This window comes from Streptomyces sp. NPDC043870, from assembly GCF_056435785.1.
The window spans coordinates 230,687-328,693 of sequence record NZ_JBWKDT010000006.1 but is presented as its reverse complement, the minus strand read 5'-3'; the positions used below and the strand labels follow the sequence as shown (position 1 = coordinate 328,693).

Annotated in this window: 83 protein-coding genes, 1 tRNA gene and 4 pseudogenes (1 of these 88 running past the window's edge); 49 read left to right on the top strand and 39 right to left on the bottom strand. The window is 70.5% G+C overall.

Annotated elements, in window-relative coordinates; translation table 11 throughout:
• Positions 1 to 113 precede the first annotated feature (113 nt).
• From AC0699_RS11445 to AC0699_RS11425, 5 genes are all read left to right on the top strand, one after another.
• Positions 114 to 917, top strand: a complete 804-nt coding sequence (locus tag AC0699_RS11445) for a HEAT repeat domain-containing protein (RefSeq protein WP_478658534.1) — start codon at positions 114 to 116, stop codon at positions 915 to 917.
• A gap of 73 nt (positions 918 to 990) precedes the next feature.
• Complete coding sequence (locus AC0699_RS11440; RefSeq protein ID WP_478658532.1) at positions 991 to 1,869, top strand: oxygenase MpaB family protein; 879 nt, start codon at positions 991 to 993, stop codon at positions 1,867 to 1,869.
• A 26-nt stretch (positions 1,870 to 1,895) separates the two neighbouring features.
• Entirely contained in the window at positions 1,896 to 4,127 is a 2,232-nt protein-coding gene (locus AC0699_RS11435) for a serine/threonine-protein kinase (RefSeq protein WP_478658530.1), read from the top strand.
• An 82-nt stretch (positions 4,128 to 4,209) separates the two neighbouring features.
• A complete protein-coding gene (locus AC0699_RS11430; protein ID WP_478658527.1) occupies positions 4,210 to 5,547 on the top strand; it encodes a DUF2252 domain-containing protein in 1,338 nt (445 codons plus the stop codon).
• Between the two features lie 103 nt (positions 5,548 to 5,650).
• Complete coding sequence (locus AC0699_RS11425; RefSeq protein WP_478658524.1) at positions 5,651 to 7,216, top strand: phytoene desaturase family protein; 1,566 nt, start codon at positions 5,651 to 5,653, stop codon at positions 7,214 to 7,216.
• Between the two features lie 141 nt (positions 7,217 to 7,357).
• Here the strand turns inward: AC0699_RS11425 and AC0699_RS11420 are convergent, their stop codons facing one another.
• Positions 7,358 to 9,175, bottom strand: coding sequence for a serine hydrolase domain-containing protein (locus AC0699_RS11420; protein WP_478658522.1), 1,818 nt, complete (start codon positions 9,173 to 9,175; stop codon positions 7,358 to 7,360).
• Positions 9,176 to 9,337: 162 nt separating this feature from the next.
• Between AC0699_RS11420 and AC0699_RS11415 the strand changes: the two genes are divergently transcribed.
• Complete coding sequence (locus AC0699_RS11415) at positions 9,338 to 10,447, top strand: NAD(P)H-dependent flavin oxidoreductase (RefSeq protein WP_478658520.1); 1,110 nt, start codon at positions 9,338 to 9,340, stop codon at positions 10,445 to 10,447.
• Positions 10,444 to 11,997, top strand: coding sequence for an acyl-CoA synthetase (locus AC0699_RS11410; RefSeq protein ID WP_478658517.1), 1,554 nt, complete (start codon positions 10,444 to 10,446; stop codon positions 11,995 to 11,997). Before AC0699_RS11415 ends, AC0699_RS11410 begins: the two co-directional genes overlap by 4 nt.
• Positions 11,998 to 12,264: 267 nt before the next feature.
• On the opposite strand, the gene AC0699_RS11405 is transcribed toward AC0699_RS11410, so the two are convergent.
• The gene (locus AC0699_RS11405) at positions 12,265 to 14,625 is read right to left on the bottom strand and encodes a penicillin acylase family protein (protein ID WP_478658515.1); all 2,361 of its coding nucleotides are present in this window, start codon (positions 14,623 to 14,625) and stop codon (positions 12,265 to 12,267) included.
• Between the two features lie 145 nt (positions 14,626 to 14,770).
• On the opposite strand from AC0699_RS11405, the gene AC0699_RS11400 reads away from it, so the two are divergent.
• The 4 genes from AC0699_RS11400 (at position 14,771) to AC0699_RS11385 (ending at position 18,894) form a co-directional block, all read left to right on the top strand.
• On the top strand, positions 14,771 to 16,270 hold the full coding sequence (locus tag AC0699_RS11400) for an acyl-CoA synthetase (protein ID WP_478658512.1): 1,500 nt from the start codon (positions 14,771 to 14,773) through the stop codon (positions 16,268 to 16,270).
• 164 nt (positions 16,271 to 16,434) lie between these two features.
• Entirely contained in the window at positions 16,435 to 16,902 is a 468-nt protein-coding gene (locus AC0699_RS11395; protein ID WP_478658509.1) for a MarR family winged helix-turn-helix transcriptional regulator, read from the top strand.
• A gap of 2 nt (positions 16,903 to 16,904) precedes the next feature.
• The gene (locus tag AC0699_RS11390) at positions 16,905 to 17,393 is read left to right on the top strand and encodes a hypothetical protein (protein ID WP_478658506.1); all 489 of its coding nucleotides are present in this window, start codon (positions 16,905 to 16,907) and stop codon (positions 17,391 to 17,393) included.
• A 397-nt stretch (positions 17,394 to 17,790) separates the two neighbouring features.
• Positions 17,791 to 18,894 carry an abortive infection protein gene (locus AC0699_RS11385; RefSeq protein WP_478658504.1) on the top strand — a complete coding sequence of 368 codons (1,104 nt, stop codon included), beginning with the start codon at positions 17,791 to 17,793 and terminating at the stop codon, positions 18,892 to 18,894.
• A gap of 134 nt (positions 18,895 to 19,028) precedes the next feature.
• Here AC0699_RS11385 and paaK read toward each other — a convergent pair whose 3' ends face one another.
• Entirely contained in the window at positions 19,029 to 20,390 is a 1,362-nt protein-coding gene (paaK, locus tag AC0699_RS11380; protein ID WP_478658502.1) for a phenylacetate--CoA ligase PaaK, read from the bottom strand.
• A gap of 169 nt (positions 20,391 to 20,559) precedes the next feature.
• Between paaK and AC0699_RS11375 the strand changes: the two genes are divergently transcribed.
• From AC0699_RS11375 to AC0699_RS11350, 6 genes are all read left to right on the top strand, one after another.
• Positions 20,560 to 20,772 (top strand): hypothetical protein, encoded by a 213-nt coding sequence (locus AC0699_RS11375; RefSeq protein WP_478658500.1) that lies wholly within the window; start codon positions 20,560 to 20,562, stop codon positions 20,770 to 20,772.
• A gap of 183 nt (positions 20,773 to 20,955) precedes the next feature.
• Entirely contained in the window at positions 20,956 to 22,479 is a 1,524-nt protein-coding gene (locus AC0699_RS11370; RefSeq protein ID WP_478658498.1) for an alpha/beta fold hydrolase, read from the top strand.
• A gap of 268 nt (positions 22,480 to 22,747) precedes the next feature.
• The gene (tdh, locus tag AC0699_RS11365) at positions 22,748 to 23,776 is read left to right on the top strand and encodes an L-threonine 3-dehydrogenase (RefSeq protein WP_478658496.1); all 1,029 of its coding nucleotides are present in this window, start codon (positions 22,748 to 22,750) and stop codon (positions 23,774 to 23,776) included.
• Positions 23,777 to 23,841: 65 nt separating this feature from the next.
• Complete coding sequence (locus AC0699_RS11360) at positions 23,842 to 25,035, top strand: glycine C-acetyltransferase (RefSeq protein WP_478658494.1); 1,194 nt, start codon at positions 23,842 to 23,844, stop codon at positions 25,033 to 25,035.
• Entirely contained in the window at positions 25,032 to 25,946 is a 915-nt protein-coding gene (locus AC0699_RS11355) for a LysR family transcriptional regulator (protein ID WP_478658491.1), read from the top strand. The genes AC0699_RS11360 and AC0699_RS11355 overlap by 4 nt, the downstream gene beginning before the upstream one ends.
• Before the next feature lie 170 nt (positions 25,947 to 26,116).
• A complete protein-coding gene (locus AC0699_RS11350) occupies positions 26,117 to 26,953 on the top strand; it encodes a hypothetical protein (protein WP_478658488.1) in 837 nt (278 codons plus the stop codon).
• A 20-nt stretch (positions 26,954 to 26,973) separates the two neighbouring features.
• Here the strand turns inward: AC0699_RS11350 and AC0699_RS11345 are convergent, their stop codons facing one another.
• The 3 genes and pseudogenes from AC0699_RS11345 to AC0699_RS11335 form a co-directional block, all read right to left on the bottom strand.
• Positions 26,974 to 27,762 carry a GNAT family N-acetyltransferase gene (locus tag AC0699_RS11345; RefSeq protein ID WP_478658485.1) on the bottom strand — a complete coding sequence of 263 codons (789 nt, stop codon included), beginning with the start codon at positions 27,760 to 27,762 and terminating at the stop codon, positions 26,974 to 26,976.
• Between the two features lie 104 nt (positions 27,763 to 27,866).
• A pseudogene (locus AC0699_RS11340) lies at positions 27,867 to 29,111 on the bottom strand (pyridoxal phosphate-dependent aminotransferase); the annotation flags it as partial.
• A gap of 636 nt (positions 29,112 to 29,747) precedes the next feature.
• Positions 29,748 to 31,394 (bottom strand): acyl-CoA synthetase, encoded by a 1,647-nt coding sequence (locus tag AC0699_RS11335; protein WP_478658582.1) that lies wholly within the window; start codon positions 31,392 to 31,394, stop codon positions 29,748 to 29,750.
• A 181-nt stretch (positions 31,395 to 31,575) separates the two neighbouring features.
• Here AC0699_RS11335 and AC0699_RS11330 point away from each other — a divergent pair, with 181 nt between their 5' ends.
• From AC0699_RS11330 to AC0699_RS11300, 7 genes are all read left to right on the top strand, one after another.
• A complete protein-coding gene (locus AC0699_RS11330) occupies positions 31,576 to 32,376 on the top strand; it encodes a crotonase/enoyl-CoA hydratase family protein (RefSeq protein WP_478658483.1) in 801 nt (266 codons plus the stop codon).
• 46 nt (positions 32,377 to 32,422) lie between these two features.
• Positions 32,423 to 33,394: a Zn-ribbon domain-containing OB-fold protein gene (locus AC0699_RS11325; RefSeq protein WP_478658480.1), complete on the top strand. Its 972-nt coding sequence runs from the start codon at positions 32,423 to 32,425 to the stop codon at positions 33,392 to 33,394.
• Between the two features lie 2 nt (positions 33,395 to 33,396).
• Complete coding sequence (locus tag AC0699_RS11320) at positions 33,397 to 34,449, top strand: thiolase domain-containing protein (protein WP_478658477.1); 1,053 nt, start codon at positions 33,397 to 33,399, stop codon at positions 34,447 to 34,449.
• Complete coding sequence (locus tag AC0699_RS11315) at positions 34,439 to 35,608, top strand: thiolase domain-containing protein (RefSeq protein WP_478658475.1); 1,170 nt, start codon at positions 34,439 to 34,441, stop codon at positions 35,606 to 35,608. Before AC0699_RS11320 ends, AC0699_RS11315 begins: the two co-directional genes overlap by 11 nt.
• A gap of 107 nt (positions 35,609 to 35,715) precedes the next feature.
• A complete protein-coding gene (locus AC0699_RS11310; protein ID WP_478658473.1) occupies positions 35,716 to 35,958 on the top strand; it encodes a DUF397 domain-containing protein in 243 nt (80 codons plus the stop codon).
• Positions 35,959 to 36,116: 158 nt separating this feature from the next.
• Entirely contained in the window at positions 36,117 to 36,515 is a 399-nt protein-coding gene (locus AC0699_RS11305; protein ID WP_478658471.1) for an ACT domain-containing protein, read from the top strand.
• A 91-nt stretch (positions 36,516 to 36,606) separates the two neighbouring features.
• A complete protein-coding gene (locus tag AC0699_RS11300; RefSeq protein WP_478658469.1) occupies positions 36,607 to 37,107 on the top strand; it encodes a hypothetical protein in 501 nt (166 codons plus the stop codon).
• 552 nt (positions 37,108 to 37,659) lie between these two features.
• Here the strand turns inward: AC0699_RS11300 and AC0699_RS11295 are convergent.
• From AC0699_RS11295 to AC0699_RS11285, 3 genes are all read right to left on the bottom strand, one after another.
• Complete coding sequence (locus AC0699_RS11295; RefSeq protein ID WP_478658467.1) at positions 37,660 to 39,882, bottom strand: terpene synthase family protein; 2,223 nt, start codon at positions 39,880 to 39,882, stop codon at positions 37,660 to 37,662.
• 134 nt (positions 39,883 to 40,016) lie between these two features.
• On the bottom strand, positions 40,017 to 41,966 hold the full coding sequence (locus AC0699_RS11290; RefSeq protein ID WP_478658579.1) for an N-acetylmuramoyl-L-alanine amidase: 1,950 nt from the start codon (positions 41,964 to 41,966) through the stop codon (positions 40,017 to 40,019).
• A 444-nt stretch (positions 41,967 to 42,410) separates the two neighbouring features.
• A complete protein-coding gene (locus AC0699_RS11285; RefSeq protein WP_478658464.1) occupies positions 42,411 to 43,529 on the bottom strand; it encodes an aminoglycoside phosphotransferase family protein in 1,119 nt (372 codons plus the stop codon).
• A gap of 233 nt (positions 43,530 to 43,762) precedes the next feature.
• On the opposite strand from AC0699_RS11285, the gene AC0699_RS11280 reads away from it, so the two are divergent.
• Complete coding sequence (locus AC0699_RS11280; RefSeq protein ID WP_478658461.1) at positions 43,763 to 45,271, top strand: DNA-binding protein NsdB; 1,509 nt, start codon at positions 43,763 to 43,765, stop codon at positions 45,269 to 45,271.
• A 230-nt stretch (positions 45,272 to 45,501) separates the two neighbouring features.
• Here the strand turns inward: AC0699_RS11280 and AC0699_RS11275 are convergent, their stop codons facing one another.
• From AC0699_RS11275 to AC0699_RS11215, 13 genes are all read right to left on the bottom strand, one after another.
• Complete coding sequence (locus AC0699_RS11275) at positions 45,502 to 46,950, bottom strand: PP2C family protein-serine/threonine phosphatase (RefSeq protein ID WP_478658459.1); 1,449 nt, start codon at positions 46,948 to 46,950, stop codon at positions 45,502 to 45,504.
• A 157-nt stretch (positions 46,951 to 47,107) separates the two neighbouring features.
• The gene (locus AC0699_RS11270; protein ID WP_478658456.1) at positions 47,108 to 47,584 is read right to left on the bottom strand and encodes a nitroreductase family deazaflavin-dependent oxidoreductase; all 477 of its coding nucleotides are present in this window, start codon (positions 47,582 to 47,584) and stop codon (positions 47,108 to 47,110) included.
• Positions 47,581 to 48,960, bottom strand: a complete 1,380-nt coding sequence (locus tag AC0699_RS11265) for a cytochrome P450 (protein ID WP_478658454.1) — start codon at positions 48,958 to 48,960, stop codon at positions 47,581 to 47,583. The genes AC0699_RS11270 and AC0699_RS11265 overlap by 4 nt, the downstream gene beginning before the upstream one ends.
• Positions 48,961 to 49,275: 315 nt before the next feature.
• Complete coding sequence (locus tag AC0699_RS11260) at positions 49,276 to 50,238, bottom strand: PfkB family carbohydrate kinase (RefSeq protein WP_478658451.1); 963 nt, start codon at positions 50,236 to 50,238, stop codon at positions 49,276 to 49,278.
• Positions 50,235 to 51,227, bottom strand: coding sequence for a zinc-dependent alcohol dehydrogenase family protein (locus tag AC0699_RS11255; protein ID WP_478658449.1), 993 nt, complete (start codon positions 51,225 to 51,227; stop codon positions 50,235 to 50,237). The genes AC0699_RS11260 and AC0699_RS11255 overlap by 4 nt, the downstream gene beginning before the upstream one ends.
• Entirely contained in the window at positions 51,224 to 52,075 is an 852-nt protein-coding gene (locus AC0699_RS11250) for a carbohydrate ABC transporter permease (protein ID WP_478658447.1), read from the bottom strand. Before AC0699_RS11250 ends, AC0699_RS11255 begins: the two co-directional genes overlap by 4 nt.
• Positions 52,072 to 53,010 carry a carbohydrate ABC transporter permease gene (locus AC0699_RS11245; RefSeq protein ID WP_478658576.1) on the bottom strand — a complete coding sequence of 313 codons (939 nt, stop codon included), beginning with the start codon at positions 53,008 to 53,010 and terminating at the stop codon, positions 52,072 to 52,074. Before AC0699_RS11245 ends, AC0699_RS11250 begins: the two co-directional genes overlap by 4 nt.
• A 23-nt stretch (positions 53,011 to 53,033) precedes the next feature.
• On the bottom strand, positions 53,034 to 54,395 hold the full coding sequence (locus tag AC0699_RS11240; protein ID WP_478658445.1) for an ABC transporter substrate-binding protein: 1,362 nt from the start codon (positions 54,393 to 54,395) through the stop codon (positions 53,034 to 53,036).
• 78 nt (positions 54,396 to 54,473) lie between these two features.
• Positions 54,474 to 55,235, bottom strand: a complete 762-nt coding sequence (locus tag AC0699_RS11235) for a DeoR/GlpR family DNA-binding transcription regulator (protein ID WP_478658443.1) — start codon at positions 55,233 to 55,235, stop codon at positions 54,474 to 54,476.
• Between the two features lie 432 nt (positions 55,236 to 55,667).
• Positions 55,668 to 56,183, bottom strand: a complete 516-nt coding sequence (locus AC0699_RS11230) for an AMIN-like domain-containing (lipo)protein (RefSeq protein ID WP_478658440.1) — start codon at positions 56,181 to 56,183, stop codon at positions 55,668 to 55,670.
• A 107-nt stretch (positions 56,184 to 56,290) separates the two neighbouring features.
• A complete protein-coding gene (locus AC0699_RS11225; RefSeq protein ID WP_478658438.1) occupies positions 56,291 to 57,112 on the bottom strand; it encodes an amino acid ABC transporter ATP-binding protein in 822 nt (273 codons plus the stop codon).
• Between the two features lie 6 nt (positions 57,113 to 57,118).
• Positions 57,119 to 57,949, bottom strand: a complete 831-nt coding sequence (locus AC0699_RS11220) for an amino acid ABC transporter permease (protein WP_478658435.1) — start codon at positions 57,947 to 57,949, stop codon at positions 57,119 to 57,121.
• On the bottom strand, positions 57,916 to 58,758 hold the full coding sequence (locus tag AC0699_RS11215; RefSeq protein WP_478658433.1) for an ABC transporter substrate-binding protein: 843 nt from the start codon (positions 58,756 to 58,758) through the stop codon (positions 57,916 to 57,918). Before AC0699_RS11215 ends, AC0699_RS11220 begins: the two co-directional genes overlap by 34 nt.
• A gap of 135 nt (positions 58,759 to 58,893) precedes the next feature.
• Between AC0699_RS11215 and AC0699_RS11210 the strand changes: the two genes are divergently transcribed.
• From AC0699_RS11210 to AC0699_RS11190, 5 genes and pseudogenes are all read left to right on the top strand, one after another.
• Entirely contained in the window at positions 58,894 to 59,667 is a 774-nt protein-coding gene (locus AC0699_RS11210; RefSeq protein ID WP_478658430.1) for a nucleoside/nucleotide kinase family protein, read from the top strand.
• Between the two features lie 41 nt (positions 59,668 to 59,708).
• A complete protein-coding gene (locus AC0699_RS11205) occupies positions 59,709 to 60,689 on the top strand; it encodes a phosphotransferase family protein (protein WP_478658428.1) in 981 nt (326 codons plus the stop codon).
• A gap of 321 nt (positions 60,690 to 61,010) precedes the next feature.
• On the top strand, positions 61,011 to 61,850 hold the full coding sequence (locus AC0699_RS11200; RefSeq protein WP_478658573.1) for a class I SAM-dependent methyltransferase: 840 nt from the start codon (positions 61,011 to 61,013) through the stop codon (positions 61,848 to 61,850).
• Positions 61,834 to 62,373: a nuclear transport factor 2 family protein gene (locus AC0699_RS11195; RefSeq protein WP_478658425.1), complete on the top strand. Its 540-nt coding sequence runs from the start codon at positions 61,834 to 61,836 to the stop codon at positions 62,371 to 62,373. Before AC0699_RS11200 ends, AC0699_RS11195 begins: the two co-directional genes overlap by 17 nt.
• A 446-nt stretch (positions 62,374 to 62,819) precedes the next feature.
• A pseudogene (locus tag AC0699_RS11190) lies at positions 62,820 to 64,034 on the top strand (MFS transporter); the annotation flags it as partial.
• A 295-nt stretch (positions 64,035 to 64,329) separates the two neighbouring features.
• Here the strand turns inward: AC0699_RS11190 and AC0699_RS11185 are convergent.
• Positions 64,330 to 65,013, bottom strand: coding sequence for a trimeric intracellular cation channel family protein (locus AC0699_RS11185; protein ID WP_478658423.1), 684 nt, complete (start codon positions 65,011 to 65,013; stop codon positions 64,330 to 64,332).
• A 265-nt stretch (positions 65,014 to 65,278) separates the two neighbouring features.
• Here AC0699_RS11185 and AC0699_RS11180 point away from each other — a divergent pair, with 265 nt between their 5' ends.
• The 5 genes from AC0699_RS11180 (at position 65,279) to AC0699_RS11160 (ending at position 70,377) form a co-directional block, all read left to right on the top strand.
• A complete protein-coding gene (locus tag AC0699_RS11180; RefSeq protein ID WP_478658420.1) occupies positions 65,279 to 65,623 on the top strand; it encodes a hypothetical protein in 345 nt (114 codons plus the stop codon).
• Positions 65,624 to 65,805: 182 nt separating this feature from the next.
• Positions 65,806 to 66,075, top strand: coding sequence for a hypothetical protein (locus AC0699_RS11175; protein WP_478658417.1), 270 nt, complete (start codon positions 65,806 to 65,808; stop codon positions 66,073 to 66,075).
• A gap of 8 nt (positions 66,076 to 66,083) precedes the next feature.
• Positions 66,084 to 67,307, top strand: a complete 1,224-nt coding sequence (locus AC0699_RS11170) for a 4-hydroxybenzoate 3-monooxygenase (protein ID WP_478658415.1) — start codon at positions 66,084 to 66,086, stop codon at positions 67,305 to 67,307.
• Positions 67,308 to 67,585: 278 nt separating this feature from the next.
• Positions 67,586 to 69,619 carry a transglycosylase domain-containing protein gene (locus AC0699_RS11165; RefSeq protein WP_478658413.1) on the top strand — a complete coding sequence of 678 codons (2,034 nt, stop codon included), beginning with the start codon at positions 67,586 to 67,588 and terminating at the stop codon, positions 69,617 to 69,619.
• A 140-nt stretch (positions 69,620 to 69,759) separates the two neighbouring features.
• Positions 69,760 to 70,377, top strand: a complete 618-nt coding sequence (locus AC0699_RS11160) for an LAETG motif-containing sortase-dependent surface protein (protein ID WP_478658411.1) — start codon at positions 69,760 to 69,762, stop codon at positions 70,375 to 70,377.
• 249 nt (positions 70,378 to 70,626) lie between these two features.
• Here the strand turns inward: AC0699_RS11160 and AC0699_RS11155 are convergent, their stop codons facing one another.
• Positions 70,627 to 71,511: an aminoglycoside phosphotransferase family protein gene (locus tag AC0699_RS11155; protein WP_478658408.1), complete on the bottom strand. Its 885-nt coding sequence runs from the start codon at positions 71,509 to 71,511 to the stop codon at positions 70,627 to 70,629.
• 669 nt (positions 71,512 to 72,180) lie between these two features.
• On the opposite strand from AC0699_RS11155, the gene AC0699_RS11150 reads away from it, so the two are divergent.
• Entirely contained in the window at positions 72,181 to 73,407 is a 1,227-nt protein-coding gene (locus AC0699_RS11150) for an MFS transporter (RefSeq protein ID WP_478658405.1), read from the top strand.
• A gap of 811 nt (positions 73,408 to 74,218) precedes the next feature.
• On the top strand, positions 74,219 to 74,950 hold the full coding sequence (locus AC0699_RS11145) for a DUF1775 domain-containing protein (protein WP_478658403.1): 732 nt from the start codon (positions 74,219 to 74,221) through the stop codon (positions 74,948 to 74,950).
• Positions 74,951 to 75,030: 80 nt separating this feature from the next.
• Here AC0699_RS11145 and AC0699_RS11140 read toward each other — a convergent pair whose 3' ends face one another.
• The 3 genes from AC0699_RS11140 to AC0699_RS11130 form a co-directional block, all read right to left on the bottom strand.
• Complete coding sequence (locus AC0699_RS11140; protein ID WP_478658401.1) at positions 75,031 to 75,630, bottom strand: SMI1/KNR4 family protein; 600 nt, start codon at positions 75,628 to 75,630, stop codon at positions 75,031 to 75,033.
• A complete protein-coding gene (locus AC0699_RS11135; RefSeq protein ID WP_478658398.1) occupies positions 75,627 to 75,773 on the bottom strand; it encodes a hypothetical protein in 147 nt (48 codons plus the stop codon). Before AC0699_RS11135 ends, AC0699_RS11140 begins: the two co-directional genes overlap by 4 nt.
• Positions 75,774 to 75,855: 82 nt before the next feature.
• A complete protein-coding gene (locus tag AC0699_RS11130) occupies positions 75,856 to 76,440 on the bottom strand; it encodes a histidine phosphatase family protein (protein WP_478658395.1) in 585 nt (194 codons plus the stop codon).
• Between the two features lie 295 nt (positions 76,441 to 76,735).
• Here AC0699_RS11130 and AC0699_RS11125 point away from each other — a divergent pair, with 295 nt between their 5' ends.
• The 3 genes from AC0699_RS11125 to AC0699_RS11115 all read left to right on the top strand — a co-directional run bounded on the left by AC0699_RS11125 (position 76,736) and on the right by AC0699_RS11115 (position 78,880).
• Positions 76,736 to 76,963, top strand: a complete 228-nt coding sequence (locus AC0699_RS11125; protein WP_478658394.1) for a CbtB domain-containing protein — start codon at positions 76,736 to 76,738, stop codon at positions 76,961 to 76,963.
• 12 nt (positions 76,964 to 76,975) lie between these two features.
• Positions 76,976 to 77,788, top strand: coding sequence for a CbtA family protein (locus AC0699_RS11120; protein WP_478658392.1), 813 nt, complete (start codon positions 76,976 to 76,978; stop codon positions 77,786 to 77,788).
• A 135-nt stretch (positions 77,789 to 77,923) separates the two neighbouring features.
• The gene (locus AC0699_RS11115; protein WP_478658390.1) at positions 77,924 to 78,880 is read left to right on the top strand and encodes an aldo/keto reductase; all 957 of its coding nucleotides are present in this window, start codon (positions 77,924 to 77,926) and stop codon (positions 78,878 to 78,880) included.
• 312 nt (positions 78,881 to 79,192) lie between these two features.
• Here the strand turns inward: AC0699_RS11115 and AC0699_RS11110 are convergent.
• A pseudogene (locus AC0699_RS11110) lies at positions 79,193 to 79,304 on the bottom strand (hypothetical protein); the annotation flags it as partial.
• A gap of 449 nt (positions 79,305 to 79,753) precedes the next feature.
• Between AC0699_RS11110 and AC0699_RS11105 the strand changes: the two are divergent.
• Together AC0699_RS11105 and AC0699_RS11100 are read left to right on the top strand one after the other, a co-directional pair.
• On the top strand, positions 79,754 to 80,305 hold the full coding sequence (locus AC0699_RS11105; RefSeq protein ID WP_478658388.1) for a DinB family protein: 552 nt from the start codon (positions 79,754 to 79,756) through the stop codon (positions 80,303 to 80,305).
• A 78-nt stretch (positions 80,306 to 80,383) separates the two neighbouring features.
• Entirely contained in the window at positions 80,384 to 81,124 is a 741-nt protein-coding gene (locus AC0699_RS11100; RefSeq protein ID WP_478658386.1) for a class I SAM-dependent DNA methyltransferase, read from the top strand.
• Positions 81,125 to 81,201: 77 nt separating this feature from the next.
• Here the strand turns inward: AC0699_RS11100 and AC0699_RS11095 are convergent, their stop codons facing one another.
• On the bottom strand, positions 81,202 to 81,894 hold the full coding sequence (locus AC0699_RS11095; RefSeq protein ID WP_478658384.1) for a TIGR04222 domain-containing membrane protein: 693 nt from the start codon (positions 81,892 to 81,894) through the stop codon (positions 81,202 to 81,204).
• Positions 81,895 to 82,172: 278 nt separating this feature from the next.
• On the opposite strand from AC0699_RS11095, the gene AC0699_RS11090 reads away from it, so the two are divergent.
• Positions 82,173 to 82,246: transfer RNA gene (locus AC0699_RS11090), tRNA-Met, on the top strand.
• 124 nt (positions 82,247 to 82,370) lie between these two features.
• On the opposite strand, the gene AC0699_RS11085 is transcribed toward AC0699_RS11090, so the two are convergent.
• The gene (locus AC0699_RS11085; protein WP_478658585.1) at positions 82,371 to 82,553 is read right to left on the bottom strand and encodes a hypothetical protein; all 183 of its coding nucleotides are present in this window, start codon (positions 82,551 to 82,553) and stop codon (positions 82,371 to 82,373) included.
• A gap of 281 nt (positions 82,554 to 82,834) precedes the next feature.
• Between AC0699_RS11085 and AC0699_RS11080 the strand changes: the two genes are divergently transcribed.
• A complete protein-coding gene (locus AC0699_RS11080) occupies positions 82,835 to 83,332 on the top strand; it encodes a levansucrase (protein ID WP_478658382.1) in 498 nt (165 codons plus the stop codon).
• 56 nt (positions 83,333 to 83,388) lie between these two features.
• Here the strand turns inward: AC0699_RS11080 and AC0699_RS11075 are convergent, their stop codons facing one another.
• Complete coding sequence (locus AC0699_RS11075) at positions 83,389 to 84,087, bottom strand: DUF429 domain-containing protein (RefSeq protein WP_478658379.1); 699 nt, start codon at positions 84,085 to 84,087, stop codon at positions 83,389 to 83,391.
• Positions 84,080 to 84,763, bottom strand: a complete 684-nt coding sequence (locus AC0699_RS11070; protein WP_478658376.1) for a protein-L-isoaspartate(D-aspartate) O-methyltransferase — start codon at positions 84,761 to 84,763, stop codon at positions 84,080 to 84,082. The genes AC0699_RS11075 and AC0699_RS11070 overlap by 8 nt, the downstream gene beginning before the upstream one ends.
• 510 nt (positions 84,764 to 85,273) lie before the next feature.
• On the opposite strand from AC0699_RS11070, the gene fusA reads away from it, so the two are divergent.
• Entirely contained in the window at positions 85,274 to 87,388 is a 2,115-nt protein-coding gene (gene fusA, locus AC0699_RS11065) for an elongation factor G (RefSeq protein WP_478658373.1), read from the top strand.
• A gap of 108 nt (positions 87,389 to 87,496) precedes the next feature.
• Here fusA and AC0699_RS11060 read toward each other — a convergent pair whose 3' ends face one another.
• From AC0699_RS11060 to AC0699_RS11045, 4 genes are all read right to left on the bottom strand, one after another.
• Positions 87,497 to 88,336 (bottom strand): alpha/beta fold hydrolase, encoded by an 840-nt coding sequence (locus AC0699_RS11060; protein WP_478658370.1) that lies wholly within the window; start codon positions 88,334 to 88,336, stop codon positions 87,497 to 87,499.
• A 126-nt stretch (positions 88,337 to 88,462) separates the two neighbouring features.
• Complete coding sequence (locus tag AC0699_RS11055) at positions 88,463 to 88,954, bottom strand: YncE family protein (RefSeq protein ID WP_478658368.1); 492 nt, start codon at positions 88,952 to 88,954, stop codon at positions 88,463 to 88,465.
• 348 nt (positions 88,955 to 89,302) lie between these two features.
• The gene (locus AC0699_RS11050) at positions 89,303 to 90,034 is read right to left on the bottom strand and encodes a hypothetical protein (protein WP_478658366.1); all 732 of its coding nucleotides are present in this window, start codon (positions 90,032 to 90,034) and stop codon (positions 89,303 to 89,305) included.
• A 428-nt stretch (positions 90,035 to 90,462) separates the two neighbouring features.
• Positions 90,463 to 91,071, bottom strand: a complete 609-nt coding sequence (locus tag AC0699_RS11045) for a TetR/AcrR family transcriptional regulator (RefSeq protein WP_478658363.1) — start codon at positions 91,069 to 91,071, stop codon at positions 90,463 to 90,465.
• Between the two features lie 89 nt (positions 91,072 to 91,160).
• On the opposite strand from AC0699_RS11045, the gene AC0699_RS11040 reads away from it, so the two are divergent.
• The gene (locus AC0699_RS11040) at positions 91,161 to 91,589 is read left to right on the top strand and encodes a nuclear transport factor 2 family protein (protein WP_478658361.1); all 429 of its coding nucleotides are present in this window, start codon (positions 91,161 to 91,163) and stop codon (positions 91,587 to 91,589) included.
• Positions 91,586 to 92,434: an NmrA family NAD(P)-binding protein gene (locus AC0699_RS11035; RefSeq protein WP_478658358.1), complete on the top strand. Its 849-nt coding sequence runs from the start codon at positions 91,586 to 91,588 to the stop codon at positions 92,432 to 92,434. The genes AC0699_RS11040 and AC0699_RS11035 overlap by 4 nt, the downstream gene beginning before the upstream one ends.
• A 131-nt stretch (positions 92,435 to 92,565) precedes the next feature.
• Here the strand turns inward: AC0699_RS11035 and AC0699_RS11030 are convergent.
• Positions 92,566 to 93,452, bottom strand: a pseudogene (locus tag AC0699_RS11030) (helix-turn-helix transcriptional regulator).
• Positions 93,453 to 93,650: 198 nt separating this feature from the next.
• Here AC0699_RS11030 and AC0699_RS11025 point away from each other — a divergent pair.
• Positions 93,651 to 94,427, top strand: coding sequence for an SDR family oxidoreductase (locus tag AC0699_RS11025; RefSeq protein WP_478658356.1), 777 nt, complete (start codon positions 93,651 to 93,653; stop codon positions 94,425 to 94,427).
• Positions 94,428 to 94,475: 48 nt separating this feature from the next.
• On the opposite strand, the gene AC0699_RS11020 is transcribed toward AC0699_RS11025, so the two are convergent.
• A complete protein-coding gene (locus AC0699_RS11020) occupies positions 94,476 to 95,000 on the bottom strand; it encodes a hypothetical protein (RefSeq protein WP_478658354.1) in 525 nt (174 codons plus the stop codon).
• A 217-nt stretch (positions 95,001 to 95,217) separates the two neighbouring features.
• Here AC0699_RS11020 and AC0699_RS11015 point away from each other — a divergent pair, with 217 nt between their 5' ends.
• Positions 95,218 to 96,273, top strand: coding sequence for an NAD(P)-dependent oxidoreductase (locus AC0699_RS11015; protein ID WP_478658352.1), 1,056 nt, complete (start codon positions 95,218 to 95,220; stop codon positions 96,271 to 96,273).
• A gap of 87 nt (positions 96,274 to 96,360) precedes the next feature.
• Here AC0699_RS11015 and AC0699_RS11010 read toward each other — a convergent pair whose 3' ends face one another.
• Positions 96,361 to 98,007: the 3' portion of a Pls/PosA family non-ribosomal peptide synthetase gene (locus tag AC0699_RS11010; protein ID WP_478658350.1), read on the bottom strand. 909 nt of this gene lie beyond the right edge of the window; only the last 1,647 of its 2,556 coding nucleotides appear in the window; the start codon falls outside the window, past its right edge — the gene reads right to left on this strand; the stop codon is at positions 96,361 to 96,363.

Genomic DNA, 98,007 nt, shown 5'->3' with positions numbered 1-98,007 from the left:
CAAGCCATCCCCACCACCCACTGCGGTAGTCACACTCGTTCCACCCACCAAACCAACCAGCAAACGCCAGAAAAGCACCTAAATCACCGGTATTGGGCCTAGCATGCCAAGCCATGGCGATGTTCGTGCACTTGACGTCAGCGGCCAACGCGCCGCGCATCCGGCGGTCCGGGATCCGCGCGGCCGGCCACGGACAGGGTGGTGCGCGCGGGGTGTACTGCTTCCCGGTGCTGCCGTCGTACACCCTCACCCACCAATGGCTGCGCGAGCTGGCCCGTTCCGGCAGCCGGGGAGGGCTCGTGGCCGTCCACGTGCGGCTGGACGACGCTCAGCACGTGCTGGTCGGACGCTATACGGACCGCGCGCGGGAGGCCCAGGCCACTGTCACCGCTGCCGAGGCGGTGCGACGGATCGCGGCCCTGGAAGACCCGCGAGGCTGGGAGGTGTTCGTACCCCGGGCGATCCGGCCGCGCGAAGTGCACCGTATCCGCACCGCGCCGCAGGTGGCGGGCTGGCGGTACCTGCCGGACGCGCACGGGACCCGCCCCTGCACCTGCTTCGGGTGCCGGGTGCGCGGCGGGTACGGGGCGCGGCGCCTGCTCGAGCGGTTGCCGCATCCACTGGACGGTCCGCCGCCGCCGGCCAGGGTGCTGCTCGCCAGGGTCGCGGCGACCGGTGACCCGGGAGACCCGGCCGTGCTGCGGGAGGTGCTGCACTGGTTCGGGATGCGCCGGCGGGGCCCGCTCGACCGGCTGACCCACCTCCGCGCCCACCCCGACCCCAAGGTGCGGGAGGAGCTGGTGTGGGCGGTTGCCCACTGGTCCACCCCTGGGGTCCCCGAGCTGCTGGACAGCCTCGCCGACGACCCGGACCCGGACGTCCGCGAGGCGGTGGAAGCGGTCCGGGAACCGCCGTGACCGGGCAAGGCCGACGCGAAATCCTGGGCACAACGGGTACGGCGTCGACCGGGTAGGGCGTTAACGTCGGAGCATGAGCGTGGACCCCTCGGACCGCGACCCCGGCCTCTTCGGCCCCGAATCGGTCACCTGGCAGATGCACGGCGACCCGATGATGTGGGTCGCCGGAGTGCGGGCGCTCTACCTCCAGGCCCTGCATCCCCGGGCGGTCCGCGGCGTCATGATCAACAGTACTGCGTTCGACAGGGAGAGGGGCCGGCGTGACGCCTGGGGCCGCCTCATGCGCACGGCGAACTTCGTCGGCACCGTCACCTACGGCACCGCCGGAGCCGCCGAGGAGGCCGGCGCCCGGGTCCGCAGGATCCACCGGCTGCTGGGCGTGGACGAGCCGGATCTGCTGCTGTGGGTGCACTGCGCCGAGGTGGACTCGTACCTGAGCGTCCTGCGCCGCTCCGGCTTCCCGCTCAGTGACGTCCAAGCCGACCGGTACATCGACGAGCACCGGGTCAGCGCCCGGCTCGTCGGTCTCGACCCCGCCCAAGTGCCCGCCACCACAAGGGAGCTCGCCGCCTACTTCACGGCCGTACGACCCGGGCTCGAAGCCGGCGCGGACGCCCGGACCGTCGACGACTTTCTGCGCCGCCCGCCCATCCACACCCTTCTCGTCCCGGCGCGCGAACTGCTCTGGCGGCGCGTGGCGGCGCTCGCCTACAACGCCCTGCCCCCTTACGCCCACGGGCTGTACGGCAGACCGGCACCGCCGCCCGACCGGGTCACCCACCAGCTCACCGCCACCGGCAACGCCCTGCGCTGCATTCCCGCGCGGGTCCGATGGCAGCTGCCGCCAGGTCACATCTTGAAGGCAATGGCGCGACTCGGCCCCGGCAGCAGGCCCGCCCCGTACAAACTCCGCAGACAGGCGGCCATACTGGACGGGCCGGGGAGGGCGTAGCGAAGCGACGGGGGCGACAGCACGCGATGGCGGACACCAGGCTGATCCAGGGCCGGTACCGGCTGCTGGATCTGATCGGTCGCGGCGGCATGGGCGAGGTGTGGCAGGCCCGCGACGAGTCACTGGGCCGGCGTGTCGCGGTCAAGTGCCTCAAACCTCTGGGGCCGCAGCACGACCAGTCCTTCACCGGTGTGCTGCGTGAACGCTTCCGCCGAGAGGCCCGGGTCGCCGCCGCGCTGCAGCACCGCGGAGTCACCGTCGTCCATGACTTCGGCGAGTACGAGGGCGTGCTCTATCTGGTGATGGAGCTGCTGGACGGCCGCAACCTCAGCCAGCTGCTGGAGGACAACAAGCAGCACCCGCTGTCCGTGCCCGACATCGTCGACATCGCGGAGCAGGTCGCCGACGCACTCGCCTACACCCATGAACAGGGCATCGTCCACCGCGACCTCAAGCCCGCCAACATCATGCGGCTCACGGACGGCACGGTGAAGATCTGCGACTTCGGCATCGCCCGTCTCGCCCACGACATCGGCTTCACCTCGCGGCTCACCGGCACCGGCATCGCCATGGGCACCCCGCACTACATGTCGCCCGAGCAGATCAGCGGCGGCGATGTCGACCACCGCAGCGACCTCTACTCGCTGGGCTGTGTGCTGTACGAGATCGCCACCGGCGTTCCGCCGTTCGACCTCGACGACGCCTGGGCCATCCTCGTCGGACACCGCGACACGCCGCCCGAGCCGCCCCGTACCCACCGCGTGGAACTGCCCGGTTTCATCGACCGGATCGTCCTCGACCTGCTCGCCAAGACCCCCGACGGCAGGCCCGCCGACGCCAAGGACCTGCGCCGCCGGATCACCGCCGCACGCGCCATGTCCACCCCCGTGATCCCGGCACCGGCCGAGCCGCAGACGCGGTCCTCCCGCGGCCGGCGGCTGCCTTCCTGGACCCGTGGCATGACCACCGGACACAAGGCCGTGGGCACCGCCACGCTCCGCCCCACCCCGCCCGACTACACCGCGGGCCTCACCGGCGAGTGGACCAGCGGAGTGGCGCTCCGGGGACCCGTACCGGTGCAGCTGCCCCGCCCCGAGCGCCCCACTCCGCCGCCCGAGCTGCTCGCCGTCCTCACCAGCCGGCACAACGCGGGTCTCAGCCTCGGCCGCCTCGGCCGCTGGGAGGAGGCCGGCGAGGTGCACCGCGCGGTCGCCACCGAGCGTGAGCACGCACTCGGACCCGACCATCCCGACACCCTCGCCAGCCGCTACGAGGTCGGCTTCACCCTCAGCAGGACCGGGCGCACGGCGGACGCGCTGCGGGAGTTCGGCCGCGTCGCCGAGGGCCGCGAGCGCACGATGGGCCCCGATCACCCGGAGACCCTGGCCGCCCGCCAGGAGACGGCGTACGTGCTCGGTCAGCTCGGCCGTCACTTCGAAGCGCACCAGGTCTACTCGGCGGTGCTCGACTCCCGGATGCGGACCGTGGGCGCCGACCATCCCGACACCCTGCGCTGTCGTCACAATCTCGCGTTCAACCTGAGCCGGCTCGGACGACTGGAGGACTCGTACCGGATGGCGTACGACGTCGCCGCGGCGCGCGCCCGCGTGCTCGGCGCGAGTCACCCGGACACGCTCGTCACCCGCTACGAAGTCGCCTACGCGCTCGGCCAGCTGGGCCGTTGGGCGGATGCCCTGCAGACGTACCGGGAGGTCGCGGCGGCCCGCTCCCAGGCGCTCGGTGCCGACCATCCCGACACGCTCTCGGCCCGCTACGAGGTGGGCATCAGCCTGGGCAGGCTCGGCCGCAGCGCCGAAGCCCTGGAGCTGTACCGGTCCCTCGTCGACGACCGCACCCGGGTGCACGGCCCCGCCGACCCGGAGACCCTCCGCGCGCGCCACGGTCTCGGCGTCAACCTGGGGCGGCTCGCCCGCTGGGAGGAGGCCCTGGCCGAGGCCCGCGACGTCTGCGCGATGCGTGAGCGGGTGCTGGGCCCCGACCACCCCGACACCCTCGTCAGCCGCCGGGAGGTCGCCGTCGGCCTCGGCTGGCTCGGCCGCTGGGCCGACGCCCTGGCCGTCTACCGCCAGGTCGCCGAGGCCCGCGAGCAGGTCCTGGGTGCCGACCATCCCGACGCCCTGGCCAGCCGCAACGACGAGGCGCACTGCCTGGAGCAGCTCGGCCGGGGCGGCGAGGCGGTCGAGCTGTACCGCCGGGTGGCGGCCCTGCGCCAGCAGCGCGGCACCCGCGGCCGCTGAGCCGGGCGGCACCGGCCCCGCCCTCACCCGAACGGTTCCACTGCGCCGACCGTGGCCCCGGGTCCGCGCGCACACTGGCACCATGACGGACCTCGCCGAACAGGTGCGGCGTGGCCGCACCGCACGCAAGCAGGTGCCCCGCTCATCGCACGGCCGCTGGATCCCCGCCGCGGACCGGCCGGAGCCCCTCGCCATCCTCGAGGAACAGGCCAGGACCCGGGAGCCGGACCTGGTACCGATCCGCTACGGCCGGATGCTCGCGTCCCCCTTCACCTATCTGCGCGGCGCGCCCGCCGTCATGGCCGCCGACCTCGCCCCGCACCCGCACACCGGACTCCTCGTCCAGCTCTGCGGCGACGCCCATCTGCTGAACTTCGGGGTCTTCGCCTCCCCGGAGCGCACGCTCCTCTTCGACGTCAACGACTTCGACGAGACGCTGCCCGGTCCCTTCGAATGGGACGTGAAGCGGCTCGTCGCCAGTGTCGCCGTGGCCGCGCGCGACAACGGACAGCCGGACGCGCAGGCCCGGCCGGCCGCGCAGGCGGCGGCCGAGTCGTACCGGCTGTCCATGCGCCGGCTCGCGGGCCTCGGAGAGCTCGACGTCTGGTACGAGCGGATCGCAGCCGAGGACCTCCGCCCCCTCGTGGCGAAGATCCGCCGCGCGCACTTCGAGGCCCAGCTGGCCAAGGCCCGCCGCCACACCAGCCTGCAGGCCATGGAGAAGCTGACCGCGAGCGTCGAGGGGCACCGGCGCATCGTCCAGGACCCGCCGCTGCTCGAAGCGGTCGACGTGATCGACGCGGCGGCCGTGCGGAAGATCCTCAGCGACTACCGCAGCACCCTGCCCGAGGACCGGCGGGCTCTGCTGGACCGGTTCCGGTTCGTCGAGGCGGCCCGCAAGGTCGTCGGAGTCGGCAGTGTGGGCACCCGCTGCTTCGTGGCGCTGTTGGTCGGCCGGGACCAGGACGACCCGCTCTTCCTGCAGATCAAGGAGGCCCAGCGGTCCGTCCTCGAACCCCATCTGCCGGCGTCGGCGTACCGCCACCAGGGCCAGCGCGTCGTCGCGGGCCAGCGGCTGCTCCAGGCGGCGAGCGACATCTTCCTCGGCTGGGTCACCGGCCCTCAGGGCCGCTACTTCTACTGGCGGCAGCTGCGCGACATGAAAGGCTCGGCGGACATCGCCGACATGACGCCGACGGTGTTGCGGGACTACGCCGCACTGTGCGGCAGGGCGCTCGCCCGCGCCCATGCCCGGTCCGGGGAGCGGATCGCCATCGCCGCGTATCTCGGCACGTCGGACAGGTTCGACCGGGCCATGGCCGACTTCGCCATGGCGTACGCCGACCGTACGGTCGCGGACCACGCGGCGCTCGAGGCGGCGGTCGCGTCCGGTGCGATCGACGCCACGACCGGGGTGTGACAAGCGATCTCGGCCGGGGTGTGCCAAGCGTTCCTGGCCGGGGTGTGCCGAGCGTTCCCGGCCGCCCTCTGGTCCGCGCGATCATCGCGTGTTACGAAGAGGCATGCCAGCAGCCTCTGCCGAAACGTTTACCCGGACCGTGTACGACGCCGTCATCGTGGGCGGCGGCCACAACGGACTGGTCGCCGCCGCCTACCTCGCCCGGGCCGGCCGCTCCGTCCTCGTTCTCGAGCGCCTCGGGAACACCGGGGGAGCGGCCATTTCCACCCGCCCCTTCGCCGGGGTCGACGCCCGGCTCTCGCGCTACTCGTACCTGGTGTCCTTGCTGCCCGACAAGATCGTCCGCGACCTGGGGCTGCGTTTCACCGTACGGAAGCGGACCGTCTCCTCCTACACGCCCACCGTGCGGGGCGGCCGTCCCACCGGCTTGCTCGTCGGCGGGGACCGCACGCGCGAGTCCTTCGCCGCACTCACCGGCTCCGGCCGCGAGTACGAGACCTGGGAGGCCTTCTACGGTACGACCCGGCGCGCGGCGGAACGGATCTTCCCGACGCTCACCGAGCCGCTGCCGACCCGTGCCGAGCTGCGGGACCGGGTCGCGGACGACGAGACGTGGCGGATGCTGTTCGAGGAACCGATCGGGGTCGCGATCGAGGAGCGGTTCTCCGACGATCTGGTCCGGGGCGTTGTGCTGACCGACGCGCTGATCGGCACCTTCGCCGACGCCCACGATCCATTGCTGCGTCAGAACCGCTGCTTCCTCTACCACGTCGTCGGCGGCGGCACCGGCGACTGGGACGTCCCGGTCGGAGGCATGGGAGCCCTCACCGACGCGCTCGCCGACGCGGCCCGCACGGCCGGCGCGGAGATCGTCACCGGCCATGAGGCGATCCGGATCGACACCGACGGCGGGACCGCCGAGGTCGTCTTCCGCACCGGCGACGGCGAAGGCGCCGTCGCCGCCCGAAAGGTCCTGGTGAACGCCTCGCCGCAGGCCCTGGCTGCCCTCCTCGGAGAGGAGCCCCCCGCCCCCGCGGAGGGCGCCCAGCTCAAGGTCAACATGCTGCTGCGCCGGCTGCCCCGCCTGCGCGACCACAGTGTCGACCCACGGCAGGCGTTCTCCGGCACCTTCCATATCGCCGAGGGATACGGACAGTTGGCGACCGCGTACGCCGAGGCCGCGGCCGGCCGGCTGCCGCAGGCCCCGCCGTCCGAGATCTACTGCCATTCCCTCACGGACCCGTCGATCCTCGGCCCCGAACTGGCCGCCCAGGGCTACCAGACCCTGACCCTCTTCGGCCTGCACACCCCCGCCCGCCTCTTCGCCGACAACCCCGACGCGGCCCGCGACGCCCTGCTGAAGGCCACCCTCGCCGAACTCGACGCCCATCTGGAAGAACCGATCACGGACTGCCTGGCCCTCGACGAGGCGGGGCAGCCCTGCATCGAGGCGAAGACCCCGCTCGATCTGGAACGCGATCTCCGGCTGCCCGGCGGACACATCTTCCACCGGGATCTGGCCTTCCCGTACGCGGACGAGTCGACCGGGCGCTGGGGTGTGGAGACCACCCACGCGAACGTCCTCCTCTGCGGCGCGGGCGCGGTGCGCGGCGGCGGTGTGAGCGGCATCCCCGGTCACAATGCGGCGATGGCGGTGCTGGGCCACTGAGTCGTGGGCCCGGGACTCCTGCCGGCCGTTCCGGGCGTGACGCGTGGAGCGGCCGGGCCGGAGTTTCAGGCATGATCATCGCGCTGCCTGGGCACGCCCGATACGTGCGAGGCGGTTCCCGGGCCGGGAACGGGGGCGCGTTCAGTCCGCGGACGCCGTCCAGCCCACCGCCTCGATGCGGTCCGCATCGCCGGGACGCCGCTCGTCGAAGAGCACGCGGCCGCCGTCCTCGACCCGGAGGCCGTCCACGTACACACCGCGGCCCACATAGAGCTTGTCCGTCGTGTACCGCCAGCGCAGCCGGACCGGCCGGGCCGCCCACGGGGCCAGTGGGGCCTCCAGGCGGTGCCAGGTGCGGCCGGACCAGCCGGTCGCGGAGCCCGAGGGGTGCGTTTCGGGCTGCCGCCCCTCGCGTACCGTCGTGAAGGGCACCGGTTCCCACGTGGCGCCGCCGTCCGCCGAGGCCTCCAGGAACACCTTGTCGGCGCCGGGCTCGGTGTCCCACCACAGGGAGCAGCGCAGCCGGGCGCGGTCGGAGGACGGGCCGAGCGCGGGCAGGGCGAGGGTCGCGGTCGTGGCGCCGGCCATGCCGGAGAACCAGGCGGTGCGGCCACGGTCGGGACGTACGGCGACGGCGCGGGCCATGTTGTTGGCGGCGGCGACCCGCGGGGCGCTGCCGGAACGCCAACTGCGCACCGGATGCACAGAGTTGCCGAGTACCACGAGGAACGAGTCGGTCGACGGGTCGAGGACCAGGCTCGTGCCGGTGAATCCGGTGTGTCCAGCCGTGCGCGGAGTGGCCATCGCGCCCATGTACCAGTGCTGGTTGAGCTCGAATCCGAGCCCGTGCTCGTCACCGGGGAACGTCGTGTTGAAGTCGGTGAACATCAGCTCCACGGACTCGTCGGAGAGGATCCGGGCCCGTCCGTAGGCTCCGCCGTTGAGCAGTGTCCGGGCGAGCACGGCCAGGTCCCAGGCGCAGGAGAACACACCCGCGTGTCCCGCGACCCCGCCGAACCCGTACGCGTTCTCGTCGTGCACCTCGCCCCACACCAGGCCCCGGTTCAGCCCCGACCACGGCAGCCGGGCGTCCTCGGTCGCGGCGGTCTTCGGCCGCCAGGAGGGCGGTGGGTTGAAACGTGTGCGGTGCATCCCGAGCGGAGCGGTGATCTCGTCGTGGAGCAGTGCATCCAGCCCGTGACCGGTGATCTCCTCCAGGATCAGCTGAAGCGAGATCAGATTGAGGTCGGAGTACAGGTACTTGCTGCCGGGCGGATTCGCCGGAGCCTCGTTCCACAGCAGCCGCAGCTGCCCCTCCCGCGTCGGTTCCTTGTACAGCGGGATCCACGCCCGGAATCCCGACGTGTGCGTGAGCAACTGCCGTACGGTGATGTCCTGTTTGCCCGCGGCCCCGAACTCCGGGAGATACGCCGCGACCCTCTCCTCCAGCTCCAGCGCGCCGCGCTCGATCTGCTGCACGGCGAGGATCGACGTGAACAGCTTGGAGACGGAGGCGAGGTCGAAGACGGTGTCCCCGGCCATCGGGATCTGCCGCTCGGCGGGGAACTCCACCCCCGTGTCGGTCTTCTCGTCGTACGCCGCGTACCGCACCGCCTTGCCGATCGGACGGTGCAGGGCGACCGTCCCGCCCCGGCCCGCGAGCAGCACCGCTCCCGCGTACCAGGGGTGCTTGGGGGAGGGGGAGAGATACTTCTCGGCGTCCGTGACCAGCTGGTCGAGGTGCGCGGCGATGAGCCCGGCCCGCTCGGGGGAGCCGCGCCGCAGGGTCGTGCGCCCGTGACGGGGTCCTGGTTCCGCCGCGGCCGCGCCGCCCGGAAGCGGTCCGATCACCTGGGGGTACCTCCCATGCGCAGCTATGGGGGAGCCCATCCCCAGTGCCAGCACCCCGCCGCCCAGCCTGCGGCGGCTTATCCCTCTGCTCGCCGAGTCCTCTGCCATGTCCCAGCCTCCCTGAAAGAATCCTTCGGGCTTGCGTGCAACACGTGAAACTTTCTTACAGGGGTGAGGGGGCGTCATGACAACCCCCGACCCACCCAAGAATCTGACACTGCATCAGAAAATCTCTTCCCTCGGCCGTTCCGCTGCGGCATCCTGCCGCCCATGGAGACGGAGCTGAGCAAGAAACTGGGAGTCGAGCACGCCATCTTCGGCTTCACGCCGTTCCCCGCTGTCGCCGCCGCCATCACCCGGGCGGGCGGGCTCGGGGTGCTCGGCGCGGTCCGCTACACCGCCCCCGACGACCTCAAACGCGATCTCGACTGGATGCAGGACCACACCGGCGGAAAGCCGTACGGCCTCGATGTCGTCATGCCCGCCAAGAAGGTCGAGGGCGTCACCGAGGCCGATGTCGAGGCGATGATCCCGGAAGGCCACCGCCGGTTCGTCGAGGAGACCCTCGCCAAGCACGGCGTCCCCGCTCTCCCCGAGGGCGAGGCGTCGGGCTGGCGCATCACCGGCTGGATGGAACAGGTCGCCCGCAGCCAGCTCGACGTCGCCTTCGACTACCCCATCAAGCTCCTCGCCAACGCCCTCGGCTCCCCGCCCCGCGACGTCGTCCAGCGCGCCCACGACCACGGTGTCCTCGTCGCCGCCCTCGCCGGCAGCGCCAAGCATGCCCGCCGCCACGCCGAGGCGGGCATCGACATCGTCGTCGCCCAGGGCTACGAGGCCGGCGGCCACACCGGCGAGATCGCCTCCATGGTGCTCACACCCGAGGCAGTCGACGCCGTCGCACCTGTGCCCGTACTCGCCGCCGGCGGCATCGGCAGTGGCGAACAGATCGCCGCGGGGCTCGCCCTCGGCGCCCAGGGCGTCTGGCTCGGCTCGATCTGGCTCACCACCACCGAGGCCGAACTCCACTCCCGCGCCCTCACCGAGAAGCTCCTCGCCGCCGGCTCCGGCGACACCGTCCGCTCCCGCGCCCTGACCGGCAAGCCCGCCCGCCAGCTGCGCACCGAATGGACCGACGCCTGGGACGACGCGGCCGGCCCCGGCACCCTGCCCATGCCGCTCCAGGGTCTGCTCGTCGCCGAGGCCGTCTCCCGGATCCAGAAGTACGAGATCGAACCCCTCCTCGGCACCCCCGTCGGCCAGATCGTCGGCCGCATGAACTCCGAACGCAGCGTCCAACAGGTCTTCGACGACCTCACCCGCGGCTTCGAGCGCGCCGTGGACCGCATCAACCGGATCGCCGGAAGGAGCAAGTCGTGAGTGAGCAGCGGCCCAACGGCTTCTGGGCCCAGGCGGCCGCCGACCCCGGCCGTGCGGTCCTGATCGCACCCGACGGCGAGGAATGGACCGCCGGCCGGCTGCACGCCGACGTCAACCGGCTCGTCCACGGGCTGCGCGCGGCAGGGCTGGAACGGGGTGACGCCTTCGCCGTCGTCCTCCCCAACGGCGTCGAGTTCTTCACCGCGTATCTCGCCGCATCCCAGGCCGGGTTCTATCTCGTTCCCGTCAACCATCATCTCGTCGGACCCGAGATCGCCTGGATCGTCGCCGACTCCGGGGCCAAGGTGCTCATCGCGCACGAACGGTTCGCCGCCGCGGCGACCGCCGCCGCCGACGAGGCGGGGCTCCCCGCGAGCCACCGGCATGCGGTCGGGAACATTCCGGGGTTCCGTCCGTACGCCGAACTCCTGGACGGCCGGAGCGGGTCGGCGCCCGACGGCCGGACCCTCGGCTGGGTCATGAACTACACTTCCGGCACCACCGGCCGTCCGCGCGGCATCCGCCGCCCGCTGCCCGGGAAGCTCCCCGAGGAGACCTACCTCGGCGGCTTCCTCGGCATCTTCGGCATCAAGCCCTTCGACGACAACGTGCATCTCGTCTGCTCGCCGCTCTACCACACCGCCGTGCTGCAGTTCGCGGGCGCGTCCCTGCACATCGGCCATCGACTGGTGCTCATGGACAAATGGTCGCCCGAGGAGATGCTGCGGCTGATCGACGCCCACGCCTGCACGCACACGCACATGGTCCCCACCCAGTTCCACCGGCTGCTTTCCCTGCCGCAGGACGTACGGAGCCGGTACGACGTCACCTCCATGCGGCACGCCATCCACGGCGCCGCGCCCTGCCCGGACCACGTCAAACGGGCGATGATCGAGTGGTGGGGGAACTGCGTCGAGGAGTACTACGCGGCCAGCGAGGGCGGCGGTGCCTTCGCCACCGCCGAGGACTGGCTCAAGAAGCCCGGCACGGTCGGCAAGGCATGGCCGATCAGCGAACTCGCGGTATTCGACGACGACGGCAACCGGCTTCCGCCCGGCGAACTCGGCACCGTCTACATGAAGATGTCGACCGGCGGCTTCAGCTATCACAAGGACGAGGCCAAGACGCGCAAGAACCGCATCGGTGACTTCTTCACCGTCGGTGACCTCGGGGTCCTGGACGAGGACGGCTATCTCTTCCTCCGCGACCGCAAGATCGACATGATCATCTCGGGTGGTGTCAACATCTACCCCGCCGAGATCGAGGCCGCGCTACTCACCCACCCCGCGGTCGCCGACGCCGCGGCCTTCGGCATCCCGCACAGTGACTGGGGGGAGGAGGTCAAAGCCGTCGTCGAACCGGCCGAAGGCCAGACCCCGGGCCCGGCGCTGGCGGCGGCGATCCTCGCCCACTGCGAGCGGCAACTGGCGGGCTACAAACGCCCCAAGAGCGTCGACTTCATCGACGCCATGCCCCGCGACCCCAACGGCAAGCTCTACAAGCGCCGCCTGCGGGAGCCGTACTGGGAGGGGCACGAGCGCCCGCTCTGACCGGCGCCCGCTCTGATCGGCGCCCGCACTGACCGGCGTGGGCCGGACCGGCGTCCGCGACCCAGGAGCGAGGGCAGCGGACCGTCGCCGCCCGGAGCCCCCGGCCGGCGGCGCCCTCACACACCGGCAGGTACGCCAGTGGCACCGGCGGGCCGGCCGGTGCCACCCGGCACGCCCTCACGGGCGGTAAGGGGCCCAGGCGGCAAGGCGGCGGGCGACGCCCGCGACCAGGGCGCGATCCCATCGGCGCAGTACCGCCCCGATCCTTCAACCCCTGACGCGTACCACCTTCAGCTGCGGCGAGCGCTGGATGTCCTTCTCGCAGAAGCGCGCCGTCACCCATCGCTCGTCCGCGTACAGCCCGGTCTGATCGCTGTAGTGCACAGACAGCGGGTTCGACGACTGGGAGTACGTGAGCAGCGTCCGGGCCACCGGACAGCGGCCGCCGTCCCAGCCGACCGCCTGGATGTGGCTGGAGCCGTGCGCCACCTCCGCGTACCCGCCGCCGGCCGGGTTCCACACCGCCTCGATCTTGTTCCAGACACCGAGCGACTCCGTGCCGCCGTGCACCGGGATGCGCTTGCCGTTGCGTACCACGAACTGGCTCGCGCCCAGAGGAGCGTCCAGTGCGATCCCGGCCGTACGCAGCTCGGCCACCGCGTCGGTCAGGGCCTTGGCGAAACCGGGCGAGGCCGTGTCGAGGGTGTGGGGCGTACGGACCGGGTCGGCCGCGGAGAAGGGCACCTTCCACAGCTCGGCCGCCGGGACCGTCCCCGTGAACTTCCGCCAGAAACGGTCGAACAGCAGTGCGCCGCGGCTGTCGGAGTTCACCGTACGGTCCCAGCCCGCCAGCGCTGCGCACGCCTCGGTGTCGCCCGGCAGCACCGCGGGGCAGGCCCTCACCACGTCCGCCGCGGCCAGATATCCGGCGGGCGCACGGTTCGCGAACTGCTGACGCTGGAGATCCGCGACCGTCAGCCCGCCCTTCGCCGCCATCGCCGCGACATCCTCGACCGCGCCGCGGGTGCGCAGCGAGCGGGGCGTGGCGATCGTGCCGAAGACCCGCTCGTAGCCGGTCAGCGGCCGGTCGGCGTTGGCGAGCCAGGCGCTGTCGTTCGAGTTCTCGGCGTACGGGGCGTCGCGCAGCACCGGCATCTTCGACGGTCCGAAGATCCCCGGCTGCACCGCGTCCGTGTCGCTGCCCGTCGCGCAGTCCGACCGCGCGCCGTCGAGTACGGCCACGCCCGAAGCCGGATAGGTCACCTTCCCGAGCGGGGTGGAACAGCGCTGCACCAGCTCGTCGGTGAGCCGAGGCAGCACCTGCGACTGCGTGAAGAGGGAGTGCCCGGAGGAGTCCGCCGCGATGGTGTTGATCCACGGAAGGCCCTGCGTGCGGCGCAGGGTCCGCAGGATGTCGTCGGTGGAGCGGGCCTTGCCGAAGCCCAGCGCGGTGTCGGAGCCGCGGAGGTTGGCCGCGTTCGGGTCGTTCAGGGCGTACGCGGTCGTCGCCGACCAGGGCAGTGGCAGCGAGGGGCCGAGAGAGGTGACGACCGGTCCGTACCGGGTCCACCACTGGGTGCGCGTGAGTGACGTACCGTCCTTGACCGGGACGGTGACGGTCCGCCGGGTCATGCGCTCCGGCTTTCCGTCCACGAGATACGCGGTCGGGTCGGCCGGATCCAGCGTCAGCTGATGCAGATTGAGCGTGACACCGGTCGCGACGGTGTGGCTCCAGGCCACCTTGTCGTTGAAGCCGATGTTGACCACGGCCGCGCCGAGCAGCGAGGCGCCCTGGACGTTCAGCTCGCCCGGGATGGTCTGCTGCGACTGCCAGAAGCGGCGGCCGCCCCGCCACGGGTAGTGCGGATTGCCGAGCAGCAGTCCGTGCCCGTTCGCCGTGGTGTCCCCGCTGAACGCGACCGCGTTGGAACCCATGTCGGCGCTCTCCGCGGCGAAGAGCTGGTGCGCCGCACGCGCGGTCGGGGCGGGGTCCGGCGCCGTACGAGAGGCCCCGGCACCGGGCGGCTGAGCGGCCGTGATGCCGTCGATGCCGCGCCCCTGCCCGCCCAGGACCGACACGGCGAAGCCGCGCCTGGCCACGTCGAGGGCGCTCACCGGACCCACCCATGCCGCTTCGGCGCAGGACGGATCGGTGATGTGGTTCTGCTTCAGCCAGGCGTTGTAGCCGGCTGCCCAGCCGCGCATCAGTTCCTTGACCTGCCGGCTCGGACCGGCCGGCGCGGGCGTGGCGAGCAGCTTCTCGACCGTGCCCGCGTCCCGTACACCCCGGAAGTAGAGATCGCTGGAGAGATTCCTCGTCGCGGACGACAGCGAACCGTCCGGCGGCCCGTCCGGGCCGAAGTACCGTGACCGCTCCCCGCGTACGGTCACGAAGCCGTCGGCCAGGGTGCACACCTGGTCGGCCGCCTGCGCCCAGCCGGTCCCGAAGCCCAGGTTCGCGTAGTCCTTCGCAAGGATGTGGGGTATGCCGTACTCGGTGTAGCGGATGACTGCGGACAGCCCGCCGCCCGCGGGGTGGTGCCGGACGGGCGAGTCGGCGACGGCAGCGGGCGGCACCGAAGCGGTGGCGGTGACCAGGGCGAGACCGGCCAGAACAAGGTGTCTCATACGGGTGCGGAAGAGCAACGTGCCTCCCAAAGTGACGGTGATGAACGCCAGTTGGTACATGCACGCAGCACGGCTCGCCCGATGTCAACATCCCGTTCGGTATCCGATGCTTGACCCCTGGCCCGTGGCCGCCCAGGATCCAGCCATGGCAGCCTTGGAGCGTCTCCTCAGCAGCACCGTCGACGGCGTCCTGCGCCGCAGCGCCCAGCGCACCCCCGACCGCATCGCGGTCCGCTACGCCGGCCGGTCCTGGACGTACGCGGAACTCGACGCGGCCGTCACCACCGCGGCCGCCGTACTGAGCGATCACGGTCTGAGCCAGTACGACCGGGTCGCCACCTACGGACACAACTCCGACGCCTATCTGATCGCCTTCCTGGCCTGCTCCCGTGCCGGGTTCGTTCACGTGCCCGTGAACCACAACCTGACCGGTGAGGATCTCGCGTACATCCTTCGCCAGTCCGGCAGTTCACTCGTTCTCGCCGACCCGGACCTCGCGGACCGCATCCCCGAGGGGTTCGCCGTACGGGCCCTGCGCGACACCGGCGACTCGCTCCTCACCGCGCTCGCCGATCCGCAGCCGTACGACACCGACCGCGACGCCCGCGATCTCGTACAGCTGCTGTACACCTCCGGAACCACCGCGCTGCCCAAGGGCGCGATGATGACCCACCGGGCGCTGGTGCACGAGTACGCGAGTGCGATCGAGGCCCTCGACCTCCGGCCGGACGACCGGCCCGTGCATTCGCTGCCGCTCTACCACTCCGCCCAGATGCATGTGTTCCTGTTGCCGTACCTCGCCGTCGGCGCGGAGAACACCATCCTCGACGGGCCGGACGCCGCACAGCTCTTCGACCTGGTGGAGGCGGGCCGCGCCGACAGTCTCTTCGCGCCGCCCACCGTCTGGATCGGACTGTCCAACCACCCCGACTTCGCCACCCGCGATCTGACCGCCCTGCGCAAGGCGTACTACGGGGCATCGATCATGCCGGTGCCGGTACTGGAGCGGCTGCGGGAGCGGCTGCCGGGGCTCGCCTTCTACAACTGCTTCGGTCAGAGCGAGATCGGGCCACTGGCCACCGTGCTCGGGCCCAAGGAGCACGAGGGGCGGATGGAATCGTGCGGGCGGCCCGTCCGCCACGTCGAGGCGAAGGTCGTCGACGAGGACGGAGAGGACGTCCCGGACGGCACCGCGGGGGAGATCGTCTACCGCTCACCGCAGCTGTGCGAGGGGTACTGGGACAAGCCCGAGGAGACCGAGGCGGCCTTCCGGGGCGGCTGGTTCCGCTCCGGTGACCTCGCCGTCCGCGACGGCGAGGGCTACTACACGATCGTCGACCGGGTGAAGGACGTCATCAACTCCGGGGGAGTGCTCGTCGCTTCACGCCAGGTCGAGGACGTCCTCTACGTACATCCGGCGGTCGCCGAGGCCGCCGTCATCGGACTGCCGGACGCCCACTGGATCGAGGCCGTCACCGCCGTCGTCGTACCGCGCGGCGAGGTGACGGAAGAGGAGATCCTGGCCCACGCGCGCGAGAACCTTGTCGGCTTCAAGACCCCGAAGCGGGTGCTGTTCGTGGACGAACTGCCGCGCAACGCCAGCGGGAAGATCCTCAAGCGGGAGCTGCGCGACCGGTTCGCGTGAGCCGGGACTCTCCCGCCGGCTCCCGCCCGCTCTCGTTCGTTCTCGTCGGCCTCGTCGGTTGCGCGGGGCTACGCCGGTTCCGCCGGTTCCGCGAGGCTCCGTGTATCGGAGGAGCAGCCCGCAGAAAGTAGCCATGTACATAGTGTCCATGTACTCTACTTCTCATGAGTGCGGCATCCGAGGGCCCCACGCCCGGTTTCCTGGTCTGGCGCCTGTCCATGAAATGGCGCGTCGCGGTGGACCGCGCGGTCGCACCGCTGGGCCTGACCCACGCTCAGTACTCCCTGCTGGCGTCCCTGTTGGGCATGCAGCGCTCGGGGCAGCGCCCCAGTCAGCGCCGCCTCGCCGACCACACCGGTCTCGAGCCGCTCTACGTCTCGAAACTCGCCCGCGCCCTGGAGTCCAGCGGTCTGATCGAGCGCACCCCGGACCCCGACGACACGCGGGCCGTGCAGCTGTCCCTCACCCCCACGGGGCGGGAGGTCACAGGCCGTGCGATCGACGTCGTACAGCGGCTCCTCGACCAGCTCCTCGAACCGCTCGGCGGCCTCGACGGCCCGCGTACCGAGGCGTTCGCCGCCGAGCTGACCGCCCTTCTCGACGTACCACTCGAAGCCTCTCCCAAGGAGTAGTCATGTCCACCACCCCGACCGTCAACGGACAGGTCATCGGCCAGGCCCACTACGCCACGCGTGCGGTCCTGGAGCGCGTCCTGGCCCGCACCGGTACCTCGTTCGAGCAGTCGGTGGTGCTGAACGCCACCGCCACCGCCACCGCCAGCGCCACCGCCGCCGTCGCGGTCGGCGAGGGCGATGCGGGCGAGGGCATCGAGCGCGCGCGGCTCGTCGACCGGATGACCGGCACCCTCAAGATCGACGAGGCGGCCGCCCTGGCCGTGATCGCCGAACTGACCTCCGCCCAGCTGCTGGAGACTACTCCCGGCGACGGCTCCGCCCTGCGCCTCACGGACGCCGGAGCATCACTGAACCGCACCATCCGCGCCTCCGTCGGTGAGATCACCGCCCGGCTGTACGCCGACATCCCGGCCGACGACCTGGCCGCGGCGGGCCGCGTACTGGCCGTCGTCACGGAGCGGGCGAACGCCGAGCTGACCGTGGGCTAGCGGGTGTCCGGTGGGTCAGGCCGGATCAGCGAGCGCCCGCCGTGAAGCGGCTGCTGAGCTGAAGCTCTGCGCGATGGACGATTTTCGGTCAAGCATCTATCCCGGCGGCCGGATCAGGTGCATCCTGTGCGCACGCCGCCCGCCCCGAGTCGGGCGGGGGCCACCTCCGTCCCTCCCGGCCTCCCCACGGGAGGGCGGACGCCTGCCGACGCGCCGTTCCCCTGTGCGTGGCGCCGGCCGCGCCATGGTCCGCACTTCAGGTGAGGCCACCGCCCGGCCCGCGCATGTTGCCTCCTCCGCGCCCGCGCCGAAGGTCGAGCGCGGCAGCGACTTCGGTCGACGGGTGCGAGTCCTTCGTCCGACGCGCTGCCGCCCGCACTCCGTACAGGCTGACGGCATGACACCAGCACCGATCGCCCGCCGGACCCTGCTCGCTGGCACCGCGGCCCTGGCCACCGCCTGCGCCGCCGACAACGCGCGTGGCCGTAAGACGTCCACCGACGCGGCGGCGTCGCCGCGGACCGCCGGATCGCTCACCTGCAAAGGCGTCAACTTCGATACGGACCGGGAGGTCTGGCGCACGGAGTATGTCCGCCGGGAGATCGCGGCCATCGAGGAGCAGCTGCACTGCAACGCGATCCTGCTGCTCGGCCACGACCTCGACCGGCTGACGGAGGCCGCATCGATCGCGGCCGCGCAGGGCCTGTTCGTCTGGTTCGAGCCGCGGCAGTTCGACAAGGACGCGAAGCAGACCCTGGCCTTCCTCGGCTCGGTGGCGCGCGCCGCCGAGCGGCTGCGCGCCCGACACCCCGGCGTGGGCATCGCGGTCGGCACCGAGCTGACCATCTTCATGTCCGGCCTGGTGCGGGGCAAGGACTACAACGAGCGCGGCCAGGCGCTGCGGCGCCCCGAGTCGGCCGGCTACCAGGAGCGGCTGAACGCCTTTCTGGACCGGGCACTGACGACCGTACGGCCGCTGTTCCAGGGGCGGGTCACGTACAGCTCGGGGGAGTGGGAGGAGGTCGACTGGCGCGGCTTCGACGTCGTGGGGGCCAATCTGTACCGGACCGCGGACAACAAGGCCACTTACATCAAGAAGGTGCGCGCCCTGCACCGGCACGGCAAGCCCGTCGTCATCACCGAGTTCGGCTGCTGCACCTTCACGGGGGCCAAGGAGCAGGGCGGCATGGGCTTCACGGCGGTGGACTGGGAGCGGGAACCGGCGGTGGTCAAGGACGGCTATGTGCGTAACGAGCAGGAACAGGCCGACGAAATAGGCGAGTTGCTGGACCTCTACGCGGCCGAGAAGGTGCACGGCGCGTTCGTCTACAACTTCATCGCCCCCGACTCGCCCTACTCCCCGCAGCGCCGCCACGACCTGGACATCGCCAGCTTCGCGCTGGCCAAGACCTTCCCCACCGGGACGCGGCGGGGCTACGCGGAGACCGGGCAGTGGGATCCCAAGCGGTCCTTCCACACGGTGGCGCGCCGGTTCCGGTGATACGTGCCGCCACCGGCGCCACGGGTGCCACGAGTGCCACGGGTGCTGCCGATGCCCGAGGAGCCGGGCCCAGGACGCGCCGGCACGGGAACCCCGGCTCGCGGCGGGGCTTCACCTGATCCACCGGACAGGTCCTAATCCCCCCGGTCCGCGTCGCGGAGGTCGACGATTCGCTTGATCTTGCCCACCGAGCGTTCCAGGGTCTCCGGGTCGACCACCTCCACCGCCACCGACACCCCGATCCCGTCCTTCACCGCTGCCGCGATTTCCCGCGCGGCGGCGGCCCGCCGCTCGGGCGACGCCGCGCCGCGCGCCTCGGCCCGTACCGTCAGCGCGTCCATCCGGCCCTCGCGGGTCAGCCGCAGCTGGAAGTGCGGGGCGACACCCGGCGTACGCAGCACGATCTCCTCGATCTGGGTGGGGAAGAGATTCACCCCACGCAGGATGATCATGTCGTCGCTGCGGCCGGTGACCTTCTCCATCCGCCGGAACACCCGCGCCGTCCCCGGCAGCAGTCGCGTCAGATCCCGGGTCCGGTACCGGATCACCGGCATCGCTTCCTTGGTGAGCGAGGTGAACACCAGCTCTCCCTCCTCCCCGTCCGGCAGCACCTCGCCCGTGAACGGATCCACGACCTCCGGGTAGAAGTGGTCCTCCCAGATGTGCAGGCCGTCCTTGGTCTCGACGCACTCCTGTGCCACGCCCGGACCGATCACCTCGGACAGCCCGTAGATGTCGACCGCGTCGATCGCGAACCGCTCCTCGATCTCGCGCCGCATCTCCTCGGTCCACGGCTCCGCGCCGAAGATCCCGACCTTGAGCGAGGTCGTCCGTGGATCGATGCCCTGCCGCTCGAACTCGTCCAGCAGCGTCAGCATGTACGAGGGTGTCACCATGATGATCTCGGGCCGGAAGTCCTGGATCAGCTGGACCTGTCGGGACGTCATCCCGCCCGACGCCGGGATGACCGTGCAGCCCAGCCTCTCCGCCCCGTAGTGCGCGCCGAGGCCGCCGGTGAACAGCCCGTATCCATAGGCCACATGAACCTTGTGCCCGGGCCGCCCGCCGGCCGCGCGGATCGAGCGGGCCACGACGTCCGCCCAGGTGTCGAGGTCGCGGTCGGTGTACCCGACGACCGTGGGACGCCCGGTCGTGCCACTGGAGGCGTGGATGCGCCGTACCCGCGACTGCTCCACCGCGAACATCCCGAACGGGTAGTGATCGCGCAGATCGGCCTTCGTGGTGAACGGAAAGCGCGCGAGATCGTCGAGCGAGCGGCAGTCCTCGGGTCGCAGCCCCGCCTTGTCGAACGACTCCCGGTAGAAGCTGACGTTCTCGTACGCATGGCGCAGGGTGGCCCGCAGCCGTTCCAGCTGCAGGGCCCGGAGCTCCTCGGGGCTCAGTCGCTCCCCGGCGTCCAGCAGATCCGCCCGGTCCGTGACATCCGTGACATCTGTGGCATCCGTGAGATGCGTGAGATCCGTCCTGTCCGTCATACGGAAGACTCCCGTGTCACCATCGCAAGTCGGGCGACCGATCATTCGGTCGAGCTGTCCGTGATCAGTAATCCAGCCACCCGCCCGGGCGTCAAGACCGGCGTCCTGACTTCGGTACGGCGCCGGTCCTCCCGGTCACGCCCGGATCCGTGGACGGTACAGTCGCCCCATGCCCAGACGGCTTCCCGATCCGGCGCCCGAGCCGGCGGTCACCGGCACAGAGATCACGCGGACCGACTGCAAACAGTGCGGAACCGAGGTGCACGGCATCGACGGCCGGTACTCGTGTCCCCTGTGCGGCTGGGTCAACCACTGGAGTGAGGGCCACAACCCCCTTCCGGAAGCCCACCAGGACCCGGACCATCCCGGGCCGCGGAAGTGAGCGACTCCCCGGAGTTTCTCCGGGGGTCTGTTCGTGCCCTGCGGGTTCATGCCCTGCGGGTTCTGCCCTGCGGGTTCATGCCCTGCGGGTTCCTGCCCGGGCGCGCGATCGCCTACGGCGAAACGGCCCCGCCGGTCCCGGGAACCGTTGGCAGGATCGCGGACACCCGGAGAAGATCGCGGTATGCCGAGCTTCAGCGCGTACGACGGGACCACACTCGCTTACCACGTCGAGGGGGCGGGGGAGCCGCTCATCTGTCTTCCGGGGGGTCCGATGCGGGCATCCGCCTACTTCGGTGACCTGGGCGGGCTCGGCGCGCACCGCACACTCGTACGGCTCGATCTGCGCGGCACCGGTGACTCCGCGGTGCCGGACGACCCGGCGACGTACCGCTGCGACCGGCTCGTCGACGATGTCGAGGCGCTGCGGGCGCATCTCGGACTCGACTCCGCAGACTTCCTCGGACACTCGGCCTCGGGCAACCTCGCGCTGCTGTACGCCGCCGCGCACCCCGAGCGGGTGCGCTCACTGACCCTCGTCACCCCCGGTACCCGCGCCCTCGGCGTCGAGGCCACCGAACAGGACTGGCGCGATGCCGTCGCGCTGCGCCACAGCGAGTCCTGGTACCCCGAGGGCCGCGCCGCATGGGAGGCGTTCTGGGCGGGCCGGGACGCCGACGACCTCTGGCCGGACATCGTGCCGTTCATGTACGGCCGCTGGGACGCCGCCGCCAGGGCGCACGCGGCGGACGACGCGCACCAGGCCAACCCGCAGGCGCGACGCGCCTACTTCGCGGACGGCGCCTTCGATCCGGTCGCCACGCTGAAAGCCGTCGCGGCCCTGGACGCGCCGGTCCTCGTGCTCGCAGGCGAGTACGACGGGGGGCCCACCCCGGCCCGCGCCGCGGAGATCGCCGCGCTGTTCCCGCACGGGACGACCGCCGTCCAGCGCCGCGCCGGCCACTATCCCTGGCTGGACGACCCCGGCGCCTTCACCCGTACCGTCGCCGCCTTCCTCGACCCCGCCGTACGCAGCGTCGAGGCCCCCGACGGGACGCGTCTCGCCTACCGCACCTGGGGCGACGAGAGCGCCCCGCCCGTCGTCCTCGCCCACGGACGTGGCGGCAGCAGCCGGGACTGGACACAGATCGCGGAGCAGCTCGCCGTCACCCGCCGGGTGTACGCCATCGACTTCCGCGGCCATGGGCTGAGCGACTGGCCCGGCACCTATTCCTTCGAACTCTTCCGCGACGACCTGCGCGCGCTCATCACGTCCCTGGGACTGCGCGGTACGGACCTGATCGGGCACTCGATGGGCGGGGCGGCCGGGTATCTGCTGGCCGAGGACGAGCCGGAGCTGCTGGGCCGCATGGTCGTCGAGGACGCGGCGCCGCTCGTTCCGCTCGACCCGCCGCGCGGCCCGGCCGAACGGCCCGCCGGCGTCCTCGACTTCGACTGGCCGGTGGTCCCGTCTCTCGATGCCCAGCTCAACGATCCCGACCCGGCGTGGCGCGCGCGCCTCGGCGCCATCACCGCTCCGACCCTCGTGATCGGGGGTGGGCCGACGAGCCATGTCGATCAGGAGGAGCTGGCGCGCCTGGCGGCACTGATCCCCGCGGGGCGGCTCGTCACCATCGAGGCCGGGCATCTCGTCCATGAGGTGCGGCCGGAGGAGTTCCTGGCGGCGCTGAGGGAGTTCGGCATCTGATGCCGGCAGATCACTCCAGCAGCTGATTCCCGCACCAGAATCGTGACGGCGCTGATTCCGGACCCGGCGCCGACCCCGAAGGCCGTGTCGGACGCGGTGCCGGGCGTCCGACCGGGTGCCCGGCACCCGGTGCGTGAAGCTTTGCTGTCGGCCCGTTTAAGAAATCCTCGATGGACTGAACGCTCTGTGCTCGGCAGATTGGTGCCCGTCCACCGACCGGCGCTCTCGTGCCTGGTCAGCCCTGCACCGCCACGCCTGGAGCCGCACCATGAAGGCACTCGTCAAGCAGCACGCTGAGCCCGGGCTGTGGCTCATGGACGTCCCCGAGCCCGAGTACGGCCCCGGCGATGTGCTGATCAAGGTGCTCCGTACCGGCATCTGCGGGACCGATCTCCACATCCGCTCCTGGGACGGCTGGGCCCAGCAGACGATCAGCACACCGCTCGTCGCGGGCCATGAGTTCGTCGGCGAGGTCGCCGCCATCGGCACGGACGTCCAGGACATCGCGGTCGGCGACCTGGTCAGCGGCGAGGGGCACCTCGTCTGCGGCAAGTGCCGCAACTGTCTCGCGGGCCGCCGCCACCTGTGCCGCAGCACCGTCGGGCTCGGCGTCGGGCGTGACGGCGCGTTCGCCGAGTACGTCGCCCTGCCCGCGTCCAACGTGTGGGTGCACCGCACCAAGGTCGACCTGGACATCGCCGCGATCTTCGACCCGTTCGGGAACGCCGTGCACACCGCGCTGTCCTTCCCGCTCGTCGGCGAGGACGTCCTGATCACCGGCGCGGGCCCCATCGGCGTCATGGCGGCGGCCGTAGCCCGGCACGCAGGCGCCCGCAACGTCGTGATCACCGACGTGAGCGAGCCGCGCCTCGAACTGGCCCGCAAGGCCGGCGCCACCCTCGCGGTCAATGTCGCCGAGACCGATATCGCGGAGGCCCAGCGCACCCTCGGCCTGAAGGAGGGCTTCGACATCGGCCTGGAGATGTCCGGCCGCCCCGAAGCCGTGCGCGACATGATCGACAACATGACCCACGGCGGCCGGATCGCCATGCTCGGACTGCCCGCGCAGGAGTTCGCCGTCGACTGGTCCAAGATCGTCACTTCGATGATCACCATCAAGGGCATCTACGGCCGCGAGATGTTCGAAACCTGGTACGCGATGACCGTACTGCTGGAGGGCGGGCTCGACCTCAGCCCCGTCATCACCGGCAGCTACGGCTACCAGGACTTCGACGCGGCCTTCGACGAGGCCGCCACCGCCCGCAGCGGCAAGATCATCCTTGACTGGACCTCCTGATTCCGCTGCTCGGTCCGCCTCACCTGCTTGCCCCGCACGCCCAGTGACCCCAGGGAGCACCTTCTATGTACGCGTCCGTACGCGATGACCTCCGCGCCACCCTCGACGAGATCCGTGCCGCCGGACTCCACAAGCCCGAGCGCGTCATCGGCACCCCGCAGTCCGCGTCCGTCGCCGTCACCGCCGGCGGCGCCCCCGGTGACGTGCTGAACTTCTGCGCCAACAACTACCTCGGCCTCGCCGACCACCCCGAGGTCGTCGCCGCCGGCAAGGAAGCCCTGGACCGCTGGGGCTACGGCATGGCCTCGGTCCGCTTCATCTGCGGCACCCAGGAGGTCCACAAGGAGCTGGAGACCCGGCTCTCCGCCTTCCTGGGCCAGGAGGACACGATCCTCTACTCCTCCTGCTTCGACGCGAACGGCGGCGTCTTCGAGACCCTCCTCGGCGCCGAGGACGCCGTCATCTCCGACGCCCTGAACCACGCCTCGATCATCGACGGCATCCGCCTCTCCAAGGCCGCCCGCTTCCGCTACGCCAACCGCGACATGGCCGACCTGGAGGCGAAGCTCAAGGAGGCGTCCGGCGCCCGCCGCCGCCTGATCGTCACCGACGGCGTCTTCTCCATGGACGGCTACGTCGCACCGCTCCAGGAGATCTGCGACCTCGCGGACCGCTATGACGCGATGGTCATGGTCGACGACTCGCACGCCGTCGGCTTCGTCGGCCCCGGCGGCCGGGGCACCCCCGAGCTGCACGGAGTGATGGACCGCGTCGACATCATCACCGGCACCCTCGGCAAGGCCCTCGGCGGCGCGTCCGGCGGCTACGTCGCCGCCCGCGCCGAGATCGTGGAGCTGCTGCGCCAGCGGTCGCGCCCGTACCTGTTCTCGAACTCCCTCGCCCCGGTCATCGCCGCCGCCTCCCTCAAGGTCCTCGACCTGCTGGAGTCCGCCGGTGACCTGCGGGAGAAGCTCGCCGCCAACACCGCGCTCTTCCGTACGAAGATGACCGAGGCGGGCTTCGAGATCCTGCCCGGCGACCACGCGATCGCGCCCGTCATGATCGGCGACGCCGCCGAGGCGGGCCGCATGGCCGAGCTGCTCCTGGAGCGCGGCGTGTACGTGATCGGCTTCTCGTACCCGGTGGTCCCGATGGGCCAGGCCCGGATCCGCGTCCAGCTCTCCGCCGCGCACTCCACCGAGGACGTGGAGCGGGCGGTTGCCGCCTTCGTCGACGCTCGGGCGACAATGGCCGGGTGATCGACCCGCGCAGGCTCCGCATACTGCGTGCCGTGGCGGACCACCGTACGGTGACCGCCGCGGCCGCAGCGCTGTATCTGACCCCCTCGGCCGTCTCCCAGCAGCTCGCCGCGCTGGAGCAGGAGACCGGCCACGCGCTGCTGATCCGCAGCGGCCGCGGCGTACGGCTGACCGCGGCCGGTGAGATCCTGCTCGCCCACGCCCATGCGGTGCTGTCCCAGCTGGAACGGGCCGAGGCCGAGCTCGCCGCGTACGCGGGCGGCGCGGCCGGGGATGTCACGGTCGCGGCGTTCGCCACCGGCATCGCCGAGGTCCTCGCCCCGGCGATCGGACGGCTCGCCGGGGAGCACCCGGGCATCCGCGTACGGGTCAGGGATGCCGAGGGCGACGAGAGCCTGCCCATGGTCCTGGACGGCGAGGCCGATCTGGCCCTCGCGGTCGAGTACCGCGGAGCACCCCGCGAGGACGACCGGCGCCTCGCCCGCGTCCCGCTCTACGCGGAGCCTTTCGACGCGGTCCTCCACTGCACGCATCCCCTGGCGGGAGGCAACCGCGTGGAGCTCGCCCAGCTGGCCGACTCCGACTGGATCGGCCCGTACCCGGGCAACCCGTGCCACGAGGTCATGCTCCTCGCCTGCGAACTCGCCGGCTTCGAGCCACGGCTGACCCACTCGTCCGACGACTTCCGGGCCGTCGTCGCGCTGGCCGGGGCAGGCGCCGGAGTGGCACTCGTCCCGCGCTCGGCGCTGCGCGGCATGGAGCTCAAGGACACCGTCGTCCTGCCCGTCGCGGGCCCGGCCGCCACCCGCCGCGTCTTCGCGGCGGTCCGTCGCGGCGCCGAGAGCCACCCCCTCCTCAGCCCGGTGCTGGAGGCCCTGACGCACTCGGCGGCGGGCCTGTCCACGGACTGACGCGCTTCCGCCCCGCGGACCGGTCCCGAGTCCCGGGGCCACCGAGGATCCCGCCCCGGTCGACGCGGGTGCCTGCGGACAGCGCGGTCCGGCCGTCGCACGAAGCGGCCGCGCAGAACCCGGTCCGGACCAGGCGGGAACCGGGCCGAGCCGCCCTGCGTCGTAGCGGCATGAAGCCGAGAATCGCCGCGATTCCTGCTCTCCTCCTGGTTGCCGCCTGCGGGCAGCAGACGACTCCCGGCCGTGTCGCCCCGTCCTCGGCATCCCCGCAGCAGCACTACAAGGTCCAGGCGACGGTCCTGGAGAACTCTTCGCACGGATCCCAGCTCTGCTGGACGGTCCTGACGTCGCTGCCTCCGCAGTGCAGCGGTCCCGATGTCGTCGGGTGGACCTGGAAGTCGGTGGAGCGGGAGTCCCGACACGGCACGACCTGGGGCTCGTACGACCTCACCGGCACCTGGGACGGCACCCGCTTCACGCTCACCGAACCCGCGCGGTCCCGCGCTTCCGACGCCCGCGAAATCCCCGAAGACGATGCTCGGGACCCCGACTTCTCGGCCCCCTGCCCGGCACCGGCAGGCGGCCGCAGGCCCGTCGACCGCTCGAAGGCCGACGTCGAGGACTACGAGCGTGCCCTCCGGCTCGCGGAGAAGGACCCGGAATTCGCCGGAGGCTGGATCGACAGCCGGACCGGCGGCGACGGCGCCGGCACCGTCCTCGTCATGCGGTTCACCCGGGACCTGACCGGCCACGAACGCGAGATCCGCAAGGTCTGGGGCGGCCCGCTCTGCCTGACCACCGGCGCGCGCTCCCAGGCCGAACTGCGCAAGGTGCGGGAGCAGGCGGTGAAGGAGCTCCCGCACGCCCTGGAAGCGAGCGTCGACGTCGTACGCAATGCCGTGCACATCAGGACTGTCGTGGCGACCGACGACGTGCAGCGGGACATGGACCGGCGGTTCGGTGCGGGTGTGGTCCGCATCCGTGGCTGGCTGCAGCCGGTCGGCTGAACCGGTCCGCAGCGCGGCCGTCAGTCCGGCGTATCCGGCCGGTACACGTACGGCGTCGTCGTGCTCAGCGCGGTGAAGCCGAGGCGCCGAAGAATCGGCCGGCTCGTCGGCATGGCGTCCACCTGCAGGTAGCGGTAGCCGCGGGCGGCCGCGATACCGCTGCGGAAGGCGACCGAGGCCCGGTAGATGCCGCGGCCGCGCCACCCGGGCACGGTGCCGCCGCCCCACAGCCCCGCGAAGTCGCGGCCGGGAGGCAGCTCCAGCCGGGACGAGCTCACCGGTACGTCCCCGGCCATCGCGACGACCGCCACGACAGTGGCCGGTCGGGCGGACAGCTGGGTGAGAAGCTGCGCCCTCAGCCGGGAACTGTTCGTGCCGAACGCCTGCTCGTGGACCCTGGCCACGAGGTCCACACCGGCCGCGTCGGTCACCTGGCGAAGTTCCACGCCCTCCGGCAGTTCCACGGCCATGGGCAGCTCGTCCCCCGCGGCGACCAGCAGCGTCTCCTCGGGCTCCGGTTCGAATCCGGCTGCGAGCAGCCGCTGTGCGAGATCGGCTGGCCCGTCGTGTGCGTACAGCTTCCATTCGAACTCGCGCCCCAGCGAGGTGAAATGCCGTATCTGGTCCGCGATGGCCTCGTCCGCGGTCGCCGCGTCCAGGCCCGACCACACGACCCCGTTCCAGCCGTGGTCCCCGGCGGTCTGCCGCACCACGCCACCCACCCGCTCGACCTGTGCCCCCGGGCCGTCGGCCGGTGCCCCCTGCCGCATCTGCCGGTCGTACAGGGCCCGCACCTCGTCATGATCCATCCGGTCACCTCAGCACCGGCCGCCGCGCCCGGCAACCGGATTCCGGACGGGCGGCGCGGGCTGCGGCTCTGGCCCCGGCCCCGGCCTCAGAGTCAGGCCCCCCGCACGAGACGGTCCACCGCCGCGGTGCCGGACGCGTACGGCAGCGCGAGCGCGGGCATCGGTCCGGGCACCGCTCCCGGCATCGCTGCCGGCACCGGACCCCGGCCCGTCCCCTGCGCGTGGTGTGCCGCGTACAGGGTTTGCTCAAGACCCGCCACCAGCTGCTGCACATCCGTCTGCGGCCGCACCACGAGCCGCAGATAGCGGCTGGAACTGCCGATCTTGTTGCCGCACTCCCGGACCAGCACTCCGTGCTCCTCCAGCAGCCGGTCCCGCAGCGCCGCGCCGTCGACCCCCTCCGGCAGCCGCACGTACACGAAGTTGCCCTGGGACGGGTGGACGGTCAGGCCGGGCAGCCGGCTCAGATGCCAGATCATCTCCTGGCGGTCGCGTTGCACGAGCCGCAGGCTGTGCGCGTACTCCAGCCGGTGCTCCTTGAGCATGAACACCACGGTCTCCGCGAAGGAGTTGAGATTCCACTTCGGCAGCGCCGCCCTGATCCGCCCCGCGAGGCCCGGATTGGCGACGAGGTAGCCGAAGCGCACGCCGTGCAGGCCGAAATTCTTGCCGAGACTGCGCAGCACGATCGTGTTCGGGCGCAGCACCGCGTCGGCGACGACGCTCGTCTCCGTCTCGGCGTCCGCGAACTCCAGGAAGGACTCGTCCACGACGACCAGGTCCAGGTCCTGAAGGGCGTCGAGGAGCGCGAGGACGGCGTGGCGCGGCAGCAGCCCGCCGTCCGGGTTGTTCGGATTGCAGATGACGGCCGTACGGGACCCCCGGTTCCGTACGAACTCCACGAACGAGGCCGGATCGAGGGCGAACCCCGAGGACTCCGGCAGCGGGAACATGTCGACCCGCTTGCCCGTCTCCATCGGCTGGTCGGTCCAGCGGCCGAACGTCGGGACCGGCACGGCGAGCGACTCACGCACCAGCAGATGGTCGATCCAGGTGATCAGCTCGGTCGAGCCGTTGCCCATGGCCACCGTCTGCGGGTTGAGGCCGAGCACCGAGCACAGCTCGGTGGTGATGGTGTCCGCGCCGCTGGGGTAGTACGTGAGGATCTCCCGCAGCCGGTCGCCCAGCTCCTCGAACATCTCGGGCGTCGGAAAGTACGGATTGCAGGGGATGCAGAAGTCGATGATCGCGCGGCTGTCCCCCGCCGCCCTGTTGAGGGACGCGTACGAGGGGCTGTGCGCCGTCGACGCGCGGAAGAGCTCGGTGACGTTGCTGCCGGCTTCGGCCATGGGGAATCCTCCGGGGGGTGGCTGGCTGCTGCCTGCCGGGGTATACGTAAGCCCGCACGACCTTGCTCAATGCTCCGCCCAACGCGGGCCTCTCGCCGGGCATCGTGAAGCAGCGGACACCGTTCTTGCAGACGGCCACCGCCCTGTACGCGGCCCGGCCACCGCCCGTGCAGGCGGCACCGAAGCCCGGATGCTGCCGGACAGCCGCCCGGGCACCGTGCCTGCGTCCGTGCCGCGCGCCCCGTCGTGCCCCGTGGGTCGGTGCGTGTGAGGTGCGCTCTCCAACCGTCGACGGGTGGAACGGCGGGCGCCAGCGGGGTGTACCGGCGGTCCAGGACCCGTCCGTCCGTCAGGCAGAGGTCACGACGGCGTGAACTCCGCCTACTCCGAGTGGGACTGCAAGAAGTCCGCCAGCGGCACGTGGCAGCTCTGGGTGAACGACGAGTCGTAGACGACCGACGGCCGTCCACGGAGCCATCCGGAAGTGTCACCGCGGCCCCGGCAGCAGGTCCGCTGCCGGGGCCGCGGGCATCCGGCACACCGCATGCGCGCCGGTACGCCGGCGCTCCGGGACGTCGGTTCGTCGGCGCGCCCGCACGTCGGCGCGTCGGTACTTCGGTACTTCGGTACGTCAGGTCACCGGCCCGGGACGGCCTGACCCTCGCCCCCCGCCTCCGCCGTCGCCACCGCCCGCGCCCAGCGGTAGTCCGCCTTCCCGCTCGGCGAGCGCTGGATCGCCGGTGTGATCACCAGCTGCCGGGGGATCTTGTACCCGGCCAGCCGCGTACGACAGTGCGCCTGCACGGAGTCCAGATCCAGCGGGCCCGCGCCGGCCCGCAACTGCACGACCGCCGCCACATGGTTGCCCCATGTCGCATCGGGTACCCCCGCGACCAGCGCGTCGTACACGTCCGGATGGGCCTTGAGCGCCTGCTCGACCTCCTCCGGATAGACCTTCTCGCCGCCCGTGTTGATGCACTGCGAGCCGCGGCCGAGGACGGTGACGACGCCCTCCTCGTCGACCGTCGCCATGTCGCCGAGGAGCACCCACCGCTCGTCGCCCTTCTGGAAGAAGGTCTCGGCGGTCTTGTCCGGGTCGTTGTAGTAGCCGAGAGGCACATGGCCGCGCTGAGCGATACGGCCCGGCTCACCGACGGCCACGGGTTCGTACGTGGCCGGGTCGACGACCTGCGTACGGGCGTTGACGCGCAGCCGGAAGCCCTTGTCCTGGCCCGAGTCGTCCGTCGCCGTGCCGTTGAAACCGGACTCCGAGGAGCCGAAGTTGTTCAGCAGCATCACGTTCGGCGCCAGCGCCTTGAATTGCTCGCGCACCGTCTCGGACATGATCGCGCCCGACGAGGACACACTGAACAGCGCGGAGAGGTCCGTGCCCTTCAGCGATCCGTTCAGCGCGTCGATCAGCGGCCTCAGCATCGCGTCGCCGACCAGCGACACGGACGTCACCCGCTCCCGCTCGATCGTGCGGAGTACCTCTTCGGGCACGTACTTGCGGTGGAGCACGACCCGCTGCCCGAAGTTGAAGCCGATGAACGCCGTGAGCGTCGACGTCCCGTGCATCAGCGGGGGAGTGGGGAAGAACGTGATGCCGTCGCCGCCCGCCGCCACCCGCTCGGCGAGCTCCTCCGGCCGTTTCACCGGCTCCCCGGTGGGCGCGCCGCCGCCGAGCCCGGCGAAGAAGAGATCCTCCTGCCGCCACATCACCCCCTTGGGCATACCGGTGGTGCCGCCGGTGTAGATGATGAACTGGTCGTCCGCCGAGCGCGGACCGAAGCCGCGCTCCGGCGAGCCGGCCGCCTCGGCGTCCGTGAAGGCCGTGCAGTCGAGCGCGGGGGCGTCCCTGGGAGGGGTCCCCACCCGTACGAGATGCCGGAGCTTCTCGGTCCGCGGCAGGGCGGCCGCGACCCGTTCCGTGAACTCGGCGTCGAAGACCAGAGCGGCGAGATCCGCGTCGCGGTAGAGGTAGACCAACTCCTCCTCCACGTAACGGTAGTTCACATTGACCGGGACGAGGCGTGCCTTCAGACAGCCGAGGACGGTCTGCAGATACTCGATGCCGTTGTAGAGGTGCAGCCCGAGGTGGTCGCCGGGCTTCAGACCGGCGTCCGCGAGGTGGTGTGCGATGCGGTTCGCGGCGGCGTCGAGCTCCGCGTAGGTGAGCCGGCGCTCCGCGCCCGTACCGGGATGGTCGATGTGGACGAGCGCCTCGCGGTCCGGGACCACGTCCACGACCGACTCGAACAGGTCGGCAAGGTTGTACTCCACCATTCCTCCTGACCCCGGCCGCACTCGGCGCTGACAACTGCCTCGGAGCGGTCATTAGAGCGCCGCCGCAGGCAAGTGGGAAGGGGTCCCGCAGAAGAAATCTGACTGACTGTCAGAAAACTATTGAACTGGACCCCGGCCTCCTGCAACCTGTTCTAGGTCTTGAGACGGGAGGACGGTCATGGCGGGTACGGAACACCTCACCGTGCAGCGCGAGGGCGCCACACTGGTGCTCACCCTGAACAGGCCCGAGGCGAAGAACGCACTGTCGCTGCCGATGCTGGTCGGGCTTCACGACGGCTGGCTGGAGGCCGACGAGGACGACGACATCCGCTCGATCGTCCTCACCGGGGCGGGCGGCTCGTTCTGTGCCGGGATGGACCTCAAGGCCCTGGCGGGCAGGGGGATGGACGGGCAGCAGTACCGGGACCGGCTCAGCGCCGACCCCGATCTGCACTGGAAGGCGATGCTGCGCCACCATCGCCCCCGCAAACCGGTCATCGCCGCCGTCGAGGGCCACTGTGTGGCCGGCGGCACGGAGATCCTCCAGGGCACCGACATCCGTGTCGCGGGCGAGAGCGCCACCTTCGGGCTCTTCGAGGTGAAGCGCGGCCTCTTCCCGATCGGCGGCTCGACCGTACGGCTCCAGCGCCAGATTCCGCGCACCCACGCACTCGAAATGCTCCTCACCGGCCGTCCCTACACCGCCGCCGAAGCAGAACGCATCGGGCTCGTCGGTCACGTCGTCCCCGACGGCACCGCCCTGGACAAGGCTCTCGCCATCGCCGGACAGATCAACGACTGCGGCCCGCTGGCCGTGGAGGCCGTGAAGGCATCGGTGTACGAGACCGCCGAGATGACGGAGACCGAAGGGCTCGCAGCAGAACTGAAACGCGGCTGGCCCGTCTTCGACACCGCCGACGCGAAGGAGGGCTCCCGGGCGTTCGCCGAGAAGCGCCCGCCGGTCTTCCGCCGCGCATGATCCGGCGCCTGACACGCAACCGCCCCCGGCACAGAAACGGAGTCCCATGTCAGCCGCCCCCGCACCGGAGGTGCTGCGCGCACCGCTCGTCGTCGAGTTCCCCTTCACCCGCTCCCTCGGTCCCGTCCAGTCCGCCTTCCTCACCGGCCTGCGCGAACGCACCGTCCTCGGTGTGAGGACCTCCGACGGCCGCGTGCTCGTCCCACCCGTCGAGTACGACCCGGAGACCGCCGAAGAGATACGCGACCTCGTCGAGGTCGCCGCCACCGGCACCGTCACCACCTGGGCCTGGAACCCCGAGCCGCGTCGCGGCCAGCCCCTCGAAACCCCCTTCGCGTGGGTCCTGGTGACACTCGACGGGGCCGACACCGCGCTGCTCCACGCCCTCGAGGCGCCCGGCCCCGACGCCGTACGCACCGGCATGCGCGTCCGTGTCCGCTGGGCCGCCGAGCGCACCGGAGCCATCACCGACATCGCCTGCTTCGAACCGTACGAGGACGGCGAGGAGCCCGCGCCGGCACAGAGCCACAGCGGGGAGTTCGAGAACCCCGTCACCGGCATCGTCGCACCCGCCCGGCTCGACTACATCTACAGCCCCGGCCGCGCCCAGGCCCGCTACATCAACGCCCTCGCCGGGCAGCGCACCACCGGCGAACGGTGCCCGTCCTGCCGCAAGGTGTACGTCCCGCCCCGCGGTGCCTGCCCCACCTGCGGTGTCGCCACCTCCGAGCAGGTCGAGGTCGGCCCGCGCGGCACGGTCACCACGTACTGCATCGTCAACATCAAGTCTCGGCATCCGGCGAACCTCGACATCGACGTTCCCTACGTCTACGCGCACATCGCCCTCGACGGCGCGGACCTCGCCCTGCACGGCCGCATCGGCGGGATCCCGTACGACCAGGTGCGCATGGGGCTGCGGGTCGAACCCGTGTGGACCGAAGGAGGGCGCTACCCCGACCACTACCGGCCGACCGGCGAACCCGACGCGGACTACGACACCTACAAGGAGCTGCTGTAGCCATGCGAGACGTCGCGATCGTCGCCTTCTCCCAGACCGACCACCGGCGCAGCAGCGAAGAGCTCTCCGAGGTCGAGATGCTGATGCCGGTCCTGCACGAGGTCCTCGACCGGACCGGACTGCGCACCGGCGACATCGGCTTCACCTGCTCCGGATCGTCCGACTATCTCGCCGGACGCGCTTTCTCCTTCACGATGGCCCTGGACGGTGTCGGAGCCTGGCCGCCGATCTCCGAGTCCCATGTCGAGATGGACGGCGCCTGGGCGCTCTACGAGGCCTGGGTGAAGCTCCTCACCGGAGAGGCCGACACCGCGCTGGTCTACGCGTACGGGAAGTCCTCACCGGGCTCCGTGCGCGATGTGCTGACCCGTCAGCTCGACCCCTACTACGTCGCCCCGCTCTGGCCCGATTCGGTCGCCCTCGCCGCGCTCCAGGCGCAGGCGCTCATCGACGCGCAGTACACGAGCGAACGGGAACTCGCCGGTATCGCCGCCCGCAGCCGCACCGCGGCCGCCGCCAACCCGCATGCCCAGGTGCGCGGACTGCGGGATCAGGGGGACTACGTCGTACAGCCGCTGCGCACCGGAGACTGCCCGCCCGTCGGCGACGGCGCGGCCGCGGTGATCCTCGCGGCCGGGGACGGGGCCCGCGAACTGTGCGAACGGCCCGCCTGGATCCGCGGCATGGACCATCGCATCGAACCGCACAGCCTCGGCGTACGCGACCTCACCGACTCGCCTTCCACCCGGCTCGCGGCCGAGCGCGCCGGGGCCTTCGACCGACCGGTGGACACCGCCGAACTGCATGCCCCGTTCACCTCCCAGGAGGCCGTGCTCCGCAAGGCCCTCGACCTCGACGACAGGGTGAGGATCAACCCGTCCGGCGGAGCACTCGCCGCCAACCCGGTCATGGCCGCGGGCCTCATCCGCATCGGCGAGGCCGCCGCCGGCATCCACCGCGGCGCGTCCGACCGGGCCCTCGCCCACGCCACCTCAGGACCCTGCCTGCAGCAGAACCTGGTCGCCGTCCTCGAAGGAGAGCCGCATGTCCGGTAAGGAGCCCGTGGCCGTCGTCGGCATCGGCCAGACCAAACACGTCGCGGCCCGCCACGACGTCTCCATCGCCGGCCTCGTCCGCGAGGCGGCCCGGCGCGCCCTGGACGACGCCCGGCTGACCTGGGCGGACATCGACGCCGTCGTCATCGGCAAGGCCCCGGACTTCTTCGAGGGCGTGATGATGCCGGAGCTGTACCTCGCCGACGCGCTCGGCGCCGTCGGCAAACCCATGCTCCGCGTCCACACCGCGGGCTCGGTCGGCGGCTCCACCGCCCTCGTCGCCTCGAACCTGGTCGCGGCCCGCGTCCACCGCACCGTCCTCACTGTCGCCTTCGAAAAACAGTCCGAGTCGAACGCCATGTGGGGCCTGTCGCTGCCCATTCCGTTCCAGCAACCCCTTCTCGCGGGCGCCGGCGGCTTCTTCGCCCCGCACGTACGGGCGTACATGCGCCGCACCGGCGCACCCGACACGGTCGGCTCCCTCGTCGCGTACAAGGACCGGCGCAACGCCCTGAAGAATCCGTACGCCCATCTGCACGAGCACGACATCACCCTGGAGAAGGTGCAGTCCTCGCCGATGCTGTGGGACCCGATCCGCTATTCGGAGACCTGCCCGTCGTCCGACGGCGCCTGCGCGATGATCCTCACCGACCGGGCGGGCGCGGCCCGCTCACCGCACCCCCCGGCCTGGGTGCACGGCGGCGCGATGCGCAGCGAGCCCACCCTCTTCGCCGGGAAGGACTTCGTCTCCCCGCAGGCGGGCAAGGACTGCGCGGCCGACGTCTACCGGCAGGCCGGGATCGCCGATCCGCGCCGGGAGATCGACGCGGTCGAGATGTACGTACCGTTCTCCTGGTACGAGCCGATGTGGCTGGAGAACCTCGGCTTCGCGGCGGAGGGCGAGGGCTGGAAGCTCACCGAGTCCGGCGTCACGGAACTGGACGGCGATCTGCCGGTGAACCCGTCCGGCGGGGTGCTCTCCACCAACCCCATCGGTGCCTCCGGAATGATCCGGTTCGCCGAGGCGGCCCTGCAGGTGCGGGGGCAGGCGGGTGAGCATCAGGTGGACGGCGCCCGCAAGGCGCTCGGCCACGCCTACGGCGGCGGATCCCAGTTCTTCTCCATATGGCTGGTCGGCTCGGAGCCGCCCTCGAACTGACCGCCGGGCGCCGCCCGGGCCGGCCGCGGTCGTCCCGCCGCGGCCTGTCCGCGACCCGCGACGATCGCTAGTCTGAGCCCGGACGACGAACCGGGAGGAGTACGGACGTGGCCGAGACCATCACCACGCAGCAGCCGCTTTCGGGGTGGGACAAGCCGGACCTCGATCTGAGCCAGGCCGACTGGCAGTCGGGCAGTCAAGGAGCGGGCGACGTCCAGATCGCCTTCGTCGAGGGCTTCATCGCGATGCGGAACGGCGCCCGCCCCGAGAGCCCGTCATTGATCTTCACTCCGGCCGAATGGCGTGCCTTCGTGCTCAACGCCCGCGAGGGAGAGTTCGACCTCACCTGACCGACGCGGCGCGCGGGTGGTGCGCCTGGATCTCGGACGCCCAGGCAGGCGATTGGTGGATCATAGATCCAGATCGGCAGTTCGCCTGGGTTCGGAAGGGCCTCTTCTTCATTCTGCGATGGATGCAAGGAAGTGGTGGGTGACCTAGGGTGTTGATCATGAGTGGAGAGCGTGATCTGCGCCGCCTGCTGACCGGAATGCGGCCCCAACTGAACCCGGGCCGCTATGTCTTCGCCACCGTCGGCGGCCCCGTTCCACCGGGCCTCACCCCCGTCGTCACCGTCGCCGAGGACGAGGGCCTCACCCTTGTCGTACGCCAGGAGGAGGCCGACGCCGCCGAGCTGGCCTACGCGTACGTCGCCGGCTGGATCACCCTGCGCGTGCACTCCGCGCTGGAAGCCGTCGGACTGACCGCCGCCGTGGCCTGCGCGCTCGCCGACGCGGGCCTGAGCTGCAACGTTGTCGCGGGCTTCCACCACGACCACCTGTTCGTGCCCTACGACCGCGCCGACGAGGCCGTCACTCTCCTGCGCGATCTGGCCACGCGATCCGCCTGACGGGCGCCCCGGCAGGCGCCGCCGTCGGGCCGTTCCGTGGGACGGGAGCCCGGGTCGGCCGACGGGGCGCCCGGGCACGTACCATGGCGGCATGTCCTTCCTCCGCCGCCGCAGCGCCGCCACTCCCGCGGGCCCGGACTTCGATGTCCTGGCCATGGACCCGGGGGACTGGCCCGGCAATCTGGGCGCGGGCCTGCTGCCCGCGCCGGACGGCAGCTGCCAGGGTGTCTTCCTGCGCTACGACCTGTTCGGCGGCCGCGGACCCGCGATGATCATCGGCAATCTGCCGGAGGGCTCGCCCGCCCGGGAGCTCGCCGAGGGCCAGGTGCCCTTCGAGGTCGCCCAGCTCCTCGCGGCGCTGGAGAACGACGACGAGGTCACGGTCGTCGGTACCGAGGACGTCCCCGTCATGCAGGGCGACAACCTGCTGATCGTCCGCAGGATCAAGCTCTCCGAAAGCCGTATCTCCTGCGTCCAGTTCGACCGCAGCGACAACGTTCTCGTCACCATCGCCAGCTGGGACCGGCCGATCACCGACGATCTGTACGCACTGCTGAAGCCGCTGCCCGCGGAGCTCTTCCAGCAGGGCTGAACCCTCCCTCGGGCGAGAAGTCCAAGCACGGGCGAGCTCCGTCCGAGCGACGGTCTTGTCATGAGCCTTGTCACGGTCACGGCTGACCGGCGCTCGACCAAGCGCGTCGATTCATCCGATGAATGGACACGCATCACCGTACGCGGCGCCCTCGACGACAACGGCCTGCGCTTCGAGGCCCAGATCCGTATCCGCACACAGAGCGGGACGCTCACCGCCGACCGGACGGCCGGCACACTCACCGTCACCGGCGCCGACAGCACCCACTTCGCCCTCGCCGCCGGCACCGACTACGCCGACACCCACCCGCACTACCGCGGCGACGACCCGCACACCACCGTCACCCGCACGGTCGACGACGCCGCGACCCGGCCCAGCCCTACGATGTGCTGCGCGCCCGGCACATTCGCGACCCGCCCGGGTGGGTCGTACACAACGAGACCAACCCGTCCGCACCCTCGGCGACTCGCCCGCGTTCCGCGCACGACTGGAAGCGGCACTCGCGAAACTCGACCCCGGCCTGCGTGTCGGTGGGCCGAGGCCGCGAAGGTCTCACTGACCGCACGGGGCGACGGCGGCACCGGCGGCCGACCGGAACAGATCGACGATCCGTACCGCCGACATCCCCAGTGCCATGGGCCCGTCGGTCCGCAACGGGGAACCCGCCCCGCGGCGCACGTCCTCGGCCCTGTAGCGCCGCACGCCCCGGTGCCAGTTCAGGATGCCCGCGATCCAGTCCTCCAGCTCCCGCACATGGGTGTCGAGGGCGGCTCTGCCCTTGGCGTCCAGGTCGAACTCCTCGTAGAGCACGGGGAGTTCATGCTCCTTCACATACAGGAACTGACGCATTCTCGAACGCATCAGATCATCCGTGATCGCGACCGCGCTCGGATGGTCGCAGCCGAAGAACGACTGCACGACCAGCACGCAGTTGTGCACCTCACCCTCGACCTCGATCTCCTTCTGGTACGAGAAGAGGTCGTTGACCAGCATGGCGTAGTCCGACGCGGAGTTCTTCAGACTCCGCACCGTCCCGCTGCGGTAGATCCCGGGCGGAAGCTCACCTTCGTGCCGTAGCCGGCAGAGCATCATCGTGAGCTCGGAGCCGAAGGTGTGGCGCCGCATCTCGATGTAGTCGACGGGGTCGGGCACCCGGTGCTGCGCCTGGTTCTGGAGCTCCCAAAGCCAGCTGTCGAGCATGGCGTCCAGCGCCCGTCGCAGTGCGGCCCGCGCCTCGGGCCCCATCGGTGCGGCGGTCCTCGTCCACAGATCGGCGAGGGCCCGCTCCATCGGGCTCACCGCGACGGCCGCGGCGGCGGCCGGGTCGTCGACGGGCATGCACTGCTTGAGCCGGTCGGTGCAGGCCTTCGCCTCGAAGAGCTTGCGCGGACGCCCGAACACCAGCGGGTAGTAGTCGTCTGCGTACGTCCCCCACGTCATCCACTCCGCACTCAGCTCCAGCTCCTCCGGCGTGGCGTCCGGATCCAGCCCCGCCGAGCAGAGCGCGAAGTCGAAACCGGCGAGCATCGGCTCGTCCCAGATGTCGTTGAGCAGACCCATCCGGCCCGCCCACGCGATGGACTTCTCCCGTGCGTCGTCCAGATGCGGGCTGAGCGAAAGCGGGAACGGGCAGTCGAACTCGGGCAGCAGCGACGGGCCGACCCGCTGGCGCGGCACATGGGTCAGGTTGCGCAGCCGAGCGCCGGCCGGGCGGCCGAACAGCGTCCCGATGCCGAGGGCCGAGGTACCGAGCACCCCGCTGAACAGCGACGGCCCGGTCACCACGCCCTTGTTCATATAGCGGCTCGAGCGCATGTGCCATTCATGGCCGCCGGACTGCCAGTCCTGGAGGCCCTTCGTGTACGCGGCGATCGCCGCGCACTCCGCCGGATCGAGCCCCTTCTCCACACAGAGCGCAGGCACCTCGGTCAGCGCCGTGTTCTCGAACTGCTGCAGTCGCGACGTCAGCAGATCGTTGACGGATTCGGCCGCCTCCTGCGTCGTGCAGCCCAGGAAGGTCTCCATGACCAGCACACCATTGCTCAGCTCACCCTCGTCCTCGACCTCACGCTGGTACGAGAAGAGGTCGTTGCGCAGATGGACGGCGTCGGCGAACGCCTCGGTGAGCACCCGCAGCGGCCTGGCACCCGCCACCTGCGCGGGCAGCTCCGCGCCCGCCGCGTACTCGATGAGCCCCGCCGACCACGGCGCGCCGCCGACCTTGCGGCGCATCTCGATGTACTCGACGGGATTGGCGATCCGTCCCTCGTTGATGTTGTCGAGCTCCCAGATGGACTCGTTCAGCAGATGCTCGGTCGCCAGCGCGAAACGGGCCCGCCAGGCGGGCGACATGCCCGGCACGGTCCGCGCCCAGAGATCGGCCAGACCCGCCTCGACCTGGTTCGTCGGCTCCGGAGTGCCCTGTGCCGGATCCAGCGGCATGAACGCCGGCAGCCGGCCCAGATACGCCTTGCCGCCCCGCATGTCCCCGCTGCGCTTGAACACCTCGAGGAAGTGGTCGTCGAAGAAGAACACCCACACGTACCAGTCCGTCACCAGTGACAGCGCCTCGGCCGAACAGTCCGGGTGCGTGTACGCGCACAGCAGGGCGTAGTCGTGCGCTTCGAGATCCTCCGACTCCCAGATCCCCGACCCCTCCAGCATGCCCATGCGGCGCGCCCACTCCCTGGTGTGCTGCCGCGCCGCATCGACATGAGGGTTGAGACGTGCCGGATACGGTACGTAGAAATCCGGCAGTTCGAAGGGCTGTGCCATGCATGCCCGGCCTTTCGGTGAGCGTCCGCGCGCGAGCCGCGCGGACCGGTCGCGTACGGGCCAGCCCTACCCGTCGCCCTTCCGGCCCACGCGGCGGCGGTGATCACCCGTCCGGATGAACCGCCAGGGCCCGGCTAGCGAATCATCACGCGCACATCAGCCGCCTTCACGAACGCGACCCGGTGCCCGAACTGGATCTCGTAGTACATCTCCTTGCCCCGCACCACCCTGTGCCCTGTCGTGTCGAACGCCGTCGCGAAGTAGTACTCGCCCGGAGTCAGGTCGCCGACCACGTACTTCTGGCCCGCGAGCAGCTTGTACGGCAGCGGTGTCACGGCTTGCACGGGCACACCCGCCGGGTACGCGGACGCCTCCGGATAGGCCCGTCCGTACACCGGGACCTCCGCCAGATCCTCCCGGGGCGTCAGGATCGCGGCCCGCGCGGCCACCGCGGTCGGCTGCGTACGCGGGTTCAGGAACCAGGCCTTCTGGCCGAGATACCAGATCGCCGTCCAGTCGCCACGCCGCTCCGCGACCGCGTACCGCTGGCCCGTCGAAGCCCTGGCGCCCGTGTCGTTGACGCCGTTCGTGGAGTCCCCGCCGCCCGGGCGTAGACCGATGTCCTTGACCAGCGGGGCGGACTCGTCCGGCGCGGTGTGCAGCCGTACCGCGCCCGAACCGTGCGGGGCACAGGCATCTCCCGGCTTCGAGCAGCTCGTGTAGAACGGCTGGTGCTTCGCATAGTCCGGACGGATCGTCACCGCGGCGGTGTCCGGGCCCCCGGACGGCACGAACGGCCGGCCGAGCAGTGCGAAGTAGTGCGCCCAGTCCCAGTACGGACCCGGGTCGGTGTGCATCCCGGGGATCGTCGAGGGAACCGTGCCCGGCACATTGTCATGGCCGATGATGTGCTGGCGGTCCAGCGGGATGCCGTACCGCTTCGCGAGATACCGCACGAGGCGCGCGGAGGCGCGGTACATCGCCTCGGTGTACCAGGCGTCGGGGCTGACGAGGAAGCCCTCGTGCTCCAGGCCGATCGACTTGGCGTTGATGTACCAGTTCCCGGCCTGCCAGCCGACGTCCTTCAGCCGCAGATGCTGTGCGATGTGGCCGTCGGAGGAGCGCAGCGAGTACTGCCAGGACACATACTCCGGGTCCTGGACGAGCTGGAGGGTGGTGTCCCAGGTGGCCTCGGTGTCATGGATGACGATGTATCTGATCGACTGGGACGTGGGCCGGTCGGCCTTGTCGTGATTGCCGTAGTCGCCTTCGCCGAACTCCTTGTACGGCGCCGGGATCCACTCGCACGCCACCGTCTGCGGGCACTCCGTCTGTTCCGCGTCTACGGTGCGCAGGCCGAGCCGCGCGGTGGTCGCCGTGTCCGGCCGCAGGCCGGCGTCGGCGTGCAGCGCGACCAGCTGGCCGCTGTCGGTGGTGCGCCGCTGACCGGAGCGGATGATGTCGTATACATCATCGGCGTACGTCGTCGCGGTCGCCGTGTCGTCTGCTCCGGAGAACCGTGCCACCGCCCCGTACCAGTCCGCCGGATCGGCACTGAGCTCCTGGCCGAGGTGCTTCTGCGCGGCGGCGAGCAGGGCCGCGCCACCCCGGATGTTCGCGGCGGGGCTGGTGCGCAGCTGCTCGTCCGAGATGCCGGTGAGTTCCGCCGCCCGCTCCAGCGTCCGCAGCCGGTCCGGCAGGACGGACAGGGCGGCCCAGGCCGCGTCCGCCCTGCCACGGCCGCTCATCGGTGCCCGGGAGCCGTCCCCGCGCGCGTCCTCCACGCCGTGCGAATGGTGCGGCGCCTCGGCCAGCGCCGTCCTCGCGTCGGTCAGATGCATCGGGCCGTACCCGCCGGTGACACTCGGCGCGCCGCCGTGCCCGTCCCAGCGGGACTGGAGGTAGGAGACACCGAGCAGAACGCTCTGCGGCACCCGGTACTCGGCGGCTGCGGCGGCGAACTCCCGCTGCAGCGCGTCGGACGCCGGCCGTTCCGCGGTGGCGGACGGAGCGGCCGAGACCAGAGGCAACAGCAGGGCCGCGGACGCCACGGCGCCACCGGCTCTGAGGACGCGTCCGCGGATACTTCTCGGTCGTGGACGAGCGGTTTCCGGCACGGCAGCCTCCAGGGGCGGGTGATGCGCAAGGGGACACGCAGGGCTGAACTCGCCTACAGGGGTAGCGGCTGTCCGATGGTCCCGTCAATGGATCAGCGCTGGTGGCGCGGTGGCCTGCAACGCTTCACCGGAATGGACCAATGTCCGTACGGGCGGCAAGAGTTGAATCCCGCGGTCCCGAGGCGTGTCGGCCCGCCAGGACAGGCCCCCTGAGCCGGCTGCCGGTCGGCCCGAGCGGGGGAGGGGGAACGGGGGAGAGGGCTGCGTCGAGGCCGTACGGGTCACCTGGGGTGAGGCCGGGACGAGCGGAACTCGCGGGTGTCGGTGGGCCCTGACGGCACAACCAACAGAGCGCTGCGCGTCCAGTGTGTCGGCACTGGGCACGCAGCGCTCTTCCCCCGTATCGGACGGTCAGCGAGTGCCGACCGCAGCGCGCACGGCCCGCCGTGCCAGCGCGCAGTCGTCGTGCAGCCGCCGCAACAGCAGCCGCTGCTCCTCCCCGGACGAGATCCCGCCGTGCTGCGGCTGTACGGTCCCGGCCGGAGCCGCCTCCCGCATCGTCCGCTGCACCGCCGTCTCGTACGTCCGGATCTCCCGGGTCAGCACCATCATCAGGTTCACCAGGAACGCGTCCCGCGCCGCGGGACCCGACTGCTGAGCCAGCTGGCTGATCTGCCGCCGCGCCACCGGGGCGTCGCCCAGGACCGTCCAGAGCGTCGCCAGGTCGTACCCCGGCAGGTACCAGCCCGCGTGCTCCCAGTCGACCAGCACCGGACCCGTCGGAGCCAGCAGGATGTTCGAGAGCAGCGCGTCGCCGTGACAGAACTGGCCCACGCCCTGCCGACCGCCGGCATGCGCCAGACCGTGCAGCAGCTTCTGCAGATCGCCCAGGTCACGGTCGGTGAACAGCCCGAGCTCGTGATAGCGGGCGATCCGCGACGCGTAGTCCAGCGGCGCGTCGAACATCCCGGCAGGCGGTCGCCATGTGTTCAGTCGTGTGATCGCTCCGAGCGCCGCCCGGACGTCCGCGCGCGGCGGAGCCTCCGACGGATGCCGGGTGAGGGCGGCCGGACGGCCGGGCATCCGCTCGATCACCAGCGTGCAGTTGTCCGGATCCGCGGCGATGAGCCGCGGCACCCGCACCGGCGGGCGGTGCCGGACGAACGCACGGTATGCCGCTATTTCCTGCCGGAAGTGCTCGGCCCACACCGGCGACTGGTCCAGTAAGCACTTGGCAACCGCGGTCGTGCGCCCTGTGGTGCCGACGAGCAGGACCGACCGGCCGCTTCTGCGCAGCACCTGGACCGGATTGAACTCCGGGCAGATGCGGTGCACCGACGCGATCGCCATGCGCAGCTGCGCGCCCTGAGGGCCGGACAAGTCGATTCTCCCGCTGAGCGGTTGGCTGACCGTCCCCGGCCACCGCCGGGTACGGCCGACGGTGGCGGGATCGAGAAACGGCCCGCTGCCGGCCTGCACGGAACGCTGCGGTCGGGGCGGGGCGGACACGGAGGACGATGCTGTGTACATGGGCGAGACAGATCCCTTCGTGTGCCGACAAGTCGCGTGCGCGCCCCTGCCCCGGAAGCCTTCGGCACCCTGGGGAATGCGGTGGGGCCGCCGGGGCGGGGTGGCGCGTTCCTAACTGACACCCAGTCATGGGTGGCACACCATCTGGCGCACCCTGGCGAACCCTGGCGAATAGTCGCCACGCATCTGACAGGCGGTTACTGTCAACTCAGCCGAGAACCTGGGGGCTTGACGTGACCGGAGAACCCAACACCCGCCTTGCAGACCTGTTCGGCCTCGCCGGCTGGTCCAAAGGCGAGCTCGCGCGGCTCGTGAACCGGCAGGCGGCGGCCATGGGCCACCCCCAGCTGGCGACCGACACCTCGCGCGTGCGGCGTTGGATCGACATGGGGGAGACCCCGCGCGATCCCGTGCCCAGAGTGCTGGCGGCTCTGTTCACCGAGCGACTCGGCCGTGTCGTGACCATCGAGGACCTCGGGTTCGTACGGCACGGGCGCACGGGGAAACGGCGAGACGTCAGCAGCATCAAGAACCCTGACGGCCTGCCATGGGCGCCCGAACGTACGGCGGCGGTCCTCACCGAATTCACGGGAATGGACCTCATGCTCAACCGACGCGGCCTGGTGGGCGCGGGCGCCGCGCTCGCCGCAGGCTCCGCACTCAGCAGCGCCATGCACGACTGGCTGCACACCGACCCCGCACTCGCCGGCACCACCTCACCTTCGTGGGCTTCCCGCATCGACGATCCCCTGCACGCCGACCCCGCTGGGTTCGACCGCTATGAGGCCGCCCCCATCGGGTCGCAGGAGATCGAGGCACTGGAGCGCTCCGTCGAAGTGTTCCGCGCCTGGGACGCGGCCCGCGGCGGCGGGCTCCAGCGCAAGGCTGTCGTGGGCCAGCTCAACGAAGTGGGCGGCATGCTCGCCTACCGCCACCCCGACCATCTCCAGCGGCGCCTGTGGGGCGTCGCTGCCAACCTCGCCGTCCTCGCCGGCTGGATGTCCCACGACGTCGGCCTCGAACCCACGGCACAGAAGTACTTCGTCATCGCCGCCCACGCGGCCCGCGAGGGAGGCGACCGCCCCCGCGCCGGCGAAGCACTGTCCAGGGCGGCCCGCCAGATGGTGCACCTCGGCCGTCCGGACGACGCCCTCGACCTGATGAAGCTCGCCAAGTCCGGCTCCGGCGAGGAGACCCTGCCGCGAACGCACGCGATGCTGCGCACCATCGAAGCCTGGGCACAGGCCTCGATGGGCAAGGGCCAGGCCATGCGCCGCACCCTCGGCGAGGCCGAGGAACTGTTCGTCTCCGACAAGGGAGATGTGCCGCCGCCCAGCTGGATGCAGATGTTCGACGAGGCGGACCTGCACGGAATGCAGGCACTCGCCTACCGCACCCTCGCCGAGCACGAGCCCGCCGCCGCGAGCACCGCGCAGCGCCACGCCAAGCAGGCGCTGGAGCTGCGGGAGGGCGGCCGGCAGCGATCCAAGATCTTCGACTACATCTCCCTGGCCTCGGCCTGCTTCATCGCCGACGACCCGGAACAGGCGGACCGATACGCTCGGTTGGCGCTGGTGTCGATGGGGGAGACCTCGTCACACCGCACCTGGGACCGGCTGCGCGAGATGTACCGGCTCACCGGACAGTACGCGGGATACGCGAGGATCCAGGACCTCCGGGAGGAGATCCAACTCGCTCTGCCGCAAAGCCCGTCGAAGCGCCAGAGAAGCGCGGAGATCTGACCCGCAGACCTGATTCGCACGCCCGACCCGCAGATCTGACCGGGAGAGCCGACCGTAGCCGTGATCCGGAGATCCGACCGCAACTCTGACCCGGATATCCGCATACCCCGGGGGCCGGGGCACCCGACCACGCAGAGAATTCGCGCCCGGGCCTTTGACAACTTCTGTCCGCTTGAGACCGCTTTCGACCCGTCTTCGGTTCGTCGTTTCCGGTCCGCGATCCCTACTCGCTACCCGCTGATGCAGGCGACCATCACGCAGGCGTCGTCCTGACGCTCGCTCTCGCCGAACTCCTCGACGATCAACCGCACGCACTCCTGTGCGCTGTGACAGACGGCGAAGCGGGGGGCGAGAGCGAGCAGACGGTCCACGTCGGACCCGTCGCGGGCGTCGGCGCCCCTCGTCAGCCCGTCCGTGTGCAACACCAGCACATCCCCCGGGTACAACTCCACTTCGGCCTGCTCGTACGCCGCTCCGGTCGTCGCCCCGAGGAGCATCCCGTCCGGCTGGGTCAGCGCACGCCCTGTCCCGCTGCGGAACAGCAGCGGGGCCGGGTGTCCCGCCTGCGCCCAGGACAGCAGCCGGGTCCTCGTGTCGTAGTGGCAGCACACCGCGCTGCCGAGTGCCGGATGCGCCGCGGAGTCCAGCAGCTGATTGAGGTGACCCATCAGCGGGCCGGGGTGGATGCCGGCCACGGCCATGCCACGCAGCGCGCCCAGGAGCATCGTCATCGTCGAAGTGGCGGTCACGCCATGGCCGGTGAGGTCACCGACACTCAACAGTGTTCGGCCGCCGGGCAGTTCGAGCGCGTCGAACCAGTTCCCGCCGATCAGTGCGCTGGTTGCGGACGGCAGATAGTGGCCCGCCAGGTCCAGCGCCTTGGGTCCGTCCTCGGGGAGGGTGAGCGAACCACGCCAGGGCGGCAGGACCGCCTCCTGCATTTCCATCGTGATCCGGCGCTCGGTCCGGTCGACGTGCCGGCGGCGGGCGAGCGTGTCCCGTGACTCACGCACGGCACGCTGTGTCCGGCGCAGCTCGCTGACATCCCGTAAGACCGCCCACATCGATGCGGTGCAGCCGTCGGCGTCGAGCACCGGCTCACCCATCATGTGGAGCGTACGGACGCGGCCGTCGGCCCGGACGATGCGGAACTCGTCGTCGATCGGCTTCCCGTCGATGAGGCAGTCCGTCAACAACGCCGTGAGCAGGCCCTGGTCCTCGGCGAACACCATGGAAGGCAGCTCGTCCAGTGACATGGGGCCGCTCTTGGTGGGCCTCCCGAAGATCTGGTACAGCTCCTCCGACCAACTGACCTCGTCCGTCAGCAGATTCCACTCGGCACTGCCGACCCGGCTGAGCAGCGAACCGGTGCGCGGAGCCACGCCCTCGTACGGTCCGGGCCCCTCCTCCTCGTCCAGAGCGTCGAGCAGCTCCGGCAGAGTGGGCAGGCCTTCCTTGAGCTGCCCCAAGTGCGCGCCGAGGTCGTCGAGATGATGCACCGCCAGATCACACAGCGCGCGCTGCCAGCGGCCCTGCGGATCGTCCTCGTCCACCACCGCGTCGCGCCGGACCGCGTCCACATCGCCGCGCAGGCGGCGGGTCTGTGAAATCAGCTCGTCCACCGTGCCGCGCCGGGGCGGTTGCGGGGCGGGACGGTCCGCGAACAGATGGGACGGCATGTCGTACTCCGATACAGGCGCGGCACGGCCAGGTCTGAGGAAAGGACCGGTTACGACTGTTGCACAGGCGGCGAGCACACGTAAGCCATTTGGCAACACTCGATACGGTGGTGCTTCTGACATATGCCGAAGGCCCTGCTGGTCGACCGGCTCAGCATCATGGACGGTCATCGACCCGCGTCAGCCGTACCACCGGAATGTCGCGCACCGTGCGCTGCTGATACCCGGCGTACGGAGCGAACACGTCAACCAGATGCGGCCAGACCCGGGCCTTCTCGTCCGGTTCCAGGGTCTCGGCACGCGCCGGGAACCGCTGTGTGCCGACGCGGAGCCACACATCCGGCTCGTCCCGCAGATTCAGGTACCACAGCGGGTGCCGGTCCGCGCCCCCGTTGGAGGCCACGATCAGATAGTCGTCGCCGTCGCGGCCGTAGATGAGGACGGTGCGGCGCCAGGCGCCGGAACGCCGCCCGCGGTAGTCGAGCAGGAGGCAGGGAGCGCCCTGTATGGTCGTCCCCTTCGTCCCGCCCGACTCCTCGTACAACGTGGCCTGTTGGGCCACCCAGCCGGTGGGGCTGATGTCCACCGCGTCCGGATCGTGCCCTGCAGCGTGTCCCGCTTCGCGTTCGGTCATGGGGCCACGGTAACTCCAGGCGCGCCGGTGGGCCGCAGCACGGCGCGCACCGGAGCGCCGGGCTGCAGCGTCAGTCCCGTCCTCGGCGGCACCTCGCCCGGGCCCGTGTCGACGTGGAAGCGCTGCGCCAGCGTTGCCAGTACCAGCACTGCCTCGACCATGGCGAACCGCGCCCCCAGACAGGCCCGGGCACCACCGCCGAACGGGAACCAGGCATGGTCGGGGACGCCCGGCTCGGCCCCGGGGTCCCACCGCTCCGGCCGGAACGCCCCGGGCTCGGGGAACCAGCGTGTATCCCGGTGCGCGCTCCACTGGCTCGACCACACCACCGTCCCCTCGGGCACCGGCATCCCGCCCAGCGTCGACCCCTCCTTCGCTATCCCCGTCATCAGCCACACCGGAGGGAACAGCCGCAGGGTCTCCTTCACCACCTGCTCGGTGAACGGGAGCTGCCGCAGATCGTCGAAGTCCGGCGTACGGCCGGCGAGGACGCGGTCCAGCTCCTCGCCGAGCCGTGCCCGGGCCTGGGGATTCCGGGACAGCAGATACCAGGCCCAGGTCAGCGTGGTGCCCGTCGTCTCGTGCCCGCCGATGTACAGCGTGACCGCCTCGTCGCGGACCTCCTTGTCGGACAGCGGCCGTCCCTCCTCGTCCCGCGCCGCCAGCAGCCGGCTCAGCAGATCGTCCCGCTCCGCACCGCTGCGCCGTCGCTCCCCGGTCACCCGGCCCACCTCGGCGTCGATCACCGCGACGGCGCTGCGCAGCCTGCGGCGCCCGGGTGTCGCCACCCACGGGGGCAGAAACAGCGTGATGCCCCGGAACTCGTCGCCGATCGCTCGCTGGGCCACATCCATGGCCGAGCCGATCACGTCCTCCCGTCCGGCCGTGTCGGTGCCGAACAGCGTTCGCACGGCGATCCGCTGAGTGAGCGCCAGCATCTCCCGCCGCACGTCGATGTGCTGCCCGGGCTGCCACGCGTCCAGCAGCTCGGCCGCGCACTCGGCCATCGTCCCTGCGTAGGACCGCACTTGGCGGGGCCGCACCGCCGGCTGGACCAGCGCACGCTTGCGCCGCCAGGCCGGTCCTTCCGACGTCACCACACCGTCCCCGAGCACCAGCTTGAACGCCCAGCCCAGCTCGGGGTGGCGGAAGACGGTCTCGACGCCGGTCAGCAGCTCCCCGATGTGCTCGGGGCGCGACACGAACAGAGCGCGCTGTGGCCCGAGCCGCCACTCCACGAAGTCTCCGCGGTCCCGTAGCCGTTCGAAGAAGCCGAGCGGGTCGCGTGCGAACGCGGGCAGATTGCCGAGCCCCGGTAACCGCCGCGGTCCGGCTACGACGGTGTCCCGCCCGGAAGCAGTCGCATCTGCGGTCATCCCGATGCCTCCCCGAAGAGTGAACCGCCGGGCTGCCCAGCGGCGTCATCGCACACGCACGACATGTGCACGACGCACACGCACGACATGTGCACGACCAGACTCTAAGGCCGCGGCGCGCCCGGGTGCCGTCCCAGGGGTGCCTTCACGATCGCTTTGACGAACGTCTCGCCGAGCGTCTTCGCGAACGTCTTCGCGAACATCTCCAGAAACGCCTTCGCCCGTCGCTGAACGCCACGGTCCGCCGAGCCGTACTGATCCGTGGCGGCCGTGGCGTGATCGCCCGGCCACCCCGCCGCCGGCAGGGCCAGGACCTCAGCCGTTGCCGGCGGGAGCGGGGGCGGAAGAGGGGGCGGCGGGCGCGTGCACGGGGGGCACGCACCCGCCGCTCCGCGCGCACACCACCGCCGCGACCTCGGCGGCATACGCCAGCATGGCCCCGGCCGGTTCCGCGCCGATGCCGGCCGGCGCCCCGCGTCGCAGGAGCCCTGCGGCGGCCAGCCAGGCGAGGACCCCGGCCATGAACGCGTCCCCGGCGCCGATCGTATTGACCACGTCGACCGGCACAGCCGGCACCGACACCGGCGCGGCGGACGGAGTGAAGGCCGTACCGCCCCGGGGACCACGGGTCATGACGACGAGCCGGCCCTCCCCGGCCAGTCTGCTTGCCGACACCTCCGGATCCGTCCCCGGCCAGAGCAACGCCAGGTCCTCGTCGCTCGCCTTCACCACCTGCGCCAGTGTGCACAGCTCCCGCAGCAGCTCCCGGCCGCCGTCCGCTTCTCCGCGCACATTGGGATCCACGACCAGCAGCCCGTGCTCCGCGGCCTCGCGCGCCGCCACCGCGACCGTCCCGGCCGCGGGTTCGACGACGGCGGCCAAGCCGCCCGCGTAGACGGCGCCGAAGCCGGACACCTCCCGCGCTGTCACCTCCGGCAGCCGGAACGTGGCCGTGTCCCGCAGATGGAAGTGGTAGCCGTTCCCTTGCGGCCCCGGATCGGCGACCGCCAGCGCCGTCGGCAAGGACGAGCGGGCGCACAGCTGCGTGCCGACGCCCGCGGAGCGCAGCCATTCCTCGACGGTGCGCCCGAACGCGTCCCCGCCGATACCGCCCGCGAACGCGGCCGGCGTGCCCAGCCGGGCCACACCCACGGCGACGTTCGCCGGCGCGCCGCCCGGCTGCGCGCGCCTCAACCCCGGGTCATGAGCCACCGGTACGAGATCGATCAGGGCCTCGCCCAGCACGAGGACCGCATCGGATCCGGGCCCGCCGCTCACGGCTCCACCACGATCTTGCGGCCCTGCCCCGCCCGGAACTGGTCGATCGCCTGCGGATACTGCTCCAGCGGCAGCCGGTCGCTGATGAACACCCCAGGGTCGAGCGCCCCGGTGGCGAACAGCGCCGCGGCCCGCTCGTAACTGTGCAGCACCGCCATCGAACCGGTGATGGTGATCTCCTGGTTGTAGATGCGGTACGGCTCGATCACCGCCGTCGTCGCGTAGTCGCTGACACCGAACTGGAGGAACGTCCCGCCCTTGGCGACCCGGCCGAGCCCGTCCTGGATGGCCGCGGCGTTGCCCGTCGCGTCGATGACCACATCCCAGCCGCCCGGAGCCCGGTCCAGCTCCTGCGCCGTGGCCGCGGTCGCCGAGCAGCCGAGGAGCTCCGCCGTCGCGAGCCGCTCCGGATTGATGTCCAGAACGTCGACGCCGGCCGCCCCGGTGCGCTTGGCGAGCTCCAGCATCATCAGACCCATCGTCCCGGAGCCGTAGATCAGCACACTCGCGCCGAGCGTGCCGCTGAGCACGTCGTAGCCGCGCACCGCGCAGGACAGCGGTTCGATCAGCGCCGCGTCCCGGACCTCGATGTGGTCCGGCAGCCGTACGCAGTTCGCCACCGGTGCCACCGCGAACTCGGCCGCGCCACCCGGCACCGTGACCCCGATCGCCGCCCAGCGGTCGCACAGGTTGCCACGCCCGGCACGACAGTAGCGGCACTCGTGGCAGTGCAGGGAAGGGTCGACGGCGACCCGGTCGCCCGCCGCGAGCTCGGTGACCTCAGAACCGACGGCGACGACCTCTCCCGCGAACTCGTGGCCCGGCACGATCGGGAGCGTCGGGGCGAACTCGCCCTGCAGAATGTGCAGATCGGTCCCGCACAGCCCGCACGACGCCACCTTGACGACGACGTCGCGAGGGCCGGGCGACGGGTCGGGGATGGTCGTGACGGACACCTTGCCGGGGGCTTCGACGATCGCGGCCCTCATTTGACAGCTCCAAGGGAAAGGCCCTGGACGAGCTTGTCCTGGGCGGCGTAACCGGCGGCCAGCACCGGCAAGGACACGACGACGGACGCGGCGCACAGCTGGGCCAGGAACAGCCCCTGGCTGGTGACGAATCCGGTGAGGAAGACGGGCGCGGTCTGGGCGACGACCCCCGTCAGCACCCGGGCGAACAGCAACTCGTTCCAGCTGAAGATGAAGCAGATCAGGGCCGTTGCGGCGATCCCGGGCCCGGCGACCGGCGCGACCACCCGCGCCAGCACCGTCGGCAGCCGCGCCCCGTCCACCTGCGCCGCCTCGATGATCGACACCGGCACATCGGCGAGGAACGACTGCATCATCCACACCGCGATCGGCAGATTCATCGAGGTGTACAGCAGGATCAGCAGCCAGATGTTGTCCAGCAGCCCCGCGTTCTTCGCGAACAGATAGATCGGCAGCAGCCCGGCGACGACCGGCAGCATCTTCGTGGACAGGAAGAAGAACATCACATCCGTCCACTTGGGCACCCGCCGGATCGACAGTGCGTACGCCGCGGGCAGCGCCAGCACCAGGACCAGAACGGTGGAGAACACCGCCGCCGTCGCGGAGTTGATCAGCGGTGGCCACGGCCCGGCCCCGCCTCCGTCGAAGAAGGCCCGGTAGCCGTCGAGGGTGAGCGGAGCGGCGACGGACGGCGGGTTCGTCGCCGCGTCCTGCTCCGAATGGAAGGAGGTGAGCAGCATCCACGCGGCCGGCAGACAGAATCCGAGGCCGACGACCCAGGCCAGCAGCCCCAGTGCGGCGGACCGCCGCCGCGCACGCCGGACGATCGAAGAAGCAGCGGTCGTCATGCGCGGCTCGCCTCCTCACGGAACAGGGACGAGACCACACGCAGCGCGAACGTCGCGAGCACCATCGTGCCGATCACGACGACCACGCCCGCCGCGGACGCGAGCCCGTACTCATGAGCCTGGTAGAAGGTCTGGTAGATGGTGTACGGGAGGTTGGCGGTGCCGAGCCCCCCGGAGGTGATCGTGAACACCGCGTCGAAGTTCTGCACGATGTAGATCGAGCCGAGCAGCACGCCGAGTTCGAGATAGCGCCGCAGATGGGGCAGCGTCAGATAGCGGAAGATCTGCCAGCTGCTCGCGCCGTCCAGCCGGGCGGCCTCGATCATCTCGCCGGGCCGGCTCTGCAGCCCGGCGAGCAGGATGAGCATCATGAACGGCGTCCACTGCCACACCAGCGCCGCCTCGACCGCGACGAGCGGCATGCCCGAGATCCAGTCCGGCTGCGCGGGGTCCGTCACGCCGAGGAGCCCCGCGATCCAGGTCCAGGCCCCGTTCAGCAGCCCGTACTCCGGGTTGTACAGCACGTGCTTCCACAGGAGGGCGGCGGAGACCGGCACCAGCAGGAACGGCGTGATCAGCAGGGTACGGACGAATCCCCGGCCGGTGAACGTACGGTCCAGCAGCAGCGCCAGGGCCAGACCGAGCAGCACACTCACCAGCGCGACGGTCGCGGTGAGCAGCACCGTCGTCAGTACGGAGTCCCGCAGCGCGGCATCGGTGACGACGGACGCGTAGTTGGACAGTGCGGTGAAGCGCCGGGCATCGGGATCGAGCGAGTTCCAGTCGAACAGCGAGATCACGAGCGTCGCCACGAAGGGCAGCTGCGTCACGGCGATGAGGAAGACGAGCGCGGGCAGCAGCGGCGCGCGGGTGGCCCAGGCGCGCGGGCCACGTCGCGGGCGTACAGGGACCGCCGAGGGGGCGGACGACGACAGGGGAGCCGTCCCGACGGACGTACTCACCGGTACTCCTCGGCTACCTTCTCGGCCAGCTTCTGCGAGGCCGCCAGCGCCTCCGCGACCGACTTGCGGCCCGCGATCGCCGCGCTGATCTCCTGCGACACCTTGGTCCCGAGATCGGTGAACTCCGGAATGCCGACGAACTGGATGCCCGCCGCCGGGCGCGGCTGCACCCCTGGGTTCACGGGATCGGCCGCGCCGATCGCCTCCCGGGTGACCTCGGCGAACGCCTGAGCCTGTTCGCGGTACTCCGGATTCGCGTAGGTCGAGCTGCGCTTCCCGGCCGGCACATCGGCCCACCCCACCTGATCGCCGACCAGCTGCTCGTACTCCTTGCCCGACGCCCAGGAGATGAACTTCCAGGCGCTGTCGGCCTTCTTGGACGCCTTCTGCATGCCCCAGGCCCACGTGTACAGCCAGCCGGAGCTCTCCGTCTTGTCCACCGGCGCCGGTACGTACCCGATCTTCCCCTTGACCGGGGAGTCCTTGGCCTCCAGCGACCCGGCACCGGCCGTGGCGTCGTACCACATCGCCGTCTTGCCCTGCGTCATGTTGTTGAGGCACTCGGCGTAACCGGCCTGTGCGGCACCCGCCTCGCCGTGCTCGCGCACGAGCTTGACGTAGAACTCGGTGGCCTTCGTGAACTCGGGAGAGGTCAGCCGGGCCTTCCAGTCCTTGGTGAACCAGGTGCCGCCCATGGTGTTGACGACCGTCGTCAGCGGCGCCATGACCTCGCCCCAGCCCGGCAGCCCGCGCAGGCAGATGCCCTTCATCCCGCTCTCGGCCCCGTCGGCCTTCGCCGCGAGATCCGCGACCTGCTGCCAGGTCGGCTTCGCGGGCATCTTCAGCCCCTTCGCGGCGAACACGTCCTTGCGGTACATGAGGAACGACGACTCGCCGTAGAACGGCTCCGCGTAGAGCTTGCCGTCCGCGGCCGTGAGCGATTCGGCCAGCGGCTCGAGAATGTCGCCCTGGTCGAAGGCCTTGTCCTTCGCGGCGTACGAGTCCAGGGGATGCAGCCAGCCGTTCTTCGCGTAGAACGGCACTTCGTAGTTGCTTATGGTGGCGATGTCGTACTGCCCGGCCTGGTTGGAGAAGTCCTGGCTGATCTTGTCGCGGACGTCGTTCTCCGGGAGCACCGTGAAGTTCACCTTGATGCCGGTGCTCTTGGTGAAGTGGTCCGCGGTGAGCTTCTGCAGCTGAACCATCGGCGGGTTGTTCACCATCAGGACGTTGAGCGTGTCACCGTCGGCGGCGTCGCTGCTTCCGCCGGCCCCCGCGCACCCCGCGAGGAGCGCGGCGGCGGCCGTCACCGCGCCGAGCCGGATGCGTACGGCAGATGGTCGTTGCCTCAGAGCCATGATTCTCTCCTTGTTCTCGGGCATGCCGGATCTGCTCACGTCGGGCTCTTCCGGCGGGGATTTCCTTGAACGGGCGGGTCAGACGCGGATGACCTGCGGACCGAGGAGCGAGTAGCGCCGCGCCTCAGCCGAGGGCAGCCCGTTGTCGGTGACGATCGCCTCGAAGTCGCCCACATCGGCGAACCTGCTGAAGCTGACCGCTCCGAACTTCGTGTGGACCCCGGCGAACACACGCCGCCGAGCGCTGCGCATCGCCTGCGCCTTCACCTCACCGACGGCCGGGTCCGGCGTCGTCAGCCCGTACTCCCGGGAGATGCCGTTCGCGCCCACGAAGGCCAGATCGATGACGAAGCCCGCGAGCATCCGCGCGGCCCAGTGATCGACGGTCGCCAGCGTGCCGCCGCGTACCCGTCCGCCGAGCAGCAGGACCGACGCATGCTCCGCGCCCGCCAGACCCGACGCCACCGCCAGCGACGCGGTCACCACCGTCAGCGGCCGGTCACGCGGCAGCGCCTCGGCGATCAGCTGCGGTGTGAAGCCCTCGTCGACGAAGACCGTCTCGGCATCGCCCAGCAGCTCGGCAGCAGCCACTGCGATCCGCGACTTCTGCGGCACGTGCCGAGTCGTGCGGAACGCCAGCGTGGTTTCGAACCCGGCGCTCTCCACCGGGTACGCACCGCCGTGCGTACGCCGCACCAGTCCGTGCTCCTCCAGCACGTGCAGATCGCGCCGGATGGTCTCCTTGGCGACCCGGAACCGTCCGGCCAGGCCGTTGACGTCGACCGACCCGTCCTTGCGGGCCGCCTCGAGAATGCCCCGGCGACGCTCCTCGGTGTCCACGGCACACTTCCTTGCTGCTCACTGATGCTGCGGCTCTGCGCCCGTTCGGGCCCATGCGTCGTTTCTACAAGCAGCACACGCATTGGACCAGGCTCTTCGCGGCATCGGCTGCGCCCGTTCGTGCCCGTTTCGCATCGGATGTTCGGCCAGGTCACACTGCCCCTCGTGGGATCCGGGCGGGCAGGCGCTGCCCGATGCCCGCCGCATCATCGCCCGAACGGTGCCCGTTGCCCCACCCATCGCCACTGCGCCCATCGACACCAGGCCCCTCGCACGCGCGCCGATCCACGCGCCGGGCTGCGCCCGCCGGCTGTTCGGACCGGTCGGCAAACCGCTACGCGCGAGCCCGACGCGAACCGGCTCCCGCCCGGACAGGCCCTGGTCGCAACCCTCAGCGTGCGACTGCGACCAGCGCCTTCGCCCCGTACCCGGTCATGCGCCGCAGCCGGGGGACGGGCGGCGGACATCGATCACGAAGCGCTCCGGCGCATGCAGCTTCGCGGTCTTGTACACCGGCTTGGTGTCGAAGGCGGCCCCGAAGGTGACCACCCCCTCGAAGTCGCCCGTCAGAGCGAGCCCCTTGAGCGTGGGCAGCCAGATCCTGGTCAGCCGCGGGCCGTTGTAGACGGACCTGCCCGCGTCGTTGTGGGCGGCGGCCGGAGAGAGCTTGATCTCCAGGAAGTACTTCCCGGCGAGCGGGACCTTCTTCCCCGAACCGTCGTACTGCAGTACCTTCACCGGTTTCACGGTGACCGGCGGCAGTGTGCCGCGTACATCGATGACGATCCGGTCGAAGGACCCATGACCACCCCAGCGGGCGTTCGTGATGAGGGCGGTCTGCGGTGCGGTGGAGTGCGGCGGAGCCGCGGAAGCCGGGAGTGTCGCGGAGACCCCGGCGGTGAGAAGAACACCCGCGGCGAGGGCCGCAAGGCGCGGACGGTCATACATGGCGTCCCCCCATTTCTCCTGATACGGGGACAGTGGTGTCACAAGGGGAGACACTCCCGAAATTCATATGGTTGCACGATAATCGGAAGTTCGCCGGATTCTTCTGCTCAGGGATTCTCCTTGCGTACGTCCCCGTCGGCGGCCGCCGGCGGAACCGGACGCGGGCCCGCCCCCGGCTCCTCCGCGGCCGCCGGATCCAGGATCCGGTTGAGGAAGTTCTTTGTCCGCTCGTGCTGTGGGTCGCCCACCACCTGTTCCGCCGGGCCCTGTTCGACGATGACGCCGCCGTCCATGAACACCACGCGGTCGGCGACCTCCCGGGCGAAGCTCATCTCGTGGGTGACGACCATCATCGTCATGCCCTCCGCGGCCAGCACCCGCATCACCGCCAGCACCTCCCCGACCAGCTCCGGGTCGAGCGCCGAGGTCGGCTCGTCGAAGAGCATGACCTCCGGATCCATCACCAGCGCCCGGGCGATCGCCACACGCTGCTGCTGCCCGCCCGACAGCTGCGCCGGGTACGCGCCGGCCTTGTCGGTGAGACCCACCCGCTCCAGGTTCTCCCGCGCCACGGCCGCCGCCCGTGCCTTGTCCCGCTTCAGCACCCGCCGCTGCGGCAGCGTGAGGTTCTCCGTCACGGTCACATGCGGAAAGAGGTTGAACTGCTGGAAGACCATGCCGATCCGGCGCCGTACGGCATCGATGTCGACATCGAGATCGGTCACTTCCGTACCGCCGACGAACACCTGCCCCGCGGTGGGCTCCTCCAGCAGGTTCACACACCGCAGCAGCGTCGACTTGCCCGAGCCGGACGGCCCGATGACGCACACCACCTCGCCCCTCGCGATGTCCAGGTCGATGCCGCGCAGCACCTCGTTCTCACCGAACGACTTGTGCAGGCCACGGATCTCGATCTCGTTCTGTGACACTCGTCCTCACCTGGCCTTCTCGGTGCGGGCCTCGAGCCGGCGTACGACGAGACTCAGCGGAATCGTCACCAGCAGGTAGCACAGCCCGGCGACGAGGATGGGCGTGGAGTTCGCGGTCTGACTGGCCAGATCCCGGCCGAACTTGGTCAGCTCCCGCTCGTTCAGCGTGACACCGAGGAACAGCACCAGCGACGAGTCCTTGAACAGCAGCACCAGCTCGTTCGTCAGCGGTGGGATGACGATCCGGAACGCCTGCGGGATGATCACCGACACCATCGCCCGGGCGTGCGAGAACCCCAGCGAGCGCGCCGCCTCCATCTGCCCCTTGGGCACGGCCTGGATCCCGGCCCTGATCGTCTCCGCCATGTACGCGGCGGCGACCAGACCGAGACCGAGAGCGACCTTCCCGTACACGCCGCCCGGGATCTCCGTCCCCGGGAACGCCAGCGGCACCGCCACACCCACGAAGATGAAGATCAGCAGGGCCGGCAGACCGCGGAAGAGCTCGATGTAGACACTGGCGACCCATCTGTACGGTGCCACCGACGACAGTCGCATCAGCGCGATGACCATGCCCAGGACCAGGCCGAACGCGAAGCCCGACATCGTGTACACCACCGTGTTGCGCAGCGCGATGGTGATGATGTCCGGGAACAGCTCGCTCGCCAGGTCCTTCTGCGCGAACTGGTTCTGCAGCCTGCCCCAGTCCGCCAGCACGGCGACCAGGACCACCACGGCGACGAAGACCGCGTACTGGATGCCCTGCGAGACACGGCGACGCTGCCGCCTGGTCAGCCGAGAGGTCACGACTGGCCCTTGGGCAGCGGCCCGATCCACTGCTCGTACAGCCTGTTGTACGTACCGTCCGCCTTGGCGTCCGTGATCGCCTTGTCGATGGCGGCCCGCAGCTTGTCGTTGCCCTTCTTCACGGAAAAGCCGTACTGCTCACCGGTCTCGATGTTCTGCCCGAGGACGAACGCGCCGGCATTGGCCTTGTCCTTGAGCCAGCCCTGGACGACGGGATAGTCGATCACCACGGCGTCGACCTGTCCCGTACGCAGCCCGTTGAGCACGGCGTCGGAGCTCTCGAAGGCGACCGGGTCGAACCCCTGCGACTTCGCGTAGCTCTCGCCGGTGGTCTCCGCCTGCGCACCCAGCTTCGCGTTCTTGGCCTTGACGTCGGCGAGCGAGGTCACACCGCTCTTCTTGGACGCCAGCAGCGCCTGGGTGGCGTCGAAGTACGGGATCGAGAAGTCCACATTCTTCTTGCGCTCATCGGTGATCGTCATGCCCGCGGCGGCGAGGTCGCACTCCCCGGAGTTCAGGAACGCACCGGTCTTGAAGTTCTCGAAGGGCGTGTCGAGGATCTTCTGTTCGACCTTCAGGTTCTTCGCCACCAGATCGATCAGCGCCACGTCGAAGCCGACGACCTTGCCGCCCTGCTCGAACTGGAACGGCGGATACGGCAGGTGTGTACAGGTGGTGAGCTTGCCCTTCTCGACGACGGGCACTCCGCCCGCGGCCTCACCGGGGCCCTCGCCTCCCGAGGAACAGCCGACGGCGAGCAACAGCCCGGCCACCGTGGTGCCGGCTGTCGCGAGGTTACGGATCGGGTGGGCGCGATGGCTGCCGGCAGTCCTGGACATGGTTGACCTCCATGGGCGCAGGTGACGGTGGACGGCACCGCCACTGATGATCGTAGCCACCCGGACAGTCACGCGGAAGATCGCGAACCGGTCCGGTCGACGCGGCCTTCACGCAGGTGAAAGGCGAAGATACGTTTGGCCAATGACGTCGCAGGAAGCAGCAGTGCACCACTCGGTCTCGACCTGGCAGCAGCCCTGCCCCGCTCCGGCATCCCCGGGCGCGAGGCGCTCGTGGAACAGGTCGCACAGTGCGTCCTGGCCCTGGGCGGCGGCCGTCTGCTCGTGGGCATCGACGGCTTCACCGCCGCAGGCAAGACGAGCTTCGGACACGAACTGGCCGCAGGCATCAGCGCGGCGGGGCGCCCCGTACTGCGCGCTTCCCTGGACGACTTCAAGAATCCGTGGAAGGACCGGCACCTGTACGACCGGGAGTCGGGCGAGGGCTACTACCGCAACGCCTACGACTACGAAGCGGCCAGGCGGCTGCTGCTCGATCCGTGCCGCTCGCAGGAGGCGGAGTTCTGCGCCCTGTGCAGCATCGACCCGCTGACCCAGCGGGACCACTCCTCGACGAAGACACCGGTGGCCGCTGACGCCGTACTGATCGTGGACGGCCTCTTCGCGTTCCGCCGGGAGATCAACGACTACTGGGACTTCCGCATCTGGCTCGACGTGGACGCGGAACTGTCCGTCCGGCGCGGCGCCGAACGGGACGGGGACGGGTGGGCCGGGTCCGAGGCCGAGTCGATCCACCGCAACCGGTACCTGGTCGCGGAACACCTCTATCTCGATGAGGTCGAGCCGCTGCGCATGATGGATGTCGTCATCGACAACTCGGACTTCGCCGAGCCCAGGATCGTCGGCCCCGCCGGCCGACTGCCGCATGAACCGGTGCACGACAAGCAGTAGAGGGCTCAGCAGGGCCGACGGACAGGTCATAGGCTGTCCGCATGACGGAGGGGCAGCCCGCACGGGTGAACGGAGCGGACATCGACGATCGGGGCTGGTCCTCCACCCGGGCCTGGGTGGAGAAGCACCTGCACCCGCGAGCCCGCGTCGACACCGCGGAACGGTTGCGTGGCGGCTGGACCTCCGACATGCGAAGACTGCGCGTCACAGGGGGTGACCCCCACTGGCTGGTCCTGCGGTCCTTCGTCAAGCCGTTCTTCCTGCACCACGCCGAAGGACTCCTGACCCGCGAGGCGGATGTGCTGCGCCTGCTCGGGAACACCGAAGTGCCCGCGGCCGCATTTCACGCACTCGACGCGACGGCGGCGCACTGCGACCATCCCTCGCTGCTGATGTCGCTGCTGCCCGGCACCGTACGACTCGACGACGAGGGCGCCGGCCGGCGTATCGAACTCCTTGCCCGCCAGCTGGCCGCCATCCACCGGATACGCGTCCCGGCCGACGCCCGCCCCCGCGCATACCAGGCGTGGACCGCGCCGGACCGCGTACGGCTCCCTGACGCCACCGGCCGGCCGGAGCTGTGGCAGCGCGCCGTGGACGTCATCCGCGACGACCCGCCGCCCTACACCGGCTGCTTCCTGCACCGCGACTTCCACCCCGGCAACGTGCTGTTCGCCGAGGACGCCGACGGACTCGCGATCTCCGGCGTCGTCGACTGGGTGGAGACGTCCTGGGGCCCCGCCGACCTCGACGTGGCCCACTGCTCCACCGCCCTCGCCCTGCTGCACGGACCCCGCGCGGCGATGCGCCTGGCCGACCACTACCTCGCCGCGGGCGGCCGGCTGACCGACGATCCCGCCGCCCACCTGTACTGGCGAGTCCTGGACGCGCTCGCCTTCGCCCCGGACGCCGAGAAGGTCGCGGTGCCCTGGCGCGAACTGGGTCGCGTGGATCTGACTCCCGCACTGCTCACCCGGCGGCTGGAGGACTACCTCCAGGAGATCTTCCTCAGCTACGGCTGAGCCCGCCATGAGCCCGGCGCGCATGGCCGGGGGGGCGCGCAACGGTACCCCGGCGCGGCGGAACGGCAACCGGGGGACCCGGGTGCCCGCCGCTCGGCGCGCCTCGGCCGCGCGTGGCCCGGCGGGTCCAGGATCGACGGGACGGCGGCCCCGAATCAGGTATCCGGGCGCCGGCGCCGGCCCCCGGGCCATCGGCGAGTGTCTTGCCGCCGCTGCCCTCGCGGGAAAGTGAGCATTCCACTGACGGCACTGACGGCACTGGACGGCATTGACGGCATTGACGGCATTGACGGCCCATACGGGATGGACGGCGTTGACAGGATGGGCGGCACAGGCGGTGACACGGGTCGCGAAGGCCGCTACGGCGAGGCGGTGTTCCGGCCGGAGCAGCCGGGCGAGGACGACCGTATCGACCTCGGCGCCCTCACCTACGACGACATCACCCTGACACGGCTGACGCTGCTGGGTGCCGGCCCCGGCTGGCACTGCCTGGACGTGGGCGCCGGAACCGGCACGGTCGCCCGCCGCCTCCTCGGCCAGGCCCATGTCGCGGCCGTGCTCGCCGTCGACCGCGACGTACGCTTTCTCACCGGCCGTCCCACCCCCGGGCTCACCGCCCTTGAGGCGGACATCACCGACCCGGACTTCGATCCCGGCCGGTTCCAGCTGGTCCACGCGCGATTCGTCCTCATGCACCTGCCCTCCTGGCACCACATGATCAGCAGGCTCGCCGGCCTGGTCGCCCCCGGCGGTGTGCTCGTCCTCAGCGACGCGATCGACCTCACCACCGCCTCCGCGTCCGCCGACACCCCGTACACCCAGGTGATGCGGGCGATGTGGCAGGGGTTGCGGGACTCCATCGGCACCGACATCTCCTGGGTGCCGGACTACCCGCAGCTCCTGCGGTCAGCGGGCCTCGCACCCGTGGCAGCCGAGATCCATGTGCCTCCGCTGCTGCCGGGCAGCCCCATCAGCCGCTTCTGGGCCGGGACTTGGGACCGGGCGCGGGAGCGGATCGTGGCCACCGGCCTGGTCGACGACGCGACGATCGACGAGGCGATTCGCGGGCTCGACTCGCCCGACTGCGCCGCGCTCTCACCAGGAATGATCACCGCTTGGGGATGGAAGCCCGAGGAGGCCGCCGATGACCACTGCCCCTGACCCCGCGGAGCTGGAACGCGTCTGGGAGCTCCACACCAGCAGCGAGTTCAGCACGCTCGACGTCGAGACGACGATGTCCACGATGACGGACAACCCAGTCGTGATTCACGTCCCCACGGCCATGGGCGCCCGGGGCCGGGCGGCCGTACGCGACTTCTACCGGCGGTGGTTCGTCGGACACAACCCACAGGACTTCACGATCACACCGTTGACCCGCACGACGGGCCGCGACCGCATCGTCGACGAAATGCTCGTCTCGTTCACCCACGACATCCCGGTGCCCTGGATCCTGCCGGCGATCCCCCCGACCAGCCGGCCCATCAGCATCGCGGTGATCGCCGTCGTGTCCTTCGACGGGCCGCTGATCTCGAGCGAACACATCTACTGGGACCAGGCCTCGGTCCTCGCCCAGGCCGGACTCGTCGAAGCCGAGACGCTCTCGGACCTCCCGGTCGTGACGGACCAGCGGGCCACGCTGAACGACGGCCCCCTGAACCAGCTGATGGGCGGAACCGCTCCGTAGCTCCCATCAGGCGGCCTGGGCGTAGCCTTCGGCTCCGGGCGGATCGTCGCCGCGCAACGGGCCCCGCGGTGTCTCGGCTGAACGTGCCCGCCCCCGGCGCGGCTCATCGGCCGGATCGTCGTACAGTTCGTGGGCCTCTGTGGTCGCGAACCGTCCGCAGGGACCGGACCGGGTGTTCCGGTCCGGCCCTCGCGCGCGGTGTACCCGGCCATACTGCGAACGCGAACGCGAACGCGAACGCGAACGTGAATGCGATTGCGAGCAGAGCACCGAGACCGTCGTCCGCCGTGTCCGCCTGCGCCATCTGCTGATGGCCTTCCAGGCGGGTGACGAGCCGCTGCATCTGATCGAGCTGCTGGGCCACGCCGTGTCGCTCGTACACGCCGTCACGCGTGCGGCCCGCGGCCGGGTGCCGGTCGGCGCGGGACGCGGGACAGTGGGACGACATGGGCAGCCTCGGGGAACTGACGTCCCGGCAGCGTGCGGCCATGGTCGCCACCGTGACCGCGAGCGCGCTGCTGTTCTCCAGCCTGACCAGCATCATCGTCGCGCTTCCCGCCATCCAGCGAGACTTCGGCATCGACAGCTCCACACTGCACTGGGTGATCGTCGCGGCGCTGCTGCCCCTCTGTGCCGTAGCGGTGGTCTGCGGCCGGCTGGGTGATGTCGTGGGGCGGCGCCGGGTGTTCCTCCTGGGCATGATCTGCTTCGGCGCGGGCTCGGCGTTGTGCGCGATCGCCCCGGGCGGAACCTTCCTCGTGGCGGCCCGCGGCGTCCAGGGCCTGGGCGTCGCGCTGGCGGTGCCGCTCGCACTGGCGAACCTTACGGCCGCACTGCCCGAGCGCAGACGCGGATGGGCGATCGGTGTGCAGACCGCCGTCACCACGTGCTTCGGCATCGCGGTGCCGCTGGGGATCGCCCTGCTGGTGGAGTACGCGAGCTGGCGGTGGGCCTTCGCCGCCACCGTCCCGGCCAGCGCTCTGGTCGTCGTCCTCGCCCACCGGTATCTGGCCGAGACCCGCGGGCCCGCCGGGGCGACGATGGACGGGGCCGGCTGCGCGCTCATCGCCTCCGGCCTCACTCTTGTGGTCTTCGCCTGCGAGCGGTCCTCGGACTGGGGCTTGGCCGTACCCGCCACCCTGCTCCCACTGGCCGCAGGCCTCGTGCTGCTCATCGCTTTCGTCGCGGTGGAGCGCCGGGCCGCCGACCCGCTACTGGACCTCAGGCCGCTGCGCAGCCGGGCAGTTTCCGTCCCGATGGCCGCCCTGGCACTCATCCAGTGCGCATCGCTCGCTCTCGTCATCTACGTGACGCTGTATCTGCAGCACGTCCTCGACCTGGGAGTCCTGCGGACAGGTCTGCTGCTCCTCAGCACCAGCCTGGGCACCATCGTCCTCTCGCCGGTCGCCGGACGGCTGACCGACCGCGGATACGGCACGTGGCTGGTCGTCACCGGCCTGGCCCTGCTGGGCGGGTGCCTGCTGTGGCTCGCCCACGGCGTGTCGATGCGCGAGGGCGCCCTGCTCGTCCCGGCGCTGCTGGTCTTCGGCCTGGCGCCACCACTGGTCTACCCATCGGCCACCGCACTGATCGTCGGCGCTCTGCCCGAAGCGGCGCGAGGAGTCGGGGCGAGCCTGTCGGTCCAGAGCCGCCAGATCGGCGCGACGATCGGGCTCGCGCTGATGAACGCGCTGTTCACCACTGCCGAATGGCGGGAACGGAACGAACTGCTGAAGCGTTCCGGTGCCGACTTCACCCCGGAGGAGCATGGCGCCCTCGATGACGCCCTGTCACGGGAGCACGCACCGTCCGACCTGCTCGCCCGGCTGCCCGGCACCTCGCAGGACCGGGTCCGCGCCGCCGCCGACGATGCGTTCGTCACTGCCCTTGAGGTCAGTTTCCTGACCCTGGCCGGGCTCATCCTGCTCAGCGCGCTGCCGGCGATCGCCGCCTGCCTCAGCCGACCTGCTGCCGGACCTCACCGGGCGCGGCAGGTTCCCCGCTCTTCCGGGCCAGTGGGCCGCGCCAGCCGTACCGCAGCGCCAGCAGCCGCAGGACGAAAGTGGCCAGCATGGCGGCGCCGCTGCTGATCGGACCCAGCAGACCGAACTCGAGCAGCACCGCCACGGTGCCCGCCCCGAGGACGGCCGGCAGCGCGTACATCTCGCGGTCGCGGCGCAGCAGCGAAGGGATCTCCATCGCGAGGAGATCCCGGAGCACTCCGCCGCCGACCGCGGTCGCGACCCCGATGGCCGCGGCATGGAACGGTTCGATGCCCCACACGGCGGCCTTCACCGTCCCCGAGACGGTGAACAGGCCGAGCCCCGCCGCGTCGACGACCTGGACCGTTCCACTGATGCGGTTGACCACCGGATGCAGGAAGAAGACCACGGTGCCCGCGATGATCGGCGTGATGAAGTAGCCCATGTCCCGGAAGGCCGCAGGAGGAACGTCGCCGATGACGAGATCACGGAACACCCCGCCACCCAGGGCGGTGATTTCGGCGAGGGCCATGATGCCGAAGACGTCGAATCTCATCCGGACGGCCACCAGCGCCCCGGTCACGGCGAAGATGAAGATGCCCGAGAGGTCCGCCACCAGGTGCACCGAGTGACCGAAGATCTCGTACACGTGCGACATTCCGGATCTCTTCCTGCTCCGAGGTCTCCGGAGGCTCCGCCATTGGGACGATGCACGGAACCCCGCTGGTACGAGGAACCGTTGTCCTGCCCCCGTGGCCGTCGCTCGGGGTGCGTCTCGTTTCCGTGGACCGTCCCGGGGCGCGGCGGGGATGGTGTGACGACATGCCTTATACGGTGTTCGGGTGAGGTGTGTTCCAGGGTGCAACCAGCAGGGGCTCCATTGCGCCTTGTGTGGTGTCAGAGACACAACCTGGGAGGCTTCCATGAATGCTGAGCCCCTTCTCGCGATGCCGTCGGCGCTGCCGGAGACCGGGATGGATCCCTACCGATTCCCCGGCACGCGCGACTGTGACGGCGACTGGCTTCACAGCGCGGTGACGACGGGCGAGGACGAGCTTCTGCCGCCGCCCGACCCGAGCCGGCGAGTGCCCCTCGCGCTGGCGGCGCCCGACCGGCGCCGCCTGGATCTGCACGTCGCCCTGACGCGGACAGGAGTCGCGCCGCTCCCCGGCGACCTCGACGCCATCAAAGTCCTGAGCGCGCTAGACGACACGACGATCGCGACGATCCTGCGCTGGATCACCAGCCCCAGCCCGAAAGCGGCATAAGGCTGCTGCGCGCACCGGCCGGACTCCGTACCTCCGCCAGCCCCGACCCGGTAGCGCAGAACCGCTCCGCCCCGCCCCTGGGGACCGATCGTGAGCAGTCGAGCGCCCGTTGCGGCTTCGACCGTTCGGATCGACCTCGACCGTTCGGATCGAGGTTCTCCAGGCCGGCGGGGCGGTGGGTAGTGGAAAGAAGACAGGCAACCGGCTTCCGGGCCACCATGGCACCGGCGAGCGGCTCGCTGTGGCCCGAACTCAACTACGCCGACCCGGCCCCCGACACCGTTCAGGAGTCGTACGGCTACTCGCAGCGGATGAACGACAGCTTCAACCGGCCGAACACCATGGCCCACGCGTACAGCCAGCCGGGTACCGGACTGACCGGGGACGCCGGCCTGAAGGACGCCGTCACCGCCGGCCTGGACCACCTCTGCTCCGACGAAGCACCGCCATAATGCCCGGCATGACTGACGCCTCCTCACCCTCCGCCTCCGTCGCGAAGCAGCGCACCCGCGTGGTCGTCGTGGGTGCGGGCCCCGCCGGTCTCACGGTCGCCAGCATTTTGCGTGCCGCGTCCGTGGACTGTGTGCTGATGGAGACGGAGAGCAGGGACTTCATCGAGCAGCGGCCCCGAGCGGGCTTCATCGAGGAGTGGGCGGTGCGTGCCCTGGAACGGCGGGGTCTCGCCGACCGGTTGCTGGAACACGCCCAGACGCACAGCGAGTTCGAAGTCCGGTTCATGGGCGAGCGCCATCGGTTCGGGTACGCCGAGCTGTCGGGACGCCGTCACTACGTCTATCCGCAGCCGCTGCTGGTGAAGGATCTGGTCCGGGCGTACGCGGACGACGCGGGCGGCGACGTCCGATTCGGCGTACGCGATGTGGAGCTGCACGCCATCGACACGGATCGGCCCTCGGTGTCGTACACCGACCCGGAGTCGGGCGAGCGGGTATCGATCGACTGCGATGTCGTCGCGGGCTGTGACGGCGCACGCGGGGTGACGCGCACCTGCCTGCCGCCGCAGCACACGACCCTCGCCCGGCATGACTACGGCGTCGGCTGGCTGGCTCTCCTCGCCGAGGCGCCGCCGTCCAGTGACTGCGTCGTCTTCGGTGTCCATCCACGCGGCTTCGCCGGCCACATGGCCCGAAGCCCGCAGGTCACCCGCTACTACCTCGAGTGCCCGCCCGGCGACGACCCGGAGAACTGGCCGCACGAGCGGGTGTGGGCCGAGCTCCGCGTCCGGCTGGCGGCGGACGGGGCGCCGCCGCTCACCGAGGGCCGGCTGATCGAGAAGCGAGTGCTGGACATGCACAACTACGTCGTGGAGCCCATGGACTACGGACGGCTCTGCCTGGCGGGCGACGCCGCCCACCTCGCCGCACCGATCGCCGCGAAAGGCATGAACCTCGCACTGCACGACGCGATGCTGCTCGGCGACGCACTCGTCGCCTCCCTCCGTGACGGCGACGACAGTGGCCTGCGCGGCTACTCGGCGGCCTGCCTGCGGCGTGCATGGCAGTACCAGGAGTTCTCGCAATGGCTCTCGGAAGTGCTGCACGGGCCCTCGTCGGGTGATCCCTTCCGGGCGGGTTGTGCGACGGCCCGGCTGCGGCGGCTCTTCGCATCGCCCGCCGCTGCGGAGGCTTTTGCCGAGCTGTACATCGGCAGGGACCTTGATTGCTGACACGGCCGGTCCGGTCCACGGACGCAGTGTGTCGGTGTGTCGGTGTGTCGGTGTGTCGGTGGGCCGGTGGGCCGGTGGTCGGGAGGGGTGGGGGTTGTGGTGCGTTGGCGGGGCCGTACCGGTGAGAGGCGAACAGCCACTGTCGGGTTCCCTGCCGGCGGCGTGCTTTCTTTCACACAGAAGAGAGACAACGCGGCGGAGCCGCAGTGCGTATTGCTCGTAGAGATCCGCGTCGCGCCGATGGTGCGCGCGGGGCATGACCGAGGAGCAGCCGCAGCATGAGCGAAGAGACGCCTCCATCCCGTTCACGCCGCAGGCGGGGCAGCAAGCGCCCGCGCCTGATCGACTATCCCCGGCGGGGCAGACGCGGGGTCCGCCGCTGGCTCCCGTCGTGGCGGCTGCTGCTCGGTACCTTCGTGACTCTCTTCGGCGCTCTGCTGGGGCTGTTCGCCCTCGTCTACGCCTATGTCGACATTCCCAGCGAGCGGGCCGCGGCGAGCCAGGAGGCCAATGTCTACTACTGGTCCGACGGCAGCCAGATGGTGAGTGTGGGCGCGGTGAACCGGCAGAACGTGCCCCTGTCCACGGTGCCTGTCCCGGTCCGCAATGCCGCGATAGCGGCCGAGAACGCCGGCTTCTACACCGACTCCGGTGTCTCGTACACCGGTCTTGCCCGTGCCGTCGCCAACATGGCCCGGGGCCAGGAGACCCAGGGCGGCTCCACCATCACCCAGCAGTACGTGAAGAACACGTATCTGTCCCAGGAGCAGACACTCTCCCGCAAGGTGCAGGAGTTCTGCATCGCGCTGAAGATGGACAGCCAGAAGTCGAAGGACGAGATCCTCCAGGGCTACCTCAACACCAGTTGGTTCGGCCGCGGCGCCTACGGCATCCAAGCCGCCTCCAACGCCTATTACGGAGTCGGCGTCGACAAGCTGAATCCCAGCCAGGGCGCCTTTCTCGCCGCACTGCTGAAGGGCGGCAACGAATACGATCCCGCGGTCGGCGCGGGCAACCGGAAGCGTGCGGTCGAGCGCTGGTCCTGGATCCTGGACCGCCAGGTCGACCTGGGCATGATGAAGGAGCAGGAGCGCGCGAAGTACACGACGTTCCCCGAGCCCCGCAAGCAGTCCATGTCCACGAATCTGAGCGGCCAGACCGGCTACCTCGTCGACCTTGCCAAGCGGTACGTCAAGAAGAACTCCAGCCTCACCGACGCCGACCTCGACCGGGGCGGCTACCAGATCCACACCACGTTCGACAAGGACGCGGTGGCCCAGCTCGAACGTTCCGTCAAGGGTGTCCTCGCCCGGCACATCGACCCGAAGACCCGCAAGGAGGACCGGCACGTCGAGGTCGGCGCGGCGTCCGTGCGGCCGGACGACGGGGCCATCGTCGCGATCTACGGGGGCGCCGACGCGACCCGGCACTTCACCAACAATGCCGACACCTCGGGGGTCCCCGCAGGTTCGGTCTTCAAGCCGTTCGTACTCGCCGCCGCGCTCCAGAACGGTGTCGTGGCCGAGGACGGCTCCGAACAGATCGTCACCACCGAGAGCTTCTACGACGAGACCGGCACACTGTCCACCGGGCTGCCACCGGTGCGCGGACCGGACAACTTCGTGTCCCCCCTGGCCTCATCCGCCCGCTACACCACCTTGCGCGGGGCGATGGTGACCTCCGCCAACACACCGTTCCTGCAACTGGGCGCGGACACGGGGCTGGATCGGGTCGAGAACATGGCCGTGGCAGCCGGAATGCTCAAGAGCAGCATGGCCCCCCGCAACAAGGAGTTCCCCCTCGGTACCTCCTCGCCGAGCGCGATACGAGTGGCCGGCTCGTACGCGACGTTCGCCGGCGACGGGGTACGCAACGAGCCCTACTCGGTGACCAAAGTGCTGCGGGGCAACGAGCCGGTCAGCGGACTCGAGCGGCCGCCGGCGCGGCGTGTCATGGACCGGACGGTGGCGCTCGATGTCACCTCGGTCCTCCGGGACGCGGCAATAGACACCCCGGCCGTACCGGCGGTGAGGAAGCTGGGCCTCTTCGCGGCGGCCTCCACCGGCCGCAACGACACACAGCGGGCCGCGTGGTTCGCGGGCTACACGAAGAAGCTGTCGACAGCGGTGACGATGTTCCGGTCCCAGCCCGGCAAACCTCTGCTGCCCATGAGCGGCACGGGCGGCGACGACTCAATGCGGGGAAGCGTCTTCCCGGCGCAGATCTGGTCCGACTACACAACGACGGTTTCGCCCGCGGCCGAGCCCTCCGCGGACCTGCCGACGCCGGCCCCGACGGAGACCGGCGGCTGACCCCAACCACCTTGCGGCGCAAGCGCGATGCTGCTCACCTGCGCGTAAAGAATGGGGGCGGGGTGGGCTGCGGGGCGCGAGGGACGGGGGAGTACTCTGCGCGGCACCAGACCCGATGTTCGGATGTACGTGGAGGATTGATGAAGGTACCTACCCGCGCGTGGAAGCGCTCGGGCGCGCTGATAGCGGGTGCGGCCACAGGGTTAATCGGAGTGGGTCTGTGCGCCACTCCGGCAGCGGCCCACACTCCCGTGTGGACGGTGACCTGCTCCGAAGTCACCGTCGATCTCAAGGCATACAACGACGATGTCACCAACACGGTGACCATCACCGTCGACGGCAAGGACCTGCTGACCGGTAAGGAGTTCGGGCGGGAGTTCCACGACACGCTCAAGCTGCCTGAACACACGGCCGAGGTGCCGGTGCGCCTCATCGTGAAGGCGGGCGACGGCGAGAAGTTCTCGCGCGACGAGACCAAGACCTCGCCGGTCTGCGAGTCCGAGCCGCCCTCGCAGCCCCCGAAGCCTTCGGAGCCCCCGAAGCCCTCGGAGGAGCCGGAGCCTTCGGACACCCCGTCCACCACACCGCCCAGCTCCGAGACTCCCGCTCCGGCGCCCAGCACGCCGCCGCCGGGCGACCTCGCCGAGACGGGTGGGTCCAGCGCCACGCCGGTGATCGCCAGTGCCGCGGCCGTGGCGGTCCTGGCCGGTGCCGGCATCCTGGTGGCGACCCGCAAGCGCCGCGCAGCCCGCGGCTGACCGCGACCAGGCCTCCCGTGCCCTGCGGCCTCCCGGGCCGCAGGGCACGCTCAATGGATCCAGGTGTGTGGACCGTCGGGGCGTTGGGCCTCACCTTGCTGGACCCCTACGCCCCGGGCCTGGCCCCGCGCCCGATCGAGGCCGGGCCCGATGCGCAGCCGCCGCGGGCCACCATGTCGCGGATCGGCGGCACACCGCTGCGGGGCACCTGCGTCCAGCCCTCGGCGGTCCCATGCGAGCCCACCGGGCTCACACCGGGAGGACCTCACGGATCACATGCCGTGCGATGTCCGCCATGACCGGGTTCGTCTCGCGGTAGTACCGGAGTTCCATGAGCGCGATCGAGAGCGCCCAGCCGCGACCTCGTGCCCAGGTCGCGTCGTCGACCCCCAGGGCGGCGCGGAAGACGTGGCGAGCCTCGGCGGGCAGCAGGTACCACGCGACGATGAGGTCGACGGCGGGATCGCCCAGTCCCAGGCATCCGAAGTCGATGACGGCGCTGAGCCGGCCTCGGACGATCAGCAGATTCCCGGGTTGCAGGTCCGCATGGATCCAGACGGCCGGGCCGGGCCGGGTGGGGGCCCGCAGGGCTGCTTCCCATGCGGCGGTTGCCGCGTCGGTGTCGATGGTCCCTTGAAGTGCTTCGATCGCGTCGCGCGTCGTGGCGTTCCGCACCGCCAGGGGTTCACTGCGGTATGCGGGAGGCCCGTCCGTGGGATCGATGCGCTGCAACGCGGCGACGAACTCCGCCAGATCTCCGGCGAGCCCGTCGGGCTCGGCGATACGGCCGATGGCCGGGTTCTCGCCCTCGAGCCAGCGGTAGACGGACCAATGCCAGGGATAGCCCTCGGCAGGTAGTCCCTTGCCCAGCGGTGCGGGAATGGCGACGGGAAGCGGTGGGGCGAGCCGCGGCAGCCACTGGTGCTCCTTCGTCACGTCACCGGCGGCCCCGGCAATGCGCGGGAGCCGTACGACCATGTCCTCGCCGAGCCGGTACATGGCGTTGGATGTGCCGGCGGAATCGATGTGAGTGACGGGGAGGTCTGCCCACTGCGGAAACTGCGCGCCGAGCAACCGGCGCACCAGGGATGCGTCGGTGCTCACTTCGTCAGCGTGCATCCTGCGAGCGCACATGGGCACCTTCCGGACCGGAGTGAGACCAGCGCCCGGCCCGGGCGACTTGGCCGGGCGGGGCGGGCCGTCGACTGTTGTGGGCGACCAGGCCGGCGTTGATACAAACGTGCCGCGACGTTGTCGTCAACTCATATATGCCGGTGGGAACGAGAGCGGGGCCCTGGCCATCGCGGCTCTGGCGGTGGTCAGGGAACTCCCGGCTCACGTCCAGCACGAGTTTTCCAGCAGCGTCCCGCAGTCCTTGGCCGATGACCCAGTCGTCGGAGGCGGGGTTCGGCCCCTGGGCGCTCGCGAAACCGTAAGTCAGGGGTCTTGGCGGACATGTAGTGGTCTCGGACCAGGGTTTCGACGGCGATGCGCACGACGGCGAATCCGGCGAGGGCGACGGCCATGGCCGGCAGGACTCGACGCGAGACCGTGCCGGCGAAGATGCCCAGCGCCACCGCGACAGGGCTGGAAGACTCGATGTTGTCCCCGGCGGCGATCGACGGTCTGGCGGTGATCGGCGCGGGGCAGGTGCGTTCCGTGGCGACTCGCTGGACTGGGGACCGTACCCGTTTCGGTGCCGAGCCGCGTGGCACACCGGAGCGTGCGTCCGTACGTGCACGATGGCGTCGTGCCGCGTCGCGCCGGGCGCCGCCCATGGGTCGTCACTCGTATCGTGCGGGCGTGATCGTTCGCAGGGTCGGTACGAGCGCGCGAGACCGAGTCGGGGCAGGCGGGGGAGGGAGGCTCGGGTACCGGGCGGCGGCCGCGGTGTTCGCCGTCGGCATGGCCGGGACGACGCTGCCCACCCCCCTGTACGGCCTCTACCAGGAGAAGATCGGCTTCTCGGAGCTGATGGTGACGGTCGTCTTCGCCGTGTACGCGATCGCGGTCATCACAGCCCTTCTGGTGGCAGGGAACTACTCCGACGCAGTGGGCCGCAGACCCGTCCTTCTGGCGGCCATGGGCTTCTCGGCCGCGAGCGCGTGCTGCTTCCTCCTGGAGAGGGGTCTGCCACTGCTCTTCGCGGGACGACTGTTGTCGGGTTTCGCCGCAGGGTTGCTGAGCGGTGCGGCGACGGCGGCCGTCATCGAGCTCGCCGGGCCCGGGAAGAAGGCGCGCGCCGGGTTCGCGGCCACCGCCGCGAACATGGGCGGACTGGGCTGCGGGCCACTGCTGTCGGGGCTGCTCGCGCAGTACGCGCCCTGGCCGCTGATGCTGACGTTCTGGGTCCACCTGGCCCTGGTGGCGGTGGCCTCCGTGACGACCTGGCTGCTCCCCGAGACCGTCCAGGACCCGCAGCGATGGCCGCCGTTGAGCCCACAAGGCGTATCGGTCCCGCCCGAGATGAAGGGTGTGTTCGTGCCCTCGTCGGTGGCGGCGTTCGCCGGTTTCGCACTGCTGGGCCTCTTCACCGCGGTGGCGCCGAGCTTTGTCGCGATGACCCTGGACGTCCACAATCTGGCGGTCACGGGCGCCGTCGTCTTCTCCGTGTTCCTCGCCTCGACGATCGGACAGTCACTGACGGGGAGGTTCGGTGCACGCCGTGCGCTCCCCGTCGGCTGCGGCGTTCTGGTCGTCGGACTCATGCTGGTGGCCTCGTCGCTGATCGCCCAGTCGCTGCCCCTGCTCGTCATGGGTGCCCTGTTCGGTGGAACGGGGCAGGGCCTTGCCTTCCGCGGCGCGCTGAGCCTCGTCAGCGGCGCTGCCCCGGAACGGCACCGAGGCGGGACCATCTCGGCGTTCTTCGTCGTCGCCTACGCCGGTATCTCCCTGCCGGTGGTGGGTGTGGGCGCCATGGCCATGTGGCTCGGGTTGCGCGGGGCGGGGTTGGTGTTCGCCGGCTGTGTGATCGTGGTCGCCGCCTGCGCGGGTACGTATGCGGCGCTCCGCCCGCCTCCCGGACGGTGAGCAGGAAACGCTCGCCAGGTCGGGCAGTCCGAGCAACCGGCGCGCGAGTTACGTATCGGAGGGTTGTGACACCGCTTCGGGGCCGACGCATGGATGATGAGCACGGCATGACCGCGACCAGGGTTTCCGTGAGCTGCACCGCACCGCCTGAAGGGCTGTGCGGACGGTTCCTGCGGGCTGGACTGTTCGCGGCGATCAGTGGGGCCCTGGCCACGGTCGGCCACCATCTGGCTTCCGAAGATCCCGTGCCCTGGACGCGTCTGACAGTGGCGACGGTGGCCGTCTTTGTCGCCGCTCTCGTCGGTGCACGGCGAAGCCGCGCGCTTCCGTCCGTGGTGATCGCGACGCTGGCCGCCCAGGCGGTGCTGCATCGCGAGTTGTCGGTGCGGGCGTCGTCTCATGGCAGCCATGAGGTCCACCTGGCAGCCGACACGGGACATGCCGTCCACCACGGCCCGTCGTCGATGCTGCTCGTGCACGTTCTGGCCGCTGTGGCCGTCGCCGCTCTGATGCACCGGGCCGACGCCCGCCTGTCCGCGTTGCCGGTCATCCTGAGCCGGCTGGCACGGTCGGCCGCCGTATCACTCGCCGTTGGGACCGGACGACGCCGCTTGCGGCCTGCGGTGCCCAGGCCGTGCTCGGGCGGGCTACCGCTCGCCGCCCGCGACTTCCTCCCCGTACGGGCTCGACTCGTTCATGTTCTGGCGCTCAGAGGTCCGCCGAGGATGCGTTGCGCATCCCTCGTCCTGTCGTCAGCGGACCGTGTCGGTACTCGACCGCTCCGCGCTGCACCGAAACGAGTCACAGAACCATGAACAGAACACGACTGTCTCGCAACGCCCTTCGTCTGAGCACCGCTTCACTCGCCGCGGTGATCGCTGCCGTCGCCGGAGCCACCACCGCTGCCGCGCACGCCGAAGTGACCGCCTCAGACGCCCGTGCGCTCGCCGAGAACGTCACCCTGACCTTCACCTCCGAGGCCGAGTCGGACACCGCCGGCATCAAGGAGCTGCGAGTCGTCCTGCCCGAGGGCATCGCACCCTCCACCGTGGTGATGAAGGACGTGCCCAAGGGCTGGACGTTCACCCCGACTGCCGACGGGTACACCGTGGGCGGCGCCGTGCTGAAGACCGGCGTGGACGCGGAGTACAGGATCGTCGTCCGGCAGCTGCCGGATGCGAAGTCTCTGGTCTTCAAGACCCTCGAGACGTACGGCGACGGCAAGGTCGCGCGCTGGATCGAGGTGCCCAGCGGCGGCACCGGAACGGAGAACCCGGCTCCGATGCTGGAACTGAAACCGGCCGCTCCCGGAGCCAAGCCCATCGCGCCGAGCCCGGCCCCCACTCCGGAGGAGAGCTCGCCCTCCGCGCCGCCACCGGTGGCCGCACCGGCGCCGGCGCGCACGGCAACCTCTGAGCGGACTGCCGCCGAGAAGAGCGACAGCGGCAGCAACGGTGTGGTGATCGGCGCGATCGCAGCCGTTGTGGTGCTCGGTGCCGGTGGGGTCGTCTGGTTCAAGCGCCGCAGCGGACCATCGGCGTAGACCCCGGCGGGCGGGGAGCAGGGAGCGCGCCCGCTCCCTGCTCCCGCTCTTCTCTGTCGGCTCCGCCAAGGCGGCGTCTTCTATGGGTGGTTGCTGCTTTCCGGCGGGAAGGATTCGGTGACCTCAGGACTGACCGGAGGCAGCGCCCATGGCTCCAGCGTGCCGCTGCAGAGTTCGACGAGGAACTGGACGGTACCGCCCTGGTAGTGCCACCAGCCCCCGTTGCGAGAGGCGATGGTGACCAGCCACTGCTGCGGAGTGTCCCCGGTGGTACTCCACAGGAACTTGTCGCCCTCATTCGACTCTCCCCACGGCAGCAGCCCGCCTGGGGCCGGATGCGGGCGCAAGCCGATGGACATGTCGGCTTCCCACCACGCCTGGATGACCCCTGTGAGGTCGTTGCCGATGCCTCGCAGGTAGTGGTCCTCCTTGCCCGGATCAGGCAGGCTCACCAGGAGAAAGTCGTCGAGCACGAAGGCGGGATACCACTCGGCGAGGCGCTTGAAGTCGCTGGGCAGAGCAGTGCCCAGGCCGCTCTCCAGCACGGCCCAGTCGAGCACGGCGGGCTCCGGTCGACGGTGGTTCACCAATCCTGGAACGGCGTCTTCCAGTGCGGCGATCGCCTCATCCGGGTCGGAGAACAGGCATGTTGGTGTCTGGGTGCCGATCAGGCCGTTCACCACCTGAACATCACTCCGCACCAGGTCCGTCCCGAGTAGTGGACCGCGCTCCGCAGGTCGGCCTCCTCCACAGGGCGGGCGTTGCGCACGACGAACGGCACGCCCGTGCCGTTGAGCGTGAGCAGCACGTTCCGGACCTCCATGCTGGGCAGCGGTGCGACACCGCGGATCGCTCAGTGCCGGTGTGACGTGCTGGGGCACCGCCGTGGAGTATGCCACCCCACCTCATAGGTCGCCTGCCTGCCCTTCCAGGGGACGGCCGCTTCGGAGATTCCACCGCTGGGCCCTGCCGCTGAGTTCGGTGGCGGTAAGGGGGCGGACGTCCAGCCGCCAGAATGTCTGGTCGGGTGCCGACAGGGCGTGGATCACGGCGGCGCGGATCACGTCCGGTTCCGCGACGGCGAGGATGCGCCCGGCCCGGCTGTGCAGAGTGTCGAGCCATGCGCCGACCCGGATGCGTACGTCCCGCAGCGATTCGCCGCCATGGGGTGCCGCGGTCGGGTCGCCCAGCCAAAGGGCCACGGCTTCCTCTTCGGCGGCCGCGACGGCGTCCAGCGTCTGTCCTCGCCAGCGCCCCATGGCGCAGGCGGCGAGGTCGGTCAGCGGTTCGGCGTCGAGCCCGAGGGCCTGGGCGGTCCGGCGGCAGCGCAGGGACGGCGACGTGTAGGCGTGAGTGGCCGGGGCGAGTGCGCCCGCGGCGGCCTCGGCGCGTGAGATTCCCGCCGGGTCGAGAGAGCTGTCGTCGTCGAACCGCACGTCCCGCAGTGCTTCGCTGGTCGCGGGGGAGATCAGAGTGACGCGTACTGTCATCGGTTCCCTTGGTGTCCCTCCGCTCGTCAGTTGTCAGGCGCACCCTATCGATGGGGGGCGTGCGGGAGTGATCCGGGACTCACGCCCTTGGCTGAAAGTCCGTCTCGCGGTACGGTCGCGTCGACATTTCAACAACGTGACGACGGCGAGACGGAAGTCCGGTGAGAATCCGGCACGGTCGCGCCACTGTATGCCGCAGCGGTATCCCGGAAGGGATCGCGCCGCGGCGAGTCAGACCCGTGGGCCGTCGTCCTGCACCACCGTATGGGACGCGTGTTCCCGAGGAGGTTCCATCATGGCCGAGGCCGTCGTCTCCGCTGCCGTATCCACCCCTTCCGTTCCTGTGCCGGCTCCTCTGCCCGTGCGTGCGGTTCTGCCCTGGGCGGTGTTCGTCGGCCTCCTGGCGCTGATCGCCCTGTACTTCGTCGGCGCCGAACAGGGCGCCACGTCCGTGTTCGCCGGTGCCGACGTGCACGAGTGGGTGCACGACGGACGTCATCTGCTCGGCTTCCCCTGCCACTGAGGGGCGACGCACGTGTACGCCTCAACTGTCAGAGGTCTGCTGGTCCGTGGCATGCTCGCGGGCTTGATCGCAGGACTTTTCGCCTTCGCCGTGGCCTATGTGGTGGGTGAGCCCGCCGTGGACGGCTCGATCGCGGTGGAGGAGGCCCAGGCCGCCCAGGAGGCTCATGCCGGGCACGGCGGCGCCGCTCCCGGGGAAGCGGCCGAGGAAGAAGAGGAGCTGGTCAGCCGCTCCCTGCAATCGACCGCCGGTCTCGCCACCGGCGTTCTCGTGTACGGGGTCGCGCTGGGCGGCATCGCCTCCCTGGCGTTCTCCTTCGTACTGGGACGTGTGGGCCGGTTCAGCCCACGGGCGACCGCGGCGCTCCTTGCGGCGGCAGCCTTCACCACCGTCTATCTGGTGCCGTTCCTGAAATACCCGGCCACCCCGCCGGCGGTCGGCAACCCGGACACGATCGGGAAGCGCACCACGCTGTTCTTCCTGATGATCCTGCTCAGTGTGCTGCTCGGCATCGCAGCGGTCATTGCCGGGCGGCGGCTGGCACCGCGTCTGGGCAACTGGAACGCGACGCTGGTCGCCGGTGCGGGCTTCATCGCGGTCGTGACTGTCGCGTTCGTGTTCCTGCCTGCGAACGACGACGCGGTCAAGGCCGGTTTCCCCGCAGCCCTGTTGTGGGAGTTCAGGGTTGCTGCGGTCGCTGTCCAAGTCGTGCTGTGGACGGTCTTCGGAGTCGTCTTCGGCGCCCTGGCGCAGCGCCTGCCGGCCCTGCGCACGGTCGGCGCCGAAGCTGCGGCGGCGGAGCAGGGCGCGCCCGCCCTCGGCTGACCCGCGCACGAGGCCGGTCCGGCTCGACACACCAGGCCCCGCCGCCCCTCCACGGGGTACGGCGGGGCACTGTCGCATCCTGCCCGGCCTCCACCCCGCACACGGGCACCGCTCGCGGCCCCGTAGGGTGACGCCGTGACGACGAGCAAGGGCATGAGTGGCGGACACCTGCTGTACGGGTGCATGGGACTGGGCGGGAGCTGGGAGCCCGGCCCTTACGGGGCGGCGGACATCGCCGCGGCCGAGGCGGCGGTCGCCGCGGCCCTGGAGATCGGCGTCACCACGTTCGACCACGCCGACATCTACCGCCACGGCAAGGCCGAGGCGGTCTTCGGCGAGATCCTGGCCCGCGCACCGGGGCTGCGCGAACGCATCGTCCTGCAGACCAAATGCGGCATCCGCCTCCCCGACGGCGAGCGCCCCGGCATCTACGACCTGCGCGGGCACACCATCGCACGTCGGGTGGAGGAGAGCCTGACCCGGCTGCGCACCGACGTCATCGACGTGCTCCTCCTGCACCGGCCGGACCCGCTCGCCGATCCCGACGACATAGCCGAGGCACTGACGTCCCTGCACCGGCAGGGGCTGGTGCGGCGGTTCGGCGTCTCGAACATGGCGGGCGAGCAGATCGCGCCGCTGCTGGCCCGCCTGGGCGTGCCCCTGGTCGCCAACCAGCTGGAGATGAGCCTCCAGCGCCGCGACTGGCTCGAAGCGGGCGTCCTGGTGAACACCCCCGCGGCGTCGGCCAACGGCTTCCCGCTGGGCACCCTCGAATACTGCCGCGCGAACGGCATCGAACTCCAGGCGTGGGGCGCGCTGGCCCAGGGCCGCTTCACGGGCCGCGAAGAGACGCCGCAGGAGCGGGCCACCGCGGAGCTGATCGCCTCGTTGGCCGAGAAGAAGGACACCACTCCGGAGTCCGTCCTGCTGTGGTGGCTGCGGCGCCACCCCGCCCGCATCGCCCCGGTCATCGGCAGCGTCCACCCCGATCGCATCCGCGCCTGCCGCGACGCGGCCCAGCGGGAGCCGGACCTCTCCCACGAGGAGTGGTACGACCTCTGGCTGGCGGCGCGCGGTGTGCCACTGCCCTGAGGGTCGTTCCCGAGGGGGCCATGGAGACCTTCTGCGGCTGCCCGCCATCCGGGCGTTCGCGACGCGGTCGGCCCTGCGGCACGGCTGCACGAACCTACGCCAGCCACCGGTGGGGTGAATGGAACCAACAGCCGCAAGATACGGACACGGCTGTGGGAAACCGTCCGGTCCGTCAGCTCAGCTGCCGCACCGACATCAGTAGATGCTGATGACCTTCGCGCGTTACGTCATCCGCACCCGGTACGCCGCTGAGCAGTGCCCGTTGGCCCGGGCCCAACAGTTCGAAGCACACCTCAGAGGCGCTGAAGGAGTCGGCGGTCAGGAGAAGGCCGCCCAGTACGGGCACAGGCGAACGTGCGGGCAGCGAACAGGCCGCCCATGCCACTGCCTCTGCGAGAGCGCTTCTCCCGATCCGGAACTCCATACGTGCATTCCCCATCCCGTCACGCCAGTTGGTCCGTGCACGCTATACGCCGCCACTGACAACGGTTCCTGACGCCGGAGGCACACCGAAGGGACGCGTCACAGGCTCGCGACACCGCCCAGGGCGCGGGCGAGCGGGCCCGTGTGGGCTGGACGTCGCTCGACGCCCTGCCCATCGGCATCGTCGTCGCATCCGCCGTCCACGCGACCCTGATGCGGCGTTCCCGGGACGGGCTCGCTACGGCGCTGCGGGCCTGAGCCGCCGCACGGCCCTCCGGATCGCGGGGGAGGAGCCCCAGGCTGCGCGGTCACGACCGGCTCCGCCTGACCCGCGACGGGATCGCCGGGGCGTGGCGCGTCCACGCGAAGCCCCTCGCCCCCGGCCCCTCGCTCAGCGCGCAGTGCCGCGGCAGGGTTCCGGGCCTCCACCGCATGGTCCATGATCGTGGGATGGCGATCCCAAGGAGAAGAGCGGAAATATTCGTCAGCGCCGAGCCCGACGGTCGATTCAGCGGTCCTGCGACCGGCGACGAGCGCCGCATGCTCGTCGACTTCCTGGCAGCCCAGCGCGCGACCCTGAAGCTGAAGTGCACCGGCCTGGAGGCGGAGTTGTCCCGGCGGTCCGTGGAGCCGTCCACGCTCTCCCTGCTCGGCCTGGTACGGCATCTCGCGGACGTGGAGCGCCGCTGGTTCCGGCAGGTGCTCGCCGGGCAGGACGTAGCGCCCCTCTTTTCCTCGACGGCTGCCCCTGACGGTGACTTCGACGGTGCGGTGTCCGACCCCGAGGTCGTCGCGACGGCGTGGGAAGCATGGCGTTCTGAAGTGGCGTTCGCCGACCGCTTCGTCACCGAGGCACCCGACCTCGACATCGAGGGCCACGACTCGTGGCGGGGGACAGTGTCGCTGCGCTGGGTGCTCATCCACATGGTCGAGGAGTACGCCCGGCACAACGGACACGCCGACCTGCTCCGGGAGCGGATCGATGGAGCGACAGGTGTGTGAGTCCAGGAGGTCCTCACGGCTGCGGTGACCCGCGAAAGTTGCGGGCACTGCAGCGGTCCTTCGCAGTACGTTCGTGCGATGGGTGATGAGGACGGATACTTCGGAGCGAGTGTCGCGGCGACGTACGACGCGTCGTCAGCGGACATGTTCGAGCCGCGCGTCGTGGACCCGGCCGTCGGTGTCCTGGCGGGACTGGCCGGTGGCGGCCGGGCCCTTGAGCTGGGTATTGGGACAGGACGCGTCGCGTTGCCGCTGGCACGCCATGGAGTGCCGGTCCATGGCATCGATATGTCACGGGCGATGGTCGCCCGGCTGCGTGCCAAGCCGGGTGGTGACGCGATCAGCGTGACGATCGGCGACTTCTCGACGACGAGGGTGGACGGGACGTTCTCTGTCGCGTACCTGGTCTTCAACACGATCATGAATCTGACGACACAGGCGGCGCAGGTGGCCTGCTTCCGCAACGTCGCGGCTCACCTCGACCCGGGAGGCTGTTTCGTCGTCGAGGTCATGATTCCCGAGTTGCGAAAACTCCCTGCTGGTCAGAACGTTGTGCCGTTTCATGTGAGCCCGACGCGGTGGGCTTTCGACGCCTACGACGTCGCCACGCAGGCGATGAGCTCGAACTACCTCGAGGTCGTCGACGGCCGCGGTGAGTTCAGGTCGATTCCCTTCCGGTACGTGTGGCCGGCGGAACTCGACCTGATGGCCCAGCTGGCCGGGCTGCGGCTGCGCGAGCGGTGGGACGGATGGACGGGGGAACCTTTCACGAGCGAGAGCCGCCAGCATGTCTCGGTCTGGGAGAAGCCGACTGGTTGACCGCGGCACTGCTCGATGGTGCGGCCCTCGCTCGGCGCCGATGATGCGACGGGCACGGGAAGTTGCGGTGCGGGGCCTCAGTTGCTGCCGCCCCCGCCGCCACAACTGGAGCCGCCGCCTCCTCCTCCTCCTCCTCCTCCTCCTCCTCCTCCGCCACAGCCGTAACCGCTGTCCGAGCCGCCGCAGCTGAAGCCACCGTCAGAGCCGCTGTCCGAACCGCCGTCCGGACCGCTGTCCGAGCCGGGGTCGTAGTCGAGGTCCAGGCCTCTGCCCATGCGGGCCAGGAGCCGGCCCAAACCGGACGGTAGAGGCTGCGCGTCCATGATGCCGCGGCGGACCCGCCCGTCCGGGAGGACAGCCGGTCCGGCAAAGACGTATGCCGGCAGGCTCTCGTCCCGTCGAGCTGCCTTCACCTGCCGCTTGCCCGCCCTGGTCCGCCGGTGGCGGGTCCCGGTCACCAGGCCTCGTGCAGCCAGTCGCCGGCCGATCTCCTCGACCTCCGGGGAGCGTTGCACGGCCGTGCGCACATGGACCACGCTTCTGCCGCGCGGACACGATGCGAACGCGACGCGCTCGACCGGGTGCTGGGGCTGCTCCTGGCCCACGGCACGCACCCGTGTACCGATCAGCACCAGCAGCCCGCGCTCGCTCAGTGCGATCACCACGCTGTCCGCCACCCGCTGAGCCCCGCCCGCCAGGAACGCGACGTCATACGCGTCCAGGGCCCGTGGCGCCTCCGCAGCCGCTGCCGGCCGGAACACCTTCCCCATGCCGATCCCCCTTCGTGCACCCCGCTGCTGGCAATTTCGCCTGTGAGGAAGCGCACAACCCTCTCCTGCGGGAGTTCAGAGCAACATTTGAGCTTTCCGGTCGGGGAACCGTGGGCGGGGGCCGAGTCGGCGAACGGGCGACAGCTCGGCGTCGGGTCAGCGGTGCTTCACGAGCAACGGCATCCGGGCCGGCCGAGATGGCCGGTTCGCCAACGCTGCTCGGTGAGCCGCCGCAAAAGCACTCGCTCGGCGTGGCCGCCCCGTCCTGCAGTGGAGGCCGCCGGGTGGAGCAGGTCGGTGGCTCGCTGGGCTCATAACCCAGAGGTCGCGGGTTCAAATCCCGCCTCGGCTACGAAGAGACGGGCCCGTCGCACATGGTGCTGCGGGCCCGTCCATGTGAGCGAGTGCCAACGACGGCCCGCGACGTCACGTACTCCGCGGGCGGCACGACCGCCGGCCTCAGGGGAACTGTCCGATCACTGCCCTGGTGCGAACGACCGTACCGCCGGAGGGAGCCCGCCGCTCATCGGCGTGCTCGGCCGGATCACACGCTCCAGCTCTCGAACAGTGCGCTCGGCTTCGCTGCGCACTTGCGCGGGAACGTCCCCGAGCTCCGTGACGAGCCGGTCGTAGATCGGCGCTTCCTGCCACACGGTCAATCAGTCCTCTCCCATCGGTTCCGCTCCGTCGTTGGATCGGAAGCGGCTGCCGAGTGTATGCCGGACCGGCGGATCGTGCGGTCCGTGGCCGAACCGCGGACGTCCGAATCCCTGCGGTTGCGCCGCCGAGCGGACATGGAGAGAGCTGGTCACCCGCACCCGCGCGGTGAGTCTTTCTGGCCGGTCTCTGTGGCCGGTCTCTGTGGCCGACCCCCGCACCGTGGTCGTGAGGACCCGGGCCCGGTGGGGCCGGGGGGACCGCCCTGAGCGATGATCTGCCCATGAACGAAGCAACACCGGTACAGAACTACCTGCGATTCGTCGAGCACCGGCTGGCGACCGACGGGTGCGCCCCGCGCTGGGAGCACTGTGGAGGCACACCGGTCCTCATCGGCCGACGCGCGGACTTCCGCATGAAGTGGGCGGCAACCAAGCTGCACCTGTTCACTGCGGTCGCGGCCGTGCCCGAGATCACCGTGCCGGCCATTGAGGCCTTCACCTGGCACGTCCTCGACTACGCCCGCAAGAACAAGGGCGGCCTGCCGGTGGGGCTGCAGACCGGCGTGGGTGCCTTCCCGGTCCTGGTGAGCGAGCGCGTCGACCCCGCGGCCATGGCGTGGGCACAGGAGCAGCAGCGCAATCGTTTCGCGTGCTTCGCGCGGCCAGTCGTCGTGGACATGTCGAACGGCCATGTGGGCTTCTACCGGGACAACCCCACCCTGGGCCGGATCTACGCGAACCACATGATCGAGAAGGGCAACCTCTACTTCCTGAAGTAGTACCGCACGGGCGTCCACCACTGCATGCATCCGGCAGTGGCATGCATCTGGCGGTCTCAGTACCAGATGGCGATCGGCCGGCCCCGGCGGTCGTGCTGCGGCGGGTCCGGGAGGCATTGCGCGCGGCCCTGGGCGATGCGGTGCGCGCTCCAGGCTGCGGCAGCCGCGTCCAGCACATCGTCCGGGGGCACGCGTCCCGCGTCCTGGAGATCGTCGGGAAGGACGACCCCGGCCGCTGCGAGAAGCGAGCGCCGGGTCATCTGTCCCGCCCAGCTCTTCTTGCGGTGGGGGAGCGCTGCCCCCTGCGCCAGCGCCCGGAACGACACCTCCGGGTGCACCTCGAAGAGACGATCGCCCCCGGTATCGGCCAGGCAGTCGTTCGCCTCTCGCAGCTTGACGGCGAGCCCCCAGCTCTGACGGCTCAGTCCGGCTCCGGTGAGCTCCCGGCACCGGCGGTTCGCGGCCGCGTAATCCTCCTCCTGCCACACCGCATGCGGCGGCACCCGGAAGACACTGCCCCTCTGCCGGCCGAGCAGAGCCGCCGCCTCCGTGTCCGCGCGCCGCCACCCCGCGTCGAGGAGTCCCAGCGGCATGTCCACGGCCACGACGCCGCCGGCGTCATTCCCGGCCTCGCGGAGCAGCGACCGCAGGCAGGTGCCGACGCGGGCGCCCGCGAACCGCCCATCACGAAGTCCGACCGCCACCCATCCGCCCGGGCACGCGTCGATGCCGAGGACCGCAACGGCGTCACCCATGTCGGCCGGATTCCCCGAACGGGGCCGTCGGGGGATATCCGTAGGCCCCGTACAGCCGGACGAAGTGTGCCGCCACAACGACCCCGCAGCGCATCAGACCGTGGGCCCTCCGCTCGTACACCTCGACCTCCTCCTGACCGCCCGGCCCGATCGGCTGGACCAGACGGCCACCGATACGCAGCTGGGCGATCAGCGGCGGCGGCACCTGCGGGAAGGCGGCACAGACGATGACGGCATCGTACGGGGCGAGTTCGGGCACACCATGCGTCCCGTCGCCTACGACGATCTCGACGTTCTCCACGCCCTCACCGAGGAGATTGCCCCGGGCCTCCTGCGCCAAGTCCGGCCACCGCTCCACGCTCACGACGTCCGTGGCCAGCCGGGCGAGGAGGGCGGTCTGGAAGCCGTGGCCGGTACCGATCTCCAGGACACGCTCGCTGCCGGTGAGGCCGAGCGCATCGATCATCATGGCTACCAGCGAGGGCTGCGTCGTCACCTGAGCGTGGCCGATGGGAACAGGTACGTCCACGTACGCCGATGCCCTGTGGGAGGCGGGGACGAATGCGGCGCGCGGGGTGACCCGCAGGGCGTGAAGGAGGCGTTCGTCGGTCACACCAGCGGCACGGGCGGCCCTGACCAGGTCGTCCGGAGTGGGATCGGAGCTGGGGTACGTCATCGTGTCCGCCTCCCGTTCAGATTACCGGAAGGGCCTCTTGCCCCACTGCGTCCGTCCCGGAGCACACTGCGCACCACCCCAACACCCGGCCACCGACCCACGCCCACGACTCCCGACCGGTCCCGGGGGACGAATAATCCGGTGCCGGCGCCCAGCCGGGCTCACTACACTCGCCTCGCGCGCTGCAACGACTCGCAGCGCGCTTCGACGACTGAGGGGAGCCCGACCGTGTGTTACCGCACCACCGTCGTTGTTCCCCGGTCACGGTACGACGTGATCCTGATGTCTTCGTGTGCCCGGTGCCGGCTGCGCGGCCGCCACCGGACGTCCGAGACGAACATCTGACTCCCTGTCTGACCGCTGTCCGGCCGCTGTCCGGCCGTTGAGCCGACCGGCCGGGTACATCCCGATGCGGTCGCGCTGCATCAGGGGATTCCGCCGACTTGATCCAGGCCGTTCGTCCGGGAATCGCGCCGCCCTGTTCTCGATCACCCTGAAAGGCCTCGGGCCGTGCGTACCGACCTGCAACGCAATCCCATCAGTCCACTGACCAGCGTCCGAAATCTGGGCATCCTCGCCCACGTTGACGCCGGCAAGACCACCGTCACCGAACGGATCCTGTACGTCACCGGCGCCACGCACAAGCGGGGCGAGGTCCACGACGGGACGACCGTCACCGACTTCGACTCACAGGAGCGCGATCGTGGGATCACCATCTTCGCCGCGGCGGTGAGCTGCGTCTGGGATGGTCACCGGATCAATCTGATCGACACACCGGGCCACGTCGACTTCTCCGACGAGGTCGAGCGCTCGTTGCGGGTGCTCGACGGCGCGATCGCGGTGTTCGACGCCGTCGCCGGAGTCGAACCGCAGAGCGAGTCGGTGTGGCGGCAGGCCGACCGGCACGGAGTACCGCGGATCGCCTTCATCAACAAGCTGGACCGCGCCGGTGCCGACCTCGACACGGCGGTCGAGTCGATCCGGGAGCGGTTGCACACGGTTCCGCTGGTGGTCCAGTTGCCGATCGGGCAGGAGGACGGGTTCACCGGAGTGGTGGATCTGCTGCGTATGCGCTCGCTGGTCTGGCGCGCGGGCAGTGACACGTTCGACGAGGGCCCGGTGCCCGACGCCCTGCGGGAAGAGGCGCACCGGCGCCGCCGACTGCTCGAGGAGGCGGTGGCGGAACTCCACCCGGTCGCATTGGAGGAGTTCTGTGCGCGGTCGACGCTCTCCGCACGGACTCTGGCTGCCGCACTGCGCGACCTGACCTGCAGCGGTGAGGGCGTGGTGGTGTTGTGCGGATCGGCCTACCGCAACTGCGGGATCGAGCCGCTGCTGGAGGCCGTCGTCGCGTACCTCCCGTCGCCCCTGGACGTGCCGGCGGTACGAGGCACCCTGGGCGGCACGGAGCAGGAGCGGGTCGCCGACCCGGGGGAGCCGTTCGCCGCGCTGGTCTTCAAGGTGAATTCCACCGCCACGGGGCGGATGACCTACCTGCGTGTGTACTCAGGAACGATCCGGAAGGGAGACACAGTGCTGGACGTGGGCGCGCACCGCACCGAGCGGATCGGCCGGATCCTGCGGGTACAGGCCGACCGGCACGCGGAGGTGGACCGGGCGGTGGCCGGGGACATCGTCGCCGTGATCGGACTGAAGGCCGTCCGCGCCGGTGCCACCTTGTGCACAGCCGCAGCACCCCTGGTGCTCGAACCGCCCACCGTGGCCGATCCGGTCGTCTCCGTAGCGGTCGAGGCCCGCAGTCGCCTCGACGTCGATCGGCTGACGGCGGCACTGGCACGGCTGGTCGAGGAGGACCCATCACTGGCGGTCCGGACCGACCCCGAGACCGGTCAGACAGTGCTGTCGGGTATGGGCGAGCTGCATCTGGAGGTTGCGGTGGAGAAGATCCGTCGTGCCCAAGGGCTGGATGTCGGCGTCGGCCGACCGCAGGTGGCCTACCGTGAGACGGTCGCCCGCGGGGTGACCGGGCTGGTGTACCGGCACGTCAAGCAGGACGGTGGCGCCGGTCAGTTCGCCCATGTCGTCCTCGACGTGGAGGCGCTGGAGACTGCCGCCGACGACGCTGCCGGAGGCGACACCGGCGGCAGCGCACGGGACTTCGTGTTCCGATCGACCGTCGCCGGTGGGCGGGTTCCGCAGGAGTACATCCGCGCGGTGGAGGCCGGTTGCCGGGATGCTCTGGCCGAGGGCCCCCTCGGCGGCCACCCGGTGATCGGACTCCGGGTCACGCTGACCGACGGAGCCACCCATTCCAAGGATTCCTCGGAGATGGCGTTCCGGACAGCAGGCCGGTTCGGTCTTCGGGAGGCACTGCACGCCGGCGCGATGGCCCTCCTGGAACCGGTGGTTGAGGTCACGGTCACCGTGCCCGACGACGCCGTGGGCGGGGTGCTCGGCGACCTGGCGGCCCGGCGCGGCCGGGTCTCGGGCTCGACCGCACGGGCCGGCACAGCGGTGATCACCGCGACCGTGCCGCTGGCCGAGCTGTTCGGCTATGCGACCCGCCTGCGCAGCCGTACCCAGGGCCGGGGAACCTTCACCACCCGGGCCACCGGCTACGCCCCGGTACCGGAAGCGGTGTCCAGCAGGATGCTGTCCCGGTAGATCGTCCATGACGGTCTCCGATGGCCCCGTCCGTACACGGGCGGGGCCATCCCGACCGCCTGCGGACGGACGTGGTGAGCAGTAGGCACTCCCGAGCAATCGAGTCGGTCATCCAAGGAACGTCGCGGCGGTTGCCACGAACCGGTCGGGATCGTCGAGCCACGGGAAGTGTCCGGCTCCAGGCTGAACGACGAGCTCGGCGGCCGGGAACAGCCCGGTGAACTCGGCCATCGCGGGAGGCGGAGAATTCAGATCGACCTCCCCGGCGAGCAGGAGCACCGGCGCCCCGAACAGCGCGAGCGCAGCACGGGTGGCGTCCGGGTCGAAAGCGCCTTCGGCGCCGAAGGCAGCCGCGGCCTCCATGTTCTTCTGCCCGCCCTCAGCAGCCCGATGGGCTCGGGCCTTCTCGTCCCAGCGGCCGTAGAAGAACGGCGCGATGGCCTGCCAGCAGTCGTCCGTCGCCTTGCCCGCGGTGATTGCTTCCAAGGCCGCATATGCCGCCGGGAACCACGGCTCGTCCTGGCGGAGCTGCGCCGTCTCGCGCCGGAGGTCTCCAGTGATCGCGAGCCCGACGGCCATGGCACTCGGCGTGATCAGGGCGAGCTTGCCGACGCGTTCCGGGTGGCGGCCCACATACAGCGCCGCCAGATTCGTGCCGCCGGAATGCGCGAGCAGGTCCATCCGTTCGAGACCGAGGTGCTCGCGCAGGGCCTCGACGTCCTCGACAAGGTGGTCGCAGCGGTAGGACGCGGTGTCCTCCGGTGTCCCGGACTCGCCGGTGCCCCGGAGATCCAGCATGATCAACTGCCGGTGCGCGGAAAGCCCGCCGAGATCGCCGAGGTACACGGAGGCCTGCATCGGCCCGCCGGGCAAGCAGATCAATGGAGCGCCGTTTCCGAACACGTGGTAGGCAAGCTTGGTTCCGTCGTACGCGGAGAGAGTAGGCATGGCCAAGACCCTGTCAGGGGGTTTCCGACGGAAGCAACTGGGTTCCCCGACTTGGTCGGTGGACCGAGTGCCTAGGGGATCCTGCCCTGCCGCTTTCAGTGAATCCTTGCGAGGAACCCCGGGGCTTCAGCCCCGGGTGGAGTCGCATCCCCGTGTGTGCGGCGTGGAGCGGCCGGGTTCATCCGGGGTGATCGCCACACCGGTCGGTCCGTCGCCGACGGGGACGGTGTCGGTGACCGTGTTGGTACGGGTGTCGATCACCGACACATCGTTCGTGGCGAAGTTGGTGACGTAGACGTGGGAGCCGTCCGGGACGACCGCGACGCCGTTGGGCCCCCTGCCGACGGGGACAGTGTCGGTGACCATGTCGGTGCGGGTGTCGCTCACCGACACCGTGTCCGCGTTGCGGTTGGCGACGTAGGCGAACATTCCGGGATGCGCGGCCGTGGGGGCGGCCAGAGCGATCGGGACGGCCAAGCCGGCCGGACCGGCCGGCACTGCCAGTCCTGTCAGTCCCATCACCCAGGACAGCACCAGTGTCCATCGCCGACCGCGACCCCGGCGCACGCGGCCCGCACGGCTCTGCTCCGGCGCCTCGTACAATCCGGTACCCGGCATGAAAACCTCCCGCAGCGCGCCACTGATGCCTCGTCATGGGTGGACGAGCTCGCGGCGGCGCCGATGATCGCCTTGTCCGACGCTCATGGCCGCGCGGATGCAGGAGCGGGAGGCTCGCCCTCTCGAGCCCACCAGTGGCGTCCGCTGGAGCCCGAGCCCGCCGGAAGGTCGGGGGCCGTTCGCGATACGAGGACCCGGTGCCGGTACCGGAGGACGAAGCTGTCGGCGCCGGGCCCCGCATCGGTCGCGGCAAGGACCGGCAGCGACTTCGACAAGACGACCTTCCCGCACCGGAGCGGGCGCTCATCTGCCGGCTGAACGCCATCCCCCGGGAAGGGGACAGCGAGTTCAGTTGGCGGGGGCTTGGTAGAGGCCTCGGCCGGCGCGGTGGGCCCGGGAGGTGGCGATGAGGCGGTCGAGGGTGCTGCGGACGGTGTTGATGCTGGCGGTGGTGTCGTCGCGGCCGAGGGCTTGGGCGACGTCCCGTGCCCGCAACGGGGTGTCGGCGTGGCTGGCCAGGACGGCGATGACCTGGTCGGTGAGACCACCGGTTTCCTGGGCGGCTGCGGCTGCGGCTGGTGCTGCGCTCTGCGTTTCCCTGCTCTTCACTGCCTTGGCCGGGGTGGTCTTCTCGGCCGGGCGGCGCTTGGACGCGGTCTCGGCAGTCTTCTTGGCCCTGGCCTTCCCGGCGGCCGTGGTCTTGCCGGTGGCAGTGGTCTTGCGGGGCTTGCGAGGGCCGGCCTGCTTCTCCGCCTGGGGCGTCGATTCATCCGCTGGTACGGAAGCAGGTTCGGGAGCGGCCGGTACCGGTTCCGGCGTGGTGTCGGGAGCGGCTTCGACCGGGATTTCCTCTGCCGTGTGGGCGCCGGGAGCCGGTTCGCCGGCGCGGGGCTGCGGGACGGTGGTGGCGGACAGTGCGCTCAGTGCCGCCAGGGCGGCGCGTACCGATTCCAGTCGCTCGGACACCGTTGTGAGTTCCGTCTGCAGTGCCTGCTGGTGCTCCTCCAGCCGAGGAAGCTCTGCCTGCAGCAGCGCAGTTGTTGCTTCGATGCTGAGCGTTGCGTTGGGGGTCGATGTCATGGTGCTCTCCTGATGCGTGAGCGTGCCTGTGCCCATGCCTGTGCCTGTGCCTGTGCCTGTGGCGGGGGCTGTTGTGATGCAGGGTACGGCGGTTGCACTGCAGTTGGCACGTGACCGCAGTTGACTACCGGGGCTTGACGAGGAGGTCACTGGGAGGACCCCACTTACGTTTCACCCATACGAGAGCCGCGCTGCAGGGACGTCGGACAGTACCAGGCCGTCCTGTGTGGGCGTTGCCGCCGTGTCTGCGCCCCATCGCGGTTGCATGCCGGTGATTGTCGGCGTCGACGGCTCCACCGGCGATCGTGCTGCCGCCCCCGGGCCTCTGCCCGGGATCTCCCCACGCCACTTCCTCGGCTGGGTCGCATGGGCTTGTGCCCTCATCTGCCTCCGGAGGCACGCCAGTTGATGTGCGTGCGCAGCAGTGATCAGTCTTCGGCGGCCGGTTCCCGCCGTGCACGGGTACCGAGGACTGTGGCGGTGAAGGTCGCCAGCTGTGCCCGCATGTCCTCGCGGGGCACGCGTTTCTCGCCGCCCAGATACTCGACGAGGTCGGCCCGGGTGGCGGCGAGCAACGCATGGGCGGTGAAGTCGCTGCCGGTCAGGCCCGGAATCTGCTCCAGCAAGTCCCGGAGCAGTGTGTGCCATCGCTCGTAGTGGTCCGTCCGGTAGGGGCTGTCCGTGCTGGTTCCCTCCAGGGCGAGCGCGAGGTGGCGGTTGTCGAGCTTGAAGCACAGGACGGCATCCAGCAGGGCAGGTACGCGCTCCAGCGGCGCGGTCGCGGGCCCCAGCGGCGGCGGGCCCGCTTCGATCGCGTGTCTGATCGGTTCGAGCCGCGCCTCGTACAGCGCCCGGATCAACCCCGTGCGATCACCGAAGGCACGGAAGAGCGTTCCCTTGCCGACGCCGGCCGCTGCCGCGATGTCGGCCATGGTGACGTCTTCGGGGCTCCGGCAGTCGGTGAAGAGCGTGTCGGCGGCCGCGAGGGCGGCGGCGCGGTTACGGGCCGCGTCCTTGCGTGGCTTGCGCTCGGGCATGCGGTTCCTCCGGTTGCGATGCGGACCGGCGGTCCGTATCTTTCATTGAAGCGGACCGCTGGTCCGTATCGTACGGGACGGAGAACCTCATGCCCGCAAACACCTCACCGGCAGATCTGTACCGCCACAGCCTGCGCCTGCTCCTGGACAAGGACATCCCCGCCTGGGTCGGCCTGTGGGCCGAGCATGGCGTCATGGAATTCCCCTTCGCTCCCCCGGGTTGGCCCGAGCGACTGGACGGTCGGGAGGCCATCGCCGCCTACATGCGCGACTACCCCGAACACATCGACCTTCATGACTTCCCCGACCTGCGAATCCACCGGACCACCGACCCCGGGACCATCGTGGTCGAGATGCGCGGCGTGGGCCGCCTGGTCGAGACAGGCGACCCCTTCGACATGACCTACATCGCCGTCGTGACCGTCCAGGACGGACACTTCACCTCCTACCGCGACTACTGGAACCCCCTCGCCGTCCACGAACCCGGCATGGACTTCACCAGGAGCAGCGCCCGATGACCTCCACCGGCACCACCCTGGTCATCGGCGCCACCGGTACGACCGGCAGCCGCACCACCGCGCAGCTGATCGCCGCCGGCCACCACGTCAAGGCCGCCAGTCGTCGAGCCACCCCACTCCCGGGCGCGGAACCGGTCCGCTTCGACTGGTACGACCCCGCCACCTTCCGCGACGCCCTCGGCGAAGCCGACCGCGTCTACCTCGTCCCGCCCGTCGGCGACCCCGACCCGGCCGCCGTCATGCTGCCCTTCCTCCAACAGGCCCGCACCGCCGGCGTGCACCGCGCGGTGCTCCTCAGCTCCTCGGCCATCACCGAAGGCGGCCCGGCGGTGGGAGCGGTGCACCGGGCCCTGCCCGGCCTGTTCGACCAGTGGGCGGTCCTGCGCCCCTCCTGGTTCATGCAGAACTTCACCGGCACCCACGCCCACGCCGACAGCATCCGCAACGACGGCGTCATCCTGACCGCCGCCGGGATGGGCCGGGTCGGATTCGTCGACGCCGACGACATCGCCGCCGTCGCCGTACGCGCCCTGACCGACGGCCAAGCGCCCAACACCGACCTGGTCCTGACCGGGCCGGAAGCACTCAGCCACGACGACATCGCCGCGATCGTCACCGAGGTCACCGGCCGCCCCGTGGTCCACCGCCACCTGACCTACGACGACATGCGTGACCGTCTGGCCGCGGCGATACCGCTGGAGTTCGCCACCATGCTGGCCGGCATGGACCGCGCCATCGCCGAGGGAGCCGAGGACCGTACCACCGACACCGTCCGGCGCCTCACCGGCCGTCCGCCGCACGGCTTCCGGGCGGTCGCCGAACGGGAGCTGGTGCGAGGCGGTTGACGTGCCCGGACAACCGGGTACGGATGCGCGGCCCTGCCCGTCCAGGGACGTGCCGGGCCACCCCCGCGGAGACCGGGGCGGCCGGGCGTGGAACAACGCGGGCGTGTCGTACGCGTCTCTGCCGGCCTGGATCACGCTGTCGCGGGCGGAGTGGTCGGCTCTGACCGGGAGAGTGGGCCCTGCTGTGGCTTCGTCCAGCTGGTGAGGAGCTGGAGGGCTTGCGCGGTGCCGGAACCAGGTTCGACGTTGTAGACGCACAGGGTCTGCTGTCGCCGGGCGCTTGGAAGGACTCGTAGGAGAAGTGGAGGTCGCCGACCAGGGCGTGGTGGTAGTGCTTGGCGCCGTGGGTACGGCGCAGCACGCGGTGGTCGTTCCACCAGGTGGAGAACTCGGGGCAGCGCAGGGTGAGTTCACCGACGAGGTCGGAGAGCTGCCGGTCGTGCGGGTACCGGCCGGCTTCCAGACGGAGGACGGCGACCGTTTCGGCGGCGATCCGGTCCCAGTCGCCGACGCGATCGCGGGCCTCGGGGTCCAGGAGGTAGTAGCGGGCGAGGTTGCGGCGGGGTGCGGGCAGGGCGTCGAAGTCGGTCAGGACCTCGCGCGCGAGTCGGTTGGAGGCCAGGACGTCGGTGCGCCGGCCGAGGATGAAGGCGGGTACGTGGTCGAGGGTGTGCAGCATCAGGTGCAGGCCGGGCCGGACCCGCTGCGGGCCGGCCGGAGCGCGGCGCGTCGTGGCCGGACGTCCCAGCAGGTCGGTGAGGTGCTCCCGCTCGGAGGCGTCGAGCTGAAGGGCGCGGCCGAGGGCATCGAGGACTTCGGGAGAGGGATTGCCGGCGCGGCCCTGCTCGAGCCGGGTGTAGTACTCGGTGCTGACCCCGGCCAGGCGGGCCACCTCGTCGCGGCGCAGGCCGGGCACGCGACGGCTGCGGCCGTCGGCGGGCAGCCCCGCCCGGTCGGGGGTGATCCGGGCGCGGCGTGAGCGCAGGAAATCGGCGAGCTCGCGACTACGGTCCTCCATACCTCGAGTGTGGCCGAGCCGGGAGGGGCACGTCGTCGGCCGGGTGGCCCTGCCAGTACCTGCCTTGTGCGTACCTGCCTGGTCAGGGCACGTTCCGGCGTCGCGCGAGGGCGTGACAGCTGGTGTGCTGGTGAAGGGAAGGCGGCGACCTGCCGCCATCCCGTACCTCTCACGTCACTCACTCCGGAAGGTGGCACCATGACCACGCAGACCCCTGCCCGTCCCCTCGCCGGCCGCGTAGCGGTCGTCACGGGCGCCTCCAGCGGCATCGGCGAGGCCTCGGCCGAGTATCTTGCCGAGCTGGGCGCCCGCGTCGTCGTCCTGGCACGGCGCGCGGAACGGCTGGACGATCTGGTCGCCCGGATCGAGAAGAACGGGGGCCAGGCCACAGCTCTGGCCGTCGACGTGACCGACGCAGCGGCGGTGCAGGCGGCCGCCGACCGCGTAGCGGCCGAACTGGGCGGCGCCGACCTGCTCTTCAACAACGCGGGTGTCATGCTCCCCGCCCCGATCGAGGAACTCGCCACCGACCAGTGGCAGCGCCAGATCGACCTCAACATCACCGGCCTGATGAACGTCATCGGCGCGTTCACCCCCCAGCTGGTGACGGCCGCCGGTGAGCGTGGAGTGGCCGACCTGATCAACACCTCGTCGATCGCGGCCCAGAACATCTTCCCCAACTTCGCCGTCTACTCCGCGACCAAGGCGTACGTCACCCACCTCTCCCGGCATCTGCGGGCCGAGCTGGGCGCGAAGAAGGTGCGGGTCTCGGCGATCGAGCCGGGCATCGTCGGCACCGAGCTGCAGAGCCACGTCACGGACGAGGGCGCCCTCTCGTGGCTGGAGAGCGCCAAGGAGACGATGGAGTGGCTCACGCCCCAGGACATCGCCCAGACCATCGGGTTCATCGCGAGCCTCCCACCGCGGGCGAACCTGCAGCAGATCACCATCATGCCCACCGCCCAGCCGAGCTGACCGCCCGCTGCCGCAAGCCGCCGCGCACCACGCGCGGCGGCGCGGTGCTCAGCCGGCGTCCGGGCCCTGTGCCCGGACACGCTGTACGTGTTCCAGGGACTCGCGCAGGTCCGTGAGCCAGTCGTCCGTGTGCTGCTGGACGAGACGCACGCACCAGGCGAGCGCGTCGCTACGGCTGCGGGCCACGCCGCCCGCGATCAGGGTGTCCAGGACCTGGCGCTCGCTCTGTCGCAGTCGGGTCATGACGGGGGCCGCGACATGGGTGAACAGGGCGCGGGTTCCGTCGCACTCCACGCCCCATGAGACTTTCTTGTCGAAGCGCTGTTCGGCCTCGCGGGCCACGGCGATACGCGCGTCGCGGGTGCGCTCCCGGAACTCCTGGATGCGTCCCTGGACGGCCGCCTCCTTTTCGGCGGCTGAGGCGTCCTCGGCGAGGTGGGGTGCGGGGATGCGCCCGATGACGGTGATCTCCTCGCGGTCCACCGTCACATCCAGCAGGCGTTCGTAGACGTCTTCCGGCAGGCGGCCGGCGAACCAGCCGCGAAGCTTCTCGCTCTGTTCCTTTGTAAGCATGTAATCAGCATTACTCGCGACTGCGGGCCGGGCAAGACGGCGGCCGTTCGCCTCGGGCGGAACATCCCTGCGCCCCTGGAGCTGTGCGGTTCACCGGCGGCGGAGGAGGCCGCGTCCTTGGAGCCGCCCGCAGCATCGCCTCGGCACACCTGGGCATGGTGTTTTCGCCGCCGGCGTCTGGATCTCGTAAGGTCCGCACACAGGGAAAGGGGGTTCCGTGGGGCAGACGCGCATCTTGCTGCTGGACGCGGCTCCTGGGGAGTTGCTCGATCTTGAGCTGGAGCGCCTGCTCGGACACGGGCTGGCGGTCACGTTGAACCTCCGGCGGGTGACCGACCAGGCGAGCGCGCGGGCAGTCTGGGCGGGCCGAGTGGAGTTCACCGATTTCGATGCCTTCGACGAGTCGGCACTGATCTCCGCGACCGTCGGGGGCGGGCTCGGCTACCACGCGGTCAAGTCCCGCGCGGGTGTCCCGCTGCGTGCCGGCTTCCTCGCCGCGACGACCGGCCCAACACTGGCCAATCGCCTCCGAGTTGTGGGCCGCGCCGGGGCGGGCACCGATCATGTGGATCTGGCCGCCGCCGCCCGCCACGGCGTCACCGTGACCCATACGCCGGGCTCCAATGCGAACGCGGTCGCCGAGTTCGCCCTGGCCCAGTTGCTCGCTCTGACCCGGAACCTGCCGGCGCACAACGAGGCAGCGCACCAAGGTCGCTGGAGTACGCCCACCGCCCCCGTGGTCGAGCTGTCGGAGCTGACCATGGGCATCGTCGGTCTGGGTCGGATCGGCCGGGCGCTGGCAGACCGGGCACGCACCCTGGGCATGGCTGTCCAGGGCTTTTCGCGGCGCCCGGCAGGGGCGGTGCCCCAGGCGGAATCCCTCGGCGCCCTCCTGGCCACCAGCGACGTGGTGTCCCTGCACCTCCCGCTCACCGCGCAGACCCGGAGGATGATCGGCCGGGAGGAACTGGCGCTGATGCGGCCCGGGTCGATCCTGCTCAACACCTCCCGGGGCGGAGTCGTCGACGAGCAGGCTCTGGCCGACGCGCTACGCGACCCGACGCACCCGCTGGCGGCCGCCGCCGTCGACACCTTCGAGCATGAGCACGCCGCCTTCGCGTCTCCGCTCTGCGGCCTGCCCAACGCTCTGCTCACTCCGCACATTGCCGGAATGACCAGAAGCGCCATGACCGAGGCGGCCCTCCGCTGCGCCGATCATGTCGCAGCGCTGCTCGCGGAACGCCCGGACGGTGTCCCCGTAGTGACGTTGTGACGTTGTGACGCCCGCGTCCGACGAGTGATGGCCGGTCGAAGAACACGGCGCCAGGATCCCGACGCATGCCGGCCGGTACTTCGGCCGCTATGTGATCACCGCGTTCGTTGCCTCGGCGTGGTCGAGTTGCTGCGGGTTGGCGGTGGGCCTCTCCGACTCTGTTGCGGGGTTCCCGCCCCAACGGGCGCGAGCGGGGACTTCCTCGCCCTTCATCAGGAAGGAGTCAGGTGCGAGCACCGCGCCGTCGCCCATCGTCACGCCGTAGTGCACGTGGGCGCCGACGCCGAGGGTGCATCCGTCACCGATCGTGCTGTAGTCGGACTTGAAGGTGCCGTCCTCTTGGGAGTGGCACTGGATCTTGCTCCCCGCATTGAGCATGCAGTCGTCGCCTATGGTGGTCAGCATCCGTTCCGTCAGATAGCAGCCGTCGTCGAACACCCTGCGGCCGAGCCGGACCCCCAAGAGCCGCCAGATCATGTTCTTGAAGGGTGTGCCGTTGAAGATTTCGAGGTATTCGTCGGGAACCTTCCAGAGGCGTTCGTGCCACCAGAAGTACGGCTCGTAGATGGAACACAGCTGCGGTCGTAGTGCGCGAAAGGCTTGGATGCCGCGTTCCACCAGGACGTAGTAGAGGGCGGAGAAGGCGAGTGAGAAAGCCAGGTACGCGGCGATCACCACTGCTCCGACAAAGCCGTAGAAGTCGACGGCCGCGAGGCCGACCGCAGTGATCACGAACACGTACAGCCATCGCGCGAACAGGAAGTACACCATCGAGCGAATGTTGTAGCGGTTCTTCGCCGCGAGATTGCGTCGCAGTGCGTCCTCGGTCCGGAAATGGTCGAAGCGTGAGTCACGCTCCACCGACCTGGGTATCTCGAAACAGGGCGAGCCGAGCAGCCCCACCCCTTCGCGGACCTCGCCGTCCAGCGGAACCATCACCTTCGTGGCGAGCAGGCAGTTCTCGCCCGTCCTGGCCCCCGAAGGGTAGGCGATGTTGTTCCCAAGGAAGTTGTGTGCCCCGATCGAGGCCCGGGACACACGGAACGACGTACTCGAGAAGTCCGCGTTCACAATCGAGAGCCCATCCGCAATCATCGTCCCGCTGCCGACGGAGCTCAGATACGGCGTCTCGTGCTGCACCTCCGTGCCGAAGTTCGACCCGGTCTGCTCGACCCGGGACAAGTCGTATCCGAGGCCGCGCAGGTAGTAGACGATGTAGGAACTGTCGCCGAGCAGCCACTTGAAGAACTTGATGTTGGTCATGCGAGCGATCGTGCGGTGAACCGAGTACTGGAGACCGTACAGCGGGTAGACCTTGTCCGGCTCGACCACCAGGTTCAGCAGACGTGGAACGGTGAACACCACAGCCAGACCCAGGACGACCGCTCCGAAGAAGAACACGGCGGAGAGGACGAGCGCGTCCATGTAGAACGGCGCCGCCGTGAAGTCCGCCCGGCCCGGAGCCAGCATCCTTCCGAATGCCGGAACCGCGGTCAGCACCACGTATGCGCCGCCGATGGTCAGCGGTGTGTACAGGAGGAACGTCTGCAGCACCGTGACGAGGCCGTAGCCGGCCCGGCGCAGCGCGCCACAGGCCGTCGGCTCGACCCTCACGTAGTCGACGTCCGTGGGCTGGGCCGGTGAACCGTGCCACCGTTCACCGGCCGGCACCGTCTGGCCGCTGTACAGCGCTGACGTGTGGCCGAGTTGCGACCCGTCACCCATCGACGTGTC

What these genes read in the sequence shown, in the direction of transcription:
- AC0699_RS11075 (WP_478658379.1), bottom strand. Translation starts at nt 84,087, where the DNA reads ATGGGTGACGCCGTTGCGGTCCTCGGCATCGACGCGTGCCCGGGCGGA.
- AC0699_RS11315 (WP_478658475.1), top strand. Translation starts at nt 34,439, where the DNA reads ATGTCCGGTAAGGAGCCCGTGGCCGTCGTCGGCATCGGCCAGACCAAA.
- AC0699_RS11100 (WP_478658386.1), top strand. Translation starts at nt 80,384, where the DNA reads ATGGGTGATGAGGACGGATACTTCGGAGCGAGTGTCGCGGCGACGTAC.
- AC0699_RS11200 (WP_478658573.1), top strand. Translation starts at nt 61,011, where the DNA reads ATGGGCGGCACAGGCGGTGACACGGGTCGCGAAGGCCGCTACGGCGAG.
- AC0699_RS11420 (WP_478658522.1), bottom strand. Translation starts at nt 9,175, where the DNA reads ATGGCAGAGGACTCGGCGAGCAGAGGGATAAGCCGCCGCAGGCTGGGC.
- AC0699_RS11020 (WP_478658354.1), bottom strand. Translation starts at nt 95,000, where the DNA reads ATGCTTACAAAGGAACAGAGCGAGAAGCTTCGCGGCTGGTTCGCCGGC.
- AC0699_RS11060 (WP_478658370.1), bottom strand. Translation starts at nt 88,336, where the DNA reads ATGCCTACTCTCTCCGCGTACGACGGAACCAAGCTTGCCTACCACGTG.
- AC0699_RS11180 (WP_478658420.1), top strand. Translation starts at nt 65,279, where the DNA reads ATGAATGCTGAGCCCCTTCTCGCGATGCCGTCGGCGCTGCCGGAGACC.
- AC0699_RS11350 (WP_478658488.1), top strand. Translation starts at nt 26,117, where the DNA reads ATGAAGCCGAGAATCGCCGCGATTCCTGCTCTCCTCCTGGTTGCCGCC.
- AC0699_RS11135 (WP_478658398.1), bottom strand. Translation starts at nt 75,773, where the DNA reads ATGGAGGTCCGGAACGTGCTGCTCACGCTCAACGGCACGGGCGTGCCG.
- AC0699_RS11205 (WP_478658428.1), top strand. Translation starts at nt 59,709, where the DNA reads ATGACGGAGGGGCAGCCCGCACGGGTGAACGGAGCGGACATCGACGAT.
- AC0699_RS11130 (WP_478658395.1), bottom strand. Translation starts at nt 76,440, where the DNA reads ATGACAGTACGCGTCACTCTGATCTCCCCCGCGACCAGCGAAGCACTG.
- AC0699_RS11300 (WP_478658469.1), top strand. Translation starts at nt 36,607, where the DNA reads ATGTCCTTCCTCCGCCGCCGCAGCGCCGCCACTCCCGCGGGCCCGGAC.
- AC0699_RS11160 (WP_478658411.1), top strand. Translation starts at nt 69,760, where the DNA reads ATGAAGGTACCTACCCGCGCGTGGAAGCGCTCGGGCGCGCTGATAGCG.
- paaK (WP_478658502.1), bottom strand. Translation starts at nt 20,390, where the DNA reads ATGACGGACAGGACGGATCTCACGCATCTCACGGATGCCACAGATGTC.
- AC0699_RS11165 (WP_478658413.1), top strand. Translation starts at nt 67,586, where the DNA reads ATGAGCGAAGAGACGCCTCCATCCCGTTCACGCCGCAGGCGGGGCAGC.
- AC0699_RS11360 (WP_478658494.1), top strand. Translation starts at nt 23,842, where the DNA reads ATGTACGCGTCCGTACGCGATGACCTCCGCGCCACCCTCGACGAGATC.
- tdh (WP_478658496.1), top strand. Translation starts at nt 22,748, where the DNA reads ATGAAGGCACTCGTCAAGCAGCACGCTGAGCCCGGGCTGTGGCTCATG.
- AC0699_RS11400 (WP_478658512.1), top strand. Translation starts at nt 14,771, where the DNA reads ATGGCAGCCTTGGAGCGTCTCCTCAGCAGCACCGTCGACGGCGTCCTG.
- AC0699_RS11240 (WP_478658445.1), bottom strand. Translation starts at nt 54,395, where the DNA reads ATGGCTCTGAGGCAACGACCATCTGCCGTACGCATCCGGCTCGGCGCG.
- AC0699_RS11430 (WP_478658527.1), top strand. Translation starts at nt 4,210, where the DNA reads ATGACGGACCTCGCCGAACAGGTGCGGCGTGGCCGCACCGCACGCAAG.
- AC0699_RS11265 (WP_478658454.1), bottom strand. Translation starts at nt 48,960, where the DNA reads ATGACCGCAGATGCGACTGCTTCCGGGCGGGACACCGTCGTAGCCGGA.
- AC0699_RS11095 (WP_478658384.1), bottom strand. Translation starts at nt 81,894, where the DNA reads ATGGGGAAGGTGTTCCGGCCGGCAGCGGCTGCGGAGGCGCCACGGGCC.
- AC0699_RS11185 (WP_478658423.1), bottom strand. Translation starts at nt 65,013, where the DNA reads ATGTCGCACGTGTACGAGATCTTCGGTCACTCGGTGCACCTGGTGGCG.
- AC0699_RS11295 (WP_478658467.1), bottom strand. Translation starts at nt 39,882, where the DNA reads ATGGCACAGCCCTTCGAACTGCCGGATTTCTACGTACCGTATCCGGCA.
- AC0699_RS11405 (WP_478658515.1), bottom strand. Translation starts at nt 14,625, where the DNA reads ATGAGACACCTTGTTCTGGCCGGTCTCGCCCTGGTCACCGCCACCGCT.
- AC0699_RS11230 (WP_478658440.1), bottom strand. Translation starts at nt 56,183, where the DNA reads ATGTATGACCGTCCGCGCCTTGCGGCCCTCGCCGCGGGTGTTCTTCTC.
- AC0699_RS11080 (WP_478658382.1), top strand. Translation starts at nt 82,835, where the DNA reads ATGAACGAAGCAACACCGGTACAGAACTACCTGCGATTCGTCGAGCAC.
- AC0699_RS11385 (WP_478658504.1), top strand. Translation starts at nt 17,791, where the DNA reads ATGACACCAGCACCGATCGCCCGCCGGACCCTGCTCGCTGGCACCGCG.
- AC0699_RS11215 (WP_478658433.1), bottom strand. Translation starts at nt 58,758, where the DNA reads ATGTCCAGGACTGCCGGCAGCCATCGCGCCCACCCGATCCGTAACCTC.
- AC0699_RS11330 (WP_478658483.1), top strand. Translation starts at nt 31,576, where the DNA reads ATGGCGGGTACGGAACACCTCACCGTGCAGCGCGAGGGCGCCACACTG.
- AC0699_RS11305 (WP_478658471.1), top strand. Translation starts at nt 36,117, where the DNA reads ATGAGTGGAGAGCGTGATCTGCGCCGCCTGCTGACCGGAATGCGGCCC.
- AC0699_RS11445 (WP_478658534.1), top strand. Translation starts at nt 114, where the DNA reads ATGGCGATGTTCGTGCACTTGACGTCAGCGGCCAACGCGCCGCGCATC.
- AC0699_RS11070 (WP_478658376.1), bottom strand. Translation starts at nt 84,763, where the DNA reads ATGACGTACCCCAGCTCCGATCCCACTCCGGACGACCTGGTCAGGGCC.
- AC0699_RS11145 (WP_478658403.1), top strand. Translation starts at nt 74,219, where the DNA reads ATGAACAGAACACGACTGTCTCGCAACGCCCTTCGTCTGAGCACCGCT.
- AC0699_RS11040 (WP_478658361.1), top strand. Translation starts at nt 91,161, where the DNA reads ATGCCCGCAAACACCTCACCGGCAGATCTGTACCGCCACAGCCTGCGC.
- AC0699_RS11250 (WP_478658447.1), bottom strand. Translation starts at nt 52,075, where the DNA reads ATGACGACCGCTGCTTCTTCGATCGTCCGGCGTGCGCGGCGGCGGTCC.
- AC0699_RS11395 (WP_478658509.1), top strand. Translation starts at nt 16,435, where the DNA reads ATGAGTGCGGCATCCGAGGGCCCCACGCCCGGTTTCCTGGTCTGGCGC.
- AC0699_RS11325 (WP_478658480.1), top strand. Translation starts at nt 32,423, where the DNA reads ATGTCAGCCGCCCCCGCACCGGAGGTGCTGCGCGCACCGCTCGTCGTC.
- AC0699_RS11415 (WP_478658520.1), top strand. Translation starts at nt 9,338, where the DNA reads ATGGAGACGGAGCTGAGCAAGAAACTGGGAGTCGAGCACGCCATCTTC.
- AC0699_RS11195 (WP_478658425.1), top strand. Translation starts at nt 61,834, where the DNA reads ATGACCACTGCCCCTGACCCCGCGGAGCTGGAACGCGTCTGGGAGCTC.
- AC0699_RS11375 (WP_478658500.1), top strand. Translation starts at nt 20,560, where the DNA reads ATGCCCAGACGGCTTCCCGATCCGGCGCCCGAGCCGGCGGTCACCGGC.
- AC0699_RS11045 (WP_478658363.1), bottom strand. Translation starts at nt 91,071, where the DNA reads ATGCCCGAGCGCAAGCCACGCAAGGACGCGGCCCGTAACCGCGCCGCC.
- AC0699_RS11370 (WP_478658498.1), top strand. Translation starts at nt 20,956, where the DNA reads ATGCCGAGCTTCAGCGCGTACGACGGGACCACACTCGCTTACCACGTC.
- AC0699_RS11025 (WP_478658356.1), top strand. Translation starts at nt 93,651, where the DNA reads ATGACCACGCAGACCCCTGCCCGTCCCCTCGCCGGCCGCGTAGCGGTC.
- AC0699_RS11050 (WP_478658366.1), bottom strand. Translation starts at nt 90,034, where the DNA reads ATGACATCGACCCCCAACGCAACGCTCAGCATCGAAGCAACAACTGCG.
- AC0699_RS11055 (WP_478658368.1), bottom strand. Translation starts at nt 88,954, where the DNA reads ATGCCGGGTACCGGATTGTACGAGGCGCCGGAGCAGAGCCGTGCGGGC.
- AC0699_RS11170 (WP_478658415.1), top strand. Translation starts at nt 66,084, where the DNA reads ATGACTGACGCCTCCTCACCCTCCGCCTCCGTCGCGAAGCAGCGCACC.
- AC0699_RS11390 (WP_478658506.1), top strand. Translation starts at nt 16,905, where the DNA reads ATGTCCACCACCCCGACCGTCAACGGACAGGTCATCGGCCAGGCCCAC.
- AC0699_RS11320 (WP_478658477.1), top strand. Translation starts at nt 33,397, where the DNA reads ATGCGAGACGTCGCGATCGTCGCCTTCTCCCAGACCGACCACCGGCGC.
- AC0699_RS11035 (WP_478658358.1), top strand. Translation starts at nt 91,586, where the DNA reads ATGACCTCCACCGGCACCACCCTGGTCATCGGCGCCACCGGTACGACC.
- AC0699_RS11345 (WP_478658485.1), bottom strand. Translation starts at nt 27,762, where the DNA reads ATGGATCATGACGAGGTGCGGGCCCTGTACGACCGGCAGATGCGGCAG.
- AC0699_RS11440 (WP_478658532.1), top strand. Translation starts at nt 991, where the DNA reads ATGAGCGTGGACCCCTCGGACCGCGACCCCGGCCTCTTCGGCCCCGAA.
- AC0699_RS11275 (WP_478658459.1), bottom strand. Translation starts at nt 46,950, where the DNA reads ATGCCGTCCCATCTGTTCGCGGACCGTCCCGCCCCGCAACCGCCCCGG.
- AC0699_RS11285 (WP_478658464.1), bottom strand. Translation starts at nt 43,529, where the DNA reads ATGTACACAGCATCGTCCTCCGTGTCCGCCCCGCCCCGACCGCAGCGT.
- AC0699_RS11105 (WP_478658388.1), top strand. Translation starts at nt 79,754, where the DNA reads ATGGCGATCCCAAGGAGAAGAGCGGAAATATTCGTCAGCGCCGAGCCC.
- AC0699_RS11425 (WP_478658524.1), top strand. Translation starts at nt 5,651, where the DNA reads ATGCCAGCAGCCTCTGCCGAAACGTTTACCCGGACCGTGTACGACGCC.
- AC0699_RS11125 (WP_478658394.1), top strand. Translation starts at nt 76,736, where the DNA reads ATGGCCGAGGCCGTCGTCTCCGCTGCCGTATCCACCCCTTCCGTTCCT.
- AC0699_RS11255 (WP_478658449.1), bottom strand. Translation starts at nt 51,227, where the DNA reads ATGAGGGCCGCGATCGTCGAAGCCCCCGGCAAGGTGTCCGTCACGACC.
- AC0699_RS11270 (WP_478658456.1), bottom strand. Translation starts at nt 47,584, where the DNA reads ATGACCGAACGCGAAGCGGGACACGCTGCAGGGCACGATCCGGACGCG.
- AC0699_RS11155 (WP_478658408.1), bottom strand. Translation starts at nt 71,511, where the DNA reads ATGTGCGCTCGCAGGATGCACGCTGACGAAGTGAGCACCGACGCATCC.
- AC0699_RS11435 (WP_478658530.1), top strand. Translation starts at nt 1,896, where the DNA reads ATGGCGGACACCAGGCTGATCCAGGGCCGGTACCGGCTGCTGGATCTG.